This window comes from Aquamicrobium soli, from assembly GCF_042646345.1.
In the GTDB taxonomy this organism is placed as follows: Bacteria; Pseudomonadota; Alphaproteobacteria; order Rhizobiales; family Rhizobiaceae; genus Mesorhizobium; species Mesorhizobium soli_A.
In genome coordinates, this window is sequence record NZ_JBHRTK010000031.1 from 1 (window position 1) to 111,877 (window position 111,877).

Consider the following 111,877-nt stretch of genomic DNA (forward strand, 5'->3'; position numbering starts at 1 on the left):
ACCCCAAAGCGATGGACGAGGCGCGGCGCATCTATGGCGAGCGGCCGGATTTCGTCCTGTGCGCCAGCCCGGAAGCGGCGGTGGAAGAAGCCGACGCGCTGGTGATCTGCACGGAATGGAAGCAGTTCCGCGTCGTCGATTTCGGCTGGCTCAAGCAGACGCTCGCCCGTCCCTTCGTCATCGACGGCCGCAATCTGTATGACCCGGCGGAAGTGCAGAAGCACGGCCTCGTCTATTCGGCGATCGGCCGTGGCGTGGCGCTCGGCAAGGGAGCGTGACCGTTCCCTTTCCGCTGCTTTCGCGACCTGGCAGGCGCTAGCTCAGGCCTGCCAGTGCCGCACGAGGTCGAGCGCCTCGGCGTTCAGGGTCTGCGCGCGCCCGGCCGTCGCCGCCTCGGTGTAGCAGCGCATTTCGGGTGCGTTGCCGGAGGGGCGCAGATGCACGATCTCGCCCGAGGAGAGCGTTGCCCGCAGGCCGTCGGTGCGGTCGATCGTGGCGAGTGTGCCGATCGGTGACAGGAAATGTCCGAGAGCATCCTCGCTGGCGCTAAGATGCGCCATCAGCGCCCGCGACCGCTCGACCGCGAAATCTTCCAGCCGGTCGCTGACGCAGACAGGCAACGCCCAGCGTGCCGAAAGCGTGGACAGGCTTAAGCCCTCGCGCCGCGCCGATTGCAGCACGGCAAGAATGGGAAGCAGGGCGTCGCGCGTCGGCAGCGCCGTGCCGCGGATGCCGCCATGGTCGAAGGAGGAGCCGAGCAGGAAGCCGCCATTGGCTTCGAAGCCGGTGATGGTGCCGCCGCTGCCCGCTGCCGCCTGCATCGCCTCGATCACGAAAGGCGAACCGACCCTGGTGCGCAGCACCTCAAAGCCGAGGCCGGCATGGATGCCGGAATTGGAGGTGACAGGGGTGACGACGACGGTGGCGCCCACCATGCGCGCGGTAATCAGTCCGATGATGTCGCCGCGCAACTGCGCGCCGGTCTCGTCGGCGATCAGCGGCCGGTCGCCGTCGCCGTCGGTCGAGACGATGGCGTCGAGCCGGTGCGTCGCGGCCCAGGCGCCGAAGGTGGCGATCGTCTCCTGCGGTACGGCTTCCGTGTCGACGGCGACGAAATGATCCGTGCGCCCGAGCGAAATCACGGTCGCGCCGAGGGATTGCAGCATCTCGCGCAGGAAATCGCGCGCCACCGAACTGTGCTCGTAGACGCCGACCCGCATGCCGGAAAGGGCCCCCTCGGTGGCCATGGCCCGGCCGCGCCGGCGGTACCAGTCGAGGGCTTCTTCATGCCTGTCGGCGACCGTGCCGGTGCCGGCCGGCTTTTCGGCGGCGCCCGCCTCGACCCAGGCGGTGATGGCGGCCTCGTCGGCCTTGCCGATCTCGCCGTCGGCCAGGAAGAACTTGATGCCGTTGCGGTCGGCGGGGATATGGGAGCCGGTCACCATCAGCGCCGCCGATTGGTGAGCCAGCGCGAAGCCGGCCAGCGCGGGGGTCGGCAACTCGCCGCAATCGACGACGTTGAGGCCGTCAGCCGTCAGGGCTTTGGCGCACAGCGAGGCGATCTGCGGGCTGCTGTCGCGCAGGTCGCGCCCGACAAAGACCGTATCGTCCGGTCGCGCGGCGTGCGTCTCGAACAGCCGTGCGGCGAAGGCCCGGGTGTAAAGCGCCGTTTGCGGCCCCAGGAGGTCCGTTGCCAGCCCGCGCAGGCCGCTCGTGCCGAATTTCATTCAGCAGCCCCTTGTGTCATCTTCCGCCCGCCGTTGCAGCCGTCACGTCGCGTTGCGGCGTGACAGCGCATCCTCCCATCGTAGCGCGTCGGCCACGATCAGGTCCAGATCGGCGCGGGCCGGCACCCAGCCCAGTTCGCGCTGCGCCAGTTGCGAATTGGCGACGATGGACGGTGGGTCGCCGGCGCGCCGCCCGCCCATCCTGACGTTGAGGTCCGCGCCATGCATGCGGCGCACGCTGTCGATGACCTCAAGCACCGAATAGCCGTGGCCGTAGCCGCAATTCGCCACCAGGCTGGAGCCGCCGGCGCGCAGCCGCTCCAGCGCCAGGCGGTGGGCGGCCGCGAGGTCGCTGACATGGATGTAGTCGCGCACGCAGGTGCCGTCCGGCGTCGGGTAGTCGGTGCCGAAGACCTCCAGTTGCGCTCGCTTGCCGAGGGCGGTTTCGCAGGCGACCTTGATCAGGTGCGTCGCCCCCTTCGTTGACTGGCCGGTGCGCCCTTTCGGATCGGCACCGGCGACGTTGAAGTAGCGCAGCGCCGTATAATGGAAGTCCGGATTGGCGGCGCCGGCGTCCTGCAACATCCACTCGGTCATCAGCTTCGAGCGGCCATAGGGCGATTCCGGCGTGAGCGGCGCTTGTTCGCGCACCGGCTCGATGCCGGCTCCGCCGTAGACCGCCGCGGTCGAGGAGAAGATGAAGTTGCGCACGCCGAGCCGGATCGCGGTTTCGATCAGGGTCCGGCTCTTGCAGGTGTTGTTCTCGTAATAGCCGAGCGGATCGGCGACCGATTCGGGAACGACGATCGACCCGGCGAAATGGATGATCGAATCGACTTTGTGCTCGCGGATGGTCGATTCGAGCAGCGGGCGGTCGGCGATGTCGCCGACGACGAGATGGGCCTCGGGCGCCACCGCCCAGTCGAAGCCCGTCGACAGCCGGTCGACGACCACGACCTGTTCCCCGGCGTCGCACAATTCCCATACCATATGGCTGCCGATGTAACCGGCGCCACCCGTGACGAGTACGCTCATGGGAGACCCTTCCTGCTGATGCTGGCCCTGTTTGCGTGAGATTTGGGCCCAAAACAAGACACGCGGCAACAGGCGAGGGCGATGCCGGGATGCGGCGCGGCGGCTACCAAGCCGAGGCCGCAAACGTCGGTCAGCCTGCAAGCGGCTCCCGCGGGCGCCGAAAAACCATTGCGATGGTCAGGGATTGGCTGGGGAAACGACGAGTTTCGACCGGACTTCGACGCTCTGTGTGCGAGCTAGGTGCCTCGGTTTTGGGTGCGACATCAATGGGTGCTCGGAAAATCACCGGCTATGACAAGCTTGCCCGAAACTGTCATCGCTGCCACTCACGCCACAATAATTAGGTTGGGCCGGATTTGCGCTGATGCGCCCGATGGTGCCTAGGTATCTGTTTTGAAGGAGGGAAACTTCCAGCCCTGACCTAAATCCTTTTCATCCCCGCCATCTCGTCGATCAGCCAGTCGCGCACCAAGGCCGCGGGTTTTCGTAGCGGACGATCCTCAGGGGCGCTGATGTAATAGTTGTCTCCGGTTTCCAATTGTCGGCTGGCCGCCCTTACAAGGCCCCGCTGGTTCAATTCGTGCGCGACCACATGCCACCAGCCGAGTGCGATGGCCTGGCCTTTGATCGCCGCCTGGACGACCAGCGCGTAGTCCGAGAAGACCAGATTCTGCCCGATATTGTCATTGGGATAACCCGCTTCCCTGAGATACCTCTGCCATGGAACTCGCAAGGCTCCCGTCAGGTTCGCCAGCGTGTGATGGCCAAGATCCTCGCACAGGTCCAGGCTACCATGCGTTTCGAGATAGCTTGGGCTGCACACGGGTATCACGACCTCGTTAGTCAGCTTCCAATTGTGGCTTGCCGGGCCGGGGTTGGGGTTGTAGCGGATGCCGAGGTCCACCCCTTCGCAAGGCCCGATCGGTTCGCCGTGGATGACCTGGAAACGCAGGTCTATTTCCGGAAATTGCTGACGAAAAGCGTCGAAGCGCGGCATGAACCAATACATTGCGAACGCCGAGGATACTGAAATCGTGACGACCCCGGTATCTCGTTTCTTCGCATAGAAAGTGCGCAGGACGGTCTCGACCTCCTGAAAGCTGTGGCTGACGGCGCGCGCCAGGACTTGTCCTTCTTCGGTAAGTTGCAGGCCCTGGGGGCTTCGCAGGAACAGCTTGATGCCAAGATGCGCCTCAAACCGTCCTATCATGTGGCTGACCGCCGATTGCGATACGTTGAACTCCCGCCCGGCGGCGGTAAAATTGAGGTGTCTTGCAGAAGCCTCGAACATGAACAGGGCGCCTGTCGAGGGCAGCAGCTTGCGCAGTTGCATGAGCCAATCTCCCGAAAAGAGTTGTCGATCATGGCATGGGCATGAATCCATGTCATGCCCCTCCTGACTCTATAGGGCCTTCTCGCGGGGCGGTTGCCTCTCTAACCTCCAAGCCGCAATAGCGAACCAAATCGGCTTGGGAGGAGCAGATGTCGGCGAGTGTCACGGTCGCAGACCGCGATGTACCCATTGCGCCCCGTCACAGGCTTGATCCGCTGCTTGAACCGCAATCAATCGCCTTCGTCGGTGCCTCGGAGCGACCGGATACGCCGGGCAGCACCATGATCCTTTCGGCTGCTGCCGACGGCTACCAGGGCAGGCTCTACCCGGTCAATCCGAACAGAAGCTCGGTTCATGGCCTCACCTGCTATCCCGACCTTACGAGCTTGCCCGAGCGGGTCGATCACGTCGTGATCGGCACGGCCGACACCATGGTCGAAGCGGATAGGCCTCGATCCGTCCGTCTCATCCGAGAGATGTCTGCCCGAGTGCCTCAAACAGCGAACGTGATTTCTGCGTTCTATCGAGTTCATGTCACACGTTCCCGCACGTCTACGACACCGTCAGCCTTCCTCTTGGCCATTGGCAGCATCGTAGCCGCCGTCATCTCTTGCTCTGATCAATAAATCGGGCCCGCCGCGACCCATCTGGAGGTTGATGGCCAACTGGAATTTTTGCTATAATGAATTGTTGTTCATTATTTTGATGAGCCTCTGGAGGGACCTGAATGCCGGTAAAGAATCGCTTTTCGGAACTGCTGCCCGAAATCATCGCATGGCGACGCGACCTGCATGCACATCCGGAAATTCTTTTCGACACACATCGGACTGCTGGACTGGTCGCCGCTCGGTTGCGGGAGTTCGGATGCGACGAAGTCGTGGAAGGCATCGGACGCACTGGCGTGGTGGGTTTGATCGTCGGCCGCAACTCCAACTCAGGGCGCACCGTAGGTTTGCGAGCCGATATGGATGCCCTTCCTATCCATGAAACCACCGGGCTTGAATACGCCTCCAAAACTCCCGGAGCTATGCATGCCTGCGGCCATGACGGGCACACGGCAATGCTGCTTGGAGCCGCGAAGTACCTTGCCGAAACACGTAACTTTAACGGGACCGTGGCCGTAATTTTTCAGCCTGCCGAGGAAAATGGCGGCGGCGGCCGTGAAATGATCGAAGACGGGATGATGCAACGGTTCGGGATCCAGGAGGTCTACGGAATGCATAACTGGCCGGGGATGCCGCCGGGCCAGTTTGCCATTCGCTCGGGGCCGTTTTTCGCTGCCACCGACCTGTTTTCCATCGATGTTGCCGGCAGGGGCGGGCATGCGGCCAACCCGCACGAAACGATCGATGCCACTGTCGTGGCCTCGCATCTGGTCACGGCGCTGCAATCCATCGCCAGCCGCAATGTCGATCCGGTGCGTGAAGTAGTGGTTTCCGTAACGTCATTCCACACGGATACGGATGCTCACAACGTCATTCCTGAAAAGGTCTGGCTGAAGGGGACCGTGCGCACGCTGGATGCGGCAGTGCGCGATCTTGCGGAGGACCGGCTCCTGACGATCGCCAAGGGTGTAGCCCTGGCGTTCCAGGCAACGATAAACGTGGAATATCGGCGCAATTATCCAGCGATGGTAAATTCGGCCAGTGAAACCGCATTCGCTGCCAAGGCCGCAACCAAGGTAGCGGGCCATTGTGCCGAAGCGCCATTGGTGATGTGGGGCGAGGATTTTGCGTTCATGCTTCAGGAGCGTCCTGGCGCCTACATCCTGATCGGTAATGGCGATTCAGCCGTGGTGCACAGTTCCGACTATGATTTTTGCGACGACGCCATTCCCGCAGGATGCAGTTGGTGGGTCGAACTCGTCGAAGCACGCATGCCGGCGCAATAGGGACTCACCTACGTGGTCCGCCGGCAGGAAAGCAAGGCGCCGCCGCTTAGAACGACGGCGGGCTCTGCGCCGTGATGACCACGACGCGCTCGTCAAAGGTCCTGTACCAATGGTCGACCGTCGAATGGAACCGAATGGAATCTCCGGGTGCAAGGATCCATTCGCGATCGCCGATATGAATTTCTATCGATCCGGACAACACGAATACGACCTCTTCGCCATGATGGTTGAACGGTGCGTTGACGTTCGAGAACCCGGGCGGCAACTCGATATAGAGCATCGAGAGCGATCCCTGCATATCCGGCACAAGCAACTGATAGGTCATGCCGGTGTCCTCGAGCATCAGGCGTCGGCGCGTATGCGGGTGGATGACCTCGCCCGGCGGCGTGCTGGCCGTCTCGAAAAAAGTACCGATCGGGATCGAGAGCGTGCGCGCCAGTTGCGACAGGGTTTCGATCGAAGGGTTTCCCAGGCCGCGTTCAAGCTGGCTGAGCAGGCCGCTGGAAATGCCTGCTTTGCCTGCGAGTTCGGCAATCGTCATCTGACGCTGCTTCCTCTCGCGCGAAATGATCGAGCCGACCTTGCTTATCAGGTTGGCCTCGATGCTGGATTGAGTCGATTTTCCGCTGTCTTGTCCCATCACGCTCCAGTGAGCCTTTCCAAATAAACGCCCACCGGCGTACACTTTAATGAAATTATCTTCATCATATTGACATTCGATGAATTGGTCTATACGGTTTTTCGTGGAGGATCACAGCAGACTAGAGGCATCAAAGCGCTGTTGCTAGAGGAGGTGGCACTGACGTAGCCGCTCGCTCTCCTCCTTTGTGCGGCCAAAAAAGGGAGGAGAATTGGCATGGTTACGAAAATACCTTTGGGCGCCTGGGACGTATCCCGGCGCGAATTCCTGCGCTACTCGGGCCTCGTTGGCGCCGGCGGCCTGGCGGCGCTCTATGCCGGCCGGAGCCCGGCCTTCGCCAGCGACGCCGTGGATCTCGACTTCGCTGTCTGGACCTATGCGGTCGACGAGGTCGAAGCGAACGTCAAGGCGTGGCAGGATGCCAACGCGGGCATGTCGGTCAAGCTGCAGGATTATCCGTGGGATACCTACAAGGCCACCATGGTCCAGCGACTGGCTACGAGCACGCCGACGGATGTTCTCTATAATAATGGCTCCTGGCTCGCCGAGTTCGTTGCAGCCGGTTGGGTGGTTCCTGTTTCCAAGTACCTGGACTTCGAAAAGTATCGCGACAAGATCATTCCTTACGCGCTTTCCGGGCTGACTTTCAATAACGAACCCTATGGCCTGCCGTACTACGCCGACATAGCTTCCTTCATCTGGAATCCTACGGTCGCGAAGCAGTATGGGGTCGACCGCGCCCCGACGAGTTGGGACGAAGTGATGGAGATGTCGCTCTCCATGCAGAAGAAGGGTTTGCGCAGCCCGATCCTTTGGGAGTTCTCCCAGGTCAATCCGAGCAGCCTTGACGAATTCATCGCGATGTCGATGTCGCGCGGCGACGAGGTCTTCGACGCCGATATGAATCCGATCTTCGAGGACCCGAACAGCCCCGCTTTCCAGCAGGCGCAGTTCATGGCCGATACGATCAAGCAGGAGCTTGCCGCTACCTCGCCGGCCGAGAATGACGCCGTGCGCTCCATGAACAGCGGCCAGCATGTGTTCACATGCATGTACAACTACAATCTCGCCGCGATGAACAACAAGGGCCAGCCCTTGGCCGGGCAGTTCGAACTGCTCAAGATGCCCGGTTCGAAAGGCGCGACGCTGGGTTACGTTCGCTTCTACAGCATCACCTCGATGGCGGCCGCGCGCGGCGATGCCGTTGCCGCCGCGGCGGGCAAGTTCGTCGAGGCCATGGGCGGGGCGCCGGATGGCACCTTCAACGTTCCCAAGAAGTGGGCCATCAATCGCGGCCTCGGTTTTGGCGTGCGGCCGCTGTTCGACGATCCGGAGGTGGTGCAGGCCTTCTCCAGTTGGGTCAACGTTCCGATGCTCAAGGAGCAGCAGGAGCTTGCGCAGACCAAGCGGGAAGCCAAATGGACCGGCATATGGGGCGATACCATGCTTCGCGAGTTGTCCAAGGCGTTCGCCGGCGAAGTCAGCGTCGAGGAAGCCATGAAGGCTTCTGCCGACAAGGCCCGTGAACTGAAGCAACAGTATCAATAGCCTGGAATTTCCATGACCGTTTCGCTGAAGCGATCGGGCGACGGACAGGTGCGCCTTGAGCGCGCCCGTCCGGCACCCAATTACGAAGCTCGATGGGGGTGGTCTTTGCTGCTCCCGGCCCTGTTGGTAATCGGGGCCTTGTCCGTAGTGCCGCTCGCACGGGCGATCTATTCAAGCTTCAGGCAAACCTCGCCGTTGTTGCCGCCAAAGTTCATCGGATTCGATAACTATCGTGCGGTGATGGAGAGTGGCGCGTTCCTGACCGCGTGGCGGGTGACGCTTCAGTTCACCACCATCACCGTGCTGCTGACCACGGTAATGGCCATGATTTCGGCGTCGGCCCTCAATTCCTCTTTCCGCGGCAGTTCGGTGGTAAAGCCACTGGTGCTGCTTCCCTGGGCAGTCCCCGGCGTTATCGCGGGCGTCATCTGGCGTTGGATGTTCAACAACAACTACGGAGCGATCAATACGATCCTGCATGCCTTGGGCTTGATAGACGCCTATGTATACTGGCTGAGCAAGCCTGGCCTCGCTATGCTTGCGGCCTGCATCGCCCAGACGTGGTCGCTGCTACCCCTGTCGATTATTCTGATCCTGGCGGCGCTTCAAAACATCCCCGAGGAACAGTACGAGGCCGCGCGCCTGGACGGAGCCAACAGCTTCCAGCTTTATCGCTACGTGACGTTTCCGCATATCCGTACGTCGGTGGTGATCGTCGCGCTTTATAACAGCCTGATGGGGCTCACTGCCTATGACATCGTCTACACGATGACTGCAGGCGGCCCCGGTACCGCCACCTCCGTCATCAGCTATTTCACCTGGTCGATTTCTTTCACCAACCTGAATATCGGACAGGGGGCGGCTCTCGCCACGATCATCGCGCTGGTCTCGATCGTCTTCATCATCGGGATTCTGCGCCTTTTGCCGAAGGGAGCCCTAAGCGATGTTGACTAGGCTTCAAGAGCGATTGGAATCGACGGCCCGCTATCTGTGGCTTGCCCTGCTGCTTGTTTTCGTCCTCACGCCTTTCCTGGTGACTCTGCTGGCAAGCCTGACCCCGGACAAGGCGATTGTTTCCCAACCGGCACGCTGGTTCACCAGTGGCTTCAACATTGACAATTATATCTACATCCTCACGGGCAAGCTTCCGGCGCAATATGAAGTGGAAGCCGGCCAGAGAACGATGAGCATGGTGAGCCAGGAAATCCGTTTCCTGCCCACAGCCATGCTGCATAGCGTGATCGTGGCTTTCCTGGTCATGATCTTCGACCTGTTGCTGGCCGCCCCGGCTGCCTATGCGCTGGTGAAAATGCGCATCGGCGGCAAGGGTATCGTGCTGAACTTCATCCTTGGAACCCGCCTGATCCCGCTCGTCGCGGTGGCGATCCCCTATTATGAACTGATGCAGATGTTCAGGTTGACGAACACGCTGACGTCTCTCGTCATCATGTATGTCGGTCTGACGCTGCCGTTCGTCATCCTCATCCTGTGCGTCGCCTTTCGCCAGATCGATCGCTCGATCGAGGAGGCCGCGCAGGTCGACGGTCTCAACCCTTTGCAGATTCTGGTCCGGATCGTCGTTCCCGTCGCCGCGCCTTCCATCGTCGGGGCAGGGCTGTTCGCCTTCATGCTGTCCTACTGCGAATTCCTGTTCGGATTGCTGTTGGCCACCAACCAGAGCGTACGGACAATGCCCGTGACGATGGCAAGCGTTTCCGTCAATCCCGACGTGTCGCTGGGGCTGACCTGCGCCGGCATCATTCTCGGCGTCCTGCCGGCGCTGATCGTCATTGTCCCTGTATGGCGCTACATGATCCGCGGCCTCGCGGAAGGGTCGTCGAAATGACGGTCAGGCAATCGTCGTACCCAGCAACGAGCGAGGGAAACCAATGAAGCCCGTGCCTTTCGTCTATCATGCTCCGAGGAGCCTCGACCAGGCGGTGAGCCTGCTTGACGAACTCGAAGGAGATGTCCGCGTAACTGCCGGTGGGCAAAGCCTTATCCCGATGATGAATTTACGCGTCGTACGGCCCGACCACCTGGTCGATCTGCGGTACCTGGACGCGCTGTCAGGGATAGAGCTCACCGATACGCACCTGGTCGTCGGTGCGACGACGACGCATCGGACGATCGAGAAAAGCCCTTTGGTGCGCCGCGTTGCTCCGCTTCTGCGTGAGATGGCGTCGAACATCGCCCATATCCCCATCCGCGAGCGCGGCACCATTGGCGGATCGGTAGCGCTGGCGGACCCGACCGCGGAATTTCCGTTGGCGGCTCTGATGCTCGATGCCGAGATGACGCTCTCCAGCGTAAGGGGAACCCGTACCGTCAAGGCGGATGAGTTTTTCCATTCGGCGCTGGAAACGGAACTTGCCGAAGACGAAATCCTGACCAGCCTTGCCTTTCCGCTCGAAGCCAACCGCGGCGGTTCCGCATTCACGGAGTTCTCGCGCCGCAAGGGCGATTTCTGCGTCGCCGGTGTCGCTGTCGTCGTCCGGCTGAGGGACGGTCGCTACGAAGCGGCGCGGATCGGCCTGTGCGGCGTTTCGGATCGGCCGGTGCTTTCGACGATTGCCGGCCAACTGGCCGGAGAACGGGCCGATGACGCCACCACCAACCGGATCGCCGACGCGATTGCCGATGAGATCGAACCCATGATCGATGGCCGCGCGACGGTGGCGGATCGCCGGGACATCGCAAGGACGCTGGTCAGGCGGACCTTGCCTGTCGCATGCGAACGGGCGGCTGCAATCGCGCAGGGAGGAAACCGATGAGCAACGCCAACACCACAGTGGTGAACATGGTGGTCAACGGGCAGAAGGTGACCGGCTCCGTGCCGGACCGAAAGCTGCTTTGCGACTTCTTGCGCGAAGATCTTGTGCTGACCGGCACGCATGTCGGCTGCGAGCAGGGCGTATGCGGCGCCTGCACCGTCCTCATCGACAACAGGCCGGCTCGTTCCTGCCTGATGTTTGCGGTCCAGGCTGATGGCCGCACCATCACCACCATCGAAGGCATCTCTTCGCCCGATGGGTCGCTCCATCCCGTGCAGCGCGCCTTTCATGAGAACCATGCGCTTCAGTGCGGGTTCTGCACGCCAGGCTTCGTCATCAACTCGATTGCCTATCTCGAGCAGCGCGACACGTCCGAACCGTTGAGCGAAGACGAGGTGCGCGAGCATCTCTCCGGCTCGGTGTGCCGTTGCACGGGCTACACGAATATCGTCCGAGCGGTGGTTCAGGCGGCTGCCGAAGTGGATGGCCAGCGTGCCGAAGGAGGTGGGGAATGACAAATTCCACGACCGGGACTGCCATGGGTTCTGCCCCGCAGGAAGAGAAGTTCATCGGCCAGAACGTGCCGCGCAAGGAAGATCGCCGGTTCGTTCGGGGCAAGGGTTGCTATACCGACGACATCGTCATTCCCGGCATGTTGCATGCCGCCTTCGTTCGCAGCCCCTACGGCCACGCTCGCATCAAGTCGATCGATGCCACGGCCGCCCTCGCGCTGCCGGGCGTGGTGGCGGTCATCACGGGGCGCGAACTGGCGGAATTCACGACGCCGTTCGTGTGCCGCCAGGAAGGCGCTCCGCCGATGGAGATGGACGCCCTGCCGGTGGACAAGGCGCGCTTTGCCGGCGACCCTGTCGCGTGCGTGGTGGCGGTCGACCGCTATGTCGCGGAAGACGGCGTCGACCTCGTGGAGGTGGACTGGGAGGTTCTGCCTCCGGTGCTCGACATGTATCATGCGGACGACGCCGGCATGCCACTGGTGGACGACAAGTTGCCGTCCAACATGCACACGCGCGAGAGCCGCAGCTACGGTGACATCGAAGCGGCGTTCGCCGCAGCCGATCGCGTCGTAAAGGCGGATTTCAGGACGCAGCGTCTGACCCACGTTCCAATCGAGACGCGATCGGTGGTCGCGGTATGGGACGACGGCCGGGAGGAGTTGACATACTACGGTGCGGCGCAAACCGCCCACATCCTGCGGACCACACTCGCTTCCCGGCTTAGCCTGTCGGAGAACAAGGTGCGGGTCATCTCGCCCGACGTCGGTGGCGGCTTTGGCCTGAAGCTTCCACTGTTTCGCGAGGAGTTCACGGTATCGGCGATGGCTATGCGCCTCAAGCGGCCGATCAAGTGGGTGGAGGACCGGCTCGAGAACCTGACTGCGTCCAATCATGCGCGCGATGACGCTGTTTCGGTCGAGGTTGCCGTCAAGAACGACGGCACCATTCTCGGTGTCAGGGCGGATCTATGGGCGGACTTCGGCGCCTACGCATTCTATCCGCCAAGCTACATCATCCATGTTGTCGGCTGGCTACTGCTGGGCGCCTACAAGATCGACAACTACGAGTACACCATCAACGTCGCCCTGACGAACAAGTGCCCGGCCGGCACGCTGCGCGCGCCCATGGCTATAGTGACCTGGGCGACCGACGGGATGATGCACCGGGTTGCCGAAGAGCTTGGTCTCGACCCCTACGAGGTCAGGCGCAAGAACATGATTACTCTCGACGACCAGCCTTACCAGTCGGCCCCCGGCTATTTGTACGAGGCGCTGACGCTGCGCGAAGGGTTCGACCAGACACTGGCCGAGTTCGACATCCAGGCGTTCCGTGACGCACAGAAGCGCGCCAGCAGGGAAGGGCGTCTCATTGGCCTGGGAATCGCCAGCGTCGTTGAGCCCACAACCTATGGTTCGGCATGGTACAAGGCATCGGGCGACGACGGCAGCGGCCACGAGGCTGCGACGGTTAAGCTCGAGCCTACGGGTACGATCAACGTCATGGCCGGCATCGTGGGGACCGGCCAGGGCTACGAGACATCGGTAGCGCAGGTGGTGGCCGAAGCGCTCGGCAGCGATCCCGCCAACGTCGATGTCCGGTTGGGCGATACGCACATCGCGCCCTATGGCATGGGCTCGCGCGGCTCACGCGGTGCGGCGGCAGGACACGGGGTTGCCTATCTGGCTGCCATGGATCTGCGGGAGAAGGTGCTTAAGATCGCCGCGCACCTGTTGCAGCGGCCCGTCGAAAGCCTTCGTATCGTCAAGGGCATCATCATTGCGACGGACAACCCCGGGGTATCCTTGCCGTTGGCCGAGGTCGCCCGCATTGCCTATAACGATCCGACGAGCCTGCCGGAGGGAATGCTGCCCGGCCTCGAAATCCATCGCACTTACGACCCGCCGTTCATGACGTTTTCCAATGCGACGCACCTTTGCCAGGTGGAGGTTGATCCGGGTACCGGTGGCGTGGAGATAAGCAAATACCGGGTGCTTGAGGATGCCGGAACGCTGATCAATCCCATGATCGTCGATGGCCAGGTCCATGGCGGCGTTGCCTTGGGTATCGGCCAGGTGCTGCTGGAGGAAATCCACTACGACGAACAGGGCACCAACATTACCTCGACGCTGGCGGACTATCTGGTCCCGACCATGGACACCGTGCCGATGATCGAAGTCGAGCATGTGGAGACAAAAAATCCGAACACGCCGAACGGTATCAAGGGAATGGCCGAAGGGCCTGTCCAAGGTGCTGTCGCATGCGTCGCGCTTGCGATCCAGGACGCGCTGGCCGTTACGGGCGCCAGGTTGGAGCAACTGCCCATGACACCTTCACGAGTGCTGGAAGCACTCCGGGAAAGTCGAGGTTGTGCAAACGCCTAAGAACAACCCCGCATTCTGCGGAATGGCCAACCGAACTGAAGTTTAGCTGCGTATCACCCCAGGGAAGGCTCGAAAGCAGCCACTCCACAACCTATGAAAGGAACAATGAAAATGTCGACCCAGCGTACCGCAATCAACGCCGAGGGCATCGTGGACTGGGGGCTTCCCTACCCTCACGCCGTGAAATTCGGGAACCTGGTTTTCCTGTCGGGCCAACTGGCCCAGGACGAGGCTACCGGGCAGCCCGTCGAAGGCGGAATCCAGCCCCAGACCCGCAAGGTGCTGGAAAACATCAAGGCCGTCCTCGAGGCTGCCGGGAGTTCGATGGACATGGTCCTGAAGACGTCCTGCTTCCTCATGGACCGTAACGATTTCGATGACTTCAACGTTGTCTATCGCGAGTTCTTCAAGAAGGGGAAGGAGCCGGCGCGTTCCACTTTCCAGGTCGCGAAGCTTGCTCCCGGCTACATCATCGAGATCGAAGTCATCGCCGGCGTTCCGGATTGATCTCCAGACTGGAGCCGGGGGCGACACTCGCTTCAGGCTCCAGCCACCGGCTATCGCTAGGTTGCCGCGGCCGCTCCGCAAAAAGGCGGGCGGCCGCCCATCGACAGATTTCACGTTTCCGGAAGTGGCTCATATGGCAAGCGTCTCCATCAGGAATGTCAGGAAGTTCTACGGTCAGGTAGAGACCCTGAAAGATCTGTCGGTCGATATCGACGACGGAGAGTTCGTCATACTGGTCGGTCCGTCCGGGTGTGGAAAGTCGACGTTGCTGCGCATGATTGCGGGGCTCGAGCGTACGAGCGCGGGGGAAATCCGCATTGACGATACCATCGTCAACGACCTCCCTTCGAAGGCGCGGGATATTGCCATGGTCTTCCAGAATTATGCGCTCTATCCGCATATGACCGTGGCCAAGAATATGAGCTTTTCTCTGCGGCTGGCTGGCCTGCCGAAAGCGGAAATAGACAGGAAGGTCGACGCGGCCGCTCAGATTCTCGGGCTTCATGAATTGCTCGAGCGCCTGCCGAAGCAACTCTCCGGCGGCCAAAGGCAGCGGGTTGCCATGGGACGCGCCATCGTGCGGGACCCCAAGGTATTCCTGTTCGACGAGCCGCTGTCGAACCTCGACGCCAAACTGCGGGTCCAGATGCGGTCGGAAATCAAGGCGCTACACAGGCGTCTTGGAACCACGATCATCTACGTCACCCACGATCAGATCGAAGCGATGACCATGGCGGACAAGATTGTCGTCATGCATGGCGGTGTCATCGAGCAGATTGGCTCACCTCTTGAATTGTACGACAGGCCGCAAACCCGTTTCGTTGCCGGTTTTCTCGGGTCGCCGTCCATGAATTTCATCGAAGGCACGCTGACGCAGTCTGGCTTCAGGACGGCGGATGGGACCCTCCTTCCGGTAGGCGGCCCATCTCTCCCGGCCGTGGAGACACCGGCCCACTACGGAATAAGGCCTGAACATTTGGCGCTATCCGATAGCGGAATACCGGTTACGGTCGAGCTCGTGGAGCCGACGGGTGCCGAAACGCACGTCATCATGAAACTTGGAAGCCAACAGTTGGTTGGAGTCTTTCGCGAACGTCCATCCCTTCGCTATGGAGACAAAATCTTTGTCACCCCGAATGTCGAGCAGGTTCACCTGTTCGATACGGCGGGACGCCGCATCAACTAGGGAATTCTGCGCGGGGCGCCGAGTTTCACGAGGATAAAGCATCGGGCAACTCGCCTCCCCGGGTTGCGACATCCGAGCGCCGTTGGCGGCAAGGGTGCATTGACCGGGGTGCTGGTGCCGGGAAAGACACCAGCAACATTCGCGGAAAGTTTTCGACGATCTCTGCCGGAGCGGGTCGACCGTGTTCTTGAGCAGAAAAGCCCGTTATGAGGGAAGGACTACGATGGCTCCAAATCTGGCAATTCAGAAGCGGGTGGGTTTCATCGGCCTGGGTATCATGGGCCAGCACATGGCAGGACATATCCTGGCCGGAGGCTATGAACTGCACGTAAACAGCCGAACACGTGCCAAGGCGGATGCGTTGGTCGAGCGTGGCGCGATCTGGTATGAAAGTCCGGGGGAAGTTGCCGCTACAAGCGATATTTTGATTACCATTGTCGGGTACCCGGTCGATGTTGAATCCATCTATCTCGAACCGGGAGGAATACTCGACAGAGCGCGGCCTGGCGCCGTGCTTATCGATATGACTACATCCAGTCCCTCGCTTGCCGAAAGGATCGCCAAGGCCGCTTCGCTACGTGGGATGATGGCTCTCGATGCCCCCGTTTCAGGCGGTGACATTGGCGCCAGAGAAGCCAAGCTCGCCATCATGGCAGGGGGCGATGAAACTGCATTCAGTCAAGTCTTGCCTGTGCTGCGGCTGATTGGAAGCAATGTAGTTCACATGGGCCAAGCCGGAACGGGTCAGCACACGAAAATGGCTAACCAGATTGCAATCGCATCTACAATGATCGCCGTGTCGGAGAGCATCAGCTACGCCACCCGGGTGGGCCTTAACCCCGATCTGACGCTGGATGTGCTGGGAACAGGGGCAGCTTCTAGTTTTCTTCTGAATGGATTGGGACGCAAGATGGTCCGCCAGGATTTTGCGCCGGGATTTTTTGTTCATCATTTTGCCAAGGACATCGGCATTGCACTAAATGAAGCTAAGCGTATCAATCTTGATTTGCCCGGTCTGGCACTGGCCCAGAAGATGTATGAGCGCCTATTAGCGAACGGTTTTGGTGAAGAGGGAACCCAGGCTCTTTACCGCATCTACAACAGGCTTCACTGGTCGGAATGACCCCCGTTTGGTATATCTTTTCCCAATTTCGAGGGAAGAGATCGTGGTGCGGCCAAGAATTCATTGGGGGATTTGAGCGTAACGGCCGTGCCAATCGACGGATTGCCCGCGTTGCCGCCTGGTGCGCCCCTCAATCACGGTCGCCAGGTCCATGACCGTGACCACCGATCCTGCGGCGTTGCCACAGCCAGTATCATATTGAATCTCACGTCGACAGGAATCTGCTTGTCTTAGCGGCGAGGCCCAGTCTGCTGTCGAGAGACAACGATCCGGCGCCAACCGTCGCCAGCACGAACATCCCGCCGGCGACGGCAAGATCTTTCTCGAAATGCAGGAGTTCATTCCGGATAGCGCAGTTGGTGTGGAACAGCGCCGCCGTCGTCAGGCAGAACAGCCCGAGCGCGCCAGCGCCGACCTGACGCGACCCGAGCAGAGCCACGGCAGGCATACTATCCAGCAGTTCAGAGAGTTGGGTGGTGAGCCCCGTCGAGTTCGAGGAGAAAGCTATGTTAGCTTAACCTGGTGTCCGAAAAACCGGCAGCAGGCCATTCGCCCAATAATTTGGTTGGGCCGGATTTACCCTGATGAGTCCGAGGTGCCTAGGCATCTGTTTTGCAGGAGGGCAATTAGGTCTACCCCAGAAATCGCCGGACCTTAATACTTCGGCAGGAAGGGACCCGGTATGACCTTCTGAGGGGGGGATCATATGCGGGTTTTTTCTACCTTTAGCGGCATTTCCGCTGCGACAGCGGCATGGAAGAGGCTTGGCTTCGAGTTTGTGGGCTACTGCGAGCCCGAGGCATTCCAGAGCCTGGTTCTTTCCGAGCGATGCGGGGCGACGAAGCCGCGATACCTGCCCGATTACAGGACGATTATGGAGGCCGTCTGCCGGGAGGTTTTCGCCGATTATGCGACGCCGGAAATTCTCACGGAATGGCGGGCAGCATTTGCGGGTCGCGATTGGAATGATCCGGATTTTGATTTTCCAGACTCGTTTGCCGAGATGGTCCTGGAGGGGTGGGGTCAGCGCCAGCCAGCCGCGGATGAAATGGTGAGGCGGGATGAGACGGCGCGGAAAAACACGCGGGTCAAGGCCTGGCCCCGAGGGCGGGTCCCGAATTTCGGCGACTTGTCTCAGATCACGGACGAAGACCTTCTTGCTCTTGGTCCGGTGGACATTCTCGAGGGAGGATCGCCGTGCCAGGCTTTCAGCATCGCAGGCAAGCGACTGGGCCTGGACGATTATCGGGGCAATTTGACGCTTCAGTTCGTCGAACTCGCCTACCGGATGCAGAAGCTGAACGGGCTGAAATACGTGGTATGGGAAAATGTGAAGGGGGTTTTGGATGCCAGGAAAGGCAACGGATTCGGCTGTTTGCTGGGAGCGCTTGCCGAAAAGCAAGGCGGTGAAATTCCTGCGCCAGGGAAAAGGTGGACGAACGCAGGTATGGTGTCTGGGCCCAACGCCAAGATTGCCTGGCGAGTCCTCGACGCTCAATATTTCGGCGTGCCCCAACGACGCGAAAGGGTCTTCCTTGTGGCAAGTCTTGGAAAAGCCGCGCGATCCTTCAGACCTGAAGCCGTACTACTTGAGCGCCGAACAGAAGGCGACGGTTCTTCGAAACGCCGGACTAAGAGGCTGCCCTCTCGACGCACGACCGAATATGGGAAGTAGCCAAATTTTCCGTCGTCAAGTTCGCCCTTGATCGTTTGCAGTGAGATTTGCTTTGCATCGTTGGAGTGTCCAAAGCTCATTCGGAGAGCCATTACCCAGTCGCGCCTAAGCTCCTTCTTGCGGGGAGGAGCGAAGAATTCTTCGCTTCCGACGACTGGCATTGCATCATTTCTAAGTCGTCTGAGGAAAAACACTCCCGGTCCGGTGCGATAAAAGCGACTGGCCTCGCGATATGTCGAAACATCTTCGCTTAGTCGTGCATGCAAGGTCTTGTGCTGTGTGGCACCATGCAGATGAGAAGGTACAAGGCGGTTCAAATAAGCGACCCGTAGAATGTCTCGCGGTCGCATCGGTGTGCCCGATGCCGCCAATACATCCTCCGCTAGGTTGAGATAGGCGTCCGCCACTGTGCTCTTCCAGGTTCGCAATTGCGCAACTTGGCATTATAGAGGCGTTTTTCCAGCTCGCTACGTGCAGTGCAGCTACGTGCTACGGAGGGCATTCGCCACCATGGACAAGATCATCGCAGCTCTCAGAGTGTTCCGAGACGATAGGGACTGGACAAAATTTCATACCGCCAGGAATTTGGCGACATCGGTAAGTATCGAAGCCGCTGAATTGCTTGAGCATTTTCAATGGGATGTCGGCGATGAGGATTCGTTAGAGATCGAGCGGGAGGCAGTGGCTGGCGAATTAGCTGACGTCTTAATTTACCTCCTAATGTTGTTCGACAAGCTTGGGCTGGATCCGGCCACGGAAGCGATGAGGAAGATCGAATCGAATAGCCACAGGTTTCCGGTTGGCTCCCAACCCGGAAAGCGGCGTCGCCAAGGTGCGTGATTCGACAGAGGTCGCCGGAAGTGTGCCCGGATGTACACGGGATCAACAGCACGTGCATGCGCTAACAGGTGCGTGAAACGGCTAACGAATGTCCGACTGGCAGGATCACAACTGCCGCTCGCTTGTATCGACCGAAACGTCCGCTTTTGGGTGAAGGCAAAGTTTACCTGAACGTCCGGCTTGGCGGCGCAAAGCTGCCGTGACATTGTGCCAACTGGTCGGCCAAATCATGATGGGCTGCTCGTTCACATTACCGGCACGCTAGGAGATGGCGCGCCCTCGCGGCCAAAGCGATCGGCCCTGTAGGGTTGCGGCTGACCGGATACGGCGCGTTCCGAACGAAACGCAACCGCCCCAATGTCCCCAACAGCACGATAGGCCTCGAAGAGATTGACGAGTGCCGTCTGTTCTTCCGCGTACCCGGCGGCCTGCTGACTGAAGTCACGTTTGCCGAAACTCTCCTGATCAAGTTCGAGAACTTTACGCTGTAACGTACTCATCGTAAGCGCGGCTCAGCGACGGAAAGGCGAACAGGATCATTCCGGCGACGATCAGCAGGTACCAGGCAAACAGCGGCATCATGTTGATGCGCATGCCGGGCGCCCGGCACTTTATGACACCGACGATGATTTCGATCGCGGCCAGGATCGAGGCGACATCGATGAAGGACGGCCCAAGCAGTCACAGATATCGGCACCGATACCGGAAAGTTCTTTGTCGGTGGCAAGCGGCGGATACATGAACCAATCCGACGACGGAGCCGCATCGAAGAAGATTGAGCCGCACACGAAGACGCTGCCGATCAGGAAGCTTCAGAAGCCGAAGGCCGGAAGTCGCGGACAGGGCAGTTCCCGCGCACCGAGCATGGGCGGCAGCAGGAAGATCGCGATAGCCTCGAAGATCGGCACGACGAACAGGAACATCATCACCGTGCCGTGCAGCGTGAAAGCCTGGTTGAAGCGGTCGGCGGAGAGAACGTCGTTGTCCGGCAAGGCCAGTTCCACATGCATCAGCAGCGCCAGCACGCCTTCAAACAGCATGAAGGCGAACGCTGCCGATCCGTACCAGAGGCCGATCTGAAAGTTGTTGACCGACGTCCAGTAGCGCCAGCCGGAAGGGTTATCCCAGACGGCGCGCAGCCTAGCGGTCTTGGCCTGCCGCTCTTTCATTGAAACGGTTGAGCGGCCGGTCATTTCGGCCTCGCCAGATAGATGGTGATGGCGTCGATCTCCTTTGGCGAGAAAGGCATCGCGGCCCGCAGCCGTGACAAGCTTCGCAGGCGACGCTTGCGCGGAGAGCCACTGGCGAAAAGCCTCCGGCTCCATCGCAACCACCGAAAAGGCAATAAGCGCATGCGACGTGCCGCAATATTCAGCGCACGGCCCACAGACGACCACGCCACGTATGAAATTATCGCATTCCGCGATAAGGATATCCGGAGACAACACGATCGGCAGCTTGGAGTGTCTCCATGAAAAACCGGCCCTTGTGGGAACGTGTCCGGTTTGCTCTTTGCGGGGTTAAGGAAGCTTGCCGAAGGGAAAGGAGCTTCAGAACGCAGGGTGTCATCGCCATGCTGGTCGTTGCCGGATTTTTGGTCCTTCGCGTCTCCTTGATTTGGTTCGCGATCGCCATCATGGCAATCGCGCTGGTGCTTGCCACGGAATTGACCAATGCCGCGCTTGAGGCGATGATCGATCGGCTGCATCCTGAACGGCATCCCGAGATCCGCGCCGCAAAGGACATGGCGGCAGGCAGCGTTCTTCTGGCTGGTGTGGCAGCCGTTGTTGTCGGCTTGCTCATGCTGATCTCTACCTATTCGACCTGGTGAACGTCGATGATGCGGCTCGCCCGTTCGCTGGCTCGCTCCGTCGCCGCGGCAATCCGTCACGATCCTGAAGTCGAGCGCATGATCGCCGCCCATACAAAAAGCTGGCGACCTTCGGTCGATCGCTTCGACCGTAACAGGCCGCTTGTCCTCTGGTTTGCGGTCGGAGTGACAACCTCCCTCTTTCCCTTCTTCGGCACGGTCGAAAATCTGCTTGCCAAAGATTCGCTAGTTGAGGCGAACCTGCGTATCGTGTCATTGGTCAAGGCGTTTCAGACTCCGGGCCTCGACGACTTCACGTTGTTCTTACGGATCCGTGGAACTGGCAGATCGTGGTGATGGGTGCCGGACTTCCGGCCGTTTGGCCCGCTCTGCCGCGCGCTGGTTCTGAATCTGAGCGCTCATCGCGTCCACCGCTTTGGCAGACGGATTTGTATGGCCATTCAAAGGCCTTTTTCATCGTGCCGGCCGGACCAAGGAGCGCGCTGGTGCGAGTCCAGGGCGCGAGCTTCCCGAGAGATCACGCCTTCAGCGAAACACGATCACTGGAATATCGGCATTGGTCAGCACTTCTGCGGTATGGCTACCCAGCATGACCCTGCTCATACCGGTGCGGCCGTGCGAGGCCATCACGATGACATCACAGCCGCATTTGTGAGCGGTATCGAGAATGGCTGGCGCCGCCCGGCGGTCAGGCACGTGGACGGTCTCGATCTCGAGACCCAGCCGCTTGGCGCTTGCCTTAACGGGTGCGAGGATCGCTTCGGCATGCCGGTGCTGATCCTGTTCATAGGCTGCCATTTCGACGTCGTTTGGAGTCCACAGGTCACTCGAATAGGCGAACTGCCCGCCGGGCACTTCCGTTGCCGTCATCGCTGTGACCCGTGCACCATGTTCTTTGGCGAGCGACAGACCGTGGATAACACCTGCCTGGGAAAGCTCTGAGCCGTCAGTGGGAATGAGGACGTGCGTGTACATGGAGGGTGTCTCTGAACGGGTACCGTCGATGCCATTCTTCGGGCCGGCCGGACGGGATCAAGCCCGGGCGACCGCAGCCTCGATCGTCTCGATGCTGCCTCCAGTGAAATCCTTGGCTAGTTCGCCGATCAGATTTTCCCTGGTCACGTCGTGGAAGTGGCGTCGCAATTCCCCCAGGGTCCGCGGATCAGCGATGATAAACAGCGAGACGATCTCCCCGTCCAGCATCAGCCGGTTCAGGTATGCTGCTGCGCTCGCCGCGAAATCGTCTTCCTCGAGCCGCCACCGGTCAGGGTTGGCGGACGTGCTGCGATGCCGTGCGCCCGAACCCTGGTTGGCTGGTTCAACGCCAGCAACGGTCTCCTCGATCAACCGGATACGGGGTTCGACGCCTTTGTTGCGGAACAGGCGCAGCTTCTCGCCATCGACGACGGCAACGGTGGTGTCATTCGGCAATAGCATTTTTCTGTCCTGCGGTTTTGTAGGGCTTTTCCGTTCTTTTCCAGTTACCGGTCACTGACCGGCGCATCATTGATCCTGGTCAAGTAGCCGAGCAACGGCGCGCAGTGGCGCCGCGCATTCGTATCACCTTATTTGACGACAAGGACCGGGATGGCAGCATGCGCCAGCACCTCTGCCGTCTGGCTGCCGAGCAGCAACCTGTTGACGCCGCGTCGGCCGTGAGAGCCGATGACGATCAGGTGGGCGCCCCGCGCCACAGCCATGTGCAGTATGGCCTCGGCCGGCCGCGCCTCGGAAACATGCACCAGCGCAACGTCAACGCCCATCTTGCCGGCATTCGCCTTCACCTCATGCAAGACCTTGTCGGCCGCTTCTTTCTGTTTCCGGTGGAATTCGTTCATCTCCTCGTCCGAACCTTTCCAACGCGCTCGGGCAGTCATTTCAGTGCGTGAATAGGGATTGGTTACGGTGAGGACGGTGACCTTGGCGTCAAGATCCCTGGCAAGCGACAAGGCAAAGTCGACTCCCTTCTGGGCGGTTTCGGAGCCGTCCGTCGGGATGAGGATGTGCTTGTGCATCTGCTGTCTCCGGATACCGTTAGAACCACTCATGGTTGGGAATCGTGCGTCCCTCCCGGCTGATCATCCTTCATCCGCAAAAGCAGTTCACGGCGGACGTGGGTCAAGGATTTGCTGCGAGCGCGGTACCATCCCCTTTGTTTCCACAGATCACGCCTACGCACGCTACGCCTTGATCGACGTCAATAGGCTTTGCGCTAGCGCGCAGACCGGCCGACACGCATGGCAGATACCGCAGGCGTTTTCGCAGCAGGTTTGCGCCCAGATAAAGATTGCTCATCGATAACGGGGCAGAATTTCGGCGAGTGGGAAAGGGGCACATGTCTCAACGCGAAGTCGGAAATACGATGGTGATGAGGCATGGCTTGCATGAAGACGCGCTTGCGCTGATCCTGGGCAGCCTGATGTTGGCGCTGGGCATGACCATCTACGCCCAGGCGAGGTTGGTGGTCGGCGGCATGGCAGGAGTGGCGCTCCTGCTCCAGTACACAAGCGGTATCAGTTTCTGGCTCGGATTCTCATTGATCAAACGGCCTTTCTATCTGCTCGGCTGGAAACGGCTGGGTGGCGCGTTCGTCTTGCGGACGTTGGTTGCCGTCAGCCTCATCTCGCTTTTTTCACGCCTTACGGCCGAATGGGTGGTATTTTCGCAGTTGAATCTCATCTATGCCGCGATCGTGGCCGGAACGTTGTGCGGGACCGGCATGCTGATGCTGTTCCGGCACCGCACCAGCCTAGGCGGCAACAACATCCTCGCCATTTTCCTCCAAGAGAATTTCGGGCTTCGCGCCGGCTATTCTCAACTCGCCGTGGATCTCAGCATCCTATCCGCCTCGTTCCTGGTTCTGGCACCCGACAAAGTCCTGCTGTCGGTCCTAAGTGCGACGGTTCTCAACCTCATTCTTGCGCTCAGCCGTCGCCCCGGTCGCTATCTCGGTACGAGTTGATCAGCCGATAGCGTAGGTGTCGCCGCTGTCAGCCACGAGACGGGTTGATTGTAAACGACGGACGGGTATCGTTGCCCGCCAAAGCGACGTTTTTCTTTGTCGTCACCTCCGGTCGACGAAAGCCGTGTGTGGTCGACGATGCCTGCAACGCCGCTTACGCCTTCGGAAAGGACACGCGCCGCGTTCCGCTCCTCGTTAAGCTGACGTTGCCCATCGATGCGGTATTTCCACTGGCTTTTTGGCTCGCCGCTATCTTCGCCGTCCTCAATGCAATGTTGTACAACTTAGTTGAGGACGCCGTGCTTCGAGCGCACGGACGCAACGTGCAACGTGACCTCAAGACGCTATCGACCTACTCAGGGCGCATCGAAGCGGCGCGAGTTGGAATTTCACTTTGTTCTTTTCCTTGCCTGCGACGGCGGGCAGAACGCTGTTTGCAGGGCGCCGACGACGGTCAGGATTTCCGGCCGCACGATCGAATAATAAACGGTGGTTCCCTCGCGCCGGGCCTCGACAAGCCCGTCCGCTCTCAGCCGCATGAGCTGTTGCGACATCGGCACCTGCTCGATGCCAAGCTCCTGACGGATTTCGGCCACGGACTTTTCCCCATCGACCAAAGCGCATAGCGCCAGAAGGCGCTGCGGATGCGACAAGGAGCGCATCAGCTCCGCAGCCGAATTCGCGGCAGGGATCATATCTGATACATTCATACTATTGAATTTATATCCTTTGAATGTTACATGCAATCCCGATTGAGCGGCGTCAATTCGCTCGTGGCCGACAAGCCATAGAATATCAGGCAATAGTTCTCGAAGAAACAGCGCGATCCGCCGGCAGACACCGGCCGCGGTCTCTAACAGGAGGAACCAAAGTGTCTCATGTCGCCATACTCGGAGCAGGGCTCGGTGGCGTCATGTTGGCCTACGAAATGAGAGCCAAGTTACGACGTGAGGACTGCCTGACCGTCGTCAATCTTGGTACGATCTACTCGTTCGTGCCGTCCAATCCCTGGATCGCCGTCGGCTGGCGGCAGCCCAAGGACATAACGGTGGACCTCGTTCCGATATTGAAGAGCCGCGGCATCGAGCTTCGCTCGGAAGGGGCGGAGCGGGTGGAGCCGACCCTGAACCGGGTACGTCTCAATGGCGGCGACATCGTCGACTACGACTACCTCGTCATCGCCACCGGACCGGACCTTGCTTTCGACGAAGTACCGGGACTCGGTCCCAGTGCCCATACGCAGTCTGTCTGCCAGACCGATCATGCCCTTCAGGCAAAGGCGACCCTCGACAAACTCGTCAAGGCTCCGGGACCTGTCGTGATCGGAGCGGTGCAGGGAACATCCTGCTATGGTCCGGCCTACGAATTCGCCTTTATCCTCGGCGCCGCGCTTCGCAACGCCCGTATGCGCGATCAGGTGCCCATAACGTTCGTCACGCCCGAACCCTATATCGGCCATCTCGGGCTCGACGGGGTCGGCGACACGAAGGGCTTGATGGAAAGCGCCATGCGGGAGCGCCACATCAAGTGGATCACGAATGCGCGTACGACGAAGGCCGATCCCGACAGGCTTTTCGTCGAACAGGTCAACGAGGACGGCTCCGTCAAGGCGACACACGAACTGCCCTTCGCATTCTCGATGCTGCTGCCGGCGTTCCGCGGGGTTCCTGCTGTTGTCGGCATCGAGGGTCTGACCAATGCGCGCGGCTTCGTGATCGTCGACAAGCACCAGCGCAATCCGACATTCCCCAACGTGTTCGGTTTGGGGGTGTGCGTCGCCATCCCGCCGGTCGGAAAGGCGCCGCTCGCGGTCGGGGTGCCGAAGACCGGTTTCATGATCGAGTCGATGGTGACCGCAACGGCCCAGAACATCGCCGCCCTGCTCAAGGGCGAGGAGCCGAAGGCGGTCGCGACCTGGAACGCGGTCTGCCTGGCCGATTTCGGCGACGACGGCATCGCCTTTGTGGCGCAGCCCCAGATTCCGCCGCGCAACGTGAACTGGGCTTCGCAGGGCAAATGGGTGCACGCCGCCAAGATCGGCTTCGAGAAGTACTTCCTGCGCAAGGTGCGGCAGGGCAAGGCCGACACGTTCTACGAAAATCTGGTGCTCGACATGCTGGGCATCAGGAAACTCAAAGAAATCCATATCGACACCGCCGAGTAAGCGCGGTTCGGCAACAGAAGGAATTCAGATGATGACGCTCGATCGTGCCGTAATGATGTTCGCAGGCTTGATAGTCCTCGTGTCCCTGGCGCTCGGGTTCTACGTGTCGCCCTGGTGGTATCTGCTCAACGCCTTTGTCGGGCTGAACCTGATGCAGGCGTCGGTGACAGGCTTCTGTCCGGCGGCGACCATCTTCGGCAAGCTCGGCATAAAGGCGGGCTGCGCATTCAAATAATCAGGGATCCGGTTTCTGCTCCGCACCTTCAACGGCGCAGCAGAGATTGCCTTCTGAAAAGAGACCTATGTCCATGTTTCGACCCGTCGCGCGGCTTGCCGCCGCCATCCTTTTCACAACGGCAACCCTAGCCAGCCCAACGTCCTGGGCAGGCGAGTTCGTCGTCCAGCCCCTCACCGTCCCGGAAATGAAGGCGGTGTTCGGCCAAGTCGAAAGCCGCATCGTCGTTCCGGCCCGCGCACGTATCGGTGGCACCATTCGCGAACTGCGCGTGAGCCAGGGCGACGAAGTCAAGGAAGGCGATACCGTCGCCGTCGTCGTCGACGACAAGCTGGCGCTTCAGCTCACTGCGGCCGACGCGAAGATCGAAGCCCTCAATTCGCAGCTCGAGAACGCCCGCGTCCAGCTGGAGCGGGCACAGCAGCTCAGAACCTCGGGCACCGGCTCGCAGGCCAGCCTCGATCAGGCGCGGATGCTGTTCGAGGTCGCAACGAACGAGGTCGCGGCGGCGACGGCCGAGAAGGCGGTCATCGAACAGAGCGCGAAGGAGGGTGACATCCTCGCTCCCGCCGCGGGCCGAGTGCTGACTGTGCCGGTGACGCCAGGTTCCGTCATCCTGGCGGGCGAAGAGATCGCCCGCATTGCTCCCGGACCCTACTATCTGCGTTTGTCCTTGCCCGAGCGCCACGCGGCCGAAATCGTAGGAGGGTCGCAAGTCCTTGTCGGCGAGCGCGGACTGAGCCAGGCACCTGGTGAACTGGCCAAGGCCCATCAAGGAAAAATCGTAAAGGTCTATCCCGAGATCACCGATGGACGCGTGATCGCCGACGTCGAGGTTTCGGGCATCGGCGATTATTTCGTCAACGAGCGCACGCTGGTGTCCATCCCGGTCGGAAAGCGCACAGTGCTCGCCGTGCCGCCCGAGGGAATCAAGACCATCCATGGTGTCGACTACGTGCATATTGCAGGCGCGCCAGGCGGAATGGACGTCGCCGTCATCCTGGGCGATCCCTTCGAATACGACGGAAAGCGACTGGTGGAGGTGCTGACCGGCCTGCATCCCGGCGATCCGGTGATGCTGCCATGAAGCTCGGGATCGCCGGGAGGCTCACCCGGACATTCATCGCCTCGCCGCTGACCCCGCTGTTCCTGCTGGCCGCTCTCGCGCTCGGACTGATCGCCCTGATCACATTGCCGCGCGAGGAAGAGCCGCAGATCTCCGTGCCGATGGTCGACATCCACGTCACGGCCAACGGGCTCAAGGCCGAGGATGCAGTCAAGCTCGTGACCGAGCCCTTGGAGACCATCGTCAAGAGCATAGACGGCGTGGAGCACGTCTATTCGCAGACCGAGGACGACGGAACACTGGTCACGGCGCGCTTCAAGGTCGGCACGAATTCCGACGCCGCCATTTTGCGCGTGCACGAGAAGATCCGGGCCAACATGGACCACATCCCGGTCGGCATCCCCGAGCCGCTGATCGTCGGCCGCGGCATCGACGACGTCGCGATCGTGGTCGTCACGCTCAGGCCAACGCCGGAGGCGGCTGCGCGCTGGACAGCGAACGGTTTGACCCGGCTGGCTCGCGAATTGCAGGTCGAGGTCTCGAAGCTTCCGGACATCGGCCTCACGTATATCGTCGGCGGACAGCCGGAGGAGTTCCGGGTGGAACCGGACCCGGCGAAACTGTCGCTCTATGGCATCACATTGCAGCAACTCGCGGCCAAGATCGAAGGCGCCAACCGGTCCTTCCGCATCGGTGCCGTGCGCGAGGATACGCAGCAGCGCGCCATCGTCGCCGGACAGACCCTGCAATCCCTACCGGAGATCGGCAATATCCTGCTGACCGCCCGCGACGGCCGTCCTGTCTATATTCGGGACGTCGCCAATGTCGTGCTCGCCACATCACCGGCCGAAAACCGTGTCACCGACATCCGAAGGACCGCTTCCGGCCTTGAGCGCGCGCCGGCGGTGTCTCTCGCGATCGCCAAGCGTCCCGGCACCAACGCCGTCGTCATTTCCGACGAGATCATCAAACGGCTTGAGCAGGTACGCGGCCAGATTTTCCCCAAAGACGTGGAAATGACGGTCACGCGCAATTACGGCGAGACCGCCAACGAGAAGGCGAACGAGCTTCTGTTCCATCTCGGCCTCGCCACGGTCTCGATTGTCGTCCTGGTGGCCATCGCCATCGGCTGGCGCGAGGCGCTGGTGGTGGCGGTCGTGATCCCGACGACCATCCTTCTCACGCTGTTCGCCTCCTGGATCATGGGGTACACGCTCAACCGGGTGAGCCTGTTCGCGCTCATCTTCTCGATCGGCATCCTGGTCGACGACGCCATCGTCGTCATCGAAAACATCGCCCGGCATTGGGCAATGCATGATGATCGCTCGCGCCTGCAGGGGGCGATCGACGCGGTCGCCGAAGTCGGCAATCCGACCGTCGTTGCCACGCTCACGGTGGTCGCGGCCCTGCTGCCGATGCTCTTCGTCTCCGGCATGATGGGACCTTATATGAGCCCGATCCCGGCCAATGCGTCGGCCGCGATGCTGTTCTCCTTCTTCGTCGCCGTCATCCTGACGCCGTGGCTGATGATGAAGACGGGTGGTGCCCATGAAGGCGGCGGCAGTCATGAGGATGCGAGCGGTGGACGCCTTGGTCGCCTTTATAGCGCTGTCGCACGACCGATCCTGAAGAGCAGGACGCGGGCCTGGACCTTTCTTATCCTTGTCGGTGTGGCCACGCTTGCCTCGCTTAGCCTGTTTTATACCGAGCACGTCGCGGTCAAGCTGCTACCCTTCGACAACAAGCCCAATCTCCAGGTCGTGCTCGACCTGCCGAAGGGTTCCTCTGTCGAGGACACAGACCGGACGTTGCAGGCGATGATCGACCGCCTGCAGGCAGTGCCGGAAATCGTATCGTTCCAGACCTATGCCGGAACGGCGGCGCCCTTCGACTTCAATGGGCTTGTGCGCCACTACGGCCTGCGCTCCGGTCCGGAACAGGGCGACATCGCGGTCAATCTTCTCGGCAAGAGCGATCGCGACCGGACAAGCCATGCGATCGCGCTCGATATACGCGAACGTCTCAAGAGGCTGGACCTGCCGAAGGAAGCCGCCCTCAAGATTGTCGAGCCGCCGCCAGGCCCGCCCGTCCTAGGTACGTTGCTTGCCGAGATTTACGGCCCCGACGCCGAAACGCGACGCGCGGTCGCCGAAAAGGTGAGGCAGGCCTTCAAGAGCGTGCCTTTCATCGTCGATGTCGACGACAGCTATCACAACCAGGCAGAGCGGGTTCGGGTATCGATCAAACAGGACAATCTCGAGTTCTACCGTGTCGAGCAATCGGACGTCTATGACGCGCTAAGCTATCTCTATGCCGGCAAGACGGTCGGCTATTCGCATCGTGGCGGCGGGCGCCAGCCAATCGCCATTCGTCTTGCGCTGCCGAAGTCAGACGCGGTGATGGATGAGCGGGCGCTGACCACGCCGGTGCCGGCCAACGCTCTGCCCGGCGGGCGTGGCGTCGTCGAACTGGGCGATGTGGTTGGCGTTTCGCGTGAGCCTGCGTCCTGGCCGATCTTTCGTCACAACGGACGTCCCGCCGAAATGGTGATGGCCGAACTCGCTGGAGCATACGAAGCGCCGATTTACGGTATGCTGGCGGTGGACGATGCGATCAACAAGGCGGGCTGGGGCAATCTGCCCAAGCCAGTGATCGCACTGCACGGCCAGCCAGAAGACGAAAGCCATCCAACTCTTTTGTGGGACGGCGAATGGGAAGTGACGTGGGTGACGTTCCGCGACATGGGCGCCGCTTTCATAGTCGCGATCCTGGGCATCTACGTCCTTGTCGTCGCCCAGTTCGCCTCGTTCAAGGTGCCGCTGGTGATCCTGACGCCGATCCCGCTCACCTTCATCGGCATCATGATCGGCCATTGGCTGTTCGCGGCGCCGTTCACGGCGACCTCGATGATCGGCTTCATCGCGCTTGCCGGCATCATCGTGCGCAACTCCATCCTGCTCGTCGACTTCATCCGCCATTCGAGAGATACGCAAAGGCCGTTGATCGACGTTCTGTTGGAGGCGGGCGCCATCCGCTTCAAGCCCATCCTGCTTACCGCCCTTGCCGCGATGATCGGGGCGGCGGTGATTCTGGCCGACCCGATCTTCCAGGGGCTGGCGATTTCGCTTCTCTTCGGCCTGGCATCCTCAACGGCGCTGACCGTCCTCGTCATCCCGGCCATCTACGTGGTGCTGAGAGGCGAAAAGAATCCGAATGGCCAGGAGCATGCGTTTGAAGCCGCGGCCTGGTTCAGTCCCCCCAACCTCAACTTAAAGCAGGAGATCTCCCATGAGCTACTATTTCGCCAAGACGCTTCATTGCTCTTTCGATGAAGCCGTACGGCGCGTCACAGACGCCCTCAAGAAGGCTGGCTTCGGCATTATCACGGAAATCGACGTCAAAGACACCTTCAGGAAGAAGCTCGGCATCGACTATCGGAACTACCGGATCCTGGGGGCGTGCAATCCGGTCATTGCGCGCGACGCGCTGGAGGTCGAGGACAAGATCGGCACCATGCTGCCCTGCAACGTCGTGATTCAGGATCTCGGCGATAGCAAAGTCGAGGTGGCTGCAATCGATCCCGTCGCATCGATGGCCGCGGTCGAGAACACCGCGCTTCAGGGCTCGGCCAGGAAAGTGGCGGATATGCTGAAATCGGTTGTCGCGAGTTTGTGAGCGGTTCGACCCTGACGTGCCGCAATTCGGTTGACATCTTGACATGTTTTCGGAGGTTGCCGCAAGTCTACAGCCGTCGTCGAAGTCGACATCGTTGAACGCTAGCACGGGATGCGGCCGCCCATCGTTCAGCCGGAACACCGACAGATTGCCGTCGGCGTTGTCAACCTTGACCACGGCATCCAATTTCTTTGAGCGTTACGTGATGGCAAGGGGTGTCTATCAGGACCCTTGCCGAGATAGCGGCGGCCCAACCTTACCCTGGACACCTGAAGCCAAGAGGTCAACAAACCCCACGATATTGCGGGGTTTGTTTTAATATCAACGTCTCCACACACAGCGAACTCTCGAATTTTATACGACGTGGCGTCGATGCCTGCGTAAAAAGCTATGTAGAGAACCCCCTAGGGATTACGCGTGGACGACGTGCAACGTTGACTATGAGGCATTTCCGTAGTGCTGATGCTTTGGAGGGGCGGGAATGCGTTCATCAGAATACCCGCTGTGCTAATCTTCCTCGCTCTCATGTCGTGCAGTGCCATCTGCGTTGTCGGTCGTGGGCGCATTGCTGCCATTGCCGAAACGCTTGACCTTGCCGTCGACGACGTCCAGCGTTGCCGGATCGACCTTCACCTTGAGAATGTTTCCGCTGCCATCCGTAACGCGAAGTTCATAGCAGCCACCGTCGATCTTCATCTTGTCGATGGTCCACCCGAAGTCACCAGCAAGCTTCGACAAAGCTTCGAGTGGCTGTCTCTGTTCGGGCATGGCATCGCATTTCTCTCCAGCCAGCGCAGCGCTTGCCGGCAGAGCCGCAAGGAATGCAAGCGTAACCAATGTCTTTTTCATGGTTCAACTCCTGAGTTATCGTTGTTGACAGGGAAACCATGCGTCGCAGCGCTGACGCGCTCCTGACAAATACTAACAATTGCCGTCAGCTGTCCGTCAGGTTGAAAAGCCAGATGGCCATAGGATTCAGCGCACGCGGATCGATCGGCAAGTGGAGGCCTTATGGAGACCAGCAGTCGAGTGGGCCTACCGTTTCTGACGATCCCTGGTTCGAGATAGAGACATGGGGCGCTATTCACACAGTAAGGAGCCATTGCATGAACGCACAGGGCCAGGATTGGGACGACCTTCGCATATTCTTGGCCGTGGCCCGGGCCGGGTCGCTTTCGGCTGCGGCACGCGTGCTGGGTGTCACCCATTCGACCGTTTTCCGTCGCATCGGAGGCTTTGAGGCACGATTGGGTGCGCGGCTGTTCGATCGGATGTCCGGCGGCTATGCACTGACGACAGCTGGCGAGGAGATGCGTGATTCTGTCCTCCGCATCGAGGAGGAAATCTCCGCGCTGGCCCTGAAGGTCATTGGGCAGGACCAGCGGCCGAGCGGGACGATCCGCATCACTGCCACCGACTTGCTGGCTGTTGGGGTGCTTCCTCGTCATATTGCCGCGTTCCGGGCAGAATGGCCGGGGATCGAGATCGAGGTAGTGGTAGCGGACACCATGCTGGATCTGACGCGGCGCGAGGCGGACGTGGCGCTGCGGATCGGCAATCCGGTGCAGGAAACGCTGGTCGGGCGACGAGTTGGCCGGCTGGCGTTTGCCGTCTACGCAACGTCAGACCTTGGCGCAGGGGAGCGGGGCGATCCGGCCCACGGTGACTGGATCGGTTATGGCTCGGCCCACGGTCCGCTGAGCCGCAGCCTGGCGCGCTGGTGGCCGCAGATGCGGCAGGTCTATCGGACGAATTCGATCACCGCCGCCCATGCCGCGGCGCGAGCCGGGATCGGTCTTGCCGCCTTACCCTGCGTACTTGCCGATTGCGATCCTGAACTGGTTCGCGCCACCTCGCTTCCCGAGGACTTCATGCTGGATCTGTGGCTTCTGACACATGAAGATCTGCGCAATACCGCGCGTGTCCGCATCTTCCTTAATTTCATGGCCGCCGCGCTCGCCGCCAATGCCGATCTGCTGGAGGGGCGCTGCCCCTGCAAGATGAAACCGGCGGGGGCATGACGCCCCCGCCGGGCCCATGCTTCGGGCTGACACCCGACCTGTATCAATTGAATGCCTGCCAGCCAGGATGCTCAAAATGCTCGCCATATGCGTTCAGTGCCTGAACGATCGTCACTGCGCCCGTTTCTGTCTCGCCTGCTTCCAGGGCTGAGACGCCGGTCATGACTTCACCCAGGATGACATGGAATTGCTCGTCGACCTTGGGTTCGAGCACACAGTTCTCGATCATGAAATCGAGCTGCTTTTGAATGTCGGCAGCAATCTCCTTGCTGGCATCAGCCGGCAGGGTACCGGCATGAATCGCCTCAAGATTGGCGGCCATCGTGCCATGGATCGCGGTCATGCCGGTGATCATGTTCTGGTCGCCCTGCCATTTGGCGCCGTTGTTCAGCATGATCTCGATCGGCGCCTCGCCGGAGCCGTCATGCGCATGGGTTTGTGCCGCTACGATCCCTGATGTGCTCAGGGCGAGGGCGAAGGCCATAGCGAAAGCGGTGAAGGGTCTTGCGGTCTGCATAGTCGTCTCCTGTAGTTGCTGTGTTGGTTCCGGCCGCAACGGATGATCAGGGAATGCCGTCGAGGTTGAGATGAAAGTAAGCTGTTCGTTTTGGAATAGGGATTAGCGAACCCTGCAAGAACAGCTTGCATGGATGGACAGGTTTCAGCCGATGGCGGAACGCTCCCGGTCTGCCCCCGGTACTGCTCCACCGTCGAATAGCGGGCCAACGGCATGTGCCTTGAAACCGTTGGCCTCACGTATAAGGAAGAGCACGTCGAGGCCATGGCGAGCGGCCAATTCACCGCCAGTCGTGGAGCCCAAAACCATCAGTGCGGTCGCCCAGGCATCGGCTTCGGCGCAGCTGCGGGCGACCACCGTCACTGAGGCGGGCGACGACCGGAGTGGAGCACCCGTGATCGGGTCCATTGTGTGTGACAATCGCTGGCCCTGAACTGTTACAACATGCCGGTAATCGCCCGATGTGGCGACGGCGGCGTCCTGCAAGGCCAGCAGCGAATGCGATGCGCGGCGATCAGCGGCGGGCGCTTCGATAGCGATGGCCCAGGGCTGGCCGTTGGGGCGTAGGCCCAGCGCTCGCATTTCGCCGTCGATGCCTACCAGCCCGGATGAAATACCGAAGTCACGCAGCGTCTCGGCCAGCCGGTCCACGCCATAACCCTTGGCGATACCGTTGAGGTCGAGGGTGATCGGCGCCGTCTTGCGCACCCTTGCGTTCGGCATATCCAGTTCCAGCACGGCATGGGTGGGCTGGCGCGCCGCATCGAGGGCGTTGCGGATAAGGCGCCGGTCGGCCGCCGCGGAGCCAAAACCCCAGGCGGCTACCGCATCGCCCATGCCGATGTCGAACGCGCCGCCCGAGGCGCGGCCGATATCGAGTGCGAGGCGCAGGACCTCCACCAAACGCCTCGGCACTTCCACCCAGACCCCGGGCGGCGACGCGTTGAGGCGCATCAGGTCACTGTCTGGCCTCCAGGTGGACATCTGCGCATCCACCTCGTCCACCGCTGCCTGGAGCGCATCGCGGACCGGCCCTCGATCGAACGCTTCTGTTGTATAAAACAGCGCCGACCAGCGGGTGCCCATGGTGGGACCGTTCAGTGCCCGGCGCTCCGTTTCAATAGACATCTTCGACATAGCGTCCTTGTGCCTTGAGCAGGGCCGGCGTCAGCCCTGCCGGTGCGAGAATATCGGTGAGCGCAGCGGAGACGCCGGCCGCCATGTCGCGCCCGCCGCAGACCATAATCCGCGCGCCCCTGGCGATCAGGCGCGTGATCTCGGCAGCTTCCTCGCGCAGCGCATCTTGCACGTAGCGGGGCATGCGCCCGCGCGAGCAGGCAGCGACCAGACGGTGCAGACGGCCCTCTCTTTGCCAGTCCGATAGTTCCTCGCCATAGAGAAGATCGCTGTCAGGATGGCGCATCCCGAAGAACAGATGGATCGGGCGGTGCCTGATGTTGGCGCGCACGAAGCCCGCCAGCGGCCCGATCCCCGTGCCGGCACCGATCAGGATCAACGGCGCGCGGCCGCGACCAGGGTAGAAGCCGGGATTGCGGCGCAGGAAGGCGCTCATGGTGTCGCCCGGCTCCAGTTCGAGAAGCCGGCTGGAGCACAGGCCTCCAGGGTGCTTCTTCACGACGATTTCAACGAAGCCGTCGCGGCGGCTCGACGCGAGCGAATAAAACCGGGGAACCGTCGCGCCATCCGGCACGATGCCGAGGAGGTCGCCTGCGCGGAAGCGGCCAAAGCCGTGGCGGGCCAGCCGCCGCCATAATGGGATTGCAGGTAGGGCAAAGCGCAGGATGGCCGTCGGGGCCTGTACATCGGCACCGTAGTCGCGGCGCGAAAGCAGCGTCAGCGGCAGCGCGGCCGGCGGTGACGGCAGCTGGGAAAGGACAAGGTCGATACCCATCGCCGCGCCGAGTGCACGGCCCCAGCGGGCAAAATCCTGCGGCGACTGGCGATCCACCGTGGCGAACGGGATGAGTTGGCGCCATCCTTTGGCTGCCGCCGTCTCCGCGACCGCCTCTGCGAAGGCGCAATATGCGGCAAAGCCACGATCGCCGAAGCCGATCACCGCCAGCGGCGTGGAGGGTGTCGCAGGCAAGGCTTGCAGCCGGTCGAGGAAACCCCTGGCGGAGGCCGGTGCGTCGCCATCGCCATAGGTGGCGGCGAGGATCACGATGCGCCGCGCCTGCCTATAGCGCGCCGGGTCGAAGGCCGACATCGGCGCGGCATGCACCGTCTGGCCGGTATCTGACAGCGCGGCATGCAAGATCGCGGCGAAGCCCCAGGTGCTGCCGCCCTCGCTGCCGACCAGCAGGATCGTCTCCGCATGCCCGGCGGCGACGTTGCCGCGGATGCGCGGCCGTCCGCGCCGACCTGCGAGCCACAGGGCGAAGCCCGTGCCCGCCATCGCCGGCACGCCAAGCGCCATGACCCCAAGGACAAGCCCGAGAGCTGCGGCTCCCTGCCCGGTGTGCAGCATATAGATGGTTTCCGAGAGGCGCTGCCACCTGTTCAGGCCGCTCCACGCCAGAACCGCGCCGGTACCCTGGTCGAGATGGCCCGTGCCGCGATCCGTCTTGAGGGTCAAGATGTCGGCCGCGTCGCCTGGGTCGGGGAACGACAGGCTGCGCAGTTCGGAGACGGGTGTTTGCCTAAGCATCTCCATGGCCGCTACGGACGCGCCGGTCCGACCACTTGCATCGTTGAGCAAGGCAGGTGGTGTTGGCCCGTCGGGCAGGAGATCGAAGGTCGAGGCTGTCATCCACAGGGCGGTCGCGGAGGACAACAGGAGGCCGGCTGCCGCGACGCGCGCAATCTCGACATGCAGCCGGCCGGCGAGCGGACCGCGCAGCGGCGCGAACCAACGCCGCCAGCCGCCGGCCCGGCGCGCCACGAGCCCCGCGCCGGACAAGGTCAGTACCAGCATGGCGGCAGCGCCGGCGGCCATCGCCAGGCGGCCGCCGTCACCGAGAAACAGCGAGCGATGCAGGTTAGTCAGCCACCGTTCGAATGGGTTGGGGTCAGCGGCGGCGATCTCTTGGCCGGTCGCCGGATCGATGACCGCCGCCTGCGGCGCACCGTCCTCGAACCAATAGGCGGTGATCCGGCCCGAAGGCGCCCGCCGGATCTGCTCCAGTTGCGGGTAAGCGGCTTCGATGCGTGCCGCCAGATCGGCGACGGACAGCGTCGTCGCCGCCTGCGGAGAAGTCAGACGCTCGGCGGCGGGGAACAGCGACAGGGCCGCTCCGCTCAGGCTGAGCACCACCAGCAGGAGCGCAGCCAGAAGGCCCGGCCAGCGGTGAAGGGAGCGCATCATGGCTGCCTCCCGCTACATGGCGTAGGAGAAATCGACGATGTAGCGCCGGCCGGGCACCGCTTTGCCAGCGCCGTCGGTCGTCAGCGGGACAGCCAGTTCGTTGGGACTGTCACGCATGTCCTCGACCGCGGCATCGATGTGCAGCGTATAGCCCGCATCGAACAGCGCGTCCGCCAGATCCAGGGTGATTTCTAGCGTGCGGCCGGCGCCGACACTGGCGCCGGTGATGCCGTCGATCTCCGCGACATTGCCGCCGGTGGCACGATACCAGCCGGACAGGTGCTCGTAATATTTGGACTTGGCGCCAGCCATCCACAGACTGCCGGCATAAGCGCCCTGTGCATCGGTGACATAGAGCGCCAGATAGGCGCCGTCGCCCCCGTAGTTGCCCAGCGTCGTTGCCAGCGTCACGGGCCGTGCCATGGCTAGGCCGGGAAGCGTGAGCGCCGTCGTAATGGTGAGGAGTGCAAGAAGCGATTTCATGTCGATGGTGCCTTTCCAGAGTCGCGAACCGGCGGTGTCTTCTGTCCGCCGGTGCGATCAATCTGGGGAAGGCATCTGAGCGCTTGCTGACAACCTTGCGACTTTTGCTTCAGCTTGCCGTCAGGAAACAGTCGGCGCGGGACCACCGCGCGAGGCCAGCCGTTGGGTCTGCGCCATCAATTTCATGACGGAGCGAGGACCGGTTTGTGAGAGCCACCTCTTACACTACTGTGCCGAAGATGGCTCCGATACCTGCCGTCAGCGCCATCGCCACGGCACCCCAGAAGGTCACGCGCGCCATGGCCTTGCCGATCCTGGCGCCGCCTGCACGCGCTCCTATCGCGCCGAGCAGGGCGAGAAAGACGAGGGAGGCGACGGACACTCCGGCGATCAGCATGGAACGCGGCATCAGCACCGCCGCCAGCAACGGCAGCGCTGCGCCGGCTGCGAAGGTCGCTGCCGAAGTGAATGCGGCCTGAATGGGCCGGGCCGCGGTCACCTCGGACATACCCAGTTCGTCGCGCGCATGCGCGCCAAGTGCATCCCTGGCCATGAGTTGATCGGCCACCTGGCGGGCGAGCGCCTGCTCGAGACCGCGCTCCACGTAGATCTGAGCCAGTTCCTCGCGTTCGAAATCCGGCTGGCTTGCAAGCTCACCTCGTTCGCGAGCGAGATCAGCCTGCTCGGTGTCGGACTGGGAACTGACCGATACGTATTCGCCGGCCGCCATCGACATGGCGCCGGCAACCAGGCCGGCGACACCGGCAACCAGCACGTCGGAGGTCGAGGCCGCGGCGGCGGCAACGCCGACAATCAGGCTCGCGGTCGAGACGATCCCGTCATTCGCACCGAGGACCGCGGCGCGCAGCCAGCCGATGCGCTCGACCAGATGGTTTTCCGGATGGGTATGCGCACGCACCAAAGCCTCCCTGCGGAGTTGCGATGCCTAGAATCCGCTCCTGCCGTCTCGGCATTTCTCAGGCGAACTATGGCTCAAGAGGCTGGCGGGCGGAAGCCTTGCTTAGCGCAGGCTCATGCGCTGGAGAGTTCCGTCGCGCAGAACGAACTGGTGCCAGATGGCCATCACGGCGTGCAAGCCGGCGAGGATCAGGATAAACGTGCCGGCGTTCTCGTGGAGATCGGCGATCAGGCCGGGTCGCCCCTGTACAGCTGTCGTGAGTGCCGGAAGCTCGATGCCGAGGAACGAGACCGGTACCCCCATGCGCGATGCGGCGTACCAGCCGGTGAGTGGCAGGCCGATCAGAAGTAGATAGAGCAGGCCGTGGCCGATCTTTGCGGCGGTTGCAAGCCAGTTGCGCTGGTTAGTCATGTCGGGCGCCGCCCCCGCTAGCCGCAGGATCAGGCGCGGCACGACAAGAGCCAGCACCGCCAAGCCCAGTGTGAAGTGCAGTATGGGTGGGCGCTGAGCCACTTCGCGACCACCCTCTGCGGTCAGCCAGGCGCCGAGCACCAGAAGGGTGGTCAGCCAGTGAATGACCACCATGGTTTTCGAGTAGCGAGCAGAATTTTGGGACACGGTCTACTTTCCTCCCGTTGGGAGATGGCGGTGAGTGTGGAGAAAGAGCCGCGTCACTTCACAACGCTTTTCGGCGGCTTGCCCGTCTCAAACAATTTGTTTGCAGGCAGGGTGTCCGAAGGGCCGCTCGCGCCGGGTCCAGAAGACTGCCGCCGCTCGCGCGGACGATCGTCGTCGTCATGCCGATCCTTGCGCTTCATATTGACGACGGAAAGGGTTTCGGGATCGATCTTCGCCTTGAATGCCTGTCCGGTCTCGTCGAGACCCCGGACCTGATAGCAACCGTCATCGATCTTGATGCGGCTTACCTGCCAGCCGCGGGTCTCGGCCATCTTCTCTACCGCTTCGCGCGGCTGCCACTGATTCATCGGGACATGGCAGTCATCGTCGGCCATGGCCATGCCGGTTCCCGCTGCAACGAGAAAAAGTGCGGCTGCGGCAATATGTTTGGTCATGTCATTTGTCCTGCATCAGTGTTTGCACCGCGGAATGCTGGCACCCATTCCTGACGGATAGCTGAAGCCGGATCGGCTTTCGTGTCAGCCGGCTGACAGGTTCGGCGGCCAGAAATCAGGAACAGGCGGGATACCTTCATGAGAGTCCTTCTGGTTGAAGACGACACGATCCTCGGCGCGGCGGTGCGCGATCACATCGCGGCCGACAGTCATTCGGTCGACTGGGTCACCCGTCTCGACGCGGCGGCGGACCATCTGGACAGTGCCGCTTACGACCTCGTCCTTCTCGACCTCATGCTTCCCGATGGGCAGGGCATCGCCTTCCTGCGCAGTCTGCGCCGCAAAGGCAGCGTAACGCCGGTCATCATCCTGACGGCGATGGATCAGATTTCGGACCGCATCAGCGGGCTTAATGCGGGCGCGGATGACTATATGACCAAGCCGTTTGATCTGTCCGAGTTGTCGGCGCGGCTGAGTGCCGTGGCGCGTCGCTACAGCGGCAATCCCAACCCGCTCGTCACGCTCGGGGAGCTTCAGGTCGATCTCGCCGCCAGGACTGTCATGCGCAATGGCCGTTCCATCGATCTGACGGCGCGGGAATGGGCGCTGTTCGAGGCTTTCGTCCAGCGGCCCGGTCAGGTGATTTCGAAGATGCAACTGGAGGAACGTCTCTACCCCTTCGGTGCCGAAGTGGAGAGCAACACGATCGAGGTGCATGTCAGCCGTCTGCGCAAGAAACTGGGGCAGTCTGCCATCGAGACGGTGCGCGGGATCGGCTACCGGCTGGGTGGCGCCCGATGATTGCGCCTCGAAGCCTGCAATGGCGTCTGTCGCTCTGGCTGGGGCTGGGCATGACCCTCCTATGGGTGGCGACGGCCGCACTGACCGTGCAAAAGCTTCGTCATGAGATGGACGAGGTCTTTGACAGCGCACTTGAGGAAACCGGCCAGCGTCTCCTGCCGCTGGCCGTTCGCGATGTCATCGACCGGGACAGCGATGACGAGCCGAGCCAAAGCGTCGCGACGATGCGCGAGCACGATGAATTTTTCACCTATGTGGTGCGGGATGCCGAAGGCCAGGTCCTGCTGCGTTCGCACAAAGCCGATTTGTCGGTTTTCCCGCCGTTCGCCGGCATGGGGTTTACGGATACGCCGACCCACCGCATCTATTCCGACGCCGCCCTCCAGGGGACGGTGACCATTTCCGTTGCCGAGCCGCTGGCGCGACGCCGCGCGGTGGCGTGGCAGACATTGCTTGGACTTGCGCTTCCGCTTGGTCTGCTCGTTCCTGTCAGCCTGATCGGCGTATGGGCGCTCGTGCGCCTGTCGATGGCGCCGCTTCGGCGCCTGCGCTTCGACATCGAGGCCCGGGGCGCCGACGACCTGACACCTGTGTCCATGGCAGGCCTGCCTTCGGAGATAAGGCCGAACGCGCTCGCAGTTAACCGCCTGCTGGAGCGTCTCAAGCGAACGCTGGAAGCCGAACGCAGCTTTACCGCCAATTCCGCGCACGAACTGCGCACGCCGGTAGCGGCGGCGCTGGCGCAGACGCAAAGGCTGATCATCGAGACATCGGACAAGGTCGCGCGCGAACGTGCCCGTGAGATTGAGGCCGCCCTGCGCCGGCTTGTGCGGCTGTCGGAAAAGCTGATGCAACTGGCGAGGGCCGAAGGGGCGCGGCTTCAGGTGGCGGAGCCGATCGATCTCGCCGTCATCCTCCAAATGGTCGTGAACGAAATGACTGCGGGCGCGGACAATGCCGGGCGCGTCGAGCTAGTTTTGCCCGATGTCCCCGCGCTCTCGCATATTGACGCCGACGCTTTCGCGATCCTCGCGCGTAACCTGATCGAGAACGCGCTGAAGCATGGTTCGGGGCAAGAGCCCGTGCGTGTGGTACTGTCCGCGGACGGAGTGCTGCGCGTCGCCAACGCTGGACCGATCGTAGCATCGGACCTGCTTGCCCGCCTGTCCGAGCCATTCGAGAGGGGGCGGGCGCAGGCGGACGGCGCCGGTCTCGGATTGGCCATCGCCTGCACCATCGCCACCGGCAGTGGGGGCAGGATCGAACTGCTTTCGCCGCGGGAAGGGCGGCAGGACGGTTTCGAAGCCAGGTTTTTTAGCGGCGGATGACGGTTCGATCCACCGGAAGAAGACGGATATGCGAAAATGTTGTCGGCAATCTGAGCCGCGACTGAAACAATCATGAGGACGACGTGAAGCGGTTGTTGTTGGATTTTCCGATGGTCTTGTCCCTGTTGACTGTTCTGGGGATGATCCTTGCCGTTGTCGGCACATGGCTTTTCGGTGGTCAGCTTGACTTCCTGAACCTACCGGGCCTGACGCTTGTCTATCTGGCCGGTGGACTGCCGACCGCATGGCGGGCATTGTCCACACTCTGGCGGGAGCATGTCCTGGACATCGATCTCCTGATGGTCGTGGCGGCGATCGCCGCCGCCATTGTCGGTGCACCTTTCGAGGGTGCCGTGCTTCTGACGCTGTTCAGCATTTCCACTACGCTGGAACATCGGGCGCTGGGGCGTGCGCGCCGCGCGATCGAGGCGCTGATGGCGCTTCGGCCGGAAACGGCGCTACGCAAGGGCACGAATGGCAAGGTCGAAGAGGTCCCGGCGGACGAACTTGCCGTCGGTGATGTGGTGGTGTTGCGCCCCGGGGCACGGGTACCGACCGACGGCTTGATCGTCAGCGGTCGCGGCGGCATCGACGAGGCCAACATTACCGGCGAATCCATGCCCGTCTCCAAGGAACCTGGCGAGCAGGTGTTCGAGGCCACCGTTAATCTGGACGGCGTGCTGGAAGTGTCGGTCACCAGGACTGTCGGCGAGAGCACCATTGCCCGCATGATCCTGCTTGTGACCGAGGCACAGGCGGCAAAAGCCCCCTCCGAGCGGTTCAGTTCCTGGTTCGGGCAGCGCTACACGGTAGTGGTGATGCTGGGAGCAGTGCTCGCGTTCGCCGCCTTCTACTGGCTGGGGCACGACTGGGAGCTGGCGCTCTACAAGGCAGCCACGCTCTTGGTCGCGGCCAGTCCCTGCGCAATCGTCATATCCGTGCCCGCTGCCATCCTGTCGGCACTGTCGGCCGCTGCGCGGGGCGGTGTCCTGTTCAAGGGAGGTGCTGCGCTGGAGACGCTCGCGGCCGTCGACACGTTCGCGTTCGACAAGACGGGGACCCTGACAACCGGCCGTGCCGCAGTGACGCAAGTGGTCGCGCTGGACGGCGACGAGGAGGGCTTCCTGTCGCTGCTCGGCGGTCTCGAAGCGCATTCGGAGCACCATATTGCCTCCGCGATCCGCAAGGAGATCGCTGCGCGCGGCCTCGACATCACGAACGTTGCGAACGTGACATCCCGTGCCGGTGCCGGCATCATCGGGTCCGACGGGTCCGGCGCCCTATGGGCCGGCAACTCCTATCTGGTCGAGGAAACGGGCGCCCGCGTCGACCATCCCGCGCTGGAGACGCTGGCAAGCGGCGCGCAAACGGTCGTCTACCTCGGCCGCGGTCCAGCCGTACTGGGCGCCGTCAGCGTGGCGGATGAACCGAGGGCCAGTTCCGGCCCGGCATTGGTCGCCCTGCGCGACAGCGGCGTGCGTCGGATCGTCATGATGACGGGCGACCGCCGCCCGGTGGCGCTGCGCATCGGCGCCGAGCTTGGACTGGGGCCGGATGAGATTCATGCCGAGATGCTGCCTCAGGACAAGGTACGCGAAGTCGGCGAACTGGCGCGGAGCGGCAAGGTCGCCTTCGTGGGCGACGGCGTCAATGATGCTGCCGCCTTGGCCCGCGCCGATGTCGGCATCGCCATGGGCGCGGCTGGTTCTGACGTCGCCCTCCAAGCCGCGGACGTAGCACTTCTGTCAGAGGACATGGAGAGGCTCGCTTATGCGCACCGACTGGCCCGTCGCACCGCCGCCATTATCCGGCAGAATCTTGTCGTTGCTATCGGCGCGATGGTCGTGCTGGTGACCGGTGGCCTGTTCTTCGATCTGCCCCTGCCGCTGGCAGTCGTGGGCCATGAGGGCGGCACCGTCCTTGTCGTGCTGAACGGTCTGCGGCTGCTATCCGACCCCATCCGCCGCGCCGCGACCGGGTCCGTAAATCTGCCGTCTGAAGGCGAATTGCCGCCTGAGCCTGTAAAACCGATCGCCCGCCATGAGGCTTCCGAGCGTATGGGATGAGCCGCCCAGTCTTTTGACATCGATCAAGGTGATGCCGGGTCAAAGGCACTATAGCGCTAGGCGAAGGATCAAATGGGTGCACTCCATGGTTAAAGTGACTGATCTTACCGCGAATTTCCGGCATGTCCGCCTGCTTCGCGCACGCGACAAGGCTCATCCGACAGGCGAGCCCAGCGAAGGCTACGATCTGCTCGTTCCGCTGGATGTGAATGGGGCGCTCCATCTCGACGACTGGAAAACCCATCGCGCCTTCTGCCGGGTCAGGCGCTTTGCGCGCGGCGGTGAGGAACGCGTGGGTCGGCTGGAGCGTACCTCCGAGGGGCAATGGTATTTCGACTATGAAGAGGGCGAGGATGACGACGAAATCGGCTTCCGGCTCGGGGAGGAACAATTCACGCCCGGCGAATATGTCTCCGTCTGGCACGACGATGTGATGCGCACCTACCAGGTCCAGCAGGTCGAAAGGCCGTGATTGATGTGCCTGCCCGCCGGCAGGCAGCCCCGAGGCGATGGTGTGCGGCGAGGATGAGCCGCGCAACTAAGATGACGGTCACGAGGAAGGCGGCATGTACAAGCACATATTGATCGCGGTCGACGGGTCGGACCTTGCCGAAAGGGGCGCTCGTCATGGATTGGCGCTGGCCAGGCAGTTCGCAGCCGAGGCCATTGTCCTGACGGTGACCGAGCCGCTGAGCCCGGTGGCCATGGAAGCGGCGATTGCCGGCGGCATGCGGGACCCGCTGGCGATGTACGACATGCAGATGGACGAGCATGTCCGCAAGATCGACGGTCCCGTATCTGCCCATGCCAGGGAACTTGGCGTGGCCATAGATCTGGTTCGCGAAACCGACGATTCCCCCGCCGATGCCATCCTGCGCGTGGCTGAGATGCGGGGTTGCGACCTCATCGTCATGGCTTCCCACGGGCGCCGCGGGCTGGACAGGCTGCTTTTGGGTAGCCAGACTGCCGATGTGCTGGCGCGCACGACCCTTCCGGTTCTGGTCGTGCGATGACCGGGACGTGCGTGGTCCCTCGGGCGCAAGGACGTTATCGTGACGATACGCAATCTCGACCACGCCGTTCATCCGAGGTCCGTCGCTGTCTTCGGAGCGTCGCCGCGCGCGGGAACGGTCGGCGGAATCCTCATCCGCAACATCGTCGAAGGCGGCTTCGGAGGGGAGGTCTGGCCGGTCAACCCGAAGCATGGCGAGATCGGCGGGCGGCGATGCTATGCCCGTGCGCAGGATCTTCCCGGGGCCCCTGACCTTGCCGTCATAGCCACGCCGCCACACACCGTTCCCGGCATAGTCGCCGATCTCGGCGCCAGGGGATGCCGCGCCGCCGTGGTCGTCACCGCCGGCCTGACCCGCGAAAGCGGCCTGCGGCAGGCGATGCTCGATGCGGCCAAGCCGCATCTCTTCCGTATCATCGGCCCCAACACGGTGGGGCTTATGCTCCCGCGGCTCAAGCTGAATGCAAGCTTTGCGCATATGGCGGCAAAGCCGGGCAACATCGCCCTGCTTTCGCAATCGGGTGCCATCGCCACGTCGCTGGTCGACTGGGCGGCGGACAACGATGTCGGCTTCTCGCATATCGTGTCACTGGGCGACATGGCCGATGTAGACGTGGCCGACTGGCTCGACCTATTGGCGGGCGACGCCGGCACGCGGGCCATCGTCATGTATCTGGAATCCGTCACCAATCCGCGCAAGTTCATGTCGGCGGCGCGGGCGGCCGCACGCATCAAGCCCGTGGTCGCGGTCAAGGCAGGCCGCCACGAGCTGGCCGCCAAGGCGGCAGCCACCCATACAGGCGCGCTCTCCGGATCGGACCGCGTGGTCGACGCAGCGCTTTCGCGCGCCGGCATATTGCGGGTCGAGGGGCTTGCCGAACTGTTCGCTTCCGCCGAGATCATGTCGCGCTTTCCCCCGCTGGAGCGTGCGCGCGTCGGCGTTGTCACCAATGGCGGCGGGGCAGGGGTACTCGCGGTCGACGAGCTTGCCGGCACCACCGCATCGCTCGCCGAACTGTCTCAGGCCACGATCGAAAGGCTAGATGCCGGCCTGCCGCCCACTTGGTCGCGGGCAAATCCGGTCGACATCATCGGCGATGCGCCGGCCGCGCGTTACCGGTCTGCCGTCGAGATCGTTGCCGCGGACCCCGGCGTGGATACCGTCATGGTGTTCAACTGTCCCACGGGGCTGGCGTCCCCGGCCGATAGCGCGACCGCCGTGGCGGCCCTGGCCAGTGACGGCCGGATCGGAGGCAAGCCGGTCCTGACTTGCTGGCTGGGAGAGCATACGGCGCGCACGGCGCGTCGCGTCCTTCAGAATGCCGGCCTTGCCAGCTTCGAGACACCGGCCGACGCGGTACGCGCCATATCCTATCTCGCCAACTGGTCGCGGGCGCAGAAGGCGCTGGCGCGCGTGCCGTCGAACCGCAGCGAGGACGTCGCCGCCGACCGCAAGATCGTGCAAGACATATTCCGCGCGGCCGCCGCCGAAGGCAGGCAGATGCTAACCGAGCCGGAGGCTAAGGCTGTGGTAGCTGCCTATGGCATTGCAGTTCCCGAAACCGTGATTGCGCGATCGCCGGCGCAGGCGAGGCAGGCCGCCGCAAGGCTGCTCGGCAAGTGGCCCGCCGTCGTCGTCAAGCTGCTTTCCAAGGTCGTTACCCACAAGTCCGACATTGGCGGCGTGGTGCTCGGTATCGAAACCGCGGAGCGGGCCGGGGAGGCCGCCAGCGCCATCGAGAGTCGGGTGCGCGCGCGTGCCCCCGATGCCGACATAGAAGGCTATGCGGTGCAGCCCATGGTGGTGCGCAAGCATGCGCACGAACTGATCCTCGGCATGAGCCGCGATCCGATCTTCGGTCCGGCGATCCTGTTTGGCGCGGGGGGCACTGCCGTCGAGGTCGTGAACGACACGGCGGTGGCGCTGCCACCGCTCGACGATGTGCTGGCTGGCGACCTGATCGAACGCACACGCATGGGGCGGCTTCTGGCCGGCTTCCGCGACAGGCCCGCCGCCGACCGCGAGGCGATCGCGGCCGCGCTCAACGGCCTGTCGCAGATGGTGGTCGACTTCCCCTGCATCGCAGCCGTGGACATCAATCCGCTGCTTGCCGATGCGGACGGCATCGTGGCGCTCGATGCGCGCATAGAGATCGACCCGGAAGCCGTCGAACAGGCTGGCCCGAACCCGGCGCTTGTGATCCGGCCTTATCCGGCGGAATGGGAAAGGGACATCGCGGTCGGAGCCGCGCAATACCGGATAAGGCCGATCAAGCCAGCCGATATCGGGCTCTATCCCGATTTTCTGGCGAAGATTGCGCCCGAGGACATAAGGCTGAGATTCCTTGCCCCACGCAAGAAGTTCCCCGACGAGATGTTGAAGCGCCTTACCCAGCTCGATTATGACCGCGATATGGCCTTCGTGGTGCTGGAAGGCAGCGGCGCGCTTGCGGGCGTGGCCCGCCTGTCGTGCGATCCGGACAGGTCGCTGGGCGAATACGCGCTGCTGGTGCGCACCGACCTGCAGGGCCAGGGCCTGGGATGGGCGCTCCTGCAGCAGGTCGTCGACTATGCGAAGGCCGAGGGGATCGGGCGCATCGAGGGCATGGTGCTGAGCGAAAACGAAGCCATGCTGCGCATGTGCAAGGAATTTGGTTTCGCGATAACGCACCAGACGGACCAGCCCGGCCTTGCGCTGGTCGCACTCGATCTCGGCTGACGCGGCCTGGCGCTACCTGACGGGGCCGGCGTCCGGCTTTCACCCCCGGTGCGGCGCCTTGATCGGTGTCAATGCGCTGCCACGGCAACGCCTTCATCCTGCCGGGCATCATCAGGACAAGGCCGGAGAAAGACCATGACCAAGGACGGTTGGAGCCGCGATCTCACCACTCGCACGGGGCTGGTGCTTCATGTCAGGCCGGCGATGCCGAAGGATGCGGTGGCTCTGGCCCGCTTCTTCACGCATGTGACGCCGCAGGACCTGCGCTTCCGCTTCCTCGGCGGAGTGAGGGAGGTGAGCCATGAGCGCATTACGGCCATGACGCAGGTCGACCATCAGCGGACCGAAAATTTCCTGGCCTTCGTAGACGGCAAGACCATCGTCGCCACCGCGATGCTGGCCTGCGACGACGCGCTGGAGAAGGGCGAAGTCGCGATCTCGGTTCATGCCGACTACAAGCACAAGGGCGTGGCCTGGGAACTTTTGCGGCACGTTGCTCGGTTCGCGGAGGCCATGGGCGTAAAGGTCCTGGAATCGCTGGAGAGTCGCGAAAGCCACGAGGCCATCGAACTGGAGCGGGAGCAGGGTTTTGTGGCCACTGCCAGTCCCGACGACCCGACCCTGATCCTCGTGCGTAAGCAGCTTTGAGGAGCGACAGCGCCGGCGGCAGCGAAATTGTCCTCCTCCAGCCGGGACAAGCCGGGATTGGCTGCGGTGCCGCGATGACGGCTGCCGGAGCCCTGATTGGCCGGCATACGCAACTTCTCCCCATCGATGACGGCGACGGTGTCGTTCGGTCGGGCCGGCCTGCGCGAGATTGATCTTCGTCAAGGAACGGGTGTCCGGCGGGGCGCAGAATGCCCCGCGCAGCAGCACCTCCACCGCCGACGGCACTCCGGAGGTCGATCGGGTGGCGACAGCTTCAGCCGGTGACAGGGTAAAAATGGGCGGCCGATCGGTCAAGCGTTTGAGAAATGTGGTGTTTTTGCGTGGCCCCGACGACACCGCCCGGGCCTCTCGTGGTTCATCGAAATTGAACGAAGGGCGGGCGCCATCACGCCCTTGCGCCGTTGTCAGTAAAGGAATAGATAGTAATTGATTACTATCTAAAGGCGACTCTATGATTTCCCGACCAGCCTACCTTCCCGCGGACGAACGGCGCGAAGTGACGGTTGAAACCGTCATCGAACTGGCCGCCGAACAAAACCCGGCGGACATCACGACCGGCGCCATCGCCAAACGAATGGGTGTGACCCAAGGCGCCCTGTTCAGGCACTTCCGCTCCAAGGATGCCATCCTCCGGGCGGTGATGGGATGGGTTTCGGAGCGCTTGCTTGCCCGTGTCGACAAGGCGATTGCTGGTTCGAACTCTCCGCTCGAAGCGTTGGAGGCTGCGTTCATGACGCATATCGACTTCATTTCGGAACATCCTGGCGTGCCACGCATGCTATTCGGGGAGTTGCAGCGAGCCGAGCAGACCGTCGCCAAGCGTATGGTGCAAACCTTGCTCCATCGCTACGGCGAACGCCTCAGTAGACTTGTTGCGGAAGGTAAGGAGCGCGGTCAACTGGTGGCCACGCTCGATGACAAGGCAGCGGTCACGTTGTTCATCGGCACGATCCAGGGCCTTGTCATGCAGTCTCTGCTTGCCGGCGATGTCAGACGTATCCGCGCAAGCGCTCCGGGAGTGCTTGCGCTTTATCGGCGTGCCATCGAGGCAACGCAATGACCCGTTCGTATTCCTCGATCGCAGTATCTTCGATGCCATTGGCCGAAGCAACGTTCGTGGCCGAAATCCCTCAGACGGCGTCCACTACAACCGGTCCATGTCATACATGTGTGGAGGCTACCCGGTGAAAGTTCCCGCTGTGTCGCGTCGCACCTTGATGCTCCTGGCTGTCTCGATCCCTATTGTCGCTACGTTCGGTTACGTGGTTCTACGTTCGGGGCCGCTGGCGCCGGTCGCCGTCATGACTGCGACCGTCGAGACCCGAACAATCTCGCCTGCGCTCTTCGGTATCGGCACAGTCGATGCTCGCTTTTTCTACAAGATCGGCCCCACCATCGCCGGCCGCATCGATCAGATTTACGGTGATGTAGGGGACAAGGTTCGGGCCGGGCAGGTCTTGGCGGAAATGGACCCGGTGGATCTCGATGAGCGCATTGCCGCTCTCGATGCCATCATTCGCCGCGCCGAGGCATCGATAAAGGCAGCCGAAGCGCAAGTAGAAGATGCTTCGGCACGCAAGAACTACGCCGTAACGCAGCAGAGACGCTACGATGCGCTACGGACGACCAATACCGTCAGTGAAGTTGCGGTCGAAACCAAACGGCAGGACAGCCAACTGGCGCTCGCCGCCCTCTCGGCAGCCCAATCGAATCTCGCTGCTGCAGAGCAGGATCTGCAACGCAATCGCGCCGACCGCAACGGACTGGTTAAGCAACGTGAAAACCTGGTTCTGCGTGCACCGGTCGATGGCGTGATTGCTGCCCGCAATGCAGAGCCCGGCACAACCATGGTCGCCGGCCAAGCGGTCATTGAAATGATCGACCCGGCGAATCTCTGGATCAATGCACGGTTCGACCAGTTGGCAGCGACTGGCCTGCGTAGGGGCCTCCAGTCCCAGATTTCGTTGCGATCTCACGGCGGGACGGCCATCCCCGGAAGGATATCGCGCTTGGAGGTGCTCGCCGACCCAGTTACGGAAGAAAATCTGGCCAAGGTGGAGTTCGAAACGCTACCCGAACCGTTACCTTCAATTGGGGAACTGGCCGAAGTGACGGTTGCGTTACCTGAGCTTCCTGCATTGCCGGTGATCTCCAATGCCGCCATTTTAATCGTCGATGGCAAAGCCGGAGTCTGGAAGGTTGAGGGAGGCAAGATTTATTTTTCCCCCGTCCAGGTCGGATCCTCGGATCTCAATGGAGATATTCAGGTGATGGAAGGCCTACGGGCCGGTGATGAGATCGTCGTTCATAGTGCTTCGCGGTTGACGAGTATGAATCGCATTCACATCACAGATAACCCCGCGGAGCTTTTCAAATGATCAGCCTTGCGGGTCGCGACATCGTTCATTCATGGGGCAAGTTTGTATTCACCGGTATCGGCCTTGGCCTGCTTATCGGCGTCACTTTCACGATGGCTGGCGTTTATCGGGGTATGGTGGATGACGGCAGGGTTCTGCTCGACAACAGCGGTGCGGACGTATGGGTTGTCCAGCAGAAAACGTTGGGTCCCTACGCGGAATCTTCGAGCATCAATGACGACATTTACCGGATGATCCTGGTGATTCCCGGCGTCGAGCGGGTAGCCAACGTCACCTATCTGACGATGCAGGTCCGAAAGGGAAACGCCGACATACGCGCAATGGTGGTCGGCATCGCGCCGGGCGATGTGGCTACGCCTGGCCGGCCACAGTTTCTTGTTGCCGGACGTCAAATTACGCGCAGCCATTATGAAGCGGTGGCGGATGTCGCCACCGGCTTTGCTCTGGGAGACATCATCGTCATCCGGCGCAACCATTACAAAGTCGTCGGTCTTACCCGGCGGGCGGTTTCGTCAAGTGGCGACCCTATGGTGTTCATCCCGCTGAAGGATGCGCAAGAAGCGCAGTTTATCAAGGACAACGACTCCATTGTCCGCCAACGCCGGCGCACTGCCGAGAATCCCGAGTTTAACCGCCCCGGAGTGCCGGGATTACTGGAGGCGGCGATCGCTTCTCAAAATACAAACCCATACGTGAATGCCGTCCTCGTGCGCATCAAACCCGGTTATGATTCCGGAAAGATTGCGGTCGAGATTGCAAGATGGAAGCGACTGACGGTCTATACGCGACCGCAGATGGAAGAAATTCTGGTCGGTAAGCTGATTGCCACTTCGGCCAAGCAAATTGGTATGTTCCTCGCCATCCTGGCCGTGGTTAGCGCTGCTATCGTTGCCTTCATCATCTATACGCTCACCATGGACAAGATCCGCGAGATCGCCGTCCTGAAACTGATCGGCACTCGCAATCGCACGATCGCGGCTATGATCCTGCAGCAGGCAATCGTGCTCGGCCTGATTGGCTTCGTTGTTGGCAAGATCACGGCCACCTTTGCGGCACCTCTGTTCCCGAAATTCGTGCTGCTTCTTTCCGTGGACACGATGATCGGGCTTGTCGCCGTGATCCTCATATGCGCGCTCGCCAGCGTCGTCGCCATTCGCGTGGCGCTCAAGGTGGATCCCGCCGAGGCGATCGGAGGCTGAGATGGGTAGCGATGGAATTCTCATCGAGAGACTCAGAAAGCGGTATGGCAGCGGCGATACCGCCGTCGACGCCCTAAAAAACGTTGATATGCGAGTCGCCCCCGGCGAGGTGGTCGGCCTCGTCGGCCCCTCGGGATCCGGCAAGAGCACGCTACTCAAAGCTCTGGGGGCGGTCATTGATCCAAGTGGTGGGCGTATGACGCTCGGCGACGAGATGATCTATGACGACGAATGGAAGATCCGCGATCTTCGAGCGTTGCGGCGCGACAAAATCGGCTTCGTCTTCCAGGCACCTTACCTCATCCCGTTTCTGGACGTGACCGATAACGTCGCGCTGCTGCCAATGCTGGCGGGGGTCCCCAACGATGACTCGCGGCGCCGGGCGCACGATCTTCTGGAGGCGCTCGACGTCGAGCATCGCGCCACCGCAATGCCCTCGCAGCTTTCCGGCGGAGAGCAGCAACGCGTGGCAATCGCGCGTGGGCTGGTCAACAGGCCGCCAGTCATCCTTGCTGACGAGCCGACAGCGCCCCTCGACAGCGTCCGTGCACTCGCTGTGATCCGCATCCTCAACGATATGGCAGCCAAATTTGGAACGGCGATCATCGTCGTCACGCATGACGAGAAGATCATCCCCACCTTTAAGCGCATCTATCACATCAGGGACGGCGTTACCCATGAAGAAGCGGGAGAGGGGCGCGGCTTTGCCCGACCATGTGATTGAGCGTTTGCTGAGTTTCGCCTAACCGGCCATCGGCGTAACGGGTAGGGCTTTGTCGCGGAGCTATTCAATACGGGGCTAGCACGCATTAACGAACGGGCCACTGATCATGCGTCGCAGGAGAAGACTGTTGTGGCCGGCTCGGGAGGTGCGACTGTGACAACCTCCGCAAGGCGCATCCATATGACCGGCACTGTTGTTTACCCGGCATCAAGAATGCCGGCATCTTCCTTGATCGACGTAGCTTTCATTAGCGCATCATGTACCGGCCCTGATTCCGGCCCATTCCCATGCCCATCAAAGGAAGAACGATATCGCTGGCGACAGTCTTTTGCTCTTCCGTGAGAACAGCGTAAAGGTCGTCGACGGCTGCCTTGACGGATTTTATCTGCGCCAGATGCGCCTCCATTCGTGTGATCTGGAACGCCAGCCGCTCGGGCAGGGGCTTGTCGAGTATCGCTCCGTCATCGAATTCCTCGGCCTGCGACCGCATCATGTCGTTGTGCGCTTTTACTGACGTTCGAACGACAGCGGCGAAAGCATCCCATGCCGCTGTTTGCTCGGACGTTATCCTTATCTCGGTTTTCATATAGGCGAGCCGCCCGTCTACGCGTTCGACCAGGCCGTCCGTACGCCACCACGATCCCATCATGCCCGAATCCCAATCGTCGCTTTCCATGTGCCCCCAACCCCAATGCGACCACCAGCCGCGATCGTCGCCAGCGGCCGGGCCGCTGATAATGGTGGCGGCCACCACGGTGGCAAGCGCTGCTCCAATCCACGATCTCGGCATCTGAACCTCCCATGATTGTTCACGCAATTCAGCACGTCCGGCTCGAGCGGGTTTTGATTGACGTCAATCCGTATTGAGACAGCGTGAAATTGATCGAGGTCAATTTCTGTAGAAGCCCCGAAAGATGGGAGCGAGCCCGGACAGTCGTTGGATACGCCCAGGGCCGAGGCAAGGCAGGTGCGCTTTCGACGACATGAGTGCCTGCTGCTCTTAAACGGGTGCAGCGGGCAACCATTCTTGGACCCAGCGAACTATCTGCCCAGCGGACATCGCCCCGGAGGTCCTTGCGATCTCTTTGCCGCGATGAAAGAGAATCATCGTCGGAATGCCCCCGATGCCAAGTTGCGCCGATACAGTCTGCTCCTCGTCGGAGTTGAGCTTCATCAGGAGCACGGTCGGTTCCAGTTCCCTCGCGGCTGCCCCGTAGGCCGGTGCCATGGCACGGCAGGGACCGCACCAGGGGGCCCACACATCTACCAGCAAAGGCACGGTTGTACGTGCCACATGCCGTTCAAATATCGTGCCACTTACATTCTCGGGCGACGCTGCGAACAGCTTACTGCTGCACCTGCCGCATTTTGCGTCCAGTGGCGAACGCGCTTCGGGTACGCGATTGGTGCTGCCGCAACGGCAGCAAACGATCATGATGTCGCTCATGATGGTGCTCCCTTTTGGAAACGGTGCAAACCGCTTGATGTAGGCTCACACCCAGGGCTACTATTGAAACGACCAGCCGCACAGTGTCATGATGTCGGAAATGATCGCGTCCAGCGGCCGTACAGCGTCGAGGCGTTGCCAGGAGATGTCCCCCACGTCCTTTTCCAACTGGTGCGACAGAATCTCGACGGTCGCATCAGAAGGGCCGCCGCGTCGCTGGTCGACACGATGCCACAACACGTCGGGAGCGACGTCCAGCCAGACGCCGAGGAAAGGCGCCTGACGGTCCCCGGCTGCTCGTTCGAGACGCATACGATCCAGCTGTCGCTCAAACACCGCGTCCGCCACGACCGACCCGCCTTCAGCGAGGATAAAGCTCGACCGTAGTGCCATATCCCGATAGACCCGCTCGGAGACCTCCGGCCTATAGGCCTTCTCGGGCAAACGTGTTTCGGGCGGCACGCCGTGCATCGCCTTGCGGATGCGATCGCTCTCGATGATCCGCGCACCTGGCGCTGCCCCTACATGGGCGGCGAGTGCCTCCGCTACGGTCGTCTTTCCTGAACCGCTCAGTCCACCGATGGCGATCAGCTGAGCAGGGCGCTCGTTCAGAAGGTTCGCAGCAAGATCGAAATAGGCACGTGCCTCCGCCCTAAGATTGCCGGACGAGTCGCCGTCTTCTTCCACCTGGGTCCCGGTGACATGCGCGCGGACTGCTGCCCTGATCGCCATAAGGAAAGATAAAAGCGCGAAGCCGTCCTCGTTGTCGGTCTCGTCGAGGTAACGGTTTGCCACGAGATTTGCCAATTCCGGGAAGCCGCGATGCCACAGGTCCATGAGCAGGAACGCCAGATCGTAAAGAACGTCTACCGTTGCGATGCCGTCGTTGAACTCGATGCAGTCGAACAGGCAGGGCTCGTCACCGAGCAGGCAGATGTTGCGCAAATGAAGGTCGCCGTGACAGCGCCGCACCTTACCGGCCAACTGGCGCTGGTTTAACACGTTGCCATGGCGCACCAGCGCTTTTCGGAACGCGGCATCAAGCGCCCAGACTTCCGTGTCGCTGAATAGATGGCTGGTGGCGAAGCCGGCCTTATTTATATCCAGCACACCCTTAAGATTCGCCGCACCTGATCCCGTATCCACCACCGGCACCTGGCGATGGAAACGTGCGATCATAAGCGCTGTCCGCGTCATCAGGTCGGGTGTGAGCGCGCCGGCTTCTGCCATGTGGTCCAAAAGGGCGGACTGCTCGAAGCGCAGCATCTCCACGACTGCGTCGACTAGCTCTCCGTCGCCATCCAATGCGAGCCTGCCGTCGGCCTCGCGTGTGATGCACCTGACGCCCAAATAGAGGTCCGGGGCCGTCATAGAATTAAGCTCGACCTCCTTACGACATGCGGCGAGACGACGTTCAGGTGTCGAGAAGTTGACATATGGCAGCTTGACCGCACGCTTCATCTTGAAGACACGGTCACCCGCCAGAAAAATCCGGGAGATATGCGTCTCGATTGTTTCGACGGCGGCCATGGTCCCGAAGGTGGCCGTCTCGGAGAGAAAGGCGATTGTGGCTGTCTGGTCGAACTGGCTCAAAGACGCCTCCTGAAATTTCCTGCGGACCTTATCATCGTGTGGACGGCGTGTGGCCCGCATGCCCGTTGGCGGAATAATCCGCTACCTTGATTTCGAGATTTGCTCACCTCCCAATTATGTTCGGGATAATCAGTTCAACTATGAATGATCAGCTGGTCACGTGCATAGAGTATCCTTCGCGTTTTGCGGCTGGCAGCAGGGCAATGAAGGCTGCGTCGAGTTCGACAGTCCCGGTGCGTTCCAGCAGTTCGGCCGGGGTGCCGGAAGCGAGCACCCGCCCGCCGTCCATGGCCACGAGCCAGTCGAAGCGGCCGGCCTCCTCCATATAGGCGGTGGCCACGACAACGCTCATGCCATCGCGGCAGCTCCTTATCCGCTCGATCAATTGCCAGAACTGCCGACGAGAGAGTGGATCGATGCCGGTGGTCGGCTCGTCGAGGATCAGGAGGTCAGGGTCATGGATGAGCGCGCAGCAAAGTCCGAGTTTCTGCTTCATGCCCCCTGAAAGGTTGGCGACCGGCCGGCTGGCGAACGGGTCGAGCCCGGTGCTTTCCAGAAGCTCCCGGATGCGGCACTCGCGTTCACCTGTTTCGTGTCCGAAGAGGCGGCCGAAGAAGTCGACATTGTCGAACACGGAAAGCGTCGGATAGAGGTTGCGCCCGAGCCCCTGGGGCATATAGGCGATGCGCGGGTAGGCAGCCCGCCGGTGCGCGGCATTGGCCATGTCGCCGCCGAGGACTTCGACGTGGCCGACCTGGATCGTCCGGGCGCCTGCGATCAGCGAAAGCAGGCTGGACTTGCCGACACCGTCGGGACCGATCAGCCCGACCATGCAGCCGGACGGGATGTCGAGGGTGATCGCGTCGAGAGCGCGGGTCTTTCCATAGGAAAGGCTGACGCCTTCCAGTCGTGCCACCTGGGCCGCTGCCGCTGCACCATGGTTCATTGCAGCAAAGTTCCCTGCAAAGCTGCAGGCCATTCGGCACCAGGATCGATCCGGACATAGGCGACGCCGGGAAGGCCGGTCTTCACCTGTTGGATGTATTTTCGCAGCAGCTCGGGCGAAATCTGCGCCTTGATGCGGAACATCAGCTTCTGGCGTTCCTCCTCGGTCTCGACCGTCTTCGGCGTGAACTGCGCGACATCGGCGACGAACGTCGCTTTCGCAGGGATGACGTATTGGGGCGCGGCGTCGAGGACGAGCCGGACTTCGGCGCCGATCGCCACGCGTCCGGCCTGCCCGGTCGGCAGGAAGAACGTCATGTAGACATCACCCAGATCGACGAGGTTCAGCACCCTGCCACCGCTGCCCAACACTTCGCCCGGCTCGGCCACCCGGTATTGCACGCGTCCGTCACGTGGCGAGCGGAGTGTCGCGTCGTCTATTTCGGCGTCGATGCTTTCGATTGCTGCTTGCGCCGAATCTACCGCCGCCTGCGCATCCACCACTTCGGCTTTGGCGGCGTTGATGGCCGCTTCGGTGGCAGCCAGTTGCGCTTCGGCCGCTGCGACCGCCGCTGCCGCGCTGCGTTCGGTCGCCCGATCGTTGTCGAGCACCTGTTGAGAGATCGTGTTGCTGGCCGCTAGCTGCTCGGAGCGCTTGAGCGTCCGCTCGGCGGCGTCGAGTTCGGCCTCGCGTTGCGCGACCACGGCCGCAGCGGCAGTCCTTTCCGCTTCCCGCTGGACGATCAGCGTGTTGGCGGTATCGCCGCCGATGCCGGCGCGCCGAAGCTGGCCTCTGCCTGTCGACGCTGGGCTTCGAGCTGTGTCGTTTCCATGCGGGCAAGCACGTCCCCCGTCTTCACGAAGTCACCTTCGCCGACAAGAATTTCCTTGATTCGCCCCGGCGACTTCGCTGAGACGTCGATCTCGACCGCCTCGATGCGGCCGTTGCCGCTCGCCAGTCCTTCCGGCAACGCGCCGTTGTGGGATTTCTGCCAGGCATAGTATCCGCCGGCGGCGAGCACTGCCAATACGCCGACCGTGAGCCAGATACGCCGACCTGTCGTCATTTCCACGCTCCGTTGTGGCCGCGTGGCGACTGGTCAGATTGCCTGATGACGGGAAGGGCGCCATCGGCGCTGCCGAGACGAAGCGGAAGGTCGATCTCGTGATCAAACCAACCACGCACGTCGAAGGGATTGATCTGTCGAGGGCCCATGGCGACACCGCCCATCGCGCAACTCCGCTGCCTGCAATGTGTCGCCATCAAAACCGGAGCCGTGCGCGGCGACCTTGATCAGCGTCAATCGGCAGCAGCATGCGACGAATATGCGTCGACGACGCGCGCCGGGAAGGATCAAGGGCGTTCTCGGCTGTTCACTTCTTTTTGTTGAACAGAACCACATGCAACGAAAAGCGCATGACGGGCACGCTTTGATCCGCGTCAATGAGGGACCTGACGAGATATCGTTTGCTGAAATCCTTGCTGGATCGAGTTGGACCAGCCAAAGCGAGGCAAACGCGGCGTTTGCAAGCGCCATCGACCAAGCGCCGGCTGGATCGACGAGGACATCTCGCAAGCGGATCCACCGCCCTTGGACTCTGGCGCCTCCAGGGAGACCCCGAAGGTGAAAGAGTAGAGGCGGCGGTATCCGTCCGAATCCGCTCACTCGAAAGGAGACCCCAATGGCCGAGATAGCCACGAAACTACCCGTCAAGAAATCCGCCGCGCCCGCGAAATCCGAAGATTGGGCGCCATTCGAGAGTCTGCGCCGCGAGGTGGATCGGCTGTTCGACGATTTCCGTCCGTTCGACTGGCGTCTGCCTTCGAAGGTTCTGGGTTTCGAGGTCCCGCGCATTTCCCGTGCCGAATGGCAGGTCACGCCGGCAATGGATCTCGTCGAAAAGGATGACGTCTATGAAATCACGGCGGAGTTGCCGGGCCTGAGCGAGAAGAACGTCGAAATCAAGCTTTCCAACCATGCCCTGACGATCAAAGGTGAGAAGAGCGAGGAAAAGGAAGACAAGCGGAAGGACTACTACCTGTCCGAGCGTCGCTACGGGTCCTTCCAGCGCAGCTTTCAGTTGCCCGAGGGCGTCGACGCCGACAAGATCGATGCACATTTCGCCCACGGCGTGCTGAGCGTGAAACTGCCCAAGACCGCCGAGGCGAAGAAGGGCGAGAAGACAATTGCGGTCAAGGCGGCTTGACCGTTCATACGATCACCGGCGTGCCGATGACAGCACGCCGGTGATATCGTGTCAGCCATTCCGCGGGTCCTTGCGCTCGCTCAAAGAGCGCACCAACCCGATATGGAACAAAGGCGCCAAGTCGCGCCACCACCGGAAAGGCAGGACAGGAGCAGGCGAAAGATCGAAGAAGCGATATCAAACCTGTGCCTGCCGGACGTCGGTTCCTTCATGAAACATATGGTAGTTTCCTTCCTTTCTCTCCCACGCGCGCGCATGTATCTTTGGTCGAATTCACACGTCTCGGCGGCGGCTCTGCCACGACAAATCTCGACCTTGTGATAACCTTCTTTCGAGGCGATGTGGCGAGGAGCGTTCCGGTGCCTGCCAGAGATATTCCAGGGCTGCAAGGCCGTTTCCTGCAAGCGGTCTTCTCTTCCCGTTTTGAGGGTAATGTCGGCTATTTTCTTGCCGCGAGCGCCGTGGCTGCAATGTTTGTTGTCCGATTGGCTCTGCAAGGCGTCCTGGGCAGTGCCGTGACCTTCATTTTCTTCGTTCCTGCAATCCTTTTGGCAGCGATCGCAGGTGGTATCGGTCCGGGGCTTTTTGCTCTCGTCCTCTCCCTTCTTGGTGCGCTTTACCTTGCGGGTGCCGATGCCTCGTCCTGGGTGCAAAGTTCGGTCTTTGCCGTGGTCGGGCTTGCCATCGCCTGGATGGGGGAAATGCTCCATCATGCGCGTCGCGCCCTCGACAAGACGGAAGAAACGCTCAGGGCTCAACAGGATCATTTGCGCTCGATCTTGGATACGGTGCCCGACGCAACCGTGGTGATAGACGAACAAGGGCTTATCACTTCCTTCAGCGCGGCCGCCGTCCGACAATTCGACTACACGGAAGCCGAGGTGCTCGGCCGCAACGTGAACATCCTGATGCCCGAACCTTATGGCAGCGAGCATGACGGCTATATTCAGCGATATATCGCTACCGGCGAAAAGCGGATCATTGGAATCGACCGCGTCGTGGTTGGCCGTAGGAAGGACGGGTCCACCTTTCCCATGAAACTGGCCGTCGGCGAGATGAGATCGGCTACCGGCCGGTTCTTCACCGGGTTCATCAGGGATCTCACCGAGCGCGAGGAATCCGCGGCACGCCTACAGGAGGTCCAGAACGAACTCGCCAGGCTCGCCCGTCTCAACGAGCTTGGCGAAATGGCTTCGACATTGGCGCACGAATTGAACCAGCCGCTGGCAGCAATCGCAAATTACGCGCAGGGCTGCGTCCGCTTCCTCAATACTCTGGATGACGCCGCCGCCAACCGCATCCGCGACGCTCTTGAGGAGACTGCAAAACAATCGTTGCGGGCGGGCGGGATAATCCGGCACCTGAGGGAATTCGTCACGCGCGGCGAGGCGGACGTTACGCGCGAAACGATGCGCAAGCTGATCGAAGAAGCCGGCGCTCTTGCCCTCGTCGGATCGCGCGAGCAGGGGATCCGCTCGGTATTCGACTTTGCGCCGAAGGGCGCGGATGTCCTGGTCGACCGCGTCCAGATCCAGCAGGTGCTGATCAATCTCATGCGCAATGCGATGGAGGCCATGCGCGAAAGCGAGAACCGCGAACTGGTCGTGCAGACGACCATCGAAGACGGCTATGTCGTGGTCGAGGTGGCGGATACAGGCCCAGGTATCTCCGAGGAGGTGGCGACGCGCCTGTTCCAGCCTTTCGTCACGAGCAAAGCAAGCGGCATGGGGATCGGGCTTTCCATATCCAGACGGATTATCGAAGCGCATGGCGGCGATATCTCGGCCAGTCGAAACGACAGCGGCGGGGCGACGTTCAGGTTCACGCTCCCTCTGGCGGGAAAGGAAGTGTCGGATGCAAATTGACAACTACGTTGTTCACATCATCGACGACGAGGAGCCTGTCCGTAAATCGCTGGCCTTTCTTCTGACGATGGCGGGCTTTACGGTCCGGGTGCACGATTCCGCAAGCAGCTTCCTTGCGTCGGCAAAGACCGTCGGCAAGGCTTGCCTCATCACCGATCTGAGAATGCCGGATATGAGCGGTGTGGAACTGCTGGAGAAACTGAAGGAGACTGGAACCTCGATTCCCGCCGTCGTCATCACAGGCCATGGGGATGTTCCGATGGCGGTTGCGGCAATGAAGGCGGGTGCCGTCGATTTCATCGAGAAGCCTTTCGAGGACGAAACGCTGGTCGAGGCGATCAAGCGAGCCGCAAGCCAGTTGGAAGAAAGTCCGGCAGCCATGGTGGATACGGCAACGCTGGGTGTAAGGCTCGACAGCCTTTCGGAACGCGAGCGCCAAGTGTTGTCCGCCGTCGTGGCGGGCCTGCCCAACAAGACCATCGGCTTCGATCTCGGCATCAGCCCTCGCACGGTCGAGGTCCATCGCGCCAATATCATGTCGAAGATGCAGGCAAGGAACCTTCCGGAACTGGTCCGCATGAGCATCGCCATGGGCCTCTCGGCGTAATTTCGCTCTCGGAGGCCTGGCGGGGCACATCGTTTGATCCACCGCAATGCGCTGATCGCAGGCGGCATGATCCAGTAGGCATGATCTGCGCTGGATCCGATCGGTGGGTGCGGAAGGATGGCTCAGGTAATCGTCGTAACCCCGGACGTGGCTTTCAGGCACTCGCTCACTTTCATTCTTGAAAGCGGCGGCGTCGCAGTACTAGCCTACGACACCCTCGGTTCCGCGTTCAGATCGCCGCAAGTTAAGCATGTCGGTTGCGCGGTTGTCGACGACGAAGCCATCCATGACTGGCAATATGCGCAGGAGCTGTTCACGAGCTTCAGACACCCCGTTATTCTGCTGATCGACCAATACCGCTCGCCGCAGGAAGTGCCGTATGCGAGATGCCTAGCAAAACCGTTCCTCGGTGAACCGCTCCTGCAGGCTGTCCAAGATGCGATCGCCGACGAATCCTGACCCCGCTACGTAGAATCCCGTACGGATACAACCGAATTTCGATCCGTCGGGATTGGGGGGATTGTTTCGCCATCGCTATCGAGGGAGACAATCCATGACGAACTTTGAGCAGTCGCGCTATGCCCGCCAGCTTGGCGGTATCCTTCTCGACCGCGACGAACCCAGCATGCCGTTGGGGAGCGGCCGACCCGCCACATTCTTCCCGGCCGGTTCGGAAATTTATGCCCAGGGCGATTTGTGCGCGAGCCTTTACCAGGTGGAGTTCGGTGCCGTTCGCATCTACCGTCTTCTGTCGGACGGACGGCGCCAGATATCGGCATTTCACCTTGCAGGCGAAATGTTCGGTTTCGAAGCAGACAAGAACCATCACTTCTTCGCCGAGGCAATCTGCAGTACCGGCATTCGCATTCTCAGCCCTTCGGCTTCCCATGTCGTAGCCGAACTCCTGCCCATGGCGCTTCAAAGCCTCGTGCGGGCCCAGGAGCAGCTTCTGGTGCTGGGTCGCCAGAATGCCGTGGAGCGCGTCGCGGCTTTCTTCCTTGAGATGTCCGAACGTCAGGGCGGCCTGCGTCAGGTCGAGCTTCCGATGTCACGATTGGATATCGCCGACTATCTCGGCCTGACGATCGAAACCGTGTCTCGGGTCTTTTCGAAGCTGAAAAGCAAGGGGGTCATCCGGTTGCCAAGCCTGCGGAACGTGGAGATCGTCAAGTTGCAGACGCTCCAGGATATGGCTGCATGAGCACCCGTCATCAGCAAGCGCGGACAGGCTCTACCGGATTTCCGGGAATCCTCGGGGAAATGCATGTGGTACCCAATAGCGACCGCACCCTTTAATCTCGATCTCGAATTGGCGGTTCAGGACCGGGACGGTACCCATGCGCTGGTGTTTCCCTGTCAACGTGTCCTGACTGGATGGGTCGCGTCAAAGACCCACGAACGGCTTGATGTATCACCGACACATTGGCGGACCTGGAAGGATACCGCCTTGGAGATTGAGGTGAACTAGCAGCAGGTCACGACGCGGATCAAGGGCGCGTGGCTATCTTAAGCCGGCACGAGAAAATTCGGGCTTTTGATCCGGGTCAACGCGACACCTCGTTAAAGTTGATCTCCTCTATTTACCTGCCGCTACCTCGGCCGGGACAGCCGGGCGAGCGGCAAACCAAGCCCACGGAGGACCGCAGCCGTGACGACGACAGCAATCTCGAACTTTTCGCAGTCAGCGCAACAGGCGCAACATTGGGTCAATGAAGTCGCCGGCGAATTGGATTGGGATGTCCCGCGCGCCTATCGACTGCTGAAGGCGGTCTTGCACGCGCTCAGGGACTGGCTGCCACAGGAAGAGATGAGCGATCTGGCAGCGCAATTGCCTACGCTGATCCGTGGCGTCTTTTTCGAAGGATGGTATCCCCTTAACGGCATTGGTCACGACCGCCGCAAGAGCGATTTCATCGTTGCGGTGAGGAGGGAGTTCGGCTTCGAGGAGGAGATCGATTTCGATCGCGCCATCGGGGCTGTCTTTCATCTTCTCGACAGCCATATCTCGGCCGGAGAGGTCGACCAGATTCGTAACTCCATGAGAAAGGCGCTTCGGCAGCTTTGGCCGGCGGACTGAGCCATGTTTTGCGATCGGCGGGAGGCAGGACGAATGCTCGCGAAGGAACTCGCCGGGCTGTCGCTTCCTGCACCAGTTATTCTCGCTCTTCCTCGTGGCGGCGTACCCGTAGCTGTCGAGATCGCTGCCAAGCTGAACGCGCCCCTCGACGTGGTGATCGTCTGCAAGGTCGGCGCTCCAGGCAATCCCGAACTTGCAGTCGCCGCGATCGTCGATGGTAATCCGCCGGACGTCGTCCTCAACCGTGAAATCGTGGAAGCCTATAATCTCGACGATGCGGCGCTGGCGACGCTAATCAAAGACGAGCGACCGGAACTCGAGCGCCGCCGGACCCTTTATAGGGGCAGCCGATCACTGCTTTCGATCGCCGGAAAAACCGTAATACTGGTCGATGACGGCGCGGCCACCGGCACCACGATGAAAGTAGCCATACGCGCGCTAAAGCGAAGATCGCCGATGGCGATCGTGGTGGCGCTGCCGATTGCCCCGCCGGAGACCGTGGCCGAACTCAGCCAGGAGGCGGATCGTGTCGTCTGCCTGGCGCAACCGCCGCGTTTTCGCGCTCTCAGCTACTACTACCGCAATTTTGAACAACTCGACGACGCAGATGTCCTCGCAGCATTGAGCCGCGGCCAAGGGGGCCGCGACGCCGCGACGGGCAAGCGCCGAAAAGCGGCTATGGGAAATCCAAATACGGCAGAAGCGGAAAAGAAGCCGTAGGAAAGGAGTTGGTTATGTTGGTCAGGACTATGACGACGCTCGAATGCGCGAAGCTATTGGACAGCAACCGGCTGTGCCACATCGCTTGCGCCAAGGACGATCAACCCTACGTCGTGCCTGCCTATTTCGTCCATGCCGAGAACCACCTCTTCATGTTCTCGATGTTGGGCAAGAAGATCGAATTCATGCGGGCGAATCCGCGCGTGTCTGTGCTTGTCGAAGAACACGGCAAACATCGGGAGTGGAAGAGCGTCATTGTCGACGGCCGATACAAAGAACTGCCCGACGAGATAGGCCACAAGCGCGACAGGGACCACGCCTGGTCGATATTGAGCAAGTACAACGACTGGTGGGAACCGGGCGCTTTGAAGCCGCTCCTGCCGCCGGTCTCGAACGAAATGTCGCACGTGTTTTTCCGTGTCTCGATCGACCAGATTTCGGGGCGCGAGGCAAGGGAATAGCCGGGCGCGCGCGCATGAGATTACGGCATTCGTCAAGAACGGACCGGGGTCGGCTGACCCACCGCGGTCGCCGCATACCGGCCACATATTCGTTGTGGGCCGTCAGGGTGGCGCGGCTGACTGGACGTTCTAGTTTATCTGTCTCTGCTCCGTGGCGGGACAATCGAGGAGAAGGATCGTGACAGATACCGACAGCCGCAAGGAAATCGACCTCATCGACCGCTACTGGCGGGCGGCGAACTATCTCTCGGTCGGACAGATCTACCTTCTCGACAATCCGTTGCTGAAGGAGCCGCTTCGGCCGGATCACATCAAGCCGCGCCTGCTTGGCCACTGGGGCACCACGCCGGGCCTCAATTTCATCTACGCGCATCTCAACCGCGCCATCCGCGCCCGCGACCTCGACATGATCTATATTTGCGGCCCCGGTCATGGCGGACCGGGCATGGTCGCCAACACCTATCTCGAAGGGACCTACAGCGAGGTCTATCCGGACGTCTCCTGCGACGAGCAGGGCATGCGCAAGCTGTTTCGACAGTTCTCGTTTCCCGGCGGAATTCCCAGCCATGCCGCACCCGAGACGCCCGGATCGATCCATGAAGGGGGAGAACTCGGCTATGCGCTTGCCCATGCCTATGGCGCCGCGTTCGACAATCCCGACCTGATCGTCGCTTGCGTGATCGGCGATGGCGAGGCCGAGACCGGAGCGCTGGCGGCCTCCTGGCATTCGAACAAGTTCCTCAACCCGGTCCATGACGGCGCCGTCCTGCCGATCCTGCACCTGAACGGATACAAGATCGCCAATCCCACCGTGCTTGGCCGGATCGAAGGTGGCGAACTACGCAGCCTGCTGGAAGGCTATGGCTACAAACCGTTCTTCGTCGAGGGACACGAACCGCAAGACATGCACCGGAAGATGGCGGCGACATTGGATGCGGCCCTCGGCCGGATTGCAGAAATCCAGCATGCGGCACGACGATCCGGCAAGGTCACGCAGCGGCCGCGCTGGCCTGTGATAGTGCTGAGAAGCCCGAAGGGATGGACCGGGCCGAAGGAGGTCGACGGAAAGAAAGTCGAAGGGTTCTGGCGCGCCCACCAGGTCCCCATCACCGATCCTCGCGACAATCCCGGCCACCTGAAGCTGCTGGAAGACTGGATGCGAAGCTACCGCCCGGAGGAGCTTTTCGATGAGAGAGGCGCCCTGCGAGGCGAGCTTCGCTCGCTTCCTCCTGCCGGCGCCCGGCGGATGGGCGCCAACCCGCATGCCAATGGCGGGTTGCTCAAGTGTGAACTACGATTGCCGGACTTCCACGACTTTGCCGTCACTGTCCCACAGCCCGGCGGCGTAGTGGCCGAGGCGACCCGGGTGATGGGGTCGTTTCTCAGGGAGGTCGTGCGCCTGAACGCCGATGCGCGCAATTTCAGGATCATGGGACCGGACGAAACGGCGTCGAACCGGCTGGACGCCGTGTTCGACGTGACCGAGCGGGTCTGGATGGAGAAGATCGAACCCTATGACGTGCTCCTTGCCAAAGACGGCCGCGTCATGGAGGTGCTGAGCGAGCACCTGTGCCAGGGCTGGCTCGAAGGCTACCTGCTGACCGGCCGCCACGGCCTGTTCTCCTGCTACGAGGCTTTCATCCACATCGTCGATTCCATGTTCAACCAGCACGCCAAATGGCTGAAAGTGTCGCGCAGGCTGCCATGGCGACGGTCGATCGCATCGCTTAACTACCTGCTGACGTCGCATGTGTGGAGGCAGGACCATAACGGCTTCAGCCATCAGGATCCCGGCTTCGTCGACCTGGTCGCCAATAAGAAGGCCGACATCGTGCGTATCTATCTGCCGCCGGACGCCAACACGCTCCTGTGGGTCACCGATCATTGCCTGCGGACCTATGACCGCATCAATGTCATTGTCGCCGGAAAGCAGCCCGCGCCGCAATGGCTTGCCGTGGAGGATGCCGCCGCGCACTGCAAGGCAGGCGTGGGCGTCTGGGAATGGGCAGGCACCGAGAAGGGCGACGCCGAGCCGGACGTCGTCATGGCATGCGCCGGCGACGTGCCGACGCTGGAGACGCTGGCCGCCGTGGACTTTCTCAGGCAAGCCGTTCCAGACCTTGCCATCCGCGTCGTCAACGTCATGGACCTGATGACGCTGCGACCGAAGGAACGGCACCCGCACGGCCTCGCGGACGCCGAGTTCGACAGGCTGTTCACAAAGGACCGCCCCGTCATCTTCGCCTACCATGGCTATCCCTATCTCATCCATCGCCTGACCTACAAACGGACGAACCACGACAACATCCATGTGCGCGGCTTCAACGAGGAGGGGACGACGACCACGCCGTTCGACATGGCGGTGCTCAACGAACTGGACCGCTTCCATCTCGCGATGGAAGCCATAGACAGGGTGCCGGGGCTGAGCGCGAAGGCGTCGGCGGCCAGACAGGAACTTGCCGACAAGCTCGCCCAGCATACACGCTATGTCAGGGAGTATGGCGAGGACATGCCGGAAATCCGGAACTGGCACTGGCCGTACAGGACGGCCCCGCACGCAGGCCGTTGAACCGGCAAGGATTACTGGTCATGGCGGGCTCGATCCTCGCGCTGAATGCCGGCTCGTCCAGTCTGAAGTTCGGGCTGTTCGAAGCCGGAACGTTGCGCCGCATGGTGGCTGGCGGCTTCGAAGATAGCCACGGCACGCCGCGGTTGACCGCAAGGGATCAAAATGGCGCGCTCGTCGCCGATCGATCGGTCACGCAGGAGAACCCGCCGGTCGAAACCCTGCTTCGCGAGTTGTTCGGCTGCCTCGAAACATGGCTTGCGGACATGCCGCTGGCGGCAGTCGGCCATCGTATCGTCCACGGCGGCAGCCGGTTCGTCGCTCCGGTCAATCTGTCCGAAGCGGTCGTTCGAGACCTCGACGCGCTGACGCCGATCGCACCGCTGCACCAGCCCGCTTGCCTGGAGCCGGTGCAGGTCCTGATGCGTTCGCGCCCCGGCCTTCCGCAGGTCGGTTGTTTCGACACCGCCTTCCACCATACGCTTACGCCGCCCGTCAGCCGCTACGCCCTGCCGCGCGCATTCGAAGAGCAGGGCATCCGCCGATACGGTTTTCACGGGCTGTCCTATGAATTCATCGCCGGGAGGCTGCGCGAGATTTCGCCCGAAACCTTCGGCAAACGCACCGTGGTCGCGCATCTCGGCAGCGGGTGCAGCCTCTGCGCCATGCGCGAGGGAAAAAGCCTCGACACCACCATGGGCTTCACCGCGCTCGACGGCCTGATGATGGCGACGCGGCCCGGCGCCATCGATCCCGGGATCATCCTCTACTTGCAGCAGGTTCGCGGCATGTCGGCCAAGGAGATAGAGGACCTGCTTTACCACTGTTCCGGCCTGTTCGGCGTGTCGGGCTTATCGGGAGACGTCCGCGATCTGCTGGCCAGCGAGCATCCGCATGCGGCGGAATCCCTCGATCTCTTCACCTTCCGCATCGCCCGTGAAATCGCGGCGATGGCCAACACGCTGCAAGGTCTGGACGTGCTGGTGTTTACCGGCGGCATCGGCGAGCATGCCTGGCAGGTCCGCGAGACGGTCTGCGAGCGGCTGCGGTGGCTGGGCGTAAAGCTGGACAGGAGCGCCAACCTTTCCGGCAAGGAGCGGATCGCCGACCGGCAAAGCGTCGTCGAAATCCACGTCATCACCACGGACGAAGAACTGACGATCGCCCGTCAGGTATCGAGGGTCATCGGCGGCTGACTTGTCAGCGCGCCAGAAAAACAGGAAGCGGAGGATTTTCCAGCATCGAGCGGGTCACACCGCCGAAAATGCGCTCGCGCAGCCGGGAGTGACCGTAGGCCCCCATGACCAGCATCTCGGCACCCGTGTCGATGGCATGCCGGCGCAGCACATCCGCTACCGAATGATTTTCGCTCGGGAGGCGATCGACGGTAACCTTGACGCCATGACGGGCAAGGAACGTCGCCGCGTCGGCGCCCGGTTCCTCGCCATGCGACCACTCGCCTTCGATGGGGTCGACGATGGCCAGGCGCACCTCGTCGGCCGTGGCAAGCAGGTCGAGGGCTTCCCGCATCGCCCGCGTCGCCTCGATCCTTGTGTCCCACGCAACCAGGACGCGTTTGGGGTTGAGTGTCGGCAGGGCGCCTTCGGGAACCAGCAGAAGCGGCTTTCCCGACCAGAACAACGCGCCTTCGATAACCTTTTGCCGTAGAGTCTCCGAGGCGAGCAATTCGGGTCCTGCGAGCGTAAGGTCGGCATAGCGCGCACGGCGCCCGATCATCTCGTCGGCCCAGCCAACCTCCGCGTAATCACTGACGACATCGCCGGAAACAGGATTGGCGGCAACGAACGCGGATATTTCCTCCGTGCGGGCACGCAAATGTCTCTGGTCGGCTTGTCGCTCCTGCATCCAGCCGTCCGAGACCACAGCGGCATACTCGCCGATGGGAGGCGGTGCGGCCAAGGCCATGACCTGGACTGACAGATGCGCTTCGGCCTGCTCGCACAGGTTTGCAGCAAGCTCAAGATCGCTTCGCCAGCCGATTTCCGGCCCGGTGATCGTCAGGATTGTCTTGAACGCCATGATTCCGATCCTCGCGTCTCGCGTTTGTGCAGAAGCGATATTCAGTTCCGCTGCCGGCTTCATTGCGATGGATCAAAACATCAGTCGGCTCACGATTGATTCCGGTCAAGGAAAGCGGGCCGCTCCTGACGGAATCTGCATGCTCGTCGATCGACATGCCCGAAACAGGAATGTGACCCATGAAACTCCAGGCCTTGCTTCCACTGGTGACGTACCCCGACCCGGTCTCGCCGCATGTCGGATCAAATGCCACTATCGCGTCTGCGCAGTTGGAGGCGGAACTGCATGCCCTTGCCATAAACGCCGACATCCCGCCTGTGTCGAATGCCCTTTCCAAGTTCCTCTTGAACACGCCAGAACTGATCAGGGAGGCGAATGCAAGGAGTCGCAGAAATGGCGAGGACATCCTCCGCGTCGTGACGGACAAGGCGATGTCGGCAGGTGTCAAGCTCGTCACCGATCGGACGGCGACCTCCCTCCCGTTGTCAGGCGACTTGGCTGCGAACCGGGCACGCTATTTCGACTTTGTTCTCATTGGCTGGGAAGCTGCGAATGAAAGCACGCATACGCTGGCCGAGGATGTCATCTTCGGTTCCGGTCGCCCGGTGATCCTGCTTCCCGAATTGGTCCAGCCGACTGCCTTCGATCATGTGGCTATCGCATGGGACGGCAGTCGCGTCGCGGCGAGGGCCGTCGCCGACGCGGCCCCGCTGCTGCGGAAGACGTCGAGGATCACGGTCCTGACTGTGACCGACGAGAAGGCCCTGCCGGAAGACGATCCCGGCGCCCGGCTGGCTTCGGGATTGCGGGAGCGCGGCCTTCCCGCCGAGGCGCATGCCCTGCTGAGTGGCGGCGGCGATATTGCCGTCACCTTGCAGGAGAACGCCGTTCAACGCAGCGCCGGCCTGCTCGTGATGGGCGGCTATGGTCATACGCGTGTACGCGATTTCGTTCTCGGCGGAGCGACCGACGGCATCCTGCGCGATCTGCGCCTGCCGATCCTGATATCGCACTGATCGCCACAGCGCCTCGAAGACGAGCGAGAAAGCCCGCGCCAGCTTCAAGATCGCCCTGCTGGTCATTGCCCTTGGCGGCCTTAATTTGCCCGTGCGGCCTGGGGCACCAGTGTGCCTCCCGTACTCGCCGCGCTTTTCGGGTACCCGAGCCTAGCCGGCCCGTTTTCCGAGTGCATGCATTTCGGAGATCCACTTCCTGCGCTTGGCGTCACCTGCGCCTTCCACCATCCCGAACAGCGTTTCCCGCACCGGGCTGACGCCGACGAAGTTCAGGATGTTGCGACGCATGCCGGCGATACCATGGCCGAGATACCAGAAGCGATAGAACGAGGCGGGCATGCCCATGGTCACCACCACGCGAGCCGAGCGGCCCTTGAGCAGCGTCCTGGCGAAGCCGCTCTTGCCTGCTTCGGGATAGGCGAAGGCGATACCCGGCCGCATCACCTGTTCCAGGAAGGCTTTCAGCAGGGCGGGCATGGTGCCGAGCCACAGCGGAAAGACGAAGACCAGATGATCCGTATCCTTGATCGCTTGTGCGGCGTCCTCCAGCGTAACCGGCAGGGGCCGTTCGGTGAATTCCTCCATGGCACGCAGGATCGGAAAATCGAGCGTCGCGATATCGATCAGTCGGACTTCGTGGCCGGCCGAGCGTGCGCCTTCGACGTAGGCGTCGGCAAGCACCCGGCACAGGCGTTTCGGATTGCCGTCTGGATGACCGAGGACGACGAGGATGCGGCGTGGCATGGCGGCTCTCCGGATGATCGAGCGAGGCTACACAGCCTGCGAGCCGGCGCCTTGATCGTGGTCAAGCCTGGCGGCGCTTGGCAAGCCGGCCCTCGCGCGCGAAGAACCAGCGTTTGGTCGCTTCGGACGCGGTCAGGTAGATCAGCGTGATCGCGACGAGACCTGCCATTATCCGGGCCGGAAGAGGCACGAAGCCGAACCAGGCTGAGCCCGGCAAATAGGGAATGGCCAATGCAAGCAGACCGATGGCCAGCGTCAGCCAGGCCAGGAGCGCGCTTGGCCGGCTCCGCCAGAAGGACTGGTGCGTGCGTATGACGAGAACGATCACCAGTTGCGTCAATAGCGATTCGACGAACCACCCCGTCCGGAACGTTCCGGCATTCGCGTGCATCAGGAGCAGCAAGAAGCCGAAGGTCACGAAATCGAAACAGGAACTGACCAGTCCGAAATAGATCATGAAACGGCGGATCGAGCCGATATCCCAGCGGCGCGGCGCCTCGATCTGTTCGGCGTCCACGCGGTCGCGCGCTATGGCGAGCGAAGGCAGCGAAGAGAGCAGGTTGTTGAGCAGGATCTGCGGGGCCAGCAGCGGCAGGAAGGGCAGCGCAAGCGACGCGAAGGCCATCGAGAACATGTTGCCGAAATTGGCGCTGGTGGTGATGGAGATGTATTTCATCGTATTGGCGAAAGTTCGCCGGCCGTCGTCGACGCCGCGCAGCAATACGTCGAGGTCCCGCTTGAGCAGGATCATGTCCGCGGCCTCCCGAGCCACGTCCACGGCGCCGTCGACGGAGATGCCGATATCGGCTTCGTGCAGGGCCGGGGCGTCGTTGATCCCGTCTCCCATATAACCGACGACATGGCCGCGCCGGCGCAGCGCCTCGATGATGCGCTCCTTCTGGTTGGGATCGATCTCGGCGAAGATGTCGACATGTGCGACACGGGCGAACAGCGCTTCTTTGGTCAGCTTCGCCAGGTCGTCGCCGGTAAGTATACGGCGATGTGGCAGGCCGATGATCTGCGCCAGATGCGCTGCGACATGGCGATTGTCGCCGGAGATGACCTTCACCTTGATGCCGCGCCCGGCCAGCGCCTTCAAGGTCTCGGCCATGCCGGGCTTCGGTGGGTCGAGGAACAGGAGGAACCCAGCGAAGGCAAGGTTGGTTTCGTCGTCGCGGCTGTAGGTCTGGCGTGACGGGAAACGGCGCACTGCAAGCCCAAGAACGCGAAAACCCTGCATGGACCAGCCTTGCACCTTTTCGTCGATCGCCTTCGCCTGCCGCTCGTCGAGCGTGCAGGCCTCGGCGATATTCGGGACAGCTCCCTTGCAGATCAGCAGGTCTTCGCCGGCATCTTTCTGCCGCACGATCACGGATAGTCGCTTGCGGATGAAATCGTAGGGAACCTCGTCGATCTTTTCATAAGCCGAAAGATCGTCGCCGGAACCCCTGCTGGCAGCGATCCCTTCGTCAAGAGGATTGGCCATGCCGGATTGCAGTGTGGCGTTAAGCAACGCCCACAGTCGGACCTGTTGTGAATCCAATCCATCGGCGTCTGCACAACGATCCAGGCGGATCGTACCCTCGGTCAGCGTCCCGGTCTTGTCGGTGCACAACAAGTCCATGCTACCGAGATTCTCGATGGCTTCGAGCCGGCGCACGATGACGCCGCTTGCCGCCATGGCGCGGGCACCGCGCGCCAGCGTGACGCTGATGATGGCCGGCAACAGTTCGGGCGTGAGGCCGACCGCCAGCGCCAGCGAGAACAGCAGGGAGTCGACGATCGGCCGATGCAGCAGAAGATTGGCGAAGAAGACAAGAATGACGATGACCAGCATGATCTCTGTCATGAGGTAGCCGAAGCGACGGATGCCTTTGGCAAAATCGGTTTCCGGGACGGCACGCGCGATCGCCCCTGCGATGGCCGCGAATTCCGTCTCCTTGCCGGTATGCATGGCAAGCATGGTGGCCGTACCGCTGCGAACCGAGGTGCCCGTAAAGACGGCATTGGAGCGCTGACCGATCTGGGCGCCCGGATCTGAAACGCCGGGAGCCTTGACTACGGGAAAGGTTTCGCCGGTGAGTGCAGCCTCGCTGACGTTGAAGTCGCGTGCCTCCAGTAGTACGCCGTCAGCCGGGATCAGGTTACCGGCGGAAAGCCGGATCACGTCGCCCGGAACGATCTCTGCTACGGCGACGGATTCCTCGCGACCGTTACGCAGCATAGTGGTTTTGCGAGCAATGCGCGCATTCAGTGCCTCCATCGCCCTGGAAGCCCCGTATTCCTGCGTGAAGGAAAGTAGGCAACTCGCCAGCACGATGATGCCGATGATCACCGCTTCGCTGCCTTCTCCCACGAAGGCCGAGACAATGGCAGCGAAGACCAGGATCAGCACCAATGGACTGCGGAATTGCCGGGCAAAGACGGAAATGGCGGAAATTCCGCTTTTACTACCGATCACATTCGGGCCATTCATCCGGAGCCGGGTCGAGGCTTCAGCGGACGACAGGCCATCGGCCGCCGTGTGCAGTTCTGTCAGCAGTTCCTCGGCCGGTAAGGCCCAATAGGCCTTGCTGCTGTCGGTCGGGCGCGGTGCGGAGAGGGAACGCATGCCTGAATTCCTATGCCGTGTGAGCAGCCACCTTGCCGACCATGAATATAGTACAGATCGCCTACCTGGCGTCCGCTGGAGCCAGCAAGCTATTGTCAGATACCCGTTTCAACCTTGATGCCGATCAATCTCGCGGCAGCCTGAGATCGGCCCCCCGTTGCTCTGCGGAACGGCGGGATGTAATGGACTTGGATAGGGCGCAGGCGGATAATGAAGGAAGTTTCGACAGGCTGTTGACCATGTCGCAATCGGCCAGTCTGCAGCAGTGTCAGCCCTCTGGATCGCCGCCATATCCATGACCACGATTTTTCTCGGCAAGCTCCTTGGCCTTTATCTGGTTGCGATTGCCATTGCGATGTTGACCGGCAAACGGCGGACATTGGCGGCGCTGGACGACATGGCCAACGACGGACCCTGGATGCTGTTCTCCGGGATGGTGGCCGTTGCGGCGGGGCTTGCCATCGTGCTCGCGCATAATGTCTGGACGGGCGGTGCGCTCACCCTTGCCGTCACGCTGGTGGGGTGGGTAGCGCTCCTGAAAGGGCTTTCGTTGCTCTTCGTGCCGCCTCACACAATGGCCAGGGCATATAAGTCCATGGGCTTCGAGCGGTATTTCCATTTCTGGATGGGCGTGGTGCTGGTTCTCGGCCTCTGGATCGCGCTCAAAGCATTCACGGCTTGAGCCGGCAAGGTCGGAACATGTGTCTGCGATCGAAGAGATGAGCGCAAGGTCCGCTCCATCGTGCCAACGAAGCGCCGGCCGACCTGGGTGCCGACCGCCTCAGCGGAGCAGCCGTGCCGGTTGAGTGAGGCAGCCGGATCGGTCGCAGTCAGCTCGACAGGAAGCGGTTCCGGTCTGTTTCATCGAGCAGCGAGCGCGTCACGCCGCCGAAGGCCCATTCCCGCAAGCGGCTGTGGCCGTAAGCTCCCGACACGATCAGGTCGGCACCATTGTTGTCCAGAGCCTCGAACAGCGCGAGGTGTTCATCGGGACCTTCGGTCAACTCCGGTCGTGCTTCGATGCCATGCGCTCCAAGAAAGGCCATGACGTCCGCGAGGCTTGCACGGACCCGTTGGTCGACTTCGGTGGAGACCGTGACGACCGTCACGGTCTCGGCCGCCTTCAACAGCGGCAGCGAATCGGCGAGTGCGCGGCGCGCCTCGCGCGTGTCCTTCCAAGCGACAACGATATTCCTTGTCCGAACCTGTTCGGCATTGTGGGCGACGACAAGCAGGGGGCGTCCCGCCTGGAGAGCGATGCTCCCGGGATCTGCCCGCCGGTAAGCGTCACCTGTCGCCGCGCCCTTGACCGCACCCATCACGATCAGGTCTGCCGCTCGTGTAGCCTCCGCCAAGGCTCGTGTCGGATTGTCGAGTGCCTCACGCCATTCAGCCACGACCTTGCCGGCAACAAGCTTGCCGAACTCCTCGTGTAAATCCTTGAAGCGGGTTTGTATGTCGTCGCGCATCTGCATCCATGCTTCGGCGGCCAGGCTTGCGCCAGCCGGTCCAGCCATCGGCATGGGCGCGTCGGCGGCGCAGAAGCCGATCAGCTTCGCCCCGAAGCGCCCTGCGAGGTCGGCGGCTGCTTTCACGACAGGGAGGATCGGCCCGTCGATATCGAGGTTCACGAGGATGGATCTATAGCTCATCGGTTCGCCCTTCCGTGGGTGCCTCGCTGCTGAACAGCGTCGGCAGGATCGTACGGCCAGACGGGAGATGCGCGTTGACGCCGATCAAGAGTGGCTGCTTTTATCTCCGTGGCGACCGCCAGCGTGACGGGACTATCAAGCCATCAGGACTGGAACGTCGGTATGGGCGACGACCTTGTCGGTTGGTACCGCGCACCAATCTCTGCGCGCCCGTTCGGTCAACGGCTACCGCCGGGACCAATGCGGGTTCCTCGCCGTCCGGCGATGATTTCGACGGCGTCTTCCAGCCTGCCGATGGCGGCGGGTTTTCCGGCCTCGCTTGCGAACGCGATGGCTGCCTCGACCTTCGGCCCCATCGATCCGGCGGCAAATGCTGCGGCGGAGAGTTCGTCAGCCTGAACCCAGCCAAGTGGACGGGCCTCTGGCGTTCCCCAGTCGAGATAGACCGCGTCGACGTCCGTCAGCATGACAAGCATGTCTGCGCCGAGTTGTCGTGCCAGCAGGCAGGAGGCGAGATCCTTGTCGATGACGGCCTCGATCCCGGCCATGCTGCCGTTCGTCAGCGCCACGACGGGGATGCCGCCACCGCCTGTACAGATGACGATGACGCCGCGTTCCACCAGGAAAGCGAGCACTGCGGCCTCGACGATTTCCAGCGGCTTCGGCGACGGCACCACGCGGCGCCATTTGTTGCCGTCGGGCGCCACCGTCCATCCGCGCTCGACAGCAAGCCGGCGCGCGGTGGCTTCGTCGTAGACCGGGCCGATCGGCTTGGTCGGCCCGGCAAAGGCCGGGTCGTGAGGATCGACGCGCACCTGCGTCAGCAGCGTGGCGACCGGACGGTCCTTCACCACATTTCCCAGTTCCTGCTGGATGACATAGCCGATCATGCCCGCTGTCTCCGCATCGAGGACGTCGAGCGGGAAGGGCGTGCCGGGCGTAGCCGCCGCCTGCAGCGCGAGCAGGCCGACCTGCGGCCCGTTGCCGTGCGTTATCACCAGCGAATGACCGGCTTTCACCAGTTCGGCAAGTTCCATGGCAGCCCGCCGGATGTTGGTTCGCTGGTTTTCGGCCGTCATCGGCTCGCCGCGCTTCAATAGCGCATTGCCGCCCAAGGCGACTACGATGCGCATGATCAGTTGCCGATCGTGGCGACGAGGATCGCCTTGATCGTGTGCATTCGGTTCTCAGCCTGGTCGAAGACGATGGAAGCTTCCGACTCGAACACCGCGTCTTCCACTTCCATGCAGTCAATGCCGTATTCGCTGGCAACACGCTGACCGACCTCCGTTTCGGAATCGTGGAAGGCCGGCAGGCAATGCATGAACTTGGTGTATGGATTTCCGGTCGCTGCCATCAGCTTGCGCGTGACCCGGTAAGGCGTGAGAAGCTTGATGCGCTCGCCCCAGGCGCTTTCGTCCTCGCCCATGGATAGCCAGACGTCAGTGTAGATGAAGTCGGCCTCTTTGACGCAGGCCTCGACGTCGGTGTCTATCCTGAACTGGCCACCGTTGCGCTCAGCCAATGCTCTCACATGGGTGCAGAAATCCTGCTCCGGCCATAACCTGCGCGGAGAGGCGATACGCATGTCGATGCCGACTTTCGCCGCGCCGATAGCAAGAGACTGGGCGACGTTGTCTTTTCCTTCCCCGACGAAAGCGACCGTCATGTCGGACAGGTGCTTGTGGGTAAACTCGCGCATGGTCATGAAGTCGGCCAGGATCTGGGTCGGATGGTCTAGGTCGGTCAGGCCGTTATAGACCGGCACGCCGGCATAGGCGGCAAGCAACTCGGCCTGGTGCTGGGAAAAGCCGCGATATTCGATGGCGTCGGACATGCGTCCGAGGACTCGTGCCGTGTCCTTCATCGATTCCTTGTGGCCGATGTGGCTGCCGGAAGGCCCGATATAGGTAACGTGCGCGCCCTGGTCGTAGGCCGCCACCTCGAACCCGGTACGCGTGCGGGTGGAATCTTTCTCGAAGATCAGCGCAATGTTCTTACGCGCCAGACGCGGCGCCTCCGTGCCGGCCCTCTTGGACGTCTTGAGGTCAGCGGCCAGCCTCAGAAGATAGCGGATTTCCGCACCGGAGAAGTCGTCCAGCGTCAGCACGTTGCGGCCATGCAGGTTGACGGGCATATGTTCCCTCCTCGGTCAGATCGGGTCGCGTGCGATCGGGCAGGTCATGCAGTGGCCGCCGCCGCGACCGCGGCTCAGTTCCGCGCCTTCGACAGTGATCACCTCTATGCCGGCTCGGCGAAGCAGAGTGTTGGTGTAGACATTGCGGTCGTAGCCGATGACCACGCCAGGCTCGACGGCGACGACGTTGTTGCCATCGTCCCACTGCTCGCGCTCCGACTGATAGCTGTCGCCGCCGGTGGCGACGATCCGCAGTGCCCTTAAGCCAAGCGCTTCCCTGACGACCTCGGTGAACGGCTTTTCCTCCTCGAGGACGTCGACGGCGGCCTCGCCATCGCCAGGGCGCAGCGAGAACGTTCGCAACCGCTCGACCACGGGCGGATACATGGTCGCAAGATCGCGGTCGCAGAATGTGAACACGGTATCGAGATGCATGAAGGATCGGTCGCGCGGCATCAGCGCGGCGATGACGCGGGTCGCCTCGCCGGCGGCAAACAGGTTGCGGGCCAGCCCGCCGACCGCCTGCGGGGTGGTACGCTCGCCCATGCCGACCAGTACGACGCCGCCGCCGATGGGCATGACGTCGCCGCCTTCGAGGCTGACGCCGGGGCCGGGATTGTCGAGCGACACGAAGGGCGGGCTGGCGTCACGAAAGCGCGGGTGGAAGCGGTAGACGGCTTCGACATTGGCCGCCTCTGGCTTGCGCGCCGGCCAGTACATGGCGTTGATTGAAACGGATCGATAAATCCAGCACGAGCTGTCGCGGGTAAAGATCTGGTTGGGTAGCGGCGGCAAGACGAAATCCTGGGGCAGTAGCGTCTTGCCGGTGAGACCGGTCGGCCTGAACGGCAGCTCAGCCCGTGCGATGCCGCCGACCAGCACCGAGGCGAGTTGGTCGGGCGGCATGTCGTCCAGCCAACCGCGTAGTTCGTCAACCATGTCGTAGCCGACGACCGAGGCATCGACCCGACGGTCGAGCAGCCAGTCGCGGCCTTCGGAGACAGCCATTGTCTCTGCCAGCAACTCGCCGAAGGAGTGCACGGTCACGTGTCGTTCCCGCAGCGCGTCCACGAAGACATCGTGCTCCTGTCGCGCCCGCTTGACCCAAAGCACGTCGTCGAACAACAATGCTTTGCAATTGTCCGGCGTCAGCCGGCGCAGGCTGAGGTCGGGCCGGTGCACGATCACCTCATGCAGCCGGCCGGTTTCGGAGTGAACGCCGAGCGTCGCCATATTCGGTCCTTTCGTTAAACGGTTCAGAGCGCGCTGACAGCGCCGGTCCACATCGCGTAGGCTGCGTAGAGCCCCACCGCGACGAGCGCGACGGCGAGGACTGCCTCGACCGGATGGAAGAGGCGCTTCCCGTTCTCGCGGCGGGCCCAGATGTGGAAGGCGATGCCCGGCGCATAAAGAATGGCGCACATGAAGAGGTAGGACAGGCCGGCCGCATAGACGAGCCAGACGCCGTAGACCGTTGCCAGCAGTCCCATCAGCAGCGCGCCGTTGCGGCTTTCACCCGTGCCGTAGCTCTCTCCGGTGATTGCTAGCTTCGCAGCGTAGGCGCCCGAGAAGATATAGGGGACCAGGATGGCGACCGAGGCGATCGAAAACAGCGCCTGGTAGGTGCTTTGCGCGAACAGCGTGATGATGAGGAATGCCTGCACCAGGAGATTGGTGACAAGGAGCGAAATGGAAGGCACGCCGCGTTCGCTCTCATGGGCGAAGAACCTCGGCATGGTGCCGTCACGGCCCGCGACATGCGGAACTTCGGCGGCAAGCAGTGTCCAGGAAAGGAACGCGCCGATGACCGATACGACCAGAGCGAGATTGATGACGATCGCGCCCCACGGGCCGACGACGGCCTCCAGCACACCGGCCATGGAGGGATTTTTCAACCCGGAGAGCTGAGGCTGGTTGATGATGCCGAGCGAAAGCAGCGACACCAGCGCGTAAAGAGCGAGGCAGGTGAAAAAGCCGAGTACTGTCGCGGTGGCGATATCGTTGCGCCGCTCCGCACGAGCCGAGAAAACGCTGGCGCCCTCGATGCCGATAAAGACCCACAGCGTCACCAGCATGGTGCTCTTCACCTGGCTCATGACCGAACCGAGGCTGGCATTGCCGAGCCCGCTGAAGTCGGCTGAAAAGACATCGATCTTGAAGGCAACGGCGACGATGCCGATGAACAGCACGATCGGCGCGATCTTGGCGATAGTGACGATGGTGTTGACGATCGCTGCCTGACGCACACCGGCCATAATCAGGAAATGGATGGCCCATAAAAGGATCGACGCGCCCAGAACCGCCTGCCAGGTGTTCCCGTCGCCGAAGGCGGGGAAGAAATAGGACAAGGCGCTGAAGACGATGACGGCGTAGGACACGTTGCCCACCCACGCGCTGATCCAGTAGCCCCAGGCGCTGTTGAAGCCGATGAAGGGACCGAACCCGGCCTTGGCGTAGGCATAGGGCCCGGCGTCCAGGTCCGGCTTGCGCGTCGCCAGCGACTGGTAGACGAAGACGAGCGCCAGCATGCCGATGGCAGTGATGCCCCAGCCGATCAGGATGGCGAGCGGCCCGGCGCCAGCGGCCATGTTCTGCGGCAGGCTGAACACACCCGAGCCGACCATCGAGCCGATGACGAGTGCGGTTAGTGCACCGAGGCGGAGCTTTGTCTGGCTTCGGGTTGCAACAGAGGCTGCGGATACAGAAGGGATATCGGTGGCGGCCATAGCTAAACTCCTGGAGTTGGGCCATTTGCCGGGAGAGTGTGCCGTTGCGGACGGTTTCGCCTTGACGCGCGTCAAATGTTATCTGGAGGATGGATCTTCGATCAGAACGGCGCAGCTCGAAGTTAACCGCTGCGTTGGTTAGTTGGCGATCAGCCGGTTGATGGAGCGGTGCGCAAGCAGGGACCGCGTCACGCCGCCGAAAACCCACTCCCGCAGCCGGCTGTGCCCGTACCCGCCGGAGACAATCAGATCGGCGCCAATTTTCTTTGCTTCGTTCAAAAGTGCCTCGGGCGCTTCGCGATCGCTTGCCTCGACAACCTTCGACCTCGCCTTCACCCCGTGCCTCACGAGAAAACGAACGACCTCAGCCACGCTTTCGTGAGCGCGGTGCTTGTCGTCGTCCTCGATCGTCGCAACGAGAACCTCTTGACCAGCGGTAAGAAACGGCATGGCGTCGACCACGGCACGCCGCGCCTCGCGCGTATCTTTCCAGCTCACGAGGATATTGGTGGCGGCCACGGGCTCATGACGTTCATTTGGAAAAAGGACAGGACGGCCAGCTGACAGGATCAATTCACCCGGGGAAACGGTGCGAAGGCCGCTTGCAATGCCGTTGTTAGCGCTGGCGACCAGTAGATCGGCCGCACGCGAATGATAGGCAAGCAACTTCGTCGGGTCGCCGATCATGCCGAGCCAGGAGCCGCGACTGCTATCGACGAGGCCTGCGAATTCCGATTTCAGTACGTCCAGACGCTCTTCGATCTCGATGCACTGCTGCTGCAGCTCGTCAAAAGTGCTACCGTTGACGTCACCCGGGACGGACCGATAAGGATCGGCCGCGCAAAATGCAATCAGATCAGCCTTGAAGCGCTGAGCAAGGCCGCAAGCGAAAGCCAAGCGTGGCGTAGCCGCCGCATCTATGTCGAGCTGAACCATAATCGTGTTATAGATCATCGCGGCCTCCGTTCACTCGGTAACCGTCCTCCCGGACTGATAGCCGCGCCTTGACGCATGTCAAACCGCTCGTGACAGCGACGATGTTCCGCGATTAATAATCCCTCACATTCCGGGGACGGCCAGAGTGAAAGCTCGCCGCAGCTGTCTCCGCCTGTTTCCACTCGTGTCCCTGCGGTGGACTCCCGGATTTGCGAGAGATCAATGCGGGATCGATCAGGCTGCGATAGACGCCACCCACAGCCTTCGAAGGGTGATGCCCGATGCTCAGATTTTTGCTCGTCGCAGCCGCATTGTTTCCAGCGGTGTCAGTCAAGGCGGACAACCTTCGACGGATCGATTACGGGCGACGCCTGGTCGAACAGAACTGCTCACGCTGCCATGCCGTGACGTCGACGGACAAAAGCAGCCATCCGGCCGCGCCACCGTTTCGGACCCTCTCTAAGCGTTATCCTATAGAAGATCTGGCTGAAGCTCTGGCGGAAGGCATCTCCACCGGGCATCCGGACATGCCCGAGTTTGTCGCAACGCCCGCGCAAGTCGGCGCCATCATTGCCTACATAAAGAGCATCAATCCGTGACGTGCTTGCGCCATCGTCACCGTGACGACCAGTGGCTATCGATTTAGGTAGGCGGCAGGCAGTGTCGTATTGCGACATCACGCTCTGGTAAGCGCCGCCTCGATCGAACCTACACTGCTGCTCGTGAAGTCTCGGCCCAACAACTCACCGATCAGGGTTTCCCTGGTCGCATCGTGGAAGTGACGTTGCAATTCTCCTAGCGTCCATGGATCGGTGACGACAAATAGTGAGATGATCTTCCTGTCCAGTATCAACCTATCCAGATAGGCCGCCGCCCTGGCTACGAAGTCGTCCTTCTCCCGCCGCAAGCTTCTCCGTTTGACCGGGTCGTTGCGGCTGCGTAGGCCTGAGCGTCGGTTGGCAGGCGGTATTTCGGCTATCGTTTCCTCGACCAATTGGATGCAGGATTCTGTGCCGTCATTGCGGAACAGCCGCAACTTTTTGCCATCGACGACGGCGACGGTAGTGCCATTCGGCAATATCATTGTCTCGCCCTGCGGCTTCGCGGTTCTTGAACTGTTCCCCTTACGGGTCGCCGGGAAATGTGTCGTTGATCCTGGTCAAGGAACAGGTCGAGAGGAGAGGCTGCAGGATGCGTCTGGCCGCAGAGTGAGCGCCTCTACAGGGTGGAACTCATGCCTCTGGCGAAGTAGCGCTTTGCGCAAGCCAATGGGCCAACCGGGAAATTACGCTGTCTTCGGTCGTGCCCGTTGGAAACGTGGCGAAGTAGCCGCGATCGGAAGTGACGGCCTCGTCTGAAATCCGAACCAGAGCGCCAGTCTTGAGGTGCTGGTCGAGTAGCCCCGACCAGCACAGGGCGATGCCTTCGCCGGCCAGTGCCGCGCTGACCAGAAGGCTGTAATCGTCGAAGACGATGGCGTTCAGTTTTCGGGGTATATCGATACCCACTGCCCGGAACCAGTGCTGCCAATCGTAGTTCCTGTCGAGGCGGTCTGACAGTTGTAATAGGCGCAATGTGGTCAACCGGGAAAGGTCCGGCTTCGTGCCTTGCCGAGACAGAAATAGCGGGCTGCAAACCGCAAACACCTCTTCTCCCAGTATCTTGACGGCCGTCACCCCGGGCCAGTCTCCGTCACCGAAGCGGACGTGGATGTCGGCTTCCGGCAGGTCCTGCCGCTGATCGCCGGTGAGCAACCGCAGTTCCTGGTCCGGAAAGCCCGCCGTCAGTGCGGACAGTCGCGGCAAAAGCCAATAGGTCAGGAAGCCGGGCGCCGCCGCGATCGTCAGTTTCCGTTCCTCCTGAACCCTCCGGATCTCTGCGATGGCTGTCTCGAGCCGGCTAAGGCTCGAGCGCAGGACATCGAACAGTGTCTGGCCGGTGGGGGTCAGGTGGAGAGGTTTCGTCTCCCGCCCGAACAGCGTGACGCCAAGATCGGCCTCGAGAGCGGCCACGCGACGGCTGACGGCAGGTTGTGAGACATTCAGGTCGCGCGCGGCGCGCGTGAACGACCCGTGTCGCGCCGCCGCGTCGAAGGCAAGCAGGTCACCGAACGATGGCAGGACGGTCTGCATCATAACACCCACGCATGGTTCCATTCGCTTTTCCGACGTGTCGGATCACGCCTGTTGTCTGCTAACCATATAGAAAGCTAGCATGATTTTGCGAGAGCGCGAACGGCACACGCCCCGGTGGACTCTGCTCAGGCTCATGCGCCAGCAGTGTCATCCTCCCGCAGAATCCAGGCTCCTTTGATCACGGGTGACAAACATGAACGCTGTCGATGAACTATGCGCTCCCGAGACGGCTCGGCGCTCAGCCCGCTCCGGGGGACGCGCAGCCAGGGTTGCAGCACGCGCCGCACCGTTGGCGGATAATTTGCGGCCGGTGCGGGCAGGCCTTCCCGGGGGCCAGTACAAACCTCTGACCCAAGCGGGTGTGGAAAAGATTCATGCTTCGGCGTTGCAGGCGCTGGAGGAAATCGGGCTTGCCAATGCGCCTGCTTCGGGGGTGGAGCTTTTGTGCGGGGCCGGCGCGATACTGGGGGATGACGGCCGCATCCGCTTTCCCCGCGCTCTTGTCGAGGACATGCTGGCGAAAGCCGCGCGCGACATCACCCTGTACGCCCGCGATCCCAGGCAGGATATGCATCTCTCCGGGACGAGCGTGCATTTCGGTACAGCGGGGGCGGCGGTGCACATCGTCGATCCCCTGACGCTGAATTACCGCGAATCAAAAGCGCAGGATCTGTACGATTGCGCCAAGCTGGCCGAGCATCTCGACAACATCCACTTCTTCCAGCGCACGGTGGTCTGCCGCGACGTGGCGGATAACAAAGAGATGGACCTCAACACGCTCTACGCTTGCCTTTCGGGTACGCGCAAGCATGTCGGAACGAGTATCTTCGACCTTGACCATGTCGCCGACGCCTTCGAAATGCTGCATACGGTGGCCGGCGGTGAGGATAGGTGGCGGGAGCGGCCATTCGTCAGCAATTCCAACTGCTTTGTCGTTCCGCCGATGAAGTTTGCCGAGGAAAGCTGCCGCGTCATGGAAGAATGCGTCCGGGGCGGAATGCCGATGCTCCTGCTTTCGGCAGGACAGGCCGGCGCCACCGCGCCCGCGCCGATCGCGCTGGCCATCGTGCAGGCGATGGCGGAATGTCTTGCGGGCGTGGTCTATGTCAACGCTATCAGGCTGGGTGCGCCCGCGATCTTCGGCACCTGGCCCTTCGTGTCGGACCTGCGCACGGGCGCCATGTCGGGTGGCAGTGCCGAACAGGCGCTGCTCTCGGCGGGATGCGCGCAGATGCATCGCTTTTACGACCTGCCGGGCGGAGCGGCGTCGGGAATATCGGACTCGAAGCTTCCCGATATGCAGGCGGGTTGGGAGCAGGGCATCACGAACACGCTCGCAGGCCTGTCCGGCCTCAATCTCTGCTATGAATCGGTCGGCATGCACGCCTCGCTGCTCGGCTTTTGTCTGGAAAGCATGGTTCTTGGCGACGACATTCTCGGCCAGGTGATGCGCCTCGTTCGCGGCATCGACGTTACGGAGGACACGACCAGCATCGAGGTAATGAAGGAGGTATGCTTGGGAGGAGCCGGCCACTATCTCGGTTCGAACCAGACCCTCCAGTTGATGCAAACGGAATATGTCTACCCTGTCGTCGGCAATCGCATGAGCCCCAAGGAGTGGGTCGAGGCCGGCAAGCCCATGCTGCTCGACAAGGCCATCGCCCGGAAAAATGAAATTCTTTCACAGGCAGGCTCGGTCATCGAGCCGGAAATCGATGCTGCGTTACGTGCGAGATTCAATATCTATTTCAGATAAGAATAACGGGAGCCCCGGCATCGGAAGGACCAGAGGTCCGACAGGGTCAGTGCCGAGGCTTCCTCAAGGGCGTGCTATCCGCATAAAAAAGCCGCCCCGGACGAGCCGGAGGCGGCGAGGAAATCCGGCTTCGGTCCTCTGTTCAGTTGCCAGCGGGGACCTTGGCGAATAGCTCTTCGAAAACTTTCTTCGCCTTGCCCGGTTGCTTGACCTTCTTGGCCTGGTCCAGATTCGCCGGCTTGCCGGCGACGATCAGCGCCACCATACCCATGCCATAGTGAGGCACGCATTTGACGCCGTAGACGCCTTCCTTGTCGATGGTGACGGTGATCGGTTTGCTGATTTCGCCCTTGAAAGGCTGCGCACCTTCGGGAAGCATGCCGTCGATGCTCGACGCGTCATGGCCCTTGTCGGTCGGCACAAAGGTCACCGTATCACCGGGGGCGGCCTCGATGAAGTTGGGCTCGAAGACCATGACGCCCTGAGTGCCCTTATTGAGCATCTGAACCTGATGGTCTGCCGCATAGGCGGCGCCTGTTATCATCATGGCAGCGAAAGCCGCGGTGGTGAAGCTTATGTATTTCATTTTCTTGCCTTTCTGCCCTTTCTGCGTTGCAGCAAAACAATGTTGCAGGGCTTTTACTGCGAACATTGGAAACCGACTTTGATGCAGCACAAACTGGCGAACGCGAGTTGCCTCGGGAAGGAGGCGTTGGTCAGCAAAACCGCCGGCTGCGGACTAACGTTGTACAGGGAGGGCGGTAGCTGCAACCCCAAGACCACAGGAGTGATCCGATGGGGGCGGCAGCCTGTCAAAGTCGCCCGGTATCCGTCTACGTTCTTCCCAGGTTTCTGATGAGGGCCAGGCGCTTGACTGCGATGGTGGCGAGAGCCTGGGCCCGATCCCGGGCGGCCTGTGAAAGCAGGTGTTCGCCAGCGTCGATATAATAGTCGGCCAGCCACTCACAGAGTGCCTCGAGAGATCGCGGCGGAGGCGGACCGATGGGGGCGGGCTCTTGCAGGGGAGCCGATGCAAGATCGAGAGAGAGCGTGCGCGCCTCGAGAGCGAGATCGCGATATTCCCTTTTGTTTCCGCTCATGTCGGTATGTTCCTCGAGACGGGTGCAGACTTCCATTTCCAGGGCGGACAAATCGTAGGTCTCCTGGACTAACGGCCTCAGCTGCCGGCTCTCGAAAAAGGCCTTCCGGCGTTCACGGCGTAGCGTTTTGGCATGCTCCAGCTCCTCGCTGGCCATCCGCTCGGCGGCCTTGCGGATTTCCGCCGTTGCGCCATAGGCGGCGACATAGGACCAGAAGGCGAAGGCGCGCTCCTCGTTCCGCACCGCTACTGCCAAAGAACGATAGGCGTCCACGAGTTCCGGCGAGACGAGATGGATGCCCTCATCATCGAAAACGCCTTGCGGAACCGCTTCAGGCGGCAGCACCTCCGGAACGCGATCCCGAATCTGCCGTGACCAGTTGGCGACGAGGTCGATATGGCCGTTCTCCTCGCGGACCAGGCGATCGAATACTTCAGCCAAATCCTGTTGGCCGACCGTGCGCATATGTTCTGCGAGACCGGCGTATCGCTCAGCTGACTCCTTTTCCATCGCCATGGCGACAGCCAGCAACTCGTCCATTGAACGGATCGACGCCGTCGGCTCGGATGTAAGGCGAGTCATCGGATGGCCCTCTGGTTTGCGAGGCAGCATAGGCGCGCAATCTGCCGTTGCTTTGCTTTGAATCAAAGAAACATTTCGCGAAATCGCCGAGATGTGCGCTCCGAAGTCGGCTTCGCCCAAGCAGCCGTAAGAAGGGGACGCATGTCAGGACCAATGGCTACGACCAGGCCCAAAACGGCACCGCGGCTCGCCACAGCCCTCGTCTTTCTTCCGATGGTTGCGGTGGTGGCCATGCTGACGCTGTTGACCCTGCTGGTCAGTCCGGGCCGGGCCGACGAAAGCTTGCAGCACTTTCTATCCAGCACCGCGCCCGGCGAATTGATCCAGGGAGCCGATGCTTATGGCAACGCAGAAGGTAATCCGCCATTGGTGCCTGTCCTGTCCGGCGGAAAGGCGGTCGGCTACGCGTATCTCAACACTGATTTCACCAGCGCGGTCGGCTATTCCGGCAAGCCGATCCGCATTCTCGTCGGTATCGATGCCGGCGGCGTCATACGCGGCATCAAGCTGGTCGAGCACAAGGAGCCGATCGTCCTCATCGGTATCCCGCAGGAGAAGGTCGTCGCCGCGCTGAACTCGCTGATCGGCAAGGACCTTGGCCAGGTTGCCGCGGGGCGGGAACAGATACCTCAGGTGGATATCGTCAGCGGCGCGACGGTGACGGTGCTGGTGATGAGTGACAGCGTGGTGCGCTCGGCAGTGAAGCTGATCCGCAGCGGGCGCCTGGGCCAGATGGGAGTGGATGCTGCCGGCGCCGCCGCCGCACCGGCCATGATCGTGGACACGGCCGTATCGGGGATAAGCGACTGGAACACGCTGGTCGGCGATGGCTCCGTGCGCAGCTTGCGCCTGACCGTGGGCGAGGTGACGAAAGCCTTCGCCGATGCAGGCCAGACGCAGGCGGCCGAGCGGCCCGAGACCGGCGATCCGACCGACCGCTTCATCGATCTCTACGTCGCGCCCGTCAGCGTGCCCGCCATCGGCAGGAGCCTGCTGGGGGACGCCGGTTACGACAGGTTGGAGAAGAAACTGAAGCCCGGCCAACAGGCGATCATCGTGGCCGGTGAGGGCGCCTATTCCTTCAAGGGGTCGGGCTATGTGCGCGGCGGTATCTTCGACCGTATCGAATTGATGCAGGACGGTCAGGGTGTACGCTTTCGCGACCGCAATCATACGCGTCTCGGCGATCTTGCCGCAGAAGGCGCGCCGCATCTGCGCGAGATCGCGCTGTTCACGGTGCCGGAGGAGTTTTCGCTCGACCTTTCCGAGCCGTGGGAACTGCAACTGCTCGTCCAGCGCAGCTACGGGTCCCGGGACAAGGCGACCTTGCCCTTCGACCTCGGCTATACCTTGCCTGCGCGCTATCTGAAGGCTGCTCCGGTCAAGGCGGTGCAACCCGCGTTGCCCACGGTCAAGCCTGCGCAAGAGACGGTTCAGCCGGCAGCGACCGGGCTGTCGGAGCAGGGCTCTCCGGACCAGGAGCCCCTCTGGGTGAAGATCTGGAAGATGAACACCTTCAAGATCGGCGTCACGGTCGTCGCTCTCCTGGTGTTGACCGCCATCTTTTTCTTTCAAAACTGGCTGGTCAGCCGCCCTCGGCTGTTTGCCTGGGTGCGCCGGGGATATCTGCTGTTCACGCTGGTCTGGCTCGGCTGGTATGCCAACGCCCAGCTTTCCGTGGTCAATGTTCTGACCTTCGTCAATTCGCTGGTCACCGGTTTCAGCTGGGAGTTCTTCCTCGCCGCGCCGCTGATTTTCATCCTGTGGGCGGCGGTGGCGGCGGGCCTGCTGTTCTGGGGCAGGGGGCCGTTTTGCGGCTGGCTGTGTCCGTTCGGCGCCTTGCAGGAACTGACCAACAACGTCGCCCAGTGGCTCAAGGTGCCGCAGGTCAAGTTGCCCTTCGGTCTGCACGAGCGGCTGTGGCCGGTCAAGTACATGATCTTCCTCGGCCTGTTCGGCCTGTCGCTCTATTCCGTCGCTCTGGCCGAGACCTATGCAGAGGTCGAGCCGTTCAAGACGGCTATCATACTGAAGTTTGCGCGCGGCTGGCCGTTCGTCGTCTTCGCGCTACTGCTGCTCGGGACTGGTCTCTTCATCGAGCGCTTTTATTGTCGGTATCTGTGCCCGCTGGGCGCCGCGCTCGCCATTCCGGGCCGCATCCGCATGTTCGAGTGGCTCAAGCGCTATCCCGAATGCGGCTCGCCCTGCCAGCGCTGCGCCAAGGAATGCCCGGTGCAGGCGATCCATCCCGAAGGCGAAATCAACGTCAACGAGTGCATCTACTGCATGCACTGCCAGGAACTTTACCACGACGACCACCGCTGCCCGCACATGATCCAGGTGCGGCTGAAGCGGGAGAAGTTCGAGGCGCTGTCTTCACCCGCGACACGGGGCAAGGGACCGGCAAAGCCGCCGGTAATCACCCACAAGGGCGTGTCGGTGGCGACCTCGCAACAAGACACGAATGCAACAGGCTGACACGCCAACCAGAAGGAGACGGAGCATGTCGCAGGAAGACCAGGACAAGAAAGCCATTCTGAGCAGACGCCAATTGCTGGGCACCACCGCTGTGATGGCGGCCGCCGGCGCGGCAGGGGTCGGCGGCGGACTGGCGCTGAACGGAGGCATGGTGTCGCCGGCCGCGGCAGACGAGAAGGGCGAGCAGGAAGCCGAGGTCAAGCCCGGAGAACTGGACGAATACTACGTGTTCTTCTCCAGCGGCCAAACGGGCGAGGTGCGCATCGTCGGTGCGCCGTCGATGCGTGAGATGATGCGCATTCCCGTTTTCAATCGGTGCAGCGCGACCGGTTGGGGCGAAACCAACGAGAGCCGCAAGATCCTGACGGAAGGGCTGCTTCCGGAAACGAAGGAATTCCTGAAGGATCGTGGCGGCATCTACCTCAATGGCGACCTGCACCATCCGCATCCCTCGCAGACGGATGGCACCTATGACGGTCGCTATCTTTACGTCAACGACAAGGCGAATACCCGTGTTGCGCGCATCCGTCTCGACGTCATGAAATGCGACAAGATCATCCAGTTGCCGAATCAGCACACGGTGCACGGGCTGCGTGTGCAGAAGTACCCGAAGACCGGCTACGTGTTCTGCAACGGCGAGGACCGCGTGCCGATTCCGAACGACGGCAAGATCCTCGACGATCCCAAGCAGTATCACTCCATCTTCACCGCCGTGGACGGCGAGACAATGAAGGTAGCCTGGCAGGTGATGGTCGACGGCAATCTCGACAATGTCGATGCCGACTATCAGGGCAAATATGCCTTCTCCACCTGCTACAACTCCGAGGAGGGCGTGAACCTCGAACAGATGATGGCCAAGGAGCAGGACTGGATCGTCATCTTCAACCTCAAGCGCATCGAGGATGCGGTGAAGAAGGGCGACTTCAAGGAGATGGGCGGGGTTCCGGTCATCGACGGCCGCCACGGTTCGCCCTATACCCGCTACGTGCCGGTCGCCAACAGCCCGCACGGCATCAACACAGCGCCGGACGGCATCCATGTCGTGGCCAACGGCAAGCTTTCGCCGACGGTTACGGTGTTCGACGTGCGCAAGTTCGACGGTCTCTTCGACGACAAGATCAAGCCGCGCGACACGGTGGTCGCCGAGCCGGAACTGGGCCTCGGCCCACTCCATACCGCCTATGACGGCAAGGGCAATGCCTATACGACGCTGTTTATCGACAGCCAGATCTGCAAGTGGAACATCGAGGACGCCAAGCGTTCCTTCGCCGGCGAGAAGGTCGATCCGATACGCCAGAAGCTCGACGTCCACTACCAGCCCGGCCACAACCACACTTCCATGGGGCAGACCAAGGAAGCGGATGGCAAATGGCTTATCTCGCTGAACAAGTTCTCCAAGGACCGCTACCTCAACGTCGGCCCGCTGAAGCCTGAAAACGATCAGTTGATCGATATCTCCGGCGATCAGATGGTGCTGGTGCATGACGGCCCGAGCTTCGCCGAGCCACACGACGCCACCCTTGTCCACCGCTCGAAGATCAACCCGGTCAGCGTCTGGGACCGCGCCGACCCGTTCTTCGCCGACGCGGTCAAGCAGGCCAAGGCCGACGGCATTGACCTTATGATCGACAGTGAGGTGATCCGCGACGGCAACAAGGTGCGCGTCTACATGACATCCTCGGCACCGGCGTTCGGGCTGGAGAGTTTTACCGTCAAGCAGGGCGACGAGGTCACGGTTTACGTCACCAACATCGATGAAGTGGAGGACCTCACCCACGGCTTTGCGATCGTCAACTACGGCATCAACATGGAAGTGGCGCCGCAGGCGACCGCCTCGGTGACGTTCACGGCCAGTAAGCCGGGTGTCTACTGGTATTACTGCTCATGGTTCTGCCACGCCATGCACATGGAGATGCAGGGGCGCATGCTCGTGGAACCGCAGGGCGTCTAGGAAGTGTCCCGTACGCTCCATAACGCGATAATGGGAATGGCGGTGCTCGTCGCCGCCATTTCCTGCCGCGTGGCATTCGCGGCCGAAATAATCGTCGCCGCTGATGCCACGCCTTTACAGGCCGTGGTGGACGCAGCGGCGCCGGGCGACGTACTGCGCCTTGCGCCGGGTGAGCATCTGGGGCCGGTTGTCGTATCTAGGGAACTGACGCTGCAAGGCGACCCGGGTGCGGTCCTGAAGGGAAGCGGCCACGGCAGCGTCGTCACGCTGGAAGCGCCGGGCTCCGTCGTTCGCAATCTGCTCATCGAAGGTTCAGGCATGGATCTCGACACGCTGGACGCCGGCGTGTTTGTCGCGCCGACCGCCACGCACGCGCTTGTCGAAGGCAACAGCATCGTCGGCAATCTCTACGGCATCCAGCTTCACGGCGCGAAGGACGCGGTGGCGCGCGGCAATCGCATCGAGGGCCTGAGCGAAGGGCGCACCAGCCGTTCCGGCAACGGGGTGTCCGTATGGAACGCGCCGGGGGCCAAAGTTCTCGACAACGACATCAGCTTCGGCCGCGACGGAATCTTCGCCAACGCCAGCAAGAAGAACGAGTTTCGTGGCAACAGGTTCAGCAATCTGCGTTTCGCCCTCCACTACATGTATACCAATGACAGCGTGATCGCCGACAACGTTTCCACCGGCAATATCGTTGGTTACGCGATCATGTATTCGGACCGGCTTCAGGTCAGCGGCAACGTCTCGGACGGGGACCGCGACAACGGCTTCCTGTTCAACTACGCCAACGGTTCGAAGATCGGCGGCAACACGGTGCGCGGCCGTGCGCAGCCGGCTGGGCGCTGGACTAGTAACGGCCAGCGCTTTGCTGCCGATGCGGATATGCCCAAGACCGCCGGCGAGGCGGTAACACCGCGCAAGGGCACGCGCATCGGACCCGAAAAATGCGTCTTCATCTACAACGCCAACCGCAACCGCTTCAGCGACAACCTGTTCGAGGGCTGTGAGATCGGTGTCCACTTTACCGCTGGCTCGGAGGGAAACGCCATGAGCGGCAACGCCTTCGTGCGCAACCGCAACCAGGTCAAGTATGTCGGCACCCGCTCGCTCGACTGGTCGAGCGAGGGGCGCGGTAACTACTGGAGCGACAATCCTGCCTTCGACCTCGACGGCGACGGCCTCGCCGACAACCCCTACCGTCCCAATGACATGATCGATCGGGTGCTGTGGGCGGCGCCGGCGGCCAAGGTGCTGGTCAACAGCCCGGCCGTGCAGGTGATCCGCTGGGCGCAGGCCCGCTTTCCGGCGGTCTTTCCCGGTGGCGTCGTCGATAGCCGCCCGTTGATGAAGCCGGACGGCATCAAGGAAACGGTGACGCCATGAGCCTCAATGTCGAACTGAAGTCGGTTGCACGGCATTACGGCCCGGTCAAGGCCGTGGACGACGTGTCCTTCTCGGCTGGTCCCGGTGAGGTAATCGCGCTGGTGGGTCACAACGGCGCCGGCAAGACCACGCTCATCAAACTGATGCTGGGGCTCGCGCGTCCCACCGCCGGCTCGGTCGCGGTGCTCGGCCAGGATCCAGCGGCTGGCGATGCCTCTGTGCGTCGACGGCTCGGCTACCTGCCGGAGAACGTATCCTTCAACCCCGCGCTGACCGGTCGGGAAACGCTGCGCTTCTACGTCCGGCTCAAGGGAGGCAGGCCGAGAGAAGAGAATGGGCTGCTTGAACGGCTCGGCCTTGCCCATGCGGCAGACCGGCGCGTCGGCACCTATTCCAAGGGTATGCGCCAGCGGCTGGGTTTGGCTCAGGCCATGATCGGCACGCCAGCGGTCTTGCTGCTGGACGAGCCCACCACCGGTCTCGACCCGGAACTGCGCCAGCAATTCTATGGGATCGTCCGTGAAATGGGTACCGCCGGCGCGACCGTGCTTTTATGCTCCCATGCTTTGAACGAACTGGAAGGCAACGCCGGTCGCGTCGTCATCATGAACGAAGGCCGCAAGATCGCCGATGGTTCGCTGGATGAGTTGCGCCACATCGCGCAACTGCCGACGAAGATCCGCCTGAAGACCGCCGAGGACGGGGCCCAGCGCCTGCGCGAATGGATAGGCGAACCGGCGCGGCTGAGGCAGATTAACGGCCACATCGTCGAGTTCGACGCCACGCCGGAGGAGAAGACCGCCTTCCTGCGCCGCGCCGCCGATCAAGGCGCCCCCTTCATCGATCTCGACATGGTGCCGCCCGGTCTCGACGAACTCTACGCCCATTTCCTCGCCGGAAGGACTTTGCGATGAACACGATCCTTTTGCTTGCGGCCAAGGAGGTGCGCGAGGGCCTGCGCAACCGCTGGGTGCTGGCGGCGACCGGCTTGCTGGCGGCGCTGGCGCTGACGCTCGCCTTCCTCGGCAGCGCGCCTACCGGTACGGTTGGCGCCGGCGCGCTCGACGTGGTCGTCATCAGCCTTGCCAGCCTCACCATCTTCATCGTGCCGCTGATCGCGCTGCTGATCTCCCACGACGCCATCGTCGGCGAGATCGATCGCGGCACCATGACCTTGCTTCTGTCTTATCCGGTTCGGCGCAGCCAGGTTCTGCTTGGCAAGTTCCTCGGGCATATCGCCATCCTCGCTTTTGCCACCTGCGTCGGCTACGGGTTGGCGGCGGTTGCGGTTCTGGCCACCGGCAAGGCGATCGGCGGTGGAAGCTGGACGGCATTCGTCGCCATGACCGCTTCCTCGGTGCTGCTGGGCGCTGTGTTCGTTGCGATTGGTTATATGGTCAGCGCGCTGGTGCGTGACCGCGGCACCGCCGGCGGCATCGCCATCGGTATCTGGCTGGTCTTTGTCATCCTCTACGACATGGCGTTGCTTGGGCTGCTGGTGGCCGATCAGGGGCGCTTCGTCGGCGGCGGCGTGCTGGATGCACTACTTCTATTCAATCCGACCGACGCTTACCGTCTGCTCAACCTCGCCGGCTCGGACGATATCGCGGCCGCTTCGGGCATGGCCGGTGTCGTGCAGAACGCGGCGCTGAGTCCGGCAGTCCTATTGGCCGCGCTCGCGGCATGGGTCGCGGCGCCGATGGTACTGGCGGCGGCCGCCTTTTCGAGGAGAGAGATGTGAGACTGCGCCTGACGATTATAGTTCTCGCAGGCTTTCTGGCGCTCGGGGCCTGCCAGCGCGAAGCAGAAGCGCCACCCCCGCCCTTTGCAATGACCGAGGAGGCTATGGGCCGTTATTGCGGCATGAACGTCCTCGAACACTCGGGCCCGAAGGGCCAGATCATCCTCGCCAAATACGACGAGCCGATCTGGTTTTCGTCGGCGCGCGATGCCATCGCCTTCACTATGCTGCCTGAGGAGCCGAAGGATATCCGCGCGATCTACGTCTCCGACATGGCCAAGGCGCCGACATGGGACGAGCCCGGGGCCGACAACTGGGTGGACGCAAGGCAGGCCTTCTTCGTCATTGGCAGCAACCGGAAGGGCGGCATGGGTGCCGCCGAAGCCGTGCCCTTCTCTACCGAAAAGGCGGCGAAAGCCTTCGCCGGCGACCATGGCGGCAATGTCGTGCGCTTCGACGCCGTTCCGCGCGATTACATTCTGGAGCAGCAAGCCGGCGCCGGTAGTGCGCCAGGACCTTCCGGGGAGGTTCACTGACATGATTTCCAGACCGATGACCCGTCGCCGCATGATCGGCATCAGCGCTGCCGCGGCCGGCATGGCGCTGCTGCCGTTCGGCAGCACGGCCGCCACGCCTGAGGCGGTAACATGGCAGGGGGAGGCCATGGGCGCGCAGGCTTCGCTTGTCATCCATCATACGGATCGCGCGAAGGCGCAAAAGCTGGTGGAAGCAACGGTCGCCGAGGTGCGGCGACTGGAGCGTATTTTCAGCCTCTACCGTGACGATTCCGACCTCACTTTGCTCAATCGGCAGCGCTTCCTGGTCTCGCCGCCAAAGGAACTCGTGGAGATATTGCGCCAAAGCAGTGATGCCTGGGCGCTCACCGGCGGCGCCTTCGACCCCACCGTGCAGCCGCTATGGGATGCCTACCGCCGCCACTTTTCAACCCCCGGTGCGTCCGAAGCCGGACCTTCGGCCGGGATTGTGCGCGAGTGCCTAACTCGCGTCGGCCTCTATCGGATCGCCTGTTCAGCCGCTCGCATCGAACTGCCGACGGCAGACTCCGCGCTGACGCTCAACGGCATCGCACAGGGCTATGTAACTGACAAAGTAGTGGACTTGCTGAGGGCCAGTGGCATCGAGCACTCCATGGTCGACATGGGCGAAAGCCGCGCCATCGGCCCGGCGTGGGACGACAGGCCATGGCGGGTTGGCGTTTCCGATCCCCTCGATACGGCCCGCATCCTCAAGGTGCTTGAAGTGGAGGATCGCGCCGTGGCCACGTCGAGCCCGTTCGGCTTTCGTTTCGACGCCGAGGGCCGGTTCAGCCACATCATCGATCCGCGTAGCGGCGCGACGCCTCGGCGTCATGCCAGCGTCACCGTCGTGGCCGGGCAGGCGGCACTGGCCGACGCGCTTTCCACCGCCTTCAACCTGATGGACGTCGGGGAGATCGTGGCTGTGCTTGAAGGCATGGCCGGCGTCGAAGCCCACATCCTGTCGCATGACGGAAACTGGACTTCCGCGTGAGAAGGCACTTGCCGTGCCAGGCAGCTTTCTCGGCACAGACGGGAAGGATGTCGGTACGCCGCTACCCGATTGCTGCGGCTGCTCATCAGCGGGCTTTGATCAGGGCCCACTCCCGATCAGTCATCGACAAACAGGATGCCAGGGATGACACAAGCAATGCGCCAGCAAGCAGACGCCGCAATTTTCGCGTTTCCGCTTCCTGTTGGGGTTCACGCCGAGACGGTGATGTCCGTGCGGCATTATACGGACCGGCTGTTTTCGTTCCGCATCACCCGGCCACAAAGTTTTCGTTTCCGCTCGGGCGAGTTCGTGATGCTCGGCCTGCCCAATGCGGTGAAGCCGATATTCAGGGCCTACTCGATCGCGAGCCCTTCGTGGGACGAGGAACTGGAGTTCCTGTCGATCAAGGTGCCGGATGGTCCGTTGACCCGGCACCTGCAGAAAATCATGCCGGGCGACACGGTATTGCTACGCGCCAAGCCGACCGGCACTTTGGTCCTGGATGCGCTGACGCCGGGCAGGCGGTTGTGGATGATATCGACCGGGACCGGCATTGCGCCCTTCGCCAGTATTGCGCGCGATCCTGAAACCTACGACAAGTTCGAACAGGTTATCCTGACTCACACCTGCCGCGAGGTAGCCGAACTGACCTATGGTGAGGAATTGGCGAAGAGCCTCGTCGGGGACCCGCTGATCGGCGACCTGGTTCAGAACCGCTTCTTCCACTATGCGACCGCTACGCGCGAGCCGTATGTGCGCTCCGGTCGCATTACCTCTCTGATCGAGAGCGGCAAGTTGTTTTCGGATCTCGGTGTTCCGCCATTCGACGCGGCGGTTGATCGGGTGATGATCTGCGGTTCGATGGCATGATCCGCGACGTCAGGGCACTGGTGGAAATGGCCCGCCTGACTGAAGGGTCAAACTCGATGCCGGCCGAATTCGTCGTTGAGCGCGCGTTCGTGGACTGATTTCACTCTGTAGAGTGTGCGCCTGCCGTTGCCTTTGACCCTGAAAATGCGAGCCGGAGACAGCGTTTGCCGTGGGGAGGACGCGCGGGATTCTCCAGAGAGGTTAAACTAGGATAAGCGGCAACGTCGAAAATCCGCTGGCCGGGTATATCGCAATCGCCGGCTGGCAGCCGGGCGCCGGGGCGATCTCGCTTGTATCTTTCAGCAGTTGCTCCATGACGACGCGCAGTTCCAGCCTGGACAGTTGCGCGCCTGGACAGACATGAATGCCCCGGCCGTAAAGCAGGTTTTTAGCCGGGTCGCGATCAAGGCGGAATTCGTCCGGATCGCCGAATACTATCTCGTCGCGGTTGGCCGAAGCCCATATCAGCGTGACGCGCTCGCCGGCGGCGATCTTGCGTTCGCCGATCTCTACCGGCTTCGTCGTCACCCGCCGGTTGGAAATCAGCGGCGCGTGCAGCCGCAAGATCTCGTCGATGGCGGCCGGCAGCAGGCCGGGCTCCTCGCGAAGCTGCCGCTGGAGTTGCGGCTTCTGCGCCAGATAATGGGCGAGGATGCCGACGCAGGCGGTGATGGTGCCCAGTTCGCCGACCGTCCAGTTGCGCAAGATGCTGACGATTTCCTCATGGTTTAGCGGCCGCCCGCCGATCTGTTGGCGCAGAAGATCGGTAGTGATGTCATCGGGTGCCGCCGCGCCCGCCTGGAGCCGCGCTTCCAGCAGATCGTGGATATAGCCGTCGAATTCGTGCGCGATCATCGCCATGGCAGCGGTGTCACGCGCCAGAGTGGCCTCGTGGTTCCTGCGCACCCATTCAAGCAGCGGCGCGTGCAGGTTGTCAGGCCAGCCGAGAAAGGCGCACTGGATGCGCACGGCAAAGCGTTGAGCGAGCCGCGTCACAAGATCGATCTCCACGCTTCGATCGAGGGCGGATACCAAATCTGCGGAAATGGTGCGGCAAAGCAGTTCGAAGGCTTCGACGCGGGCCGGCTCGAAGTGATGCTCGATCAGTCGTCGATAGGGCGCGTGCCGGGGCGGGTCCATGCCGCTTGGCACCGACAGGTGGTTGGAGACCGCACTGCTGAACGTGTCGTGGTCGTCCAGCGCTCGCACCACGTCTTCATGGCGAAACAGCGACCAGCCGAGATAGTCACTATACGCCACCGGACAGCGATGGCGCATTTCGTCATAGGCCTTGATCTGATCCGAAAGCACCTGGCCGCTTCGGGGGTCCCAATCGGGTTCCGGCTTATTCGTCACTGCATCCATGGCGTTCGTCGACCCCTCGCTATGATTACAGCTACACTAGCCGCCTGTCGGGCTAGAAGACTTTGCGTGCGCTCAAAGACCGGACGTTACCTGTCGGACAAGCCGGGTTGCAGAGAAGCGGCGCTGGGCACCATCGGCCTTTTTCATCCCTAAGCGTCAAAACGCATATACGCTAAGCAGGCCTGAACGAACGACAGACCGTAGGGTCGGTTTCGATTCTTCCCGCTCCTATCAGGTCGAGGCAATAGGGCACGGCGGGAAAGACGGCGTCGAGACATATGTCGATTGCGGAGGGCTTTCCGGGCAGGTTGATGATTAATGTGCGGCCGCGTACGCCGGCAGTCTGCCGGGAAAGGATAGCGGTCGGGACATGGGCCAGGCTCGCCTGCCGCATCAGTTCGCCGAAGCCAGGAAGCTCCTTGGTGATGACGCTGTGCATTGCCTCAGGGGTGAGATCGCGCGGTGAGGGACCGGTGCCGCCCGTCGTCAGCACGAGATCGGCGTTGTCGCGGTCACACAACGCCGCCAATGTATCTTTGACGATCTCGACGCCGTCCGGCACAGTAAGGCGAACACATTCGAAGGGGCTTGAGATGGCGGCACGCAGCCAATTTTCTACGGCGGGGCCACTCAGATCCTGATAATCACCGCGGCTGGCGCGATCCGAGACCGTCACGATGGCAACACGCATCATTGCTGATCTGCTTATGCGGTGACGGCCGGCCTCGATCCAGCCTCACCCCGGGCGTAACCATCCACCAAGCGCCCTGGCAGTTCAAGGCAGGAAAGCACGAAACGGGCGGACTGCGGATCCTGTGTTTCGTCGAGCACGGAGCGGTAGGTGCGCGCCACCTCCACCATGTCGCAGTCGTGCGGGGATAGCCTCAGCCGCCTTATGCCATGGCGGATAAGCGTTGCCGGCTCGAACAGCGCGGCGTGCACCTCGGCCGACAGCGTCTGCACGCCGTTGATGGCGAGGAAAGACTGATCGTCCAGCGTGTCGACGGCCAGTCCGTCGGGGTCCTGCTCGCAGGTGAACTGGCATGAATCCTTATGCAGCCCGTGCAGCCTTGCGTGATAGCAGCGCCCTGACAGGGCCAGCGGTAGTCGGCCGAAGGCGAAAAGTTCGAACTCGATCTCCAGGCAGGCGGAGGCGATGGTTCCTACCGTCTCCAGCGACAACTCCACTGGCGGGCAGATACTGGCGGCGCCATGACGTGCGAGGAAGCGCGCCGTCGTCTCGTTGTAGACGTTGAGGAATGGGCCGGTGACGAAGGGCTTGCCGCTGCGGGCGGGCAGGGCGGTGATGTCGTTGATCTCGACCAGGCGTTCGTCCGCGCATAGCTCGGCGATGGCCTTGCGCTCGCGTACTGTGGCCGGCGCGGCCAGCGTAGAAAGCACCACCTGCTTGCCGCCACGCTCCAGCCTTTCGATGATTTCGGGCCAGACGGGATCGGAAAACGGCATGCGCTTTCCGCACACGACCTCGCCGACATGGACACGGTCCACCGGCGCCTCGTCGGCGATGCGGAAATAGAAATTGCGCAGCTTTTCTGCCGGCCAGTGGAAGAACAGCGGTCCGAGCGTCAGGGCGACCCGTGTCATGGTTTATCTCCAGGTCTTTCGGTAGGCGCCGGTGGTCTGGCGCCCGCCTTCCGATAGGCCGGCGAGGATGTTGTCGATTTCGGTCGCGTCCTCGCCCTGTTCGGCAGCGTCGACTGCCTTTCTGAAGGCGCGTACCACCTCGGTGACGTAGCCCTTGCCGCGCTGACGTCCCTCGATCTTGAGGGCGGTCACGCCGGCGGCCTTGAACGCCACGATCATGCCGCCGGCATTGAGGCTGACCGGGTCCTCGAACAGGTAGCCGGCCTTGTCTCCGGCCTTGAACCTGCCCTTGCATAAGGTCGGATAGCCGGCAGGCTCGCCCGGCGCATAGCGGTCGATGGTAAAGCCGGCGAGCCGCGCTGCGGTGCCTTCGCGATCTTCGTCATAGCTCACCCTTTCCGGTGGCGAGCAGACGCCGTTGAGATTGGGCGAGCGCCCGGCGGCGTAGGAGGAGAGGTAGCAGCGACCCTCGATCATTACGCACAAGCCGCCGAACACGAAAGCCTCGGTCTCCACCGCGATGGCGCGGTTGAGGGCGGCGATTTCCTGTACCGAGAGCACGCGCGGCAGCACCACCCGGCGCACATTGAAGGCATCGGCATAGAAGCCGATCGATTCCGGCGTCGCGGCCGCGGCCTGTACCGACAGGTGCAGGCGGGTTTCCGGATGTTGGGTGGCCATGTGATCGAGCACGGCGATATCGGCGGCGATCACCGCATCGGCCCCGCAGGATGCGGCCGTATCGGCGGCCCGGCGCCAGGGATCGGTATCACCGGCGCGCGCGAAGGTATTGATGGCGACCAGCACCTTTGAGCCATGGGCGTGGGCAAAGCGGGCGCCCTCGGCCAGTTCCTGCGGCGAGAAATTGAGACCGGGGAAATTGCGTGCGTTGGTTTCGTCGCGGAAACCGCAATAGACCGAATCGGCCCCCGCCTGCACGGCGGCCCGCAGGGCCGAAGGCGTGCCGGCGGGGCAGACGAGTTCCATCCTGCCGCTGGTCGTCATGGTTGCGTCCTTTCACGGCGATGGGCGCCGGTAGCAATCTGGCGGACGAGCGACAGCCCGCCCAATATGCCCGAATCGGCGAACCGTGCGACCGCACCTTTAAGACCGAGCAGATCGGAGGGCCGCAATTCGGCATCCTCTATGGCGTTGCGCAACGCCACCACCGCCTCGGTGCGGCCGCTGACGGAGATGGCGCGGTGGAAGAACAGCGCATCACCGTCCAGCGTACCGTCAAGGATGCCGAGCAAAAGCAGGATCGGGCCGCGGATGACGACATCGGAAGGCGAAGGGCCGCTTTTGCCTGTGGCGCGCACCAGGGCGGCGTGCCCGTCCGGCACCACATGGAAGGCAAAGGGCAGGTCGGTCGGATCGATAAGGAAGCGCGCCTTCCCGAATTCGCCGAGCCGCTCGAAGGTCTCCGGCCGCCGCCGAGCGAGAGACCGTAGCGCCTGAGTCAGCAGCGGGCCGAGCGGCTGGCCGGAAAAAGCCGGCAGGAAGCGTCGGATCGGCTCGGGCAAACTTGCGTCTTCATTGGGGTCGAGCGCCATCGGCTCCTCCGGAGTGCGGCAGGATGAGCACACCGTAATCAGGATGCCGCCAAAGTGTCTTGCGCTGGATCAAACAAAATCGACGCTGGTGAGCGCCGTCGGCAGTTGCGGCCAACGGGCACATCGCAGCTTGCCCAGTCATAATCTACACTCGCGGCACAATATCCGGCCCCGCACAGGGAGGCAGTCATGTCTTGCGATGCACGACGCTGGCCGCTGACAGATCAGGTCTGGCGTCAGTTCGGCCAGTTCGATCTTGTAATGGAGCGTACCGGGGTAGATCCTGTTTTTGCCGCTCGCAAGGCGGCCGGTACAGCCATTGCACAGGCACGCAATACCTGCCTCGTTTGCCACAGGCAGAAGCAGTGTCGGTTCCTGCTGGAGCAGAACGAGGCAGACACCATCATGGCCTTCTGTCCCAATGCCGGCTTTTTCGATTCATGCCGGCAACGCGAGCCCTGTAAAAATTCGGGATGCGGAGTGTGACAGCTGAAGTTTAAGAGTTGGGTGTCCCGCCGCCTTCTTTGACCGGGCGCAACACCGGATTTGGCGCTGAATGATATGGGCGGTGTCCGTGGTCAGGGACACCTTCATGCACCAGCGCACTCTTCCTCCTTTTGCGACCCTTGGCGCCTTCCTTGCCTATCTGGCGGAACGTGATGAGCTCGAAACCATTGCTGCGCCGGTCTCCATGCATCTGGAGGCTACTGAACTTCATCGCCGGGTGATTCTCGGCGACGGCCCGGCCCTGCACTTTACGAGGGCGCTTGATCGGGACGGCAATTCAGCCCGGATGCCTGTGGTGGCAAATCTGTTCGGAACCGCAAGGCGGGTCGCCTGGGGGCTTGGCACCGATGTCGGGGGCCTCGCGGGACTGGGTGAGATGCTGGCGTTCATGCGCTCGCCGCGGCCGCCTCAAAATCTGGGCCAGGCGCGCACGCTGCTGCCGGCGGCCTGCAGTGCGTTGCGGGCGCGGCCAAAGAAAGTCGCCCCGCCTTGGGACTGGCGGGAGGCAGATCCGGATTTCTCGTTGTTGCCGGTGCAGACCTGTTGGCCCGGTGACGCCGGGCCGCTGATTACCTGGCCGGTGGTCGTTACCCGCCCGCCGGGTCTGGACGATCCGTCTGCCTACAATCTCGGTATCTATCGCATGCAGGTCATCGACCATGATCGCGCCATTCTGCGCTGGTTGCCGATGCGAGGTGGCGCAGCCCACCATCGGCTGTGGCGGGAACGGAGAGAGGAGATGCCGGTGGCAGTGGTGATCGGCGCAGACCCTGCGACGCTGCTCGGCGCCGTCATGCCGGCTCCGGAGGGCGTGTCGGAACTGGCACTGGCCGGCATGCTCGGCGAGCGCCGAGCGGCTGTCGCCGCCTGCGCGACCATACCGCTGCATGTGCCGGCGAGCGCCGAGATCGTGCTGGAGGGCACGGTCTCGCCAACGGAGACCGCGCTCGAGGGGCCTTTCGGCGACCATACCGGCTATTACAATGCGCCCGAGCACTATCCGGTTTTCAGGCTGAAGCGGCTTTGCCTGCGCGATGGTGCGAGCTATCTCACCACATTCACCGGCCGCGCGCCGGACGAACCGTCCGTACTTGGCGCCGCGCTGCTCGAGGTATTCAAACCATTGCTGCGACAGGCGATTCCCGAGGTCGTGGACGTCTGGATGCCGCCGGAGGCCTGCTCCTACCGGATCGCCGTGATTGCCATCGCCAAGAGATATGCCGGACAGGCGCGGCGCGTGATGATGGGTTTCTGGTCGCTGCTGCCGCAGTTCTCGATGACCAAGACGATCGTCGTGGTAGATGACGATATCGATATCCGCGCATGGGACGATGTGATGTGGGCGCTCTCCACCCGCATGGACCCTTCGCGTGACCTGCTTCTGGTGGAGCGGACACCCATCGATCCGCTCGATTTCGCCTCGCCTCTGGAAGGGCTGGGCGGCAAGATGGGCCTCGACGCCACCTGCAAGATCGGTGCCGAAACCAATCGGGAATGGGGCGTCAAGCTGGCAATGGATGTCGCGATTACGGAACGGGTCGCCGAGCGGTGGTGGGAATTCTTTCCGTCAAAACAGGGGAACGCACCATGACGGCGGTGCGCTTGATCGTCGGCGTTACCGGAGCTTCGGGCTCGGCATTGGCGCTGGAAACCCTGCGCCAACTCCGCGTAGCCGGCGTCGAGACGCATCTTGTGGTAACGGCCGGTGCGCGAATGACGATTGCCCATGAATTGGGTCGCGAAGGCCTGGCCCGATTGAACGAAGCGGCCACACATGCCCATTCGCCACGCAATCTGGCCGCACCCATCGCCAGCGGCTCGTTCCGCACCTCGGGCATGATCGTGGTGCCGTGCTCGATGCGCAGCCTGGCCGCTATGGCGCATGGGCTAGGCGACAATCTGGTGACCAGGGCCGCCGATGTGGTGCTGAAGGAAAAGCGCCGGTTGGTGGTGGCGCCGCGTGAGGCACCGCTGCATGAGGGTCATCTCGAAGCCATGTTGCGGCTGGCCCGGTTGGGCGCCGTCATTGCCCCGCCCGTGCCGCCGTTCTACGCCCGGCCGGCTACCATCGACGATCTGGTGCGCGAGATAGCGGCTCGGCTCGTGCAATGGGCGGGCATCGATCCCGGCCACTGCATGACGCGCTGGGGCGGGGGGGCGGCTGTGTAAGCGTGGGCTCTATGTCCTGTCGCCGATACGTCGAAGACCTTGCCGTGCGCGGCAAAACAACGAGAGCTCGCGGTAGCTCGTTGCGCCCTCTGCAGCGCATTCGGCTAGGCCGCATGCAGGATGGTATGGACCAGCGTCGGATGACAGGCCATCAGATGTAGCAGGCGAGGTTCAATCTTTTTCGTGGGCATAGGCATTTCGCCCTCCGATCGAGAACGGCAATCATAGCCGCACATATTCTCCTCCCGATGTCACGCACAGATTGGTGACGGGGAACCGACTTGGACAACCGGGTTACGTCGTCGGGTCGCCACGCCCTGTGGCCTCGGAAATCTGTCGCATCGAATAGGCGCCTTCGTGAGCGATCCTGGCGATATCGTCGAACAGAAGCGCGATATCCACGTAGACGCTGCGGTCCTGCTCCGTCGGTCCCAACTCATCCAGATCGTTCAGGTAGTAAATCATTGTCTCGATCTGCTCGCGGCAATGGCGGGCGTCAAGAAGATGCTTGTGTATGGTGCGCTGGCGCTCAAGCACGGTGAAGTGCGCCAGTGTTTCATCGAGCTTGGGTTTGCACTCGCAATCCAATGGCGCTTCCTTGATCTCGGCCGTCAGTCTTGCAACGATTGCCATGTCGGTGAGAAGCCTCGACCCATCGGGGTTCTGGTAAGGATCGGTATGTTTCATAGTCAGCTCCGCTGGTCAGCACGCATCATCATAGCCGGTCTATTTATCGATCGTTTGCGCCGGCTCAAACGAGGCCTCAATGACTGGCCCGGTCAGGCCGCTTTTCCGTGGGTCCGCGGTGAGGCGCTCAGATAGGCGTCGAACGCCGCAGCGGCGGCACGCACCAGGAAACGATGGCCGCCGCAGAGGCGGATTACGCCATTGGCGATCTCCAGCACGCCGTCCCGCTCCAGGGCCTCGAGTTGGTCGTTAGCATTCAGGACGGTTGCGAGGTCGAAGCCGTGCCTGACGCAGATTGCCGCAACGTCGGCCTGAAGGTCACACATCAGGCGCTCGATGATGTCCGCGCGCAGTCGGTCCTCGGCTGTTAGCAGGTACCCTTTGGTAGTGGCGAAGCAGCCGGTATCGATCTGTTCGGCGTAACGGCCGAGCGGCACCTCGTTTTGCACATAGCCATGCGCCGTGCGGCCGATGGCCGAAGCGCCGAAACCGATCAGCGTCTGGCAATCGTCTGTCGTGTAGCCCTGGAAATTGCGCCGCAGCTTTCCGGTGGCTTGCGCCAGCGTGAGATCGTCATCGGGAAGCGCAAAGTGGTCCAGACCGATCTGGCGATAGCCGGCGGCGACGAGCGTTTCCGTGATAGCCTGTGCCTGCTCGCTGCGAGCCACGCCGTCGGGAAGGGCCGCTTCGTCAATCATGCGCTGATGCTTCTTGAAGGACGGTATATGGGCATAGCCGAACACGGCCAGCCGGTCGGGGCGCATAGCTGCCGCCACCTGAGCTGTGTCGACGCAGGAGCGGATGGTTTGGTGTGGCAACCCGTAAATCAGGTCGAAATTAACTCGAGTGACCCCGTATTCGCGCAATTGCGTCACGGTCTCGAAGGTCTGCTCCTCGCTCTGGATACGGTTGACCGCCTTTTGCACGATCGGATCGAAACTTTGTACGCCGAGGCTTGCGCGACCGATGCCGGCGCCGGCCAGCGCTCCGGCCATCTCGATGGTCAGCGTGCGCGGATCGATCTCGACCGCCAGTTCCGCCGTCGGGGTGAAATCGAAGCGCTCGCGCATCAGATCGACCAGTGCAATGAAATCCGCCGGCTCAACGATGGTCGGCGTGCCGCCGCCGAAATGCACCTTTTCGACGGATAGCGGTTGCGCGGTCTTCGCTGCGACCATGCGGATTTCTTTGCGCAGCATGCCGAGATAATCGACGATTGGCTGGTCGCGGGCGGTGATGGTGGTGTGGCAGCCGCAATACCAGCACATGGCGCGGCAGAATGGGATGTGGAGATAGAGCGAGGTTGGCTCGTTTGCAGGCAGGTTCGACAGCCACCCGGCATAGTCGCCAGCGCCTATCGAGGGTGAGAAATGCGGAGCTGTCGGATAGCTGGTATAGCGTGGCAGCCGCGCCTCACCGTATTTTTGCAGGATGGTCGGTTGCAAGGGTGTTTCTCCACGGGTGATGGCAGTGGTTCCTGTTTTTCTGCAGTTCTAGGTTTCGTGGGGTGAGCCTGTGTCCAAAGTCGCACGGCTTCTGGCTTTCGGGTCGCGGCGCGGACGGTTTATCCAGGCAGGCGGATCGCTGGCTGGAAAGGATTCCCAGGATGCCTCCGAAACGTCGTCCCAATCTTCGTTTTCAGACGGCTTTCCCGCCGCCATTTCTTTCCCGGTTGGGTTGGGTGAACCTGCAGCCCTTGGCATGTTCGCGCCCTCGTGCCTGATGCTTCTAAATATGTATTGTAGATGCATATTACAGCGCAAAATACCGGACAGCAATACGGCGTCGTCTAGGATGGGGACTCGTTCATATCCAGGCGATTAGAACTGCGACGAGTGCGACGGCAGACAGGTAATTTGTAGCCAGGCGATCGTAACGTGTTGCGATCCTTCTCCAGTTCTTGAGTCTGCAGAAGAGCCGTTCGATGACGTTTCGCCTTCGGTAGGCTTTTCGGTCCAGGGGATATGGTGTTTTGCGAGCGGCAGAAGAGGGTATCACCGCCTTGATTTTGGCCCCTGCCAGCCATTGCCGTAGGCTGTCGGCATCATAAGCCTTGTCGGCCAGCAACCTGCGCGCTGGTCGCACGGCCTCCAGCAGAGGAATTGCCATCTTTATATCTGCGACGTTTCCGGGCGTCAGGACGATAGCGACCGGTCTGCCGCGATCATCGGCCAGACAATGGATTTTGCTTGTTCTTCCGCCACGCGACGTGCCAATCGCCTGGGCCCACGCCCCCCTTTTGAGCCTTGTGCAGAGCGATGTGCCTTGACGTGGGTGCTGTCGATGGAAAGCTCTTCCGGCACTGGGCCAGATGCCGCCATCTTTTCGAAGATGCGATGCCAGATGCGCCGTTGCGACCAGCGATGGTAACGGTTGTAGACGGTCTTGGCCGGTCCATATTCGACTGGAACGTCACGCCAGCGGCATCCGACCTTCAACACATGAAGAATGCCGGAGATTATCCGCCTGTCGTCGACGCGTCGTGCGCCGGGCTGGTTCTTTGGCAAATGCGGCTCCAGAGCCGCCTAGGCCGCGTCTGAAAGCCAAAATAGCTCGCTCATCGTAAACTCCTCCGTGCAAAACCCAATTACACGAAGAATCAGCCAATTATGACAATAGGTTGATCAGGTCCCCATCCTAGGGCCTGCCCTCCGTTGGGCTTGACGTCGATATCGTTGAACGTCAGCTAGAAGAATCCCTCGCCCGGCCGGCACTCGACGGAGGGGATACTCCCGTTCCAAGGGGACCTCAGGCGATCTACGATGTGCTATCGACGGGCGACGTGGAAGGCGCGCCTAGCGCCTCGCGCGACGGGAACAGTAACAGCCCGAGGTGTGCCACACGCGACGATCGGCAAGCTACCGCTGGGAATTCAAATCCCTCGCTTTCGGTGTTCACAGTGGTTTTGACATGATCGCTGCGGAGGCCTCAAGATAGACCCTCGTGATTGCGGCATCCAGCCCGACCGGCGAAGCTATTTCGGTCCAGTTTATATGGCTTTCTGGCCTGACATTCGTGGCAACACCGACCGCAGCGTGAAATTCATTGACGACGCGACAGGTGCTCGCATGATCGGTATCGACCGACAGGACCAGATGAGCGAGCACTGCGTAGTGTTCATCATTCGCCCTGGCCCGGCGCCAGCGTTGCGCCGTCCCAGCGAGCTTTCGTTGATTGACCACGATATTGTAGGCTCCGTCGCACATCGCGCCTTCAATGGTGCCGTAGGCTGGATCGGCCCCTTGTTGGCGCAGAAACTGCATGACCGGCTCGCACAGGAACTTGTAGGCGTGTCCGATGCGGTCATCCATTGTCATGGGCATGGTGAACGCGATCGAGACGTTGACCGTACCTGAAGCTTGGATAACGGCTCCACCTCCCGTCTCGCGCACCGAAACCGGATATCCTCGGTTCAGCGCGCCGATGCTGGCCTCTGCGAAGTTCGCCAGGTTCGTCATCCTGCGCGGGACGACAAGACAAGGCTCGGCGGATTGCCAAAGCAGGAACTGGAAACGTTCTTTGCCAGAGGCAACGGCATCCAGCATCGCCGATTCCGACTGAATGGCGCGAGCAATGTCCAAAAAGGTGTACAATTGGGTTCTGGCCCTAGTTGGCTTTCAGCGTGGTGGGCGCGGCAGCTTTGCCGGGCGCTAGTCCGGGGTAAGCGCAATCAGCGATGCTGGTCCTGGCGAGTTCGGTAAGGAAGGCTTCACGCGCGGCAACCAGTTGCGGCTTCAATCGACATAACGGGTTTAGCAGGCAGGCGCCGCCGTCGGCCCGGAAACATTCCACCATGTCGTAACGGTCTTCCAGGCAGCGCACGACTTCGCCCAGTGTGATCGTCTCGGCCGGCCGCGCCAGCCTTATGCCACCGCCGGCACCGCGCTGGGTCGTAACGAAACCATTGCGGGCGAGATCGTTCACGACCTTGGTGAGGTGATTGTAGGGGATGTGGAACTCTTCGGCGATCCCGGCAGTGGTCAACGGCTGATCCGGCGTGCCGGCAAGCCGCATCAGGACCCGCAGGCCATAATCGGTGAAGGCTGCAAGTCGCATAGGATTCCTTTAATTGGCATTTACAATACTAATTAACGCGGCTATGAATTGACATCGTAAATACCTATTTCGGGAGCGCTTGTCCATTTTGACATGCGCGGTGGGAAATGTGCATCCGGCAATCTGGATTGCATCGCAGCGCCGTCCAGCACGCCGGGCAACTTCCATGTGGAGGGGGAGATGTCCGTACAGCGCATTATCCGGCTATCGGTAGCGATTGTGGCCAGTGGCGCGAGCCTCGCGCTGTCATGGCCCTATTGGCGTGATTTCGGCTACTGGCCGGAATCGCGGACCATGTGGCTGGCATACTTCATCGTGGGGTTCGTTCTCGCCGTCTACGTCTTTTATGCCTTCCTCGACAGCCTGCGCACGCTGTTCGAGCACGACACGCTGGAGCGGGAGAAAATCTCGGCGGCCTGCGGCTGTGGCGAGACCGGTTGCAAGGAGGACGTGGCATGAGCTGCAAGCCGGGCGAACTTTGCTACGAGGGTGTGAAGCGTCGGCGTGCGCTCGCTGTACTTGGTCTGATGGCGCTCATTTTCGTCGCGTTGTCGGCCGTCTCTTTCCTCGATTCTCGCGGACAGGCGGTTCCTTCCGCAGTCGATTACGTCGACGTCGACGCCGTTGCCGGAAAGCGCGTGTTCCAAGCCTACAATTGCATGGGCTGCCACACCATCGTCGGCAACGGCGCCTATTTCGGGCCGGACCTGACCAAGCTTTACGACCATGCCGGGCCGGCCTGGCTCGCGGCTTTTCTCCCGTCGGCGGGGAGTTGGCCGACCAACGGTGCGGTGAAGCTGCAATTGCAGGACAAGGCCGTCGCCGCCGAGGCCGGTGCCGATACGATTGAAGCCTATCTGGAAAAATATCCAGCCGCTGCCGAGCGCGTCGCACGGCGCGGCGGGCAGACGTCCCATATGCCGAACCTGCCGCTCAGCCGGCAAGAAGTGCAGCAACTGATCGCCTTCCTCAAATACACATCTGCGATGAACACCGAAGGCTGGCCACCCGTGCCGAAGGTCGACGGGCTGACGTTCCCGCAGGCAACGCCGATCCCAGCCACAGTGCAAAAGGCTGCACTCGCGCCGGCTGAAACGACGGCTGTGGCGCCGGTATCGGCGACCGAGCATGGTGCCGAACTGGCCGAGGAGAACGGCTGTACCGCCTGCCATGCGCCGACGAAGGAAAAGCTCGTCGGCCCCGGCTGGGGCGGCCTTTACGGCTCGACCGTGACACTTGCCGACGGTTCCAGCGTAGTCGCCGACGACGCCTATCTCACCGAAAAGATCCTGAAGCCCGACGCCCAGGTCGTCGAGGGCTATGAGGCCGGCGTCATGCCGTCCTTCGCCGAACTGCTCGATGCAGAGCAGATCGCCGATGTCGTCGCCTATATCCGCAGCCTTGGGGAGAACTGAACCATGTTCAGGATCGAATACAGGACCCAGCGCCTTTCCCTGCGCTTCTTCATGGTCATGCTGGTGTTGTTCTTCTTCCAGACAGCCCTCGGCCTTCTGCTTTCGGCCCAGCATCTCGACCCGACGCTGCTTGCCGGAACGCTGAACTTCAACGTCATCCGCACTCAGCATCTCAATCTGGCGATCTTCTGGATCCTGTGCGGCTTCATCGGCACGATCCTGTTTGTCGGTCCGCTCTTGTCGAAGCGCGAACTGGCGGCGCCGTGGATGATCAAGTTCCTGTTTTACGCTCTTCTGGCGGTAGTGGCATGGAACCTCGCCACCCAGTTGCTGGCGCAGCAGGGCATTGCCGGCTGGTGGATGGGCCAGCCCATGTTCCAGGAAGGGCTGGAATATCTGGAGGCCGGCCGCATCGCCGATGTGGTCATCCTGATCGGTTTCGCTATCCTCTGCTACGTGGTGCTGCGCACCTTCCCGCCGCTGAAGCAATGGAACGAGATTCACTGGGGGCTTGGCCTCGGCGTCCTGGCGCTGACGCTGGTATGGGTGTTCGGCATGTTCTTCGTCGAGCGCCTAGACCTCCAGGAATATTTCCGCTGGTACGTCGTTCATTACTGGGTCGAAGGCGTGTGGGAGGTCATCCACATCTCGCTGGTCGGCTTCCTGCTGGTGCTTCTGTTCAAGGCCGACGTGAAATCGGTCGGCTATGCCGTGTTCTGGGGTATCTCGCTGGTGTGGCTGTCGGGCCTGATCGGCAACGCCCACCACTATTTCTGGATCGGCACGCCGGAGTTCTGGCAGTTCTGGGGCTCGCTGTTCAGCGCGCTGGAGCCGCTGCCGCTGATCTTCTGCTTCTGGCACATCTATCTCGACGCCCATCAGGACAGCAAGCCGATCCCCAACATGCCGGCCTTCGCCTTTCTGCTGGGATCGGTGGTGCTGGAACAGGTGGGCGCCGGCATTCTTGGCTTCACCATGACGTTCGCGCTGACCAATGTGTGGTCGCACGGCACCTGGGTGACGGCAAGCCATGCGCATCTGGCCCTGTTCGGCACCTTCGGGATGCTCGGCCTGGCGGCCGCCTATTATGCCGTGCCGATCATGCGCGGTGTGACGAATTTCGACCAGCGGCCCGGAAAGCTCGCCTTCTGGCTGGTCTTCACCGGCATGCTGGGGCTCGGCTTCGCCTTCGCCATCGGCGGCACGATCCAGGTGTTCGTCTACCGTACGCTCGGACTGGACTGGTTCGGCGGCGATGTCGGTCCGGCCATGCTGTTCACCAAGGCGATGGTGCCGCTGTTCGGTCTCGTCTTCGCCGCGGGTGTCTACCTGATCGTCTACGATCTGATCACGCTTGGCCTGCGCGAACCCTCGGCCGCCGGCGATGCTGTGCAGGTTCCGGCACTCTCCGGCTGGAGCAGGCATCTGACCGGTTGGGAAACCGGCATCTGGCTACTCGGCATGTGGGTTTTTGGCGCCCTCATCACGCTTGGCTTGCTGTCCTTCAACCTGGCCACCGTACAGGAAGGTAGCGCCCTGATCCCTTATGTCATGGGCGGAGTTGGCTATCCCGGCCTGCTTCTGGTGACGCTGTTTTTTGTGCGGCGGTTCCTAAGCTCCCTTGAAGCGCGCGGCCATGCCAAGGTCGTGCCGCTCGTGAGCGCCGCCGCACCGGCCGGCGCGACCTGAAATGGTCGTGCCGGCTCCCCGCTACCGACGTTGAACATGGAGTTTTGTCATGAGCACCGAGATCACAGGACAGAAATTGTGGGAACGTACTGTCGGCGACATCGCCGCGACGCTGCCGGGAGCCACCAGTGTCTTCCGTAAATTCAAGATCGATTTCTGCTGTAATGGTGACCTCACCCTCGACGGCGCGGCGCAGAGACGCGGCGCCGACGCGGACGAACTGATACTGGCGCTGGAAGCGTTGGATCACGTCAATCCTGCCGCTGCACCGGCTGCCATGGAAAGTGACGAGCTGATCGACCATATCCAGACCCGTTATCACGAAGCCCATCGCCGTGCGCTGCCGGAGCTCATTGTCCTTTCGCGGAAAGTCGAAGCCGTGCATCGTGAGCACCCGAAGGTACCCGCCGGTCTTTCCGATGCGCTGCGGCAGATGCACAGCGACCTGGAGGAGCACATGGCTACAGAGGAGCAAACGCTGTTTCCCGCGATGCGGCAACAAGGCGTCGGCAAGCTTGACATCGCGATAGACGAGTTGCGTCACGAGCATGACGGGCAGGCGACACAGCTTCGCCTGCTTGAAAGCTTGACCGACGATTTTACGTTGCC

Annotated in this window: 105 protein-coding genes and 7 pseudogenes (1 of these 112 cut by a window edge); 63 read left to right on the forward strand and 49 right to left on the reverse strand. The window is 61.9% G+C overall.

Translation table 11 applies throughout. The features are described 5' to 3' along the window. A partial coding sequence (locus ACFOHJ_RS22105) for a UDP binding domain-containing protein (RefSeq protein ID WP_378224890.1) occupies window positions 1-278 on the forward strand: 278 nt, incomplete at its 5' end. Window positions 279-320: 42 nt separating this feature from the next. On the opposite strand, the gene ACFOHJ_RS22110 is transcribed toward ACFOHJ_RS22105, so the two are convergent. The 3 genes from ACFOHJ_RS22110 to ACFOHJ_RS22120 all read right to left on the reverse strand — a co-directional run bounded on the left by ACFOHJ_RS22110 (window position 321) and on the right by ACFOHJ_RS22120 (window position 4,095). Continuing rightward, entirely contained in the window at window positions 321-1,727 is a 1,407-nt protein-coding gene (locus tag ACFOHJ_RS22110; RefSeq protein ID WP_378224892.1) for a phosphomannomutase, read from the reverse strand. 42 nt (window positions 1,728-1,769) lie between these two features. Next, entirely contained in the window at window positions 1,770-2,762 is a 993-nt protein-coding gene (galE, locus tag ACFOHJ_RS22115; RefSeq protein WP_378224893.1) for a UDP-glucose 4-epimerase GalE, read from the reverse strand. A gap of 421 nt (window positions 2,763-3,183) precedes the next feature. Then, a complete protein-coding gene (locus ACFOHJ_RS22120; RefSeq protein WP_378224895.1) occupies window positions 3,184-4,095 on the reverse strand; it encodes a LysR substrate-binding domain-containing protein in 912 nt (303 codons plus the stop codon). A 149-nt stretch (window positions 4,096-4,244) separates the two neighbouring features. Between ACFOHJ_RS22120 and ACFOHJ_RS22125 the strand changes: the two genes are divergently transcribed. Together ACFOHJ_RS22125 and ACFOHJ_RS22130 are read left to right on the forward strand one after the other, a co-directional pair. Then, complete coding sequence (locus ACFOHJ_RS22125) at window positions 4,245-4,721, forward strand: CoA-binding protein (RefSeq protein ID WP_378224896.1); 477 nt, start codon at window positions 4,245-4,247, stop codon at window positions 4,719-4,721. A 101-nt stretch (window positions 4,722-4,822) separates the two neighbouring features. Then, window positions 4,823-5,986, forward strand: coding sequence for a M20 aminoacylase family protein (locus ACFOHJ_RS22130; RefSeq protein WP_378224898.1), 1,164 nt, complete (start codon window positions 4,823-4,825; stop codon window positions 5,984-5,986). 46 nt (window positions 5,987-6,032) lie between these two features. On the opposite strand, the gene ACFOHJ_RS22135 is transcribed toward ACFOHJ_RS22130, so the two are convergent. Further along, the gene (locus tag ACFOHJ_RS22135) at window positions 6,033-6,626 is read right to left on the reverse strand and encodes a helix-turn-helix domain-containing protein (protein WP_378224900.1); all 594 of its coding nucleotides are present in this window, start codon (window positions 6,624-6,626) and stop codon (window positions 6,033-6,035) included. A gap of 216 nt (window positions 6,627-6,842) precedes the next feature. On the opposite strand from ACFOHJ_RS22135, the gene ACFOHJ_RS22140 reads away from it, so the two are divergent. The 9 genes from ACFOHJ_RS22140 to ACFOHJ_RS22180 all read left to right on the forward strand — a co-directional run bounded on the left by ACFOHJ_RS22140 (window position 6,843) and on the right by ACFOHJ_RS22180 (window position 16,660). Then, window positions 6,843-8,174 (forward strand): ABC transporter substrate-binding protein, encoded by a 1,332-nt coding sequence (locus ACFOHJ_RS22140; protein WP_378224903.1) that lies wholly within the window; start codon window positions 6,843-6,845, stop codon window positions 8,172-8,174. Window positions 8,175-8,186: 12 nt separating this feature from the next. Further along, window positions 8,187-9,128: a carbohydrate ABC transporter permease gene (locus tag ACFOHJ_RS22145; RefSeq protein ID WP_378224906.1), complete on the forward strand. Its 942-nt coding sequence runs from the start codon at window positions 8,187-8,189 to the stop codon at window positions 9,126-9,128. After that, window positions 9,118-10,020, forward strand: coding sequence for a carbohydrate ABC transporter permease (locus tag ACFOHJ_RS22150; protein ID WP_378224908.1), 903 nt, complete (start codon window positions 9,118-9,120; stop codon window positions 10,018-10,020). The genes ACFOHJ_RS22145 and ACFOHJ_RS22150 overlap by 11 nt, the downstream gene beginning before the upstream one ends. Before the next feature lie 43 nt (window positions 10,021-10,063). Further along, window positions 10,064-10,948, forward strand: coding sequence for an FAD binding domain-containing protein (locus ACFOHJ_RS22155; RefSeq protein ID WP_378224910.1), 885 nt, complete (start codon window positions 10,064-10,066; stop codon window positions 10,946-10,948). Further along, a complete protein-coding gene (locus ACFOHJ_RS22160; protein WP_378224912.1) occupies window positions 10,945-11,463 on the forward strand; it encodes a (2Fe-2S)-binding protein in 519 nt (172 codons plus the stop codon). Before ACFOHJ_RS22155 ends, ACFOHJ_RS22160 begins: the two co-directional genes overlap by 4 nt. After that, window positions 11,460-13,844 (forward strand): xanthine dehydrogenase family protein molybdopterin-binding subunit, encoded by a 2,385-nt coding sequence (locus ACFOHJ_RS22165; RefSeq protein ID WP_378224915.1) that lies wholly within the window; start codon window positions 11,460-11,462, stop codon window positions 13,842-13,844. Before ACFOHJ_RS22160 ends, ACFOHJ_RS22165 begins: the two co-directional genes overlap by 4 nt. A 111-nt stretch (window positions 13,845-13,955) precedes the next feature. Then, a complete protein-coding gene (locus ACFOHJ_RS22170; protein ID WP_378224917.1) occupies window positions 13,956-14,351 on the forward strand; it encodes a RidA family protein in 396 nt (131 codons plus the stop codon). Window positions 14,352-14,484: 133 nt separating this feature from the next. Next, window positions 14,485-15,537, forward strand: coding sequence for an ABC transporter ATP-binding protein (locus ACFOHJ_RS22175; RefSeq protein WP_378224919.1), 1,053 nt, complete (start codon window positions 14,485-14,487; stop codon window positions 15,535-15,537). A gap of 223 nt (window positions 15,538-15,760) precedes the next feature. Beyond that, window positions 15,761-16,660, forward strand: a complete 900-nt coding sequence (locus ACFOHJ_RS22180) for an NAD(P)-dependent oxidoreductase (RefSeq protein WP_378224921.1) — start codon at window positions 15,761-15,763, stop codon at window positions 16,658-16,660. 205 nt (window positions 16,661-16,865) lie between these two features. Here the strand turns inward: ACFOHJ_RS22180 and ACFOHJ_RS22185 are convergent. After that, window positions 16,866-17,078: pseudogene (locus ACFOHJ_RS22185) on the reverse strand (hypothetical protein); the annotation flags it as partial. A gap of 288 nt (window positions 17,079-17,366) precedes the next feature. Between ACFOHJ_RS22185 and ACFOHJ_RS22190 the strand changes: the two are divergent. After that, window positions 17,367-18,335, forward strand: a complete 969-nt coding sequence (locus tag ACFOHJ_RS22190; protein WP_378224923.1) for a DNA cytosine methyltransferase — start codon at window positions 17,367-17,369, stop codon at window positions 18,333-18,335. 188 nt (window positions 18,336-18,523) lie between these two features. On the opposite strand, the pseudogene ACFOHJ_RS22195 reads toward ACFOHJ_RS22190, so the two are convergent. Next, window positions 18,524-18,742 (reverse strand): annotated as a pseudogene (locus tag ACFOHJ_RS22195) (HTH domain-containing protein); the annotation flags it as partial. 103 nt (window positions 18,743-18,845) lie between these two features. On the opposite strand from ACFOHJ_RS22195, the gene ACFOHJ_RS22200 reads away from it, so the two are divergent. Continuing rightward, complete coding sequence (locus ACFOHJ_RS22200; protein ID WP_378224925.1) at window positions 18,846-19,175, forward strand: nucleotide pyrophosphohydrolase; 330 nt, start codon at window positions 18,846-18,848, stop codon at window positions 19,173-19,175. 245 nt (window positions 19,176-19,420) lie between these two features. Here the strand turns inward: ACFOHJ_RS22200 and ACFOHJ_RS22205 are convergent, their stop codons facing one another. Then, window positions 19,421-19,675: a hypothetical protein gene (locus tag ACFOHJ_RS22205; protein WP_378224927.1), complete on the reverse strand. Its 255-nt coding sequence runs from the start codon at window positions 19,673-19,675 to the stop codon at window positions 19,421-19,423. A 13-nt stretch (window positions 19,676-19,688) separates the two neighbouring features. Beyond that, a pseudogene (locus ACFOHJ_RS22210) lies at window positions 19,689-20,368 on the reverse strand (cbb3-type cytochrome c oxidase subunit I); the annotation flags it as partial. A 278-nt stretch (window positions 20,369-20,646) separates the two neighbouring features. Between ACFOHJ_RS22210 and ACFOHJ_RS22215 the strand changes: the two are divergent. Both ACFOHJ_RS22215 and ACFOHJ_RS22220 read left to right on the forward strand, forming a co-directional pair. Then, the gene (locus tag ACFOHJ_RS22215; protein WP_378224929.1) at window positions 20,647-21,006 is read left to right on the forward strand and encodes a diacylglycerol kinase; all 360 of its coding nucleotides are present in this window, start codon (window positions 20,647-20,649) and stop codon (window positions 21,004-21,006) included. A gap of 6 nt (window positions 21,007-21,012) precedes the next feature. Then, window positions 21,013-21,342, forward strand: coding sequence for a hypothetical protein (locus tag ACFOHJ_RS22220; RefSeq protein WP_378224931.1), 330 nt, complete (start codon window positions 21,013-21,015; stop codon window positions 21,340-21,342). A 189-nt stretch (window positions 21,343-21,531) separates the two neighbouring features. On the opposite strand, the gene ACFOHJ_RS22225 is transcribed toward ACFOHJ_RS22220, so the two are convergent. From ACFOHJ_RS22225 to ACFOHJ_RS22235, 3 genes are all read right to left on the reverse strand, one after another. Further along, complete coding sequence (locus ACFOHJ_RS22225; protein WP_378224933.1) at window positions 21,532-21,981, reverse strand: universal stress protein; 450 nt, start codon at window positions 21,979-21,981, stop codon at window positions 21,532-21,534. Between the two features lie 57 nt (window positions 21,982-22,038). After that, window positions 22,039-22,443 carry a host attachment family protein gene (locus ACFOHJ_RS22230; protein ID WP_378224934.1) on the reverse strand — a complete coding sequence of 135 codons (405 nt, stop codon included), beginning with the start codon at window positions 22,441-22,443 and terminating at the stop codon, window positions 22,039-22,041. A 128-nt stretch (window positions 22,444-22,571) separates the two neighbouring features. Next, on the reverse strand, window positions 22,572-23,021 hold the full coding sequence (locus tag ACFOHJ_RS22235; protein ID WP_378224936.1) for a universal stress protein: 450 nt from the start codon (window positions 23,019-23,021) through the stop codon (window positions 22,572-22,574). A gap of 320 nt (window positions 23,022-23,341) precedes the next feature. Here ACFOHJ_RS22235 and ACFOHJ_RS22240 point away from each other — a divergent pair, with 320 nt between their 5' ends. Then, a complete protein-coding gene (locus ACFOHJ_RS22240) occupies window positions 23,342-23,968 on the forward strand; it encodes a YitT family protein (RefSeq protein ID WP_378224938.1) in 627 nt (208 codons plus the stop codon). A gap of 389 nt (window positions 23,969-24,357) precedes the next feature. Here the strand turns inward: ACFOHJ_RS22240 and ACFOHJ_RS22245 are convergent, their stop codons facing one another. Continuing rightward, window positions 24,358-24,771 carry an ArsR/SmtB family transcription factor gene (locus tag ACFOHJ_RS22245; RefSeq protein WP_378224941.1) on the reverse strand — a complete coding sequence of 138 codons (414 nt, stop codon included), beginning with the start codon at window positions 24,769-24,771 and terminating at the stop codon, window positions 24,358-24,360. A 68-nt stretch (window positions 24,772-24,839) separates the two neighbouring features. Between ACFOHJ_RS22245 and ACFOHJ_RS22250 the strand changes: the two genes are divergently transcribed. The 5 genes and pseudogenes from ACFOHJ_RS22250 to ACFOHJ_RS22270 all read left to right on the forward strand — a co-directional run bounded on the left by ACFOHJ_RS22250 (window position 24,840) and on the right by ACFOHJ_RS22270 (window position 31,108). Next, a complete protein-coding gene (locus ACFOHJ_RS22250; protein WP_378224943.1) occupies window positions 24,840-26,132 on the forward strand; it encodes an NAD(P)/FAD-dependent oxidoreductase in 1,293 nt (430 codons plus the stop codon). 31 nt (window positions 26,133-26,163) lie between these two features. Next, entirely contained in the window at window positions 26,164-26,367 is a 204-nt protein-coding gene (locus ACFOHJ_RS22255) for a YgaP family membrane protein (RefSeq protein ID WP_378225337.1), read from the forward strand. A gap of 73 nt (window positions 26,368-26,440) precedes the next feature. Continuing rightward, window positions 26,441-27,454, forward strand: a complete 1,014-nt coding sequence (locus ACFOHJ_RS22260) for an efflux RND transporter periplasmic adaptor subunit (protein WP_378224945.1) — start codon at window positions 26,441-26,443, stop codon at window positions 27,452-27,454. Further along, window positions 27,451-30,615: pseudogene (locus ACFOHJ_RS22265) on the forward strand (efflux RND transporter permease subunit); the annotation flags it as partial. The gene ACFOHJ_RS22260 and the pseudogene ACFOHJ_RS22265, both read left to right, overlap by 4 nt. Window positions 30,616-30,721: 106 nt before the next feature. After that, a complete protein-coding gene (locus ACFOHJ_RS22270; protein ID WP_378224947.1) occupies window positions 30,722-31,108 on the forward strand; it encodes a DUF302 domain-containing protein in 387 nt (128 codons plus the stop codon). Between the two features lie 507 nt (window positions 31,109-31,615). Here ACFOHJ_RS22270 and ACFOHJ_RS22275 read toward each other — a convergent pair. Then, a complete protein-coding gene (locus ACFOHJ_RS22275) occupies window positions 31,616-31,957 on the reverse strand; it encodes a PepSY domain-containing protein (RefSeq protein WP_378224949.1) in 342 nt (113 codons plus the stop codon). 257 nt (window positions 31,958-32,214) lie between these two features. On the opposite strand from ACFOHJ_RS22275, the gene ACFOHJ_RS22280 reads away from it, so the two are divergent. Further along, the gene (locus ACFOHJ_RS22280; RefSeq protein ID WP_378224951.1) at window positions 32,215-33,129 is read left to right on the forward strand and encodes a LysR family transcriptional regulator; all 915 of its coding nucleotides are present in this window, start codon (window positions 32,215-32,217) and stop codon (window positions 33,127-33,129) included. 43 nt (window positions 33,130-33,172) lie between these two features. Here the strand turns inward: ACFOHJ_RS22280 and ACFOHJ_RS22285 are convergent, their stop codons facing one another. The 7 genes from ACFOHJ_RS22285 to ACFOHJ_RS22315 all read right to left on the reverse strand — a co-directional run bounded on the left by ACFOHJ_RS22285 (window position 33,173) and on the right by ACFOHJ_RS22315 (window position 39,446). Beyond that, complete coding sequence (locus ACFOHJ_RS22285) at window positions 33,173-33,646, reverse strand: hypothetical protein (RefSeq protein WP_378224953.1); 474 nt, start codon at window positions 33,644-33,646, stop codon at window positions 33,173-33,175. A gap of 144 nt (window positions 33,647-33,790) precedes the next feature. Further along, complete coding sequence (locus tag ACFOHJ_RS22290; protein WP_378224956.1) at window positions 33,791-34,783, reverse strand: FAD:protein FMN transferase; 993 nt, start codon at window positions 34,781-34,783, stop codon at window positions 33,791-33,793. Further along, complete coding sequence (locus ACFOHJ_RS22295) at window positions 34,764-36,971, reverse strand: PepSY domain-containing protein (RefSeq protein WP_378224958.1); 2,208 nt, start codon at window positions 36,969-36,971, stop codon at window positions 34,764-34,766. Before ACFOHJ_RS22295 ends, ACFOHJ_RS22290 begins: the two co-directional genes overlap by 20 nt. A gap of 12 nt (window positions 36,972-36,983) precedes the next feature. Then, window positions 36,984-37,454, reverse strand: a complete 471-nt coding sequence (locus ACFOHJ_RS22300; protein ID WP_378224961.1) for a DUF2271 domain-containing protein — start codon at window positions 37,452-37,454, stop codon at window positions 36,984-36,986. 220 nt (window positions 37,455-37,674) lie between these two features. Continuing rightward, a complete protein-coding gene (locus tag ACFOHJ_RS22305) occupies window positions 37,675-38,376 on the reverse strand; it encodes a VIT1/CCC1 transporter family protein (RefSeq protein WP_378224963.1) in 702 nt (233 codons plus the stop codon). 99 nt (window positions 38,377-38,475) lie between these two features. Continuing rightward, window positions 38,476-38,991, reverse strand: coding sequence for a cytochrome b (locus tag ACFOHJ_RS22310; RefSeq protein ID WP_378224965.1), 516 nt, complete (start codon window positions 38,989-38,991; stop codon window positions 38,476-38,478). Between the two features lie 53 nt (window positions 38,992-39,044). Then, on the reverse strand, window positions 39,045-39,446 hold the full coding sequence (locus ACFOHJ_RS22315) for a PepSY domain-containing protein (protein ID WP_378224967.1): 402 nt from the start codon (window positions 39,444-39,446) through the stop codon (window positions 39,045-39,047). Between the two features lie 138 nt (window positions 39,447-39,584). On the opposite strand from ACFOHJ_RS22315, the gene ACFOHJ_RS22320 reads away from it, so the two are divergent. The 11 genes from ACFOHJ_RS22320 to ACFOHJ_RS22370 all read left to right on the forward strand — a co-directional run bounded on the left by ACFOHJ_RS22320 (window position 39,585) and on the right by ACFOHJ_RS22370 (window position 52,342). Beyond that, complete coding sequence (locus ACFOHJ_RS22320; protein ID WP_378224969.1) at window positions 39,585-40,247, forward strand: response regulator transcription factor; 663 nt, start codon at window positions 39,585-39,587, stop codon at window positions 40,245-40,247. Continuing rightward, window positions 40,244-41,575 carry an ATP-binding protein gene (locus tag ACFOHJ_RS22325; protein ID WP_378224972.1) on the forward strand — a complete coding sequence of 444 codons (1,332 nt, stop codon included), beginning with the start codon at window positions 40,244-40,246 and terminating at the stop codon, window positions 41,573-41,575. Before ACFOHJ_RS22320 ends, ACFOHJ_RS22325 begins: the two co-directional genes overlap by 4 nt. 110 nt (window positions 41,576-41,685) lie before the next feature. Beyond that, on the forward strand, window positions 41,686-43,641 hold the full coding sequence (locus ACFOHJ_RS22330; RefSeq protein ID WP_378225338.1) for a heavy metal translocating P-type ATPase: 1,956 nt from the start codon (window positions 41,686-41,688) through the stop codon (window positions 43,639-43,641). 85 nt (window positions 43,642-43,726) lie between these two features. Further along, window positions 43,727-44,113 carry a hypothetical protein gene (locus tag ACFOHJ_RS22335; protein WP_378224973.1) on the forward strand — a complete coding sequence of 129 codons (387 nt, stop codon included), beginning with the start codon at window positions 43,727-43,729 and terminating at the stop codon, window positions 44,111-44,113. Window positions 44,114-44,207: 94 nt separating this feature from the next. Beyond that, window positions 44,208-44,654, forward strand: coding sequence for a universal stress protein (locus ACFOHJ_RS22340; protein ID WP_378224974.1), 447 nt, complete (start codon window positions 44,208-44,210; stop codon window positions 44,652-44,654). Window positions 44,655-44,693: 39 nt separating this feature from the next. Continuing rightward, window positions 44,694-47,372: a bifunctional acetate--CoA ligase family protein/GNAT family N-acetyltransferase gene (locus ACFOHJ_RS22345; protein ID WP_378224976.1), complete on the forward strand. Its 2,679-nt coding sequence runs from the start codon at window positions 44,694-44,696 to the stop codon at window positions 47,370-47,372. Between the two features lie 135 nt (window positions 47,373-47,507). After that, complete coding sequence (locus ACFOHJ_RS22350) at window positions 47,508-48,020, forward strand: GNAT family N-acetyltransferase (protein WP_378224978.1); 513 nt, start codon at window positions 47,508-47,510, stop codon at window positions 48,018-48,020. Window positions 48,021-48,492: 472 nt separating this feature from the next. Continuing rightward, window positions 48,493-49,101 (forward strand): TetR/AcrR family transcriptional regulator, encoded by a 609-nt coding sequence (locus ACFOHJ_RS22355; RefSeq protein WP_378224980.1) that lies wholly within the window; start codon window positions 48,493-48,495, stop codon window positions 49,099-49,101. A gap of 124 nt (window positions 49,102-49,225) precedes the next feature. Then, window positions 49,226-50,419, forward strand: coding sequence for an efflux RND transporter periplasmic adaptor subunit (locus tag ACFOHJ_RS22360; protein ID WP_378224982.1), 1,194 nt, complete (start codon window positions 49,226-49,228; stop codon window positions 50,417-50,419). Beyond that, window positions 50,416-51,618: an ABC transporter permease gene (locus ACFOHJ_RS22365; RefSeq protein ID WP_378224984.1), complete on the forward strand. Its 1,203-nt coding sequence runs from the start codon at window positions 50,416-50,418 to the stop codon at window positions 51,616-51,618. The genes ACFOHJ_RS22360 and ACFOHJ_RS22365 overlap by 4 nt, the downstream gene beginning before the upstream one ends. A 1-nt stretch (window position 51,619) precedes the next feature. Then, complete coding sequence (locus ACFOHJ_RS22370; protein ID WP_378224986.1) at window positions 51,620-52,342, forward strand: ABC transporter ATP-binding protein; 723 nt, start codon at window positions 51,620-51,622, stop codon at window positions 52,340-52,342. 247 nt (window positions 52,343-52,589) lie between these two features. Here the strand turns inward: ACFOHJ_RS22370 and ACFOHJ_RS22375 are convergent, their stop codons facing one another. The 6 genes and pseudogenes from ACFOHJ_RS22375 to ACFOHJ_RS22400 all read right to left on the reverse strand — a co-directional run bounded on the left by ACFOHJ_RS22375 (window position 52,590) and on the right by ACFOHJ_RS22400 (window position 57,558). Continuing rightward, window positions 52,590-53,132: a Spy/CpxP family protein refolding chaperone gene (locus ACFOHJ_RS22375; protein WP_378224988.1), complete on the reverse strand. Its 543-nt coding sequence runs from the start codon at window positions 53,130-53,132 to the stop codon at window positions 52,590-52,592. A gap of 210 nt (window positions 53,133-53,342) precedes the next feature. Next, window positions 53,343-53,789, reverse strand: a complete 447-nt coding sequence (locus tag ACFOHJ_RS22380) for a thioredoxin domain-containing protein (protein ID WP_378224990.1) — start codon at window positions 53,787-53,789, stop codon at window positions 53,343-53,345. A gap of 60 nt (window positions 53,790-53,849) precedes the next feature. Beyond that, complete coding sequence (locus ACFOHJ_RS22385) at window positions 53,850-55,319, reverse strand: bifunctional aminoglycoside phosphotransferase/ATP-binding protein (protein WP_378225340.1); 1,470 nt, start codon at window positions 55,317-55,319, stop codon at window positions 53,850-53,852. A 232-nt stretch (window positions 55,320-55,551) separates the two neighbouring features. Continuing rightward, a pseudogene (locus ACFOHJ_RS22390) lies at window positions 55,552-56,328 on the reverse strand (ATP-binding cassette domain-containing protein); the annotation flags it as partial. Next, window positions 56,325-57,394: pseudogene (locus tag ACFOHJ_RS22395) on the reverse strand (HlyD family secretion protein). The pseudogenes ACFOHJ_RS22390 and ACFOHJ_RS22395, both read right to left, overlap by 4 nt. Further along, entirely contained in the window at window positions 57,391-57,558 is a 168-nt protein-coding gene (locus ACFOHJ_RS22400; protein WP_378224992.1) for a hypothetical protein, read from the reverse strand. Before ACFOHJ_RS22400 ends, ACFOHJ_RS22395 begins: the two are co-directional and overlap by 4 nt. 452 nt (window positions 57,559-58,010) lie before the next feature. On the opposite strand from ACFOHJ_RS22400, the gene ACFOHJ_RS22405 reads away from it, so the two are divergent. The 10 genes from ACFOHJ_RS22405 (at window position 58,011) to ACFOHJ_RS22450 (ending at window position 68,027) form a co-directional block, all read left to right on the forward strand. Beyond that, window positions 58,011-58,535, forward strand: coding sequence for an Hsp20/alpha crystallin family protein (locus ACFOHJ_RS22405; protein ID WP_378224994.1), 525 nt, complete (start codon window positions 58,011-58,013; stop codon window positions 58,533-58,535). Between the two features lie 359 nt (window positions 58,536-58,894). Then, window positions 58,895-60,400: a PAS domain S-box protein gene (locus tag ACFOHJ_RS22410; protein WP_330998629.1), complete on the forward strand. Its 1,506-nt coding sequence runs from the start codon at window positions 58,895-58,897 to the stop codon at window positions 60,398-60,400. Beyond that, window positions 60,396-61,007 (forward strand): response regulator FixJ, encoded by a 612-nt coding sequence (gene fixJ, locus ACFOHJ_RS22415; RefSeq protein ID WP_378225342.1) that lies wholly within the window; start codon window positions 60,396-60,398, stop codon window positions 61,005-61,007. Before ACFOHJ_RS22410 ends, fixJ begins: the two co-directional genes overlap by 5 nt. Window positions 61,008-61,124: 117 nt before the next feature. Next, window positions 61,125-61,466, forward strand: a complete 342-nt coding sequence (locus tag ACFOHJ_RS22420; protein ID WP_378224996.1) for a hypothetical protein — start codon at window positions 61,125-61,127, stop codon at window positions 61,464-61,466. Between the two features lie 166 nt (window positions 61,467-61,632). Further along, on the forward strand, window positions 61,633-62,208 hold the full coding sequence (locus ACFOHJ_RS22425) for a helix-turn-helix domain-containing protein (protein ID WP_378225343.1): 576 nt from the start codon (window positions 61,633-61,635) through the stop codon (window positions 62,206-62,208). A 447-nt stretch (window positions 62,209-62,655) separates the two neighbouring features. After that, window positions 62,656-63,084 carry a DUF2267 domain-containing protein gene (locus ACFOHJ_RS22430; protein ID WP_378224998.1) on the forward strand — a complete coding sequence of 143 codons (429 nt, stop codon included), beginning with the start codon at window positions 62,656-62,658 and terminating at the stop codon, window positions 63,082-63,084. 33 nt (window positions 63,085-63,117) lie between these two features. Next, entirely contained in the window at window positions 63,118-63,804 is a 687-nt protein-coding gene (locus ACFOHJ_RS22435) for a phosphoribosyltransferase (protein ID WP_378225000.1), read from the forward strand. Window positions 63,805-63,818: 14 nt separating this feature from the next. Continuing rightward, window positions 63,819-64,265: a pyridoxamine 5'-phosphate oxidase family protein gene (locus tag ACFOHJ_RS22440; protein ID WP_378225002.1), complete on the forward strand. Its 447-nt coding sequence runs from the start codon at window positions 63,819-63,821 to the stop codon at window positions 64,263-64,265. Between the two features lie 151 nt (window positions 64,266-64,416). Beyond that, window positions 64,417-66,834 (forward strand): phosphoketolase family protein, encoded by a 2,418-nt coding sequence (locus ACFOHJ_RS22445; protein WP_449224170.1) that lies wholly within the window; start codon window positions 64,417-64,419, stop codon window positions 66,832-66,834. A gap of 20 nt (window positions 66,835-66,854) precedes the next feature. Next, on the forward strand, window positions 66,855-68,027 hold the full coding sequence (locus tag ACFOHJ_RS22450; RefSeq protein ID WP_378225008.1) for an acetate/propionate family kinase: 1,173 nt from the start codon (window positions 66,855-66,857) through the stop codon (window positions 68,025-68,027). 4 nt (window positions 68,028-68,031) lie between these two features. Here ACFOHJ_RS22450 and ACFOHJ_RS22455 read toward each other — a convergent pair whose 3' ends face one another. Further along, window positions 68,032-68,871, reverse strand: a complete 840-nt coding sequence (locus ACFOHJ_RS22455) for a universal stress protein (protein ID WP_378225345.1) — start codon at window positions 68,869-68,871, stop codon at window positions 68,032-68,034. A gap of 179 nt (window positions 68,872-69,050) precedes the next feature. On the opposite strand from ACFOHJ_RS22455, the gene ACFOHJ_RS22460 reads away from it, so the two are divergent. Further along, a complete protein-coding gene (locus ACFOHJ_RS22460; protein ID WP_378225009.1) occupies window positions 69,051-69,887 on the forward strand; it encodes a universal stress protein in 837 nt (278 codons plus the stop codon). A gap of 150 nt (window positions 69,888-70,037) precedes the next feature. On the opposite strand, the gene ACFOHJ_RS22465 is transcribed toward ACFOHJ_RS22460, so the two are convergent. Both ACFOHJ_RS22465 and mgtA read right to left on the reverse strand, forming a co-directional pair. Then, a complete protein-coding gene (locus tag ACFOHJ_RS22465; protein ID WP_378225010.1) occupies window positions 70,038-70,631 on the reverse strand; it encodes an NAD(P)H-dependent oxidoreductase in 594 nt (197 codons plus the stop codon). 61 nt (window positions 70,632-70,692) lie between these two features. Then, a complete protein-coding gene (mgtA, locus tag ACFOHJ_RS22470) occupies window positions 70,693-73,242 on the reverse strand; it encodes a magnesium-translocating P-type ATPase (RefSeq protein ID WP_378225011.1) in 2,550 nt (849 codons plus the stop codon). Between the two features lie 295 nt (window positions 73,243-73,537). Here mgtA and ACFOHJ_RS22475 point away from each other — a divergent pair, with 295 nt between their 5' ends. Continuing rightward, window positions 73,538-73,924: a hypothetical protein gene (locus ACFOHJ_RS22475; protein ID WP_378225013.1), complete on the forward strand. Its 387-nt coding sequence runs from the start codon at window positions 73,538-73,540 to the stop codon at window positions 73,922-73,924. A gap of 148 nt (window positions 73,925-74,072) precedes the next feature. On the opposite strand, the gene ACFOHJ_RS22480 is transcribed toward ACFOHJ_RS22475, so the two are convergent. The 6 genes from ACFOHJ_RS22480 to ACFOHJ_RS22505 all read right to left on the reverse strand — a co-directional run bounded on the left by ACFOHJ_RS22480 (window position 74,073) and on the right by ACFOHJ_RS22505 (window position 80,711). Next, window positions 74,073-74,894, reverse strand: coding sequence for a universal stress protein (locus ACFOHJ_RS22480; RefSeq protein WP_378225015.1), 822 nt, complete (start codon window positions 74,892-74,894; stop codon window positions 74,073-74,075). Between the two features lie 218 nt (window positions 74,895-75,112). Beyond that, window positions 75,113-76,027, reverse strand: a complete 915-nt coding sequence (arcC, locus tag ACFOHJ_RS22485; protein ID WP_378225017.1) for a carbamate kinase — start codon at window positions 76,025-76,027, stop codon at window positions 75,113-75,115. Window positions 76,028-76,029: 2 nt separating this feature from the next. Continuing rightward, on the reverse strand, window positions 76,030-77,031 hold the full coding sequence (gene argF, locus ACFOHJ_RS22490) for an ornithine carbamoyltransferase (protein ID WP_378225018.1): 1,002 nt from the start codon (window positions 77,029-77,031) through the stop codon (window positions 76,030-76,032). 15 nt (window positions 77,032-77,046) lie between these two features. Then, window positions 77,047-78,264: an arginine deiminase gene (locus ACFOHJ_RS22495; RefSeq protein WP_378225021.1), complete on the reverse strand. Its 1,218-nt coding sequence runs from the start codon at window positions 78,262-78,264 to the stop codon at window positions 77,047-77,049. Between the two features lie 23 nt (window positions 78,265-78,287). Continuing rightward, a complete protein-coding gene (arcD, locus tag ACFOHJ_RS22500) occupies window positions 78,288-79,757 on the reverse strand; it encodes an arginine-ornithine antiporter (protein ID WP_378225024.1) in 1,470 nt (489 codons plus the stop codon). 138 nt (window positions 79,758-79,895) lie between these two features. Next, window positions 79,896-80,711 (reverse strand): universal stress protein, encoded by an 816-nt coding sequence (locus ACFOHJ_RS22505; protein WP_378225026.1) that lies wholly within the window; start codon window positions 80,709-80,711, stop codon window positions 79,896-79,898. 263 nt (window positions 80,712-80,974) lie between these two features. On the opposite strand from ACFOHJ_RS22505, the gene ACFOHJ_RS22510 reads away from it, so the two are divergent. Next, the gene (locus ACFOHJ_RS22510) at window positions 80,975-81,292 is read left to right on the forward strand and encodes a c-type cytochrome (RefSeq protein ID WP_378225028.1); all 318 of its coding nucleotides are present in this window, start codon (window positions 80,975-80,977) and stop codon (window positions 81,290-81,292) included. 77 nt (window positions 81,293-81,369) lie between these two features. On the opposite strand, the gene ACFOHJ_RS22515 is transcribed toward ACFOHJ_RS22510, so the two are convergent. Together ACFOHJ_RS22515 and ACFOHJ_RS22520 are read right to left on the reverse strand one after the other, a co-directional pair. Beyond that, window positions 81,370-81,777, reverse strand: coding sequence for a baeRF12 domain-containing protein (locus ACFOHJ_RS22515; RefSeq protein ID WP_378225030.1), 408 nt, complete (start codon window positions 81,775-81,777; stop codon window positions 81,370-81,372). 148 nt (window positions 81,778-81,925) lie between these two features. Next, window positions 81,926-82,828, reverse strand: coding sequence for a LysR substrate-binding domain-containing protein (locus ACFOHJ_RS22520; RefSeq protein WP_378225031.1), 903 nt, complete (start codon window positions 82,826-82,828; stop codon window positions 81,926-81,928). 193 nt (window positions 82,829-83,021) lie between these two features. Between ACFOHJ_RS22520 and ACFOHJ_RS22525 the strand changes: the two genes are divergently transcribed. After that, window positions 83,022-84,584 carry a trimethylamine methyltransferase family protein gene (locus ACFOHJ_RS22525; protein ID WP_378225033.1) on the forward strand — a complete coding sequence of 521 codons (1,563 nt, stop codon included), beginning with the start codon at window positions 83,022-83,024 and terminating at the stop codon, window positions 84,582-84,584. A gap of 142 nt (window positions 84,585-84,726) precedes the next feature. On the opposite strand, the gene ACFOHJ_RS22530 is transcribed toward ACFOHJ_RS22525, so the two are convergent. Continuing rightward, window positions 84,727-85,128, reverse strand: a complete 402-nt coding sequence (locus ACFOHJ_RS22530; RefSeq protein WP_378225347.1) for a pseudoazurin — start codon at window positions 85,126-85,128, stop codon at window positions 84,727-84,729. Between the two features lie 289 nt (window positions 85,129-85,417). Further along, complete coding sequence (locus ACFOHJ_RS22535) at window positions 85,418-86,224, reverse strand: ferritin family protein (protein WP_378225035.1); 807 nt, start codon at window positions 86,222-86,224, stop codon at window positions 85,418-85,420. Between the two features lie 195 nt (window positions 86,225-86,419). On the opposite strand from ACFOHJ_RS22535, the gene ACFOHJ_RS22540 reads away from it, so the two are divergent. The 8 genes and pseudogenes from ACFOHJ_RS22540 to ACFOHJ_RS22575 all read left to right on the forward strand — a co-directional run bounded on the left by ACFOHJ_RS22540 (window position 86,420) and on the right by ACFOHJ_RS22575 (window position 96,320). Next, complete coding sequence (locus ACFOHJ_RS22540) at window positions 86,420-88,744, forward strand: 4Fe-4S binding protein (protein ID WP_378225037.1); 2,325 nt, start codon at window positions 86,420-86,422, stop codon at window positions 88,742-88,744. 25 nt (window positions 88,745-88,769) lie between these two features. Beyond that, window positions 88,770-90,695 carry a TAT-dependent nitrous-oxide reductase gene (gene nosZ, locus ACFOHJ_RS22545; protein WP_378225038.1) on the forward strand — a complete coding sequence of 642 codons (1,926 nt, stop codon included), beginning with the start codon at window positions 88,770-88,772 and terminating at the stop codon, window positions 90,693-90,695. Between the two features lie 30 nt (window positions 90,696-90,725). Next, a complete protein-coding gene (locus ACFOHJ_RS22550) occupies window positions 90,726-92,081 on the forward strand; it encodes a nitrous oxide reductase family maturation protein NosD (RefSeq protein WP_378225349.1) in 1,356 nt (451 codons plus the stop codon). Next, window positions 92,078-92,995 (forward strand): ABC transporter ATP-binding protein, encoded by a 918-nt coding sequence (locus ACFOHJ_RS22555; RefSeq protein ID WP_378225041.1) that lies wholly within the window; start codon window positions 92,078-92,080, stop codon window positions 92,993-92,995. Before ACFOHJ_RS22550 ends, ACFOHJ_RS22555 begins: the two co-directional genes overlap by 4 nt. Beyond that, window positions 92,992-93,822: an ABC transporter permease gene (locus ACFOHJ_RS22560; protein ID WP_378225043.1), complete on the forward strand. Its 831-nt coding sequence runs from the start codon at window positions 92,992-92,994 to the stop codon at window positions 93,820-93,822. The genes ACFOHJ_RS22555 and ACFOHJ_RS22560 overlap by 4 nt, the downstream gene beginning before the upstream one ends. Further along, a complete protein-coding gene (locus tag ACFOHJ_RS22565) occupies window positions 93,819-94,358 on the forward strand; it encodes a nitrous oxide reductase accessory protein NosL (RefSeq protein ID WP_378225044.1) in 540 nt (179 codons plus the stop codon). Before ACFOHJ_RS22560 ends, ACFOHJ_RS22565 begins: the two co-directional genes overlap by 4 nt. Window position 94,359: 1 nt before the next feature. Then, window positions 94,360-95,352: an FAD:protein FMN transferase gene (locus ACFOHJ_RS22570; RefSeq protein WP_378225046.1), complete on the forward strand. Its 993-nt coding sequence runs from the start codon at window positions 94,360-94,362 to the stop codon at window positions 95,350-95,352. Between the two features lie 156 nt (window positions 95,353-95,508). Continuing rightward, window positions 95,509-96,320: pseudogene (locus tag ACFOHJ_RS22575) on the forward strand (ferredoxin--NADP reductase). A 103-nt stretch (window positions 96,321-96,423) separates the two neighbouring features. On the opposite strand, the gene ACFOHJ_RS22580 reads toward ACFOHJ_RS22575, so the two are convergent. From ACFOHJ_RS22580 to ubiT, 5 genes are all read right to left on the reverse strand, one after another. Further along, window positions 96,424-97,587, reverse strand: coding sequence for a cytochrome P450 (locus ACFOHJ_RS22580; protein ID WP_378225048.1), 1,164 nt, complete (start codon window positions 97,585-97,587; stop codon window positions 96,424-96,426). Window positions 97,588-97,759: 172 nt separating this feature from the next. Next, window positions 97,760-98,278 (reverse strand): molybdopterin adenylyltransferase, encoded by a 519-nt coding sequence (gene mog, locus ACFOHJ_RS22585; RefSeq protein ID WP_378225351.1) that lies wholly within the window; start codon window positions 98,276-98,278, stop codon window positions 97,760-97,762. A 14-nt stretch (window positions 98,279-98,292) separates the two neighbouring features. Next, window positions 98,293-99,192 (reverse strand): ubiquinone anaerobic biosynthesis protein UbiV, encoded by a 900-nt coding sequence (ubiV, locus tag ACFOHJ_RS22590; protein ID WP_378225049.1) that lies wholly within the window; start codon window positions 99,190-99,192, stop codon window positions 98,293-98,295. Window positions 99,193-99,195: 3 nt separating this feature from the next. Beyond that, complete coding sequence (gene ubiU, locus ACFOHJ_RS22595; protein ID WP_449224171.1) at window positions 99,196-100,179, reverse strand: ubiquinone anaerobic biosynthesis protein UbiU; 984 nt, start codon at window positions 100,177-100,179, stop codon at window positions 99,196-99,198. A gap of 14 nt (window positions 100,180-100,193) precedes the next feature. Beyond that, a complete protein-coding gene (gene ubiT / locus ACFOHJ_RS22600; protein ID WP_378225052.1) occupies window positions 100,194-100,745 on the reverse strand; it encodes a ubiquinone anaerobic biosynthesis accessory factor UbiT in 552 nt (183 codons plus the stop codon). A gap of 189 nt (window positions 100,746-100,934) precedes the next feature. Here ubiT and ACFOHJ_RS22605 point away from each other — a divergent pair, with 189 nt between their 5' ends. The 3 genes from ACFOHJ_RS22605 (at window position 100,935) to ACFOHJ_RS22615 (ending at window position 103,421) form a co-directional block, all read left to right on the forward strand. Further along, the gene (locus ACFOHJ_RS22605; protein WP_378225053.1) at window positions 100,935-101,231 is read left to right on the forward strand and encodes a DUF6455 family protein; all 297 of its coding nucleotides are present in this window, start codon (window positions 100,935-100,937) and stop codon (window positions 101,229-101,231) included. A 106-nt stretch (window positions 101,232-101,337) separates the two neighbouring features. Continuing rightward, window positions 101,338-102,843 carry a UbiD family decarboxylase gene (locus ACFOHJ_RS22610; RefSeq protein WP_378225055.1) on the forward strand — a complete coding sequence of 502 codons (1,506 nt, stop codon included), beginning with the start codon at window positions 101,338-101,340 and terminating at the stop codon, window positions 102,841-102,843. Continuing rightward, window positions 102,840-103,421, forward strand: a complete 582-nt coding sequence (locus ACFOHJ_RS22615) for a UbiX family flavin prenyltransferase (RefSeq protein ID WP_378225058.1) — start codon at window positions 102,840-102,842, stop codon at window positions 103,419-103,421. The genes ACFOHJ_RS22610 and ACFOHJ_RS22615 overlap by 4 nt, the downstream gene beginning before the upstream one ends. Before the next feature lie 294 nt (window positions 103,422-103,715). On the opposite strand, the gene ACFOHJ_RS22620 is transcribed toward ACFOHJ_RS22615, so the two are convergent. The 5 genes from ACFOHJ_RS22620 to ACFOHJ_RS22640 form a co-directional block, all read right to left on the reverse strand. Further along, window positions 103,716-104,108 (reverse strand): hypothetical protein, encoded by a 393-nt coding sequence (locus tag ACFOHJ_RS22620; protein WP_378225059.1) that lies wholly within the window; start codon window positions 104,106-104,108, stop codon window positions 103,716-103,718. A gap of 92 nt (window positions 104,109-104,200) precedes the next feature. Beyond that, a complete protein-coding gene (hemN, locus tag ACFOHJ_RS22625) occupies window positions 104,201-105,553 on the reverse strand; it encodes an oxygen-independent coproporphyrinogen III oxidase (protein WP_378225061.1) in 1,353 nt (450 codons plus the stop codon). Between the two features lie 361 nt (window positions 105,554-105,914). Next, window positions 105,915-106,627 (reverse strand): IS5 family transposase gene (locus ACFOHJ_RS22630; protein ID WP_378225353.1). Its coding sequence is split into 2 segments (ribosomal slippage): window positions 105,915-106,331 and window positions 106,334-106,627, totalling 711 coding nucleotides; the frame shifts between segments, so codons are not numbered across the junction. 375 nt (window positions 106,628-107,002) lie between these two features. After that, complete coding sequence (locus tag ACFOHJ_RS22635) at window positions 107,003-107,701, reverse strand: lipoyl protein ligase domain-containing protein (RefSeq protein WP_378225063.1); 699 nt, start codon at window positions 107,699-107,701, stop codon at window positions 107,003-107,005. 13 nt (window positions 107,702-107,714) lie between these two features. Further along, window positions 107,715-108,164 (reverse strand): RrF2 family transcriptional regulator, encoded by a 450-nt coding sequence (locus ACFOHJ_RS22640; protein ID WP_378225065.1) that lies wholly within the window; start codon window positions 108,162-108,164, stop codon window positions 107,715-107,717. Between the two features lie 180 nt (window positions 108,165-108,344). Between ACFOHJ_RS22640 and ACFOHJ_RS22645 the strand changes: the two genes are divergently transcribed. The 4 genes in view from ACFOHJ_RS22645 to ric are tightly spaced (at most 49 nt apart) and all read left to right on the forward strand, a layout consistent with a single transcriptional unit that may run on beyond the window. Next, complete coding sequence (locus ACFOHJ_RS22645) at window positions 108,345-108,623, forward strand: hypothetical protein (RefSeq protein ID WP_378225066.1); 279 nt, start codon at window positions 108,345-108,347, stop codon at window positions 108,621-108,623. Then, window positions 108,620-109,579 carry a c-type cytochrome gene (locus ACFOHJ_RS22650; RefSeq protein WP_378225068.1) on the forward strand — a complete coding sequence of 320 codons (960 nt, stop codon included), beginning with the start codon at window positions 108,620-108,622 and terminating at the stop codon, window positions 109,577-109,579. The genes ACFOHJ_RS22645 and ACFOHJ_RS22650 overlap by 4 nt, the downstream gene beginning before the upstream one ends. A 3-nt stretch (window positions 109,580-109,582) precedes the next feature. After that, entirely contained in the window at window positions 109,583-111,268 is a 1,686-nt protein-coding gene (locus ACFOHJ_RS22655) for a cbb3-type cytochrome c oxidase subunit I (protein WP_378225070.1), read from the forward strand. Window positions 111,269-111,317: 49 nt separating this feature from the next. Continuing rightward, on the forward strand, window positions 111,318-111,877 hold the 5' portion of the coding sequence (ric, locus tag ACFOHJ_RS22660; RefSeq protein ID WP_378225072.1) for an iron-sulfur cluster repair di-iron protein. The gene runs 133 nt beyond the window's last position; only the first 560 of its 693 coding nucleotides appear in the window; the start codon lies at window positions 111,318-111,320; its stop codon lies off the right edge, out of view.

Coding starts and splice junctions, on each gene's coding strand:
- ACFOHJ_RS22110 (WP_378224892.1), bottom strand. CDS start 1,727: ATGAAATTCGGCACGAGCGGCCTGCGCGGGCTGGCAACGGACCTCCTG.
- galE (WP_378224893.1), bottom strand. CDS start 2,762: ATGAGCGTACTCGTCACGGGTGGCGCCGGTTACATCGGCAGCCATATG.
- ACFOHJ_RS22120 (WP_378224895.1), bottom strand. CDS start 4,095: ATGCAACTGCGCAAGCTGCTGCCCTCGACAGGCGCCCTGTTCATGTTC.
- ACFOHJ_RS22125 (WP_378224896.1), top strand. CDS start 4,245: ATGTCGGCGAGTGTCACGGTCGCAGACCGCGATGTACCCATTGCGCCC.
- ACFOHJ_RS22130 (WP_378224898.1), top strand. CDS start 4,823: ATGCCGGTAAAGAATCGCTTTTCGGAACTGCTGCCCGAAATCATCGCA.
- ACFOHJ_RS22135 (WP_378224900.1), bottom strand. CDS start 6,626: ATGGGACAAGACAGCGGAAAATCGACTCAATCCAGCATCGAGGCCAAC.
- ACFOHJ_RS22140 (WP_378224903.1), top strand. CDS start 6,843: ATGGTTACGAAAATACCTTTGGGCGCCTGGGACGTATCCCGGCGCGAA.
- ACFOHJ_RS22145 (WP_378224906.1), top strand. CDS start 8,187: ATGACCGTTTCGCTGAAGCGATCGGGCGACGGACAGGTGCGCCTTGAG.
- ACFOHJ_RS22150 (WP_378224908.1), top strand. CDS start 9,118: ATGTTGACTAGGCTTCAAGAGCGATTGGAATCGACGGCCCGCTATCTG.
- ACFOHJ_RS22155 (WP_378224910.1), top strand. CDS start 10,064: ATGAAGCCCGTGCCTTTCGTCTATCATGCTCCGAGGAGCCTCGACCAG.
- ACFOHJ_RS22160 (WP_378224912.1), top strand. CDS start 10,945: ATGAGCAACGCCAACACCACAGTGGTGAACATGGTGGTCAACGGGCAG.
- ACFOHJ_RS22165 (WP_378224915.1), top strand. CDS start 11,460: ATGACAAATTCCACGACCGGGACTGCCATGGGTTCTGCCCCGCAGGAA.
- ACFOHJ_RS22170 (WP_378224917.1), top strand. CDS start 13,956: ATGTCGACCCAGCGTACCGCAATCAACGCCGAGGGCATCGTGGACTGG.
- ACFOHJ_RS22175 (WP_378224919.1), top strand. CDS start 14,485: ATGGCAAGCGTCTCCATCAGGAATGTCAGGAAGTTCTACGGTCAGGTA.
- ACFOHJ_RS22180 (WP_378224921.1), top strand. CDS start 15,761: ATGGCTCCAAATCTGGCAATTCAGAAGCGGGTGGGTTTCATCGGCCTG.
- ACFOHJ_RS22190 (WP_378224923.1), top strand. CDS start 17,367: ATGCGGGTTTTTTCTACCTTTAGCGGCATTTCCGCTGCGACAGCGGCA.
- ACFOHJ_RS22200 (WP_378224925.1), top strand. CDS start 18,846: ATGGACAAGATCATCGCAGCTCTCAGAGTGTTCCGAGACGATAGGGAC.
- ACFOHJ_RS22205 (WP_378224927.1), bottom strand. CDS start 19,675: ATGAGTACGTTACAGCGTAAAGTTCTCGAACTTGATCAGGAGAGTTTC.
- ACFOHJ_RS22215 (WP_378224929.1), top strand. CDS start 20,647: ATGAAAAACCGGCCCTTGTGGGAACGTGTCCGGTTTGCTCTTTGCGGG.
- ACFOHJ_RS22220 (WP_378224931.1), top strand. CDS start 21,013: ATGATGCGGCTCGCCCGTTCGCTGGCTCGCTCCGTCGCCGCGGCAATC.
- ACFOHJ_RS22225 (WP_378224933.1), bottom strand. CDS start 21,981: ATGTACACGCACGTCCTCATTCCCACTGACGGCTCAGAGCTTTCCCAG.
- ACFOHJ_RS22230 (WP_378224934.1), bottom strand. CDS start 22,443: ATGCTATTGCCGAATGACACCACCGTTGCCGTCGTCGATGGCGAGAAG.
- ACFOHJ_RS22235 (WP_378224936.1), bottom strand. CDS start 23,021: ATGCACAAGCACATCCTCATCCCGACGGACGGCTCCGAAACCGCCCAG.
- ACFOHJ_RS22240 (WP_378224938.1), top strand. CDS start 23,342: ATGTCTCAACGCGAAGTCGGAAATACGATGGTGATGAGGCATGGCTTG.
- ACFOHJ_RS22255 (WP_378225337.1), top strand. CDS start 26,164: ATGACGCTCGATCGTGCCGTAATGATGTTCGCAGGCTTGATAGTCCTC.
- ACFOHJ_RS22260 (WP_378224945.1), top strand. CDS start 26,441: ATGTTTCGACCCGTCGCGCGGCTTGCCGCCGCCATCCTTTTCACAACG.
- ACFOHJ_RS22270 (WP_378224947.1), top strand. CDS start 30,722: ATGAGCTACTATTTCGCCAAGACGCTTCATTGCTCTTTCGATGAAGCC.
- ACFOHJ_RS22275 (WP_378224949.1), bottom strand. CDS start 31,957: ATGAAAAAGACATTGGTTACGCTTGCATTCCTTGCGGCTCTGCCGGCA.
- ACFOHJ_RS22280 (WP_378224951.1), top strand. CDS start 32,215: ATGAACGCACAGGGCCAGGATTGGGACGACCTTCGCATATTCTTGGCC.
- ACFOHJ_RS22285 (WP_378224953.1), bottom strand. CDS start 33,646: ATGCAGACCGCAAGACCCTTCACCGCTTTCGCTATGGCCTTCGCCCTC.
- ACFOHJ_RS22290 (WP_378224956.1), bottom strand. CDS start 34,783: ATGTCGAAGATGTCTATTGAAACGGAGCGCCGGGCACTGAACGGTCCC.
- ACFOHJ_RS22295 (WP_378224958.1), bottom strand. CDS start 36,971: ATGATGCGCTCCCTTCACCGCTGGCCGGGCCTTCTGGCTGCGCTCCTG.
- ACFOHJ_RS22300 (WP_378224961.1), bottom strand. CDS start 37,454: ATGAAATCGCTTCTTGCACTCCTCACCATTACGACGGCGCTCACGCTT.
- ACFOHJ_RS22315 (WP_378224967.1), bottom strand. CDS start 39,446: ATGACCAAACATATTGCCGCAGCCGCACTTTTTCTCGTTGCAGCGGGA.
- ACFOHJ_RS22320 (WP_378224969.1), top strand. CDS start 39,585: ATGAGAGTCCTTCTGGTTGAAGACGACACGATCCTCGGCGCGGCGGTG.
- ACFOHJ_RS22325 (WP_378224972.1), top strand. CDS start 40,244: ATGATTGCGCCTCGAAGCCTGCAATGGCGTCTGTCGCTCTGGCTGGGG.
- ACFOHJ_RS22330 (WP_378225338.1), top strand. CDS start 41,686: ATGGTCTTGTCCCTGTTGACTGTTCTGGGGATGATCCTTGCCGTTGTC.
- ACFOHJ_RS22335 (WP_378224973.1), top strand. CDS start 43,727: ATGGTTAAAGTGACTGATCTTACCGCGAATTTCCGGCATGTCCGCCTG.
- ACFOHJ_RS22340 (WP_378224974.1), top strand. CDS start 44,208: ATGTACAAGCACATATTGATCGCGGTCGACGGGTCGGACCTTGCCGAA.
- ACFOHJ_RS22350 (WP_378224978.1), top strand. CDS start 47,508: ATGACCAAGGACGGTTGGAGCCGCGATCTCACCACTCGCACGGGGCTG.
- ACFOHJ_RS22355 (WP_378224980.1), top strand. CDS start 48,493: ATGATTTCCCGACCAGCCTACCTTCCCGCGGACGAACGGCGCGAAGTG.
- ACFOHJ_RS22365 (WP_378224984.1), top strand. CDS start 50,416: ATGATCAGCCTTGCGGGTCGCGACATCGTTCATTCATGGGGCAAGTTT.
- ACFOHJ_RS22370 (WP_378224986.1), top strand. CDS start 51,620: ATGGGTAGCGATGGAATTCTCATCGAGAGACTCAGAAAGCGGTATGGC.
- ACFOHJ_RS22375 (WP_378224988.1), bottom strand. CDS start 53,132: ATGCCGAGATCGTGGATTGGAGCAGCGCTTGCCACCGTGGTGGCCGCC.
- ACFOHJ_RS22380 (WP_378224990.1), bottom strand. CDS start 53,789: ATGAGCGACATCATGATCGTTTGCTGCCGTTGCGGCAGCACCAATCGC.
- ACFOHJ_RS22385 (WP_378225340.1), bottom strand. CDS start 55,319: ATGGCCGCCGTCGAAACAATCGAGACGCATATCTCCCGGATTTTTCTG.
- ACFOHJ_RS22400 (WP_378224992.1), bottom strand. CDS start 57,558: ATGGGCGGTGTCGCCATGGGCCCTCGACAGATCAATCCCTTCGACGTG.
- ACFOHJ_RS22405 (WP_378224994.1), top strand. CDS start 58,011: ATGGCCGAGATAGCCACGAAACTACCCGTCAAGAAATCCGCCGCGCCC.
- ACFOHJ_RS22420 (WP_378224996.1), top strand. CDS start 61,125: ATGGCTCAGGTAATCGTCGTAACCCCGGACGTGGCTTTCAGGCACTCG.
- ACFOHJ_RS22425 (WP_378225343.1), top strand. CDS start 61,633: ATGCCGTTGGGGAGCGGCCGACCCGCCACATTCTTCCCGGCCGGTTCG.
- ACFOHJ_RS22435 (WP_378225000.1), top strand. CDS start 63,118: ATGCTCGCGAAGGAACTCGCCGGGCTGTCGCTTCCTGCACCAGTTATT.
- ACFOHJ_RS22440 (WP_378225002.1), top strand. CDS start 63,819: ATGTTGGTCAGGACTATGACGACGCTCGAATGCGCGAAGCTATTGGAC.
- ACFOHJ_RS22450 (WP_378225008.1), top strand. CDS start 66,855: ATGGCGGGCTCGATCCTCGCGCTGAATGCCGGCTCGTCCAGTCTGAAG.
- ACFOHJ_RS22455 (WP_378225345.1), bottom strand. CDS start 68,871: ATGGCGTTCAAGACAATCCTGACGATCACCGGGCCGGAAATCGGCTGG.
- ACFOHJ_RS22460 (WP_378225009.1), top strand. CDS start 69,051: ATGAAACTCCAGGCCTTGCTTCCACTGGTGACGTACCCCGACCCGGTC.
- ACFOHJ_RS22465 (WP_378225010.1), bottom strand. CDS start 70,631: ATGCCACGCCGCATCCTCGTCGTCCTCGGTCATCCAGACGGCAATCCG.
- mgtA (WP_378225011.1), bottom strand. CDS start 73,242: ATGCGTTCCCTCTCCGCACCGCGCCCGACCGACAGCAGCAAGGCCTAT.
- ACFOHJ_RS22475 (WP_378225013.1), top strand. CDS start 73,538: ATGACCACGATTTTTCTCGGCAAGCTCCTTGGCCTTTATCTGGTTGCG.
- ACFOHJ_RS22480 (WP_378225015.1), bottom strand. CDS start 74,894: ATGAGCTATAGATCCATCCTCGTGAACCTCGATATCGACGGGCCGATC.
- arcC (WP_378225017.1), bottom strand. CDS start 76,027: ATGCGCATCGTAGTCGCCTTGGGCGGCAATGCGCTATTGAAGCGCGGC.
- argF (WP_378225018.1), bottom strand. CDS start 77,031: ATGCCCGTCAACCTGCATGGCCGCAACGTGCTGACGCTGGACGACTTC.
- ACFOHJ_RS22495 (WP_378225021.1), bottom strand. CDS start 78,264: ATGGCGACGCTCGGCGTTCACTCCGAAACCGGCCGGCTGCATGAGGTG.
- arcD (WP_378225024.1), bottom strand. CDS start 79,757: ATGGCCGCCACCGATATCCCTTCTGTATCCGCAGCCTCTGTTGCAACC.
- ACFOHJ_RS22505 (WP_378225026.1), bottom strand. CDS start 80,711: ATGATCTATAACACGATTATGGTTCAGCTCGACATAGATGCGGCGGCT.
- ACFOHJ_RS22510 (WP_378225028.1), top strand. CDS start 80,975: ATGCTCAGATTTTTGCTCGTCGCAGCCGCATTGTTTCCAGCGGTGTCA.
- ACFOHJ_RS22515 (WP_378225030.1), bottom strand. CDS start 81,777: ATGATATTGCCGAATGGCACTACCGTCGCCGTCGTCGATGGCAAAAAG.
- ACFOHJ_RS22520 (WP_378225031.1), bottom strand. CDS start 82,828: ATGATGCAGACCGTCCTGCCATCGTTCGGTGACCTGCTTGCCTTCGAC.
- ACFOHJ_RS22525 (WP_378225033.1), top strand. CDS start 83,022: ATGAACGCTGTCGATGAACTATGCGCTCCCGAGACGGCTCGGCGCTCA.
- ACFOHJ_RS22530 (WP_378225347.1), bottom strand. CDS start 85,128: ATGATAACAGGCGCCGCCTATGCGGCAGACCATCAGGTTCAGATGCTC.
- ACFOHJ_RS22535 (WP_378225035.1), bottom strand. CDS start 86,224: ATGGACGAGTTGCTGGCTGTCGCCATGGCGATGGAAAAGGAGTCAGCT.
- ACFOHJ_RS22540 (WP_378225037.1), top strand. CDS start 86,420: ATGGCTACGACCAGGCCCAAAACGGCACCGCGGCTCGCCACAGCCCTC.
- nosZ (WP_378225038.1), top strand. CDS start 88,770: ATGTCGCAGGAAGACCAGGACAAGAAAGCCATTCTGAGCAGACGCCAA.
- ACFOHJ_RS22550 (WP_378225349.1), top strand. CDS start 90,726: ATGGGAATGGCGGTGCTCGTCGCCGCCATTTCCTGCCGCGTGGCATTC.
- ACFOHJ_RS22555 (WP_378225041.1), top strand. CDS start 92,078: ATGAGCCTCAATGTCGAACTGAAGTCGGTTGCACGGCATTACGGCCCG.
- ACFOHJ_RS22560 (WP_378225043.1), top strand. CDS start 92,992: ATGAACACGATCCTTTTGCTTGCGGCCAAGGAGGTGCGCGAGGGCCTG.
- ACFOHJ_RS22570 (WP_378225046.1), top strand. CDS start 94,360: ATGATTTCCAGACCGATGACCCGTCGCCGCATGATCGGCATCAGCGCT.
- ACFOHJ_RS22580 (WP_378225048.1), bottom strand. CDS start 97,587: ATGGATGCAGTGACGAATAAGCCGGAACCCGATTGGGACCCCCGAAGC.
- mog (WP_378225351.1), bottom strand. CDS start 98,278: ATGCGTGTTGCCATCGTGACGGTCTCGGATCGCGCCAGCCGCGGTGAT.
- ubiV (WP_378225049.1), bottom strand. CDS start 99,192: ATGACACGGGTCGCCCTGACGCTCGGACCGCTGTTCTTCCACTGGCCG.
- ubiU (WP_449224171.1), bottom strand. CDS start 100,179: ATGGAACTCGTCTGCCCCGCCGGCACGCCTTCGGCCCTGCGGGCCGCC.
- ubiT (WP_378225052.1), bottom strand. CDS start 100,745: ATGGCGCTCGACCCCAATGAAGACGCAAGTTTGCCCGAGCCGATCCGA.
- ACFOHJ_RS22605 (WP_378225053.1), top strand. CDS start 100,935: ATGTCTTGCGATGCACGACGCTGGCCGCTGACAGATCAGGTCTGGCGT.
- ACFOHJ_RS22610 (WP_378225055.1), top strand. CDS start 101,338: ATGCACCAGCGCACTCTTCCTCCTTTTGCGACCCTTGGCGCCTTCCTT.
- ACFOHJ_RS22615 (WP_378225058.1), top strand. CDS start 102,840: ATGACGGCGGTGCGCTTGATCGTCGGCGTTACCGGAGCTTCGGGCTCG.
- ACFOHJ_RS22620 (WP_378225059.1), bottom strand. CDS start 104,108: ATGAAACATACCGATCCTTACCAGAACCCCGATGGGTCGAGGCTTCTC.
- ACFOHJ_RS22640 (WP_378225065.1), bottom strand. CDS start 108,164: ATGCGACTTGCAGCCTTCACCGATTATGGCCTGCGGGTCCTGATGCGG.
- ACFOHJ_RS22645 (WP_378225066.1), top strand. CDS start 108,345: ATGTCCGTACAGCGCATTATCCGGCTATCGGTAGCGATTGTGGCCAGT.
- ACFOHJ_RS22650 (WP_378225068.1), top strand. CDS start 108,620: ATGAGCTGCAAGCCGGGCGAACTTTGCTACGAGGGTGTGAAGCGTCGG.
- ACFOHJ_RS22655 (WP_378225070.1), top strand. CDS start 109,583: ATGTTCAGGATCGAATACAGGACCCAGCGCCTTTCCCTGCGCTTCTTC.